This is a genomic window from Pseudomonas delhiensis (assembly GCF_900187975.1).
In the GTDB taxonomy this organism is placed as follows: Bacteria; Pseudomonadota; Gammaproteobacteria; order Pseudomonadales; family Pseudomonadaceae; genus Pseudomonas; species Pseudomonas delhiensis.
Genome location: NZ_FZPC01000012.1, coordinates 56,289 through 167,820 on the forward strand (window position 1 = coordinate 56,289; position 111,532 = coordinate 167,820).

Annotated in this window: 101 protein-coding genes, 5 tRNA genes and 1 riboswitch (2 of these 107 only partly in view); of the genes, 25 read left to right on the top strand and 81 right to left on the bottom strand. The window is 68.2% G+C overall.

The features are described from left to right. From CHC02_RS12565 to CHC02_RS12625, 13 genes are all read right to left on the bottom strand, one after another. Positions 1 to 864: the 5' portion of a flagellar hook-associated protein 3 gene (locus tag CHC02_RS12565; RefSeq protein ID WP_089391795.1), read on the bottom strand. It extends 726 nt beyond the left edge of the window; 864 of the gene's 1,590 nt are visible here — the first part of the coding sequence; it begins with the start codon at positions 862 to 864; its stop codon lies off the left edge, out of view. Between the two features lie 10 nt (positions 865 to 874). Beyond that, positions 875 to 2,881: a flagellar hook-associated protein FlgK gene (flgK, locus tag CHC02_RS12570; RefSeq protein WP_089391796.1), complete on the bottom strand. Its 2,007-nt coding sequence runs from the start codon at positions 2,879 to 2,881 to the stop codon at positions 875 to 877. 26 nt (positions 2,882 to 2,907) lie between these two features. After that, positions 2,908 to 4,128 (bottom strand): flagellar assembly peptidoglycan hydrolase FlgJ, encoded by a 1,221-nt coding sequence (gene flgJ, locus CHC02_RS12575; RefSeq protein ID WP_089391797.1) that lies wholly within the window; start codon positions 4,126 to 4,128, stop codon positions 2,908 to 2,910. Positions 4,129 to 4,138: 10 nt separating this feature from the next. Then, a complete protein-coding gene (locus CHC02_RS12580; protein ID WP_244160863.1) occupies positions 4,139 to 5,299 on the bottom strand; it encodes a flagellar basal body P-ring protein FlgI in 1,161 nt (386 codons plus the stop codon). Between the two features lie 11 nt (positions 5,300 to 5,310). Beyond that, complete coding sequence (flgH, locus tag CHC02_RS12585; RefSeq protein WP_089391798.1) at positions 5,311 to 6,003, bottom strand: flagellar basal body L-ring protein FlgH; 693 nt, start codon at positions 6,001 to 6,003, stop codon at positions 5,311 to 5,313. A gap of 58 nt (positions 6,004 to 6,061) precedes the next feature. After that, on the bottom strand, positions 6,062 to 6,847 hold the full coding sequence (gene flgG, locus CHC02_RS12590) for a flagellar basal-body rod protein FlgG (protein WP_009620838.1): 786 nt from the start codon (positions 6,845 to 6,847) through the stop codon (positions 6,062 to 6,064). A gap of 46 nt (positions 6,848 to 6,893) precedes the next feature. Then, a complete protein-coding gene (flgF, locus tag CHC02_RS12595) occupies positions 6,894 to 7,637 on the bottom strand; it encodes a flagellar basal-body rod protein FlgF (protein ID WP_089391799.1) in 744 nt (247 codons plus the stop codon). 193 nt (positions 7,638 to 7,830) lie between these two features. Next, the gene (gene flgE / locus CHC02_RS12600) at positions 7,831 to 9,138 is read right to left on the bottom strand and encodes a flagellar hook protein FlgE (protein WP_089391800.1); all 1,308 of its coding nucleotides are present in this window, start codon (positions 9,136 to 9,138) and stop codon (positions 7,831 to 7,833) included. A gap of 27 nt (positions 9,139 to 9,165) precedes the next feature. Further along, on the bottom strand, positions 9,166 to 9,867 hold the full coding sequence (gene flgD / locus CHC02_RS12605) for a flagellar hook assembly protein FlgD (protein WP_089391801.1): 702 nt from the start codon (positions 9,865 to 9,867) through the stop codon (positions 9,166 to 9,168). 16 nt (positions 9,868 to 9,883) lie between these two features. Continuing rightward, positions 9,884 to 10,324, bottom strand: a complete 441-nt coding sequence (flgC, locus tag CHC02_RS12610) for a flagellar basal body rod protein FlgC (protein WP_089391802.1) — start codon at positions 10,322 to 10,324, stop codon at positions 9,884 to 9,886. A 5-nt stretch (positions 10,325 to 10,329) separates the two neighbouring features. Further along, positions 10,330 to 10,737, bottom strand: a complete 408-nt coding sequence (flgB, locus tag CHC02_RS12615; protein WP_089391803.1) for a flagellar basal body rod protein FlgB — start codon at positions 10,735 to 10,737, stop codon at positions 10,330 to 10,332. Positions 10,738 to 11,289: 552 nt separating this feature from the next. Then, on the bottom strand, positions 11,290 to 12,096 hold the full coding sequence (gene cheR / locus CHC02_RS12620; protein ID WP_371921145.1) for a protein-glutamate O-methyltransferase CheR: 807 nt from the start codon (positions 12,094 to 12,096) through the stop codon (positions 11,290 to 11,292). A 110-nt stretch (positions 12,097 to 12,206) separates the two neighbouring features. Continuing rightward, positions 12,207 to 13,139 (bottom strand): chemotaxis protein CheV, encoded by a 933-nt coding sequence (locus CHC02_RS12625; protein ID WP_089391805.1) that lies wholly within the window; start codon positions 13,137 to 13,139, stop codon positions 12,207 to 12,209. A 138-nt stretch (positions 13,140 to 13,277) separates the two neighbouring features. Between CHC02_RS12625 and flgA the strand changes: the two genes are divergently transcribed. From flgA to CHC02_RS12645, 4 genes are all read left to right on the top strand, one after another. Further along, positions 13,278 to 13,967 carry a flagellar basal body P-ring formation chaperone FlgA gene (gene flgA / locus CHC02_RS12630; protein WP_089391806.1) on the top strand — a complete coding sequence of 230 codons (690 nt, stop codon included), beginning with the start codon at positions 13,278 to 13,280 and terminating at the stop codon, positions 13,965 to 13,967. Positions 13,968 to 14,100: 133 nt separating this feature from the next. Then, entirely contained in the window at positions 14,101 to 14,418 is a 318-nt protein-coding gene (flgM, locus tag CHC02_RS12635; RefSeq protein ID WP_089391807.1) for a flagellar biosynthesis anti-sigma factor FlgM, read from the top strand. A 40-nt stretch (positions 14,419 to 14,458) separates the two neighbouring features. Further along, positions 14,459 to 14,926, top strand: a complete 468-nt coding sequence (locus CHC02_RS12640) for a flagella synthesis protein FlgN (protein ID WP_089391808.1) — start codon at positions 14,459 to 14,461, stop codon at positions 14,924 to 14,926. Between the two features lie 90 nt (positions 14,927 to 15,016). Beyond that, entirely contained in the window at positions 15,017 to 15,766 is a 750-nt protein-coding gene (locus CHC02_RS12645) for a flagellar brake protein (protein ID WP_089391809.1), read from the top strand. A 36-nt stretch (positions 15,767 to 15,802) separates the two neighbouring features. On the opposite strand, the gene CHC02_RS12650 is transcribed toward CHC02_RS12645, so the two are convergent. From CHC02_RS12650 to CHC02_RS12690, 9 genes are all read right to left on the bottom strand, one after another. After that, positions 15,803 to 17,146 carry an MFS transporter gene (locus CHC02_RS12650; RefSeq protein ID WP_089391810.1) on the bottom strand — a complete coding sequence of 448 codons (1,344 nt, stop codon included), beginning with the start codon at positions 17,144 to 17,146 and terminating at the stop codon, positions 15,803 to 15,805. A 192-nt stretch (positions 17,147 to 17,338) separates the two neighbouring features. Further along, positions 17,339 to 18,577 carry a glutamine synthetase family protein gene (locus CHC02_RS12655; protein WP_167364765.1) on the bottom strand — a complete coding sequence of 413 codons (1,239 nt, stop codon included), beginning with the start codon at positions 18,575 to 18,577 and terminating at the stop codon, positions 17,339 to 17,341. A 344-nt stretch (positions 18,578 to 18,921) separates the two neighbouring features. Further along, positions 18,922 to 19,941: a transporter gene (locus CHC02_RS12660; RefSeq protein ID WP_089391812.1), complete on the bottom strand. Its 1,020-nt coding sequence runs from the start codon at positions 19,939 to 19,941 to the stop codon at positions 18,922 to 18,924. Between the two features lie 99 nt (positions 19,942 to 20,040). Beyond that, positions 20,041 to 21,171: a TIGR03364 family FAD-dependent oxidoreductase gene (locus CHC02_RS12665; RefSeq protein WP_089391813.1), complete on the bottom strand. Its 1,131-nt coding sequence runs from the start codon at positions 21,169 to 21,171 to the stop codon at positions 20,041 to 20,043. 170 nt (positions 21,172 to 21,341) lie between these two features. Continuing rightward, positions 21,342 to 22,361: a putative 2-aminoethylphosphonate ABC transporter substrate-binding protein gene (locus tag CHC02_RS12670; RefSeq protein ID WP_089391814.1), complete on the bottom strand. Its 1,020-nt coding sequence runs from the start codon at positions 22,359 to 22,361 to the stop codon at positions 21,342 to 21,344. A 70-nt stretch (positions 22,362 to 22,431) separates the two neighbouring features. Further along, positions 22,432 to 24,144 carry a putative 2-aminoethylphosphonate ABC transporter permease subunit gene (locus tag CHC02_RS12675; RefSeq protein ID WP_089391815.1) on the bottom strand — a complete coding sequence of 571 codons (1,713 nt, stop codon included), beginning with the start codon at positions 24,142 to 24,144 and terminating at the stop codon, positions 22,432 to 22,434. 1 nt (position 24,145) lies between these two features. Further along, positions 24,146 to 25,207, bottom strand: a complete 1,062-nt coding sequence (locus CHC02_RS12680; RefSeq protein ID WP_089391816.1) for a putative 2-aminoethylphosphonate ABC transporter ATP-binding protein — start codon at positions 25,205 to 25,207, stop codon at positions 24,146 to 24,148. Positions 25,208 to 25,670: 463 nt separating this feature from the next. Further along, on the bottom strand, positions 25,671 to 26,549 hold the full coding sequence (locus CHC02_RS12685; protein WP_089391817.1) for a LysR substrate-binding domain-containing protein: 879 nt from the start codon (positions 26,547 to 26,549) through the stop codon (positions 25,671 to 25,673). Between the two features lie 24 nt (positions 26,550 to 26,573). Then, a tRNA-Arg gene (locus tag CHC02_RS12690) sits at positions 26,574 to 26,648 on the bottom strand. 105 nt (positions 26,649 to 26,753) lie between these two features. Here CHC02_RS12690 and CHC02_RS12695 point away from each other — a divergent pair. Further along, positions 26,754 to 27,239: a GNAT family N-acetyltransferase gene (locus CHC02_RS12695; protein ID WP_089391818.1), complete on the top strand. Its 486-nt coding sequence runs from the start codon at positions 26,754 to 26,756 to the stop codon at positions 27,237 to 27,239. Here CHC02_RS12695 and phnN read toward each other — a convergent pair. Next, positions 27,214 to 27,786: a phosphonate metabolism protein/1,5-bisphosphokinase (PRPP-forming) PhnN gene (phnN, locus tag CHC02_RS12700; RefSeq protein ID WP_089391819.1), complete on the bottom strand. Its 573-nt coding sequence runs from the start codon at positions 27,784 to 27,786 to the stop codon at positions 27,214 to 27,216. The two genes, CHC02_RS12695 and phnN, sit on opposite strands and share 26 nt — an antisense overlap. Positions 27,787 to 28,234: 448 nt before the next feature. Between phnN and amrZ the strand changes: the two genes are divergently transcribed. Both amrZ and CHC02_RS12710 read left to right on the top strand, forming a co-directional pair. After that, complete coding sequence (gene amrZ, locus CHC02_RS12705) at positions 28,235 to 28,564, top strand: transcriptional regulator AmrZ (protein WP_009620783.1); 330 nt, start codon at positions 28,235 to 28,237, stop codon at positions 28,562 to 28,564. A gap of 460 nt (positions 28,565 to 29,024) precedes the next feature. Next, complete coding sequence (locus tag CHC02_RS12710) at positions 29,025 to 33,707, top strand: Ig-like domain-containing protein (protein ID WP_167364759.1); 4,683 nt, start codon at positions 29,025 to 29,027, stop codon at positions 33,705 to 33,707. Positions 33,708 to 33,905: 198 nt separating this feature from the next. Here CHC02_RS12710 and mgtE read toward each other — a convergent pair whose 3' ends face one another. Beyond that, complete coding sequence (gene mgtE, locus CHC02_RS12715; protein WP_089391821.1) at positions 33,906 to 35,348, bottom strand: magnesium transporter; 1,443 nt, start codon at positions 35,346 to 35,348, stop codon at positions 33,906 to 33,908. A gap of 322 nt (positions 35,349 to 35,670) precedes the next feature. Here mgtE and bamE point away from each other — a divergent pair, with 322 nt between their 5' ends. Beyond that, the gene (bamE, locus tag CHC02_RS12720; RefSeq protein ID WP_089391822.1) at positions 35,671 to 36,180 is read left to right on the top strand and encodes an outer membrane protein assembly factor BamE domain-containing protein; all 510 of its coding nucleotides are present in this window, start codon (positions 35,671 to 35,673) and stop codon (positions 36,178 to 36,180) included. Between the two features lie 71 nt (positions 36,181 to 36,251). Here bamE and CHC02_RS12725 read toward each other — a convergent pair. The 27 genes from CHC02_RS12725 to CHC02_RS12855 all read right to left on the bottom strand — a co-directional run bounded on the left by CHC02_RS12725 (position 36,252) and on the right by CHC02_RS12855 (position 64,044). Further along, positions 36,252 to 36,328, bottom strand: a tRNA-Arg gene (locus CHC02_RS12725). 101 nt (positions 36,329 to 36,429) lie between these two features. Further along, positions 36,430 to 36,506 (bottom strand) — tRNA-Arg (locus tag CHC02_RS12730). 109 nt (positions 36,507 to 36,615) lie between these two features. Then, a tRNA-Ser gene (locus tag CHC02_RS12735) sits at positions 36,616 to 36,706 on the bottom strand. A gap of 60 nt (positions 36,707 to 36,766) precedes the next feature. Continuing rightward, complete coding sequence (gene csrA / locus CHC02_RS12740; protein WP_003085981.1) at positions 36,767 to 36,952, bottom strand: carbon storage regulator CsrA; 186 nt, start codon at positions 36,950 to 36,952, stop codon at positions 36,767 to 36,769. A gap of 187 nt (positions 36,953 to 37,139) precedes the next feature. Next, complete coding sequence (locus tag CHC02_RS12745; protein ID WP_089391823.1) at positions 37,140 to 38,375, bottom strand: aspartate kinase; 1,236 nt, start codon at positions 38,373 to 38,375, stop codon at positions 37,140 to 37,142. A gap of 100 nt (positions 38,376 to 38,475) precedes the next feature. Further along, positions 38,476 to 41,100, bottom strand: a complete 2,625-nt coding sequence (gene alaS, locus CHC02_RS12750) for an alanine--tRNA ligase (protein WP_089391824.1) — start codon at positions 41,098 to 41,100, stop codon at positions 38,476 to 38,478. Positions 41,101 to 41,221: 121 nt separating this feature from the next. Continuing rightward, on the bottom strand, positions 41,222 to 42,226 hold the full coding sequence (gene ltaE / locus CHC02_RS12755; protein WP_089391825.1) for a low-specificity L-threonine aldolase: 1,005 nt from the start codon (positions 42,224 to 42,226) through the stop codon (positions 41,222 to 41,224). A gap of 432 nt (positions 42,227 to 42,658) precedes the next feature. Next, positions 42,659 to 43,657 carry a succinylglutamate desuccinylase gene (astE, locus tag CHC02_RS12760; protein ID WP_089391826.1) on the bottom strand — a complete coding sequence of 333 codons (999 nt, stop codon included), beginning with the start codon at positions 43,655 to 43,657 and terminating at the stop codon, positions 42,659 to 42,661. Positions 43,658 to 43,708: 51 nt separating this feature from the next. After that, complete coding sequence (locus CHC02_RS12765; RefSeq protein ID WP_009620763.1) at positions 43,709 to 43,990, bottom strand: hypothetical protein; 282 nt, start codon at positions 43,988 to 43,990, stop codon at positions 43,709 to 43,711. Between the two features lie 5 nt (positions 43,991 to 43,995). Further along, positions 43,996 to 45,342 carry an N-succinylarginine dihydrolase gene (gene astB / locus CHC02_RS12770; RefSeq protein ID WP_089391827.1) on the bottom strand — a complete coding sequence of 449 codons (1,347 nt, stop codon included), beginning with the start codon at positions 45,340 to 45,342 and terminating at the stop codon, positions 43,996 to 43,998. After that, entirely contained in the window at positions 45,342 to 46,805 is a 1,464-nt protein-coding gene (astD, locus tag CHC02_RS12775; protein WP_089391828.1) for a succinylglutamate-semialdehyde dehydrogenase, read from the bottom strand. Before astD ends, astB begins: the two co-directional genes overlap by 1 nt. Before the next feature lie 28 nt (positions 46,806 to 46,833). Then, positions 46,834 to 47,853 (bottom strand): arginine N-succinyltransferase, encoded by a 1,020-nt coding sequence (astA, locus tag CHC02_RS12780; RefSeq protein WP_043267706.1) that lies wholly within the window; start codon positions 47,851 to 47,853, stop codon positions 46,834 to 46,836. A 98-nt stretch (positions 47,854 to 47,951) separates the two neighbouring features. Further along, positions 47,952 to 48,968 (bottom strand): arginine/ornithine succinyltransferase subunit alpha, encoded by a 1,017-nt coding sequence (gene aruF / locus CHC02_RS12785; RefSeq protein ID WP_089391829.1) that lies wholly within the window; start codon positions 48,966 to 48,968, stop codon positions 47,952 to 47,954. Between the two features lie 161 nt (positions 48,969 to 49,129). Further along, on the bottom strand, positions 49,130 to 50,350 hold the full coding sequence (locus CHC02_RS12790) for an aspartate aminotransferase family protein (protein ID WP_089391830.1): 1,221 nt from the start codon (positions 50,348 to 50,350) through the stop codon (positions 49,130 to 49,132). A 633-nt stretch (positions 50,351 to 50,983) separates the two neighbouring features. Beyond that, a complete protein-coding gene (argR, locus tag CHC02_RS12795; protein WP_089391831.1) occupies positions 50,984 to 51,967 on the bottom strand; it encodes a transcriptional regulator ArgR in 984 nt (327 codons plus the stop codon). 34 nt (positions 51,968 to 52,001) lie between these two features. Further along, positions 52,002 to 52,766: an arginine/ornithine transport ATP-binding protein AotP gene (aotP, locus tag CHC02_RS12800; protein WP_089391832.1), complete on the bottom strand. Its 765-nt coding sequence runs from the start codon at positions 52,764 to 52,766 to the stop codon at positions 52,002 to 52,004. Between the two features lie 15 nt (positions 52,767 to 52,781). Then, entirely contained in the window at positions 52,782 to 53,894 is a 1,113-nt protein-coding gene (locus CHC02_RS12805) for a succinylglutamate desuccinylase/aspartoacylase family protein (protein WP_089391833.1), read from the bottom strand. Positions 53,895 to 53,910: 16 nt separating this feature from the next. Continuing rightward, positions 53,911 to 54,609 carry an ABC transporter permease gene (locus tag CHC02_RS12810; protein ID WP_089391834.1) on the bottom strand — a complete coding sequence of 233 codons (699 nt, stop codon included), beginning with the start codon at positions 54,607 to 54,609 and terminating at the stop codon, positions 53,911 to 53,913. Positions 54,610 to 54,622: 13 nt separating this feature from the next. Continuing rightward, on the bottom strand, positions 54,623 to 55,312 hold the full coding sequence (locus tag CHC02_RS12815) for an ABC transporter permease (RefSeq protein WP_089391835.1): 690 nt from the start codon (positions 55,310 to 55,312) through the stop codon (positions 54,623 to 54,625). Positions 55,313 to 55,480: 168 nt separating this feature from the next. Then, entirely contained in the window at positions 55,481 to 56,260 is a 780-nt protein-coding gene (locus CHC02_RS12820) for an ABC transporter substrate-binding protein (RefSeq protein WP_009620740.1), read from the bottom strand. A gap of 700 nt (positions 56,261 to 56,960) precedes the next feature. Beyond that, positions 56,961 to 57,278: a helix-turn-helix domain-containing protein gene (locus CHC02_RS12825; protein ID WP_089391836.1), complete on the bottom strand. Its 318-nt coding sequence runs from the start codon at positions 57,276 to 57,278 to the stop codon at positions 56,961 to 56,963. Further along, the gene (locus CHC02_RS12830; protein WP_089391837.1) at positions 57,275 to 57,619 is read right to left on the bottom strand and encodes a toxin; all 345 of its coding nucleotides are present in this window, start codon (positions 57,617 to 57,619) and stop codon (positions 57,275 to 57,277) included. Before CHC02_RS12830 ends, CHC02_RS12825 begins: the two co-directional genes overlap by 4 nt. Before the next feature lie 158 nt (positions 57,620 to 57,777). Continuing rightward, positions 57,778 to 59,733, bottom strand: a complete 1,956-nt coding sequence (gene acs / locus CHC02_RS12835) for an acetate--CoA ligase (protein ID WP_089391838.1) — start codon at positions 59,731 to 59,733, stop codon at positions 57,778 to 57,780. Between the two features lie 149 nt (positions 59,734 to 59,882). Beyond that, positions 59,883 to 61,163, bottom strand: a complete 1,281-nt coding sequence (gene dctM / locus CHC02_RS12840; protein WP_089391839.1) for a C4-dicarboxylate TRAP transporter large permease protein DctM — start codon at positions 61,161 to 61,163, stop codon at positions 59,883 to 59,885. Then, entirely contained in the window at positions 61,160 to 61,792 is a 633-nt protein-coding gene (locus tag CHC02_RS12845; protein ID WP_089391840.1) for a TRAP transporter small permease, read from the bottom strand. The genes dctM and CHC02_RS12845 overlap by 4 nt, the downstream gene beginning before the upstream one ends. Before the next feature lie 82 nt (positions 61,793 to 61,874). Continuing rightward, on the bottom strand, positions 61,875 to 62,870 hold the full coding sequence (locus CHC02_RS12850) for a TRAP transporter substrate-binding protein (RefSeq protein WP_089391841.1): 996 nt from the start codon (positions 62,868 to 62,870) through the stop codon (positions 61,875 to 61,877). Between the two features lie 226 nt (positions 62,871 to 63,096). Next, complete coding sequence (locus CHC02_RS12855) at positions 63,097 to 64,044, bottom strand: LysR family transcriptional regulator (RefSeq protein WP_089391842.1); 948 nt, start codon at positions 64,042 to 64,044, stop codon at positions 63,097 to 63,099. Between the two features lie 323 nt (positions 64,045 to 64,367). Between CHC02_RS12855 and CHC02_RS12860 the strand changes: the two genes are divergently transcribed. Then, positions 64,368 to 66,536 carry an FUSC family protein gene (locus tag CHC02_RS12860; protein WP_089391843.1) on the top strand — a complete coding sequence of 723 codons (2,169 nt, stop codon included), beginning with the start codon at positions 64,368 to 64,370 and terminating at the stop codon, positions 66,534 to 66,536. A 614-nt stretch (positions 66,537 to 67,150) separates the two neighbouring features. Continuing rightward, positions 67,151 to 67,414, top strand: coding sequence for a DUF2790 domain-containing protein (locus CHC02_RS12865; RefSeq protein ID WP_089391902.1), 264 nt, complete (start codon positions 67,151 to 67,153; stop codon positions 67,412 to 67,414). Between the two features lie 74 nt (positions 67,415 to 67,488). Here the strand turns inward: CHC02_RS12865 and CHC02_RS12870 are convergent, their stop codons facing one another. Further along, positions 67,489 to 68,787: a phospholipase C/P1 nuclease family protein gene (locus CHC02_RS12870; protein ID WP_089391844.1), complete on the bottom strand. Its 1,299-nt coding sequence runs from the start codon at positions 68,785 to 68,787 to the stop codon at positions 67,489 to 67,491. A 204-nt stretch (positions 68,788 to 68,991) separates the two neighbouring features. On the opposite strand from CHC02_RS12870, the gene CHC02_RS12875 reads away from it, so the two are divergent. Then, positions 68,992 to 70,656 carry an MFS transporter gene (locus CHC02_RS12875; protein ID WP_089391845.1) on the top strand — a complete coding sequence of 555 codons (1,665 nt, stop codon included), beginning with the start codon at positions 68,992 to 68,994 and terminating at the stop codon, positions 70,654 to 70,656. Between the two features lie 165 nt (positions 70,657 to 70,821). Here CHC02_RS12875 and CHC02_RS12880 read toward each other — a convergent pair whose 3' ends face one another. The 11 genes from CHC02_RS12880 to CHC02_RS12930 form a co-directional block, all read right to left on the bottom strand. Beyond that, a complete protein-coding gene (locus tag CHC02_RS12880; protein WP_089391846.1) occupies positions 70,822 to 71,556 on the bottom strand; it encodes an adenosylcobinamide-GDP ribazoletransferase in 735 nt (244 codons plus the stop codon). Next, on the bottom strand, positions 71,553 to 72,158 hold the full coding sequence (locus CHC02_RS12885; RefSeq protein ID WP_089391847.1) for a histidine phosphatase family protein: 606 nt from the start codon (positions 72,156 to 72,158) through the stop codon (positions 71,553 to 71,555). Before CHC02_RS12885 ends, CHC02_RS12880 begins: the two co-directional genes overlap by 4 nt. After that, positions 72,155 to 73,210 (bottom strand): nicotinate-nucleotide--dimethylbenzimidazole phosphoribosyltransferase, encoded by a 1,056-nt coding sequence (gene cobT, locus CHC02_RS12890; RefSeq protein ID WP_089391848.1) that lies wholly within the window; start codon positions 73,208 to 73,210, stop codon positions 72,155 to 72,157. The genes CHC02_RS12885 and cobT overlap by 4 nt, the downstream gene beginning before the upstream one ends. Then, entirely contained in the window at positions 73,207 to 73,728 is a 522-nt protein-coding gene (gene cobU / locus CHC02_RS12895) for a bifunctional adenosylcobinamide kinase/adenosylcobinamide-phosphate guanylyltransferase (RefSeq protein WP_089391849.1), read from the bottom strand. Before cobU ends, cobT begins: the two co-directional genes overlap by 4 nt. 119 nt (positions 73,729 to 73,847) lie before the next feature. After that, positions 73,848 to 75,308 (bottom strand): cobyric acid synthase, encoded by a 1,461-nt coding sequence (locus tag CHC02_RS12900; protein ID WP_089391903.1) that lies wholly within the window; start codon positions 75,306 to 75,308, stop codon positions 73,848 to 73,850. Positions 75,309 to 75,316: 8 nt separating this feature from the next. Further along, positions 75,317 to 76,309: a threonine-phosphate decarboxylase CobD gene (gene cobD, locus CHC02_RS12905; RefSeq protein ID WP_089391850.1), complete on the bottom strand. Its 993-nt coding sequence runs from the start codon at positions 76,307 to 76,309 to the stop codon at positions 75,317 to 75,319. Next, a complete protein-coding gene (gene cbiB / locus CHC02_RS12910; RefSeq protein WP_089391851.1) occupies positions 76,302 to 77,309 on the bottom strand; it encodes an adenosylcobinamide-phosphate synthase CbiB in 1,008 nt (335 codons plus the stop codon). Before cbiB ends, cobD begins: the two co-directional genes overlap by 8 nt. Further along, on the bottom strand, positions 77,306 to 77,956 hold the full coding sequence (gene bluB / locus CHC02_RS12915; RefSeq protein ID WP_089391852.1) for a 5,6-dimethylbenzimidazole synthase: 651 nt from the start codon (positions 77,954 to 77,956) through the stop codon (positions 77,306 to 77,308). Before bluB ends, cbiB begins: the two co-directional genes overlap by 4 nt. Continuing rightward, positions 77,953 to 79,248: a cobyrinic acid a,c-diamide synthase CobB gene (locus tag CHC02_RS12920; RefSeq protein ID WP_089391853.1), complete on the bottom strand. Its 1,296-nt coding sequence runs from the start codon at positions 79,246 to 79,248 to the stop codon at positions 77,953 to 77,955. Before CHC02_RS12920 ends, bluB begins: the two co-directional genes overlap by 4 nt. Beyond that, complete coding sequence (cobO, locus tag CHC02_RS12925; RefSeq protein WP_089391854.1) at positions 79,248 to 79,859, bottom strand: cob(I)yrinic acid a,c-diamide adenosyltransferase; 612 nt, start codon at positions 79,857 to 79,859, stop codon at positions 79,248 to 79,250. The genes CHC02_RS12920 and cobO overlap by 1 nt, the downstream gene beginning before the upstream one ends. A gap of 226 nt (positions 79,860 to 80,085) precedes the next feature. Beyond that, positions 80,086 to 80,306: riboswitch (cobalamin riboswitch) on the bottom strand. 22 nt (positions 80,307 to 80,328) lie between these two features. Further along, on the bottom strand, positions 80,329 to 82,368 hold the full coding sequence (locus CHC02_RS12930) for an FUSC family protein (RefSeq protein WP_089391855.1): 2,040 nt from the start codon (positions 82,366 to 82,368) through the stop codon (positions 80,329 to 80,331). A gap of 131 nt (positions 82,369 to 82,499) precedes the next feature. On the opposite strand from CHC02_RS12930, the gene CHC02_RS12935 reads away from it, so the two are divergent. The 4 genes from CHC02_RS12935 to CHC02_RS12950 are packed head-to-tail and all read left to right on the top strand — an operon-like array spanning position 82,500 to position 85,989. After that, positions 82,500 to 83,648, top strand: coding sequence for an MlaE family lipid ABC transporter permease subunit (locus CHC02_RS12935; protein ID WP_089391856.1), 1,149 nt, complete (start codon positions 82,500 to 82,502; stop codon positions 83,646 to 83,648). Beyond that, the gene (locus CHC02_RS12940; RefSeq protein ID WP_089391857.1) at positions 83,645 to 84,433 is read left to right on the top strand and encodes an ABC transporter ATP-binding protein; all 789 of its coding nucleotides are present in this window, start codon (positions 83,645 to 83,647) and stop codon (positions 84,431 to 84,433) included. The genes CHC02_RS12935 and CHC02_RS12940 overlap by 4 nt, the downstream gene beginning before the upstream one ends. Continuing rightward, positions 84,434 to 85,372, top strand: a complete 939-nt coding sequence (locus CHC02_RS12945; protein ID WP_089391858.1) for an MlaD family protein — start codon at positions 84,434 to 84,436, stop codon at positions 85,370 to 85,372. After that, a complete protein-coding gene (locus CHC02_RS12950) occupies positions 85,369 to 85,989 on the top strand; it encodes an ABC-type transport auxiliary lipoprotein family protein (RefSeq protein ID WP_089391859.1) in 621 nt (206 codons plus the stop codon). Before CHC02_RS12945 ends, CHC02_RS12950 begins: the two co-directional genes overlap by 4 nt. A gap of 199 nt (positions 85,990 to 86,188) precedes the next feature. Here the strand turns inward: CHC02_RS12950 and CHC02_RS12955 are convergent, their stop codons facing one another. The 9 genes from CHC02_RS12955 to hflK (CHC02_RS12995) form a co-directional block, all read right to left on the bottom strand. Next, the gene (locus CHC02_RS12955; protein WP_089391860.1) at positions 86,189 to 87,214 is read right to left on the bottom strand and encodes a Fic family protein; all 1,026 of its coding nucleotides are present in this window, start codon (positions 87,212 to 87,214) and stop codon (positions 86,189 to 86,191) included. A gap of 90 nt (positions 87,215 to 87,304) precedes the next feature. Further along, positions 87,305 to 88,072: a precorrin-6A synthase (deacetylating) gene (cobF, locus tag CHC02_RS12960; protein ID WP_089391904.1), complete on the bottom strand. Its 768-nt coding sequence runs from the start codon at positions 88,070 to 88,072 to the stop codon at positions 87,305 to 87,307. Positions 88,073 to 88,074: 2 nt separating this feature from the next. Continuing rightward, a complete protein-coding gene (locus CHC02_RS12965; protein ID WP_009618451.1) occupies positions 88,075 to 88,332 on the bottom strand; it encodes a hypothetical protein in 258 nt (85 codons plus the stop codon). Between the two features lie 93 nt (positions 88,333 to 88,425). Beyond that, positions 88,426 to 88,629 (bottom strand): hypothetical protein, encoded by a 204-nt coding sequence (locus tag CHC02_RS12970; protein ID WP_089391861.1) that lies wholly within the window; start codon positions 88,627 to 88,629, stop codon positions 88,426 to 88,428. 69 nt (positions 88,630 to 88,698) lie between these two features. Continuing rightward, positions 88,699 to 90,666: a cation-translocating P-type ATPase gene (locus CHC02_RS12975; protein WP_089391862.1), complete on the bottom strand. Its 1,968-nt coding sequence runs from the start codon at positions 90,664 to 90,666 to the stop codon at positions 88,699 to 88,701. A 12-nt stretch (positions 90,667 to 90,678) separates the two neighbouring features. Next, the gene (locus tag CHC02_RS12980) at positions 90,679 to 91,167 is read right to left on the bottom strand and encodes a hypothetical protein (protein ID WP_244160862.1); all 489 of its coding nucleotides are present in this window, start codon (positions 91,165 to 91,167) and stop codon (positions 90,679 to 90,681) included. A gap of 99 nt (positions 91,168 to 91,266) precedes the next feature. After that, positions 91,267 to 92,292: a protease modulator HflK gene (gene hflK / locus CHC02_RS12985; RefSeq protein WP_089391863.1), complete on the bottom strand. Its 1,026-nt coding sequence runs from the start codon at positions 92,290 to 92,292 to the stop codon at positions 91,267 to 91,269. Continuing rightward, complete coding sequence (gene hflC / locus CHC02_RS12990; RefSeq protein WP_089391864.1) at positions 92,285 to 93,298, bottom strand: protease modulator HflC; 1,014 nt, start codon at positions 93,296 to 93,298, stop codon at positions 92,285 to 92,287. Before hflC ends, hflK (CHC02_RS12985) begins: the two co-directional genes overlap by 8 nt. Continuing rightward, complete coding sequence (gene hflK, locus CHC02_RS12995) at positions 93,295 to 95,268, bottom strand: protease modulator HflK (protein ID WP_089391865.1); 1,974 nt, start codon at positions 95,266 to 95,268, stop codon at positions 93,295 to 93,297. Before hflK (CHC02_RS12995) ends, hflC begins: the two co-directional genes overlap by 4 nt. A 189-nt stretch (positions 95,269 to 95,457) precedes the next feature. Between hflK (CHC02_RS12995) and CHC02_RS13000 the strand changes: the two genes are divergently transcribed. From CHC02_RS13000 to CHC02_RS13020, 5 genes are all read left to right on the top strand, one after another. Beyond that, entirely contained in the window at positions 95,458 to 96,456 is a 999-nt protein-coding gene (locus CHC02_RS13000) for a D-cysteine desulfhydrase (protein WP_089391866.1), read from the top strand. A 112-nt stretch (positions 96,457 to 96,568) separates the two neighbouring features. After that, positions 96,569 to 97,372 carry a cystine ABC transporter substrate-binding protein gene (gene tcyJ / locus CHC02_RS13005; RefSeq protein ID WP_089391867.1) on the top strand — a complete coding sequence of 268 codons (804 nt, stop codon included), beginning with the start codon at positions 96,569 to 96,571 and terminating at the stop codon, positions 97,370 to 97,372. Further along, positions 97,372 to 98,043: a cystine ABC transporter permease gene (gene tcyL, locus CHC02_RS13010; RefSeq protein ID WP_176450325.1), complete on the top strand. Its 672-nt coding sequence runs from the start codon at positions 97,372 to 97,374 to the stop codon at positions 98,041 to 98,043. The genes tcyJ and tcyL overlap by 1 nt, the downstream gene beginning before the upstream one ends. Further along, complete coding sequence (gene tcyN, locus CHC02_RS13015; RefSeq protein WP_089391869.1) at positions 98,040 to 98,804, top strand: L-cystine ABC transporter ATP-binding protein TcyN; 765 nt, start codon at positions 98,040 to 98,042, stop codon at positions 98,802 to 98,804. Before tcyL ends, tcyN begins: the two co-directional genes overlap by 4 nt. A 129-nt stretch (positions 98,805 to 98,933) precedes the next feature. Continuing rightward, positions 98,934 to 99,632, top strand: a complete 699-nt coding sequence (locus CHC02_RS13020; RefSeq protein ID WP_089391870.1) for a pirin family protein — start codon at positions 98,934 to 98,936, stop codon at positions 99,630 to 99,632. 53 nt (positions 99,633 to 99,685) lie between these two features. On the opposite strand, the gene CHC02_RS13025 is transcribed toward CHC02_RS13020, so the two are convergent. From CHC02_RS13025 to CHC02_RS13050, 6 genes are all read right to left on the bottom strand, one after another. After that, positions 99,686 to 99,761 (bottom strand) — tRNA-Ala (locus tag CHC02_RS13025). Between the two features lie 56 nt (positions 99,762 to 99,817). Beyond that, entirely contained in the window at positions 99,818 to 100,480 is a 663-nt protein-coding gene (locus tag CHC02_RS13030) for a class I SAM-dependent methyltransferase (RefSeq protein WP_089391871.1), read from the bottom strand. Positions 100,481 to 100,495: 15 nt separating this feature from the next. Continuing rightward, positions 100,496 to 101,029: a C40 family peptidase gene (locus tag CHC02_RS13035; protein ID WP_089391872.1), complete on the bottom strand. Its 534-nt coding sequence runs from the start codon at positions 101,027 to 101,029 to the stop codon at positions 100,496 to 100,498. 82 nt (positions 101,030 to 101,111) lie between these two features. Continuing rightward, positions 101,112 to 101,744 (bottom strand): C40 family peptidase, encoded by a 633-nt coding sequence (locus CHC02_RS13040; RefSeq protein WP_089391873.1) that lies wholly within the window; start codon positions 101,742 to 101,744, stop codon positions 101,112 to 101,114. 65 nt (positions 101,745 to 101,809) lie between these two features. Further along, positions 101,810 to 102,574 carry an NAD-dependent protein deacylase gene (locus tag CHC02_RS13045; protein WP_089391874.1) on the bottom strand — a complete coding sequence of 255 codons (765 nt, stop codon included), beginning with the start codon at positions 102,572 to 102,574 and terminating at the stop codon, positions 101,810 to 101,812. Positions 102,575 to 102,587: 13 nt separating this feature from the next. Further along, positions 102,588 to 103,991: a sigma-54 interaction domain-containing protein gene (locus tag CHC02_RS13050; protein ID WP_089391875.1), complete on the bottom strand. Its 1,404-nt coding sequence runs from the start codon at positions 103,989 to 103,991 to the stop codon at positions 102,588 to 102,590. Positions 103,992 to 104,168: 177 nt separating this feature from the next. On the opposite strand from CHC02_RS13050, the gene ddaH reads away from it, so the two are divergent. Then, positions 104,169 to 104,933 (top strand): dimethylargininase, encoded by a 765-nt coding sequence (gene ddaH, locus CHC02_RS13055; protein WP_089391876.1) that lies wholly within the window; start codon positions 104,169 to 104,171, stop codon positions 104,931 to 104,933. A gap of 124 nt (positions 104,934 to 105,057) precedes the next feature. Then, a complete protein-coding gene (locus tag CHC02_RS13060; RefSeq protein WP_089391877.1) occupies positions 105,058 to 106,473 on the top strand; it encodes a basic amino acid/polyamine antiporter in 1,416 nt (471 codons plus the stop codon). On the opposite strand, the gene CHC02_RS13065 is transcribed toward CHC02_RS13060, so the two are convergent. Then, a complete protein-coding gene (locus CHC02_RS13065; protein WP_089391878.1) occupies positions 106,470 to 107,141 on the bottom strand; it encodes a DNA-3-methyladenine glycosylase I in 672 nt (223 codons plus the stop codon). The genes CHC02_RS13060 and CHC02_RS13065 overlap by 4 nt on opposite strands. Positions 107,142 to 107,154: 13 nt before the next feature. Next, positions 107,155 to 107,982: a tRNA 2-thiocytidine(32) synthetase TtcA gene (gene ttcA, locus CHC02_RS13070; RefSeq protein ID WP_089391879.1), complete on the bottom strand. Its 828-nt coding sequence runs from the start codon at positions 107,980 to 107,982 to the stop codon at positions 107,155 to 107,157. 89 nt (positions 107,983 to 108,071) lie between these two features. Between ttcA and CHC02_RS13075 the strand changes: the two genes are divergently transcribed. The 3 genes from CHC02_RS13075 (at position 108,072) to CHC02_RS13085 (ending at position 110,367) form a co-directional block, all read left to right on the top strand. Next, positions 108,072 to 108,668: a DNA-J related domain-containing protein gene (locus CHC02_RS13075; RefSeq protein WP_089391906.1), complete on the top strand. Its 597-nt coding sequence runs from the start codon at positions 108,072 to 108,074 to the stop codon at positions 108,666 to 108,668. 161 nt (positions 108,669 to 108,829) lie between these two features. Further along, positions 108,830 to 109,426 carry a Yip1 family protein gene (locus CHC02_RS13080; protein ID WP_089391880.1) on the top strand — a complete coding sequence of 199 codons (597 nt, stop codon included), beginning with the start codon at positions 108,830 to 108,832 and terminating at the stop codon, positions 109,424 to 109,426. 443 nt (positions 109,427 to 109,869) lie between these two features. Continuing rightward, positions 109,870 to 110,367, top strand: a complete 498-nt coding sequence (locus tag CHC02_RS13085) for a SprT family zinc-dependent metalloprotease (RefSeq protein WP_089391881.1) — start codon at positions 109,870 to 109,872, stop codon at positions 110,365 to 110,367. A gap of 6 nt (positions 110,368 to 110,373) precedes the next feature. Here CHC02_RS13085 and CHC02_RS13090 read toward each other — a convergent pair whose 3' ends face one another. After that, positions 110,374 to 111,532: the 3' portion of a CaiB/BaiF CoA transferase family protein gene (locus CHC02_RS13090; protein WP_089391882.1), read on the bottom strand. 23 nt of this gene lie beyond the right edge of the window; only the last 1,159 of its 1,182 coding nucleotides appear in the window; its start codon lies beyond the right edge, outside the window — the gene reads right to left on this strand; it ends in the stop codon at positions 110,374 to 110,376.

Sequence of the window (111,532 nt, forward strand, 5' to 3'; positions counted from 1 at the left end):
GTCGCTGCTGGGCAGCGAGACGTCGAGCTGGAACTGCGCGCCGCGGAAGCTGATGGCGTTGCTGTCCGCCGAGGTGGCATCGTAGGTGCCGTTGGTGTTGGCCTCGCTGGTGACGTCGTTGCCGTCCTTGTCGAGGATCTGGTACTGGGTGCCGCTGAGCACGTTCAGGGTGTAGGGCGCGCCATCGCGGAAACTGGCGTTGTAGGTGCTGTCGCTGGTCACCGTGCCCTGGGAGAGGAACGCCCGCTGCACGCCGTCGGCGTTCGGGTCGCTGCCCAGCGAACTGGTGGTGCGGCTGGCGTTGGCCGCCATCTCGAAGATGCTCCAGCCGTTGTCGCTGGTCGGCAGCAGCAGGTTGTCGGCGATCTGCAGGCTCAGCGCACTCTGGTCGCCCTGGTAGCTGTAGGTGCCGTCGGCGTTCTGGATGAACGGCTGCACCGTGCTCTTGCTGCCGGAGAACAGGTAGTTGCCGCTGGCGTCCTTGCTGTTCATCAGCGTCAGCAACTGCTGCTGGATCTGCCCGAGCTGGTCGGCCAGGGCCTTGCGGTCGTCATCGGTGAGGGAGCCGTCACCGGCCCGTACCGCGACCTCGCGGGCCTGCTGCAGCACGTTGGTGATGGAGGACAGCACGCTCTCTTCCTGGTTCAGGGCGTTCTGTGCGGTGGTCATGTTGCTGCTGTACTGGCTCAGCAATGCCTGCTGCTGTTGCAACTGCAGCAGGCGCGCGGCGCCGACGGGGTCGTCGGCGGGGGTCTGGATGCGCACGCCGCTGGAGATCTGCTCCTGGGTCTTGGCCAGGCTGGCGTAGCCGCGGTTGTAGTTGTCGATGTTGGAACTGAAGATCTGCGGGGTGGAAATACGCATCACGGCCGCCTCAGATGTTGTTGATCAGGGTGTCGAAGAGCGTCTGCGCGGTCTTGATGATCTGCGCGGAAGCCGTGTAGTACTGCTGGAACTTCACCAGGTTGGCCGCCTCTTCGTCGAGGTTGACCGCCGACAGCGAGTCGCGGGTGTTCTGCGCCTGGGTCAGCACCGCATCGGTGGCGGTGGCGTCCAGCTTGGCCTGGTTGGCCTGGGCGCCGACGGTCTCGGTCAGGCTGCTGTAGGCGCCGGTGAGGCTCATGCCGCTGCCACTGCCGGTACCGCTGCCGACGGTCTTGGCGCTTTGCAGGTCGATGAGCTTCTGCGCGTTGCCGTTGTCGGCATCGCCATCGGAATTGAAGCCGACGGTGAAGCTGTCGCCACTGCCGGGGTAGCCGCCGATGCTGGTCTGGAAGCTGAACGACGGCGTGCCGGGCACGGTGATGCTGATGTCGTTGCTCTGCCCCGGCACTATGCTGCCGGTGCCCAGCGAATTGCCGGCGGAATCGTAGATCGTGTAGCCCTGGGTGCCATCGCCGGCGGCGGCGTCGAACACCAGCTTGACCGGCATGCCGGCCTTGATCGCCGCCGACAGGTCGGCGCTGTTGCTGGCGTCGAGCTGGGTGGTCAGGCTGGTGCCGCTGATGGTGCCGCTGCCGATGTTGCCGGTGGTGGCGGTGGAGACCAGCGGCGAGGCCAGCGCCAGGCGGTTGGAGTCGGTCATCGCTACCGAGATGTCCGCCGCGGCGGTGCGCGTCGGGATCACCGTGAAGCGGTCGCCGGCCTGGATGGTGCCGACGCTCTGCTGGCTGAGGCTGAAGCCGTCGAATTCCTTGGGCGGGTCGTCCGTGAGATCGCCGCTGCCCATCACCTCGCCATCGGACAAGCGCCTGACGGTGTAGCCGGTGGCCGAGGTGAAGGTCACCTCGTAGTCGCTGGTGGTCAGCGCGCTGCTGTCGTCGATGCTGACGTTGAGGTTGCCGGTGCCGGTGTTGTGGCCGTTGGCCAGGCTGCGGTTGCCGATCACGCTGGCGTCGTTGATGTCCTTGAACAGCTGGGCACCGAAGTTGCCGTTGAGGTCCAGGCCCTGGGCCAACTGGCTGTTGAAGGTGTCGGCGAGGACGATGGCCATGCGCCCCAGTTCGTTCTGGGTGGTGTCCAGCACCTCGCTGCGGTAGCGCAGCAGGCCGCCCATCTGGCCGCCGGTGACCACCGAGGTGACGTCCATGGCCACGCCGCTGGTGCTGGAGTTCAGCGACAGGCTGTACTGCGACGGGTTGCTGGCGCTGGGGGCGGCGCTCAGGGTCGAGGCGTTGCTGCCCACCACCAGCGGCTGGCCGGAGCCCAGGTAGAGGTTGTAGCTGCTGCCCTGCTTGACCACGCTGACGCCGATCATGTCCGACAGCTGCACCACCGCCTGGTCGCGCTTGTCCTGCAGGTCGTTGGCGCTGGCGCCGGCGGACTCGGCGGCGGTGATCGCCTGGTTGTACTGGGCGATGGTCTTGGCCAGGTCGGTGACCTGCCCGGCCAGGCTGCTCATCTGGGTGTTGACGTAGCTGTTCTGGGTGCCCAGCTGGGTGGAGATGGAGTTGAAGCGCTGCGCCAGGTTGCTCGCCTGGGTCAGCACCAGCTGACGCGAGGCGGCGTCGGTCGGGGTGCCGGCCGCGGTCTGCAGCGAGGCGAAGAAGTTCTGCATCACCGAGGACAGGCCGGTGGTGCTGTCCGACAGCAGCGAGTCGACCTGGTTGACCTGGCTCAGGTAGGTCTGCGCGTCGCTGTTCACCGCCGTTGCGCCGCGCAGCTGGTTGGCCAGGAACTCGCTGTACATCCGGCGCACGTCCTGCACCGTGGTGCCGGTGCCCACGTAGTAGCGGCCGGAGAACTGCGCGGCCGAACTGACCTGCATCGACTGCTGGCGGGTGTAGCCGGCGGTGTCGACGTTGGTGATGTTGTTGCCGGTGGTGCTCAGCGCCGTTTGCGAGGCGTTGAGGCCGGACAGTCCTATGGATAACAGGCTCATGGGCTTTCCTTAGAGCGTTCCATTCTTCAAAGCGTACGGGTCGGGCCGTCGGCCATGGCCACGGTCTGGTAGACCTGCATCTGCCTGGCGATCTGCGACACCTTGCGCGCGTACTGCGGGTCGGTGGCGTAGCCGGCGCGCTGCAGTTCCTTCATGAACTGCTCGGGGCGCGCGGCGGAGTCCAGGGCGTCCTGGTAGCGGTCGTTGTTCTGCAGGAAGCTGACGTAGTCCTGGAAGCTCTGCTCGAAGGAGTTGTAGGCACGGAACGAGGCCACTTCCTTCACCTGCTTGCCGTTCTCGTACTCGCTGGTGACCGCGCGCGCCGAGTCGCCCTTCCAGCTCGAACCGCTCTTGATGCCGAACAGGTTGTGGCTGCTGCTGCCGTCGCGCTGGGCGATCATCTTCTTGCCCCAGCCGGTTTCCAGCGCGGCCTGGGCCACCAGGTAGCGCGGGTCGACACCGATGCGCCTGGCGGCGCGCTCGGCCATCGGCAGCATGGTGGCGACGAAGTCGTCGGCCGAGGCGAACATGGACTTGCCCGGCTTGGTCGAAATGGCCGAGGCATCGGCGACGGCAGCGCTGCTCGTGGCGCTGTCGTCCTGGCGGGTGTAGCCCCTGCCGTTGCGCCAGTCGCTGCTGGCCAGTTGCGTCGGCTGGCTGGCGCTGGTGGCATTGGCGTCCGGCACTATGCCGGCGGCGATGCGCTGGGCCAGCTTGCCCGGCAGGGCCAGGCGCCGCGCATTCAGCGCCTGGCGGTCGTCGCGGCCGGGCTCGGGCTGCGGCAGCGGCTTGCCGCTGGCGGACCACAGGCTCTTCGCCCGCTGCCGGTCCTGTCCCGCCACCGCCTGGGTGGCCTGGGTATCGGCTTGCGCCTGGACCTGGGCGAAGGGGTTGTCGCCGGTGTGGCGCACGCCCTGCATCTTCTCCATCTGCTTGACCAGCACGTCGGCCAGGCCGATGCCATGGCCCTCGCGCGCCAGGGACACCGACAACTGGTGGTCGTACATGTCCTGGTACTGCTTGGCGGTCTCGCTGTTGAGCGGGTTGTCCTTGGCGAACACCTCGTTGGCCGAGCGCATCGACTTGAGCATCTCGTTGAGGAACAGCGACTCGAACTCCTGGGCCACCTTGCGGATGTTGCCCTGGCTGTTGCGGTCGCCGCTCTTCAGCTGGCTCAGGCGGTTGAGGTCGGTGTAGGCCTGGCTGTCGCTGGCGCTGGCGCCGGAATTGAGCAGTCGTGCGTCCATGGCGGCGTCCTCAGATGACGATCAGCTCGGCCTGCAACGCGCCGGCCTGCTTGAGGGCTTCGAGAATGGCCATCAGGTCGCTGGGCGCCGCGCCCACCTGGTTCACCGCGCGGACGATCTCGTCCAGGGTGGTGCCGGGGCCGAACTTGAACATCGGCTTGGCTTCCTGCTCGGCGTTCACCCGCGAGCGCGGCACCACCGCGGTCTGGCCGTTGGAGAGCGGGCCGGGCTGGCTGACGATCGGGTCCTCGGTGATGGTCACGGTGAGGCTGCCGTGGGTCACGGCGGCCGGCGACACGCGCACGTTCTGGCCGATGACGATGGTGCCGGTGCGCGAGTTGATGATGACCTTGGCCACCGCCTCGCCGGACTGGATCTCCAGGTTCTCCAGCACCGACATGTAGTCCACCCGCTGGTTCGGGTCCAGCGGCGCGCTGACGCGCACCGAGCCGCCGTCGATGGCCTGGGCCACGCCCGGGCCGAGCATGTCGTTGATGCGGTCGACGATGTGCTTGGCGGTGGTGAAGTCGGGACGGTTGAGGTTCAGCGTCAGGCTGTTGCCCTGGTCGAAGCCGCTCGGTACCGCGCGCTCGACGGTGGCACCGGAGGGGATGCGCCCGGCCGAGGGCACGTTGACGGTGATCTTCGAGCCGTCGCGGCCCTCGGCGTCGAAGCCACCCACCACCAGGTTGCCCTGGGCGATGGCGTAGGTCTGGCCGTCGATACCCTTGAGCTGGGTCATCAGCAGGCTGCCGCCGCGCAGGCTCTTGGCGTTGCCGATGGAGGAGATGGTCACGTCGATGGCCTGGCCCGGCTTGGCGAAGGGCGGCAGGTCGGCGTGCACCGACACCGCGGCGACGTTCTTCAGTTGCACGTTGCCGCTGCCGGCCGGCACCTTGATGCCGAACTGCGCCAGCATGTTGTTGAAGGTCTGCAGGGTGAAGGGCGTCTGCGTGGTCTGGTCGCCGGTGCCGTTGAGGCCGACCACCAGGCCGTAGCCGATCAGCTGGTTGCTGCGCACGCCCTGGATGCTGGCGATGTCCTTCAGGCGCTCGGCCTGGGCCGGCAGGCAGAGGAACAGGCACAGCAATGCCAGGCCGTAGGAGCGAGCTTGCTCGCGAACCCTTCCAGCGCCGATGTTCGCGAGCCAGCTCGCGCCTATGAAAGCCATGTCGGCCACCCTCAGAACGGCCACAGCGGGCTGAGGAAGAAGCGGTCCAGCCAACCGGGCTGGCTGGCGTCGGCGAAGGCGCCGGTGCCCGAGTAGGTGATGCGCGCATCCGCCACGCGGGTCGAGGACACGGTGTTGTCGGTAGCGATGTCGTCGGCGCGGATCAGCCCGGCGATGCGCACCAGCTCGTTGCCGGTGTTCAGCGTCATCCATTTCTCGCCGCGCACGGCGAGGATGCCGTTGGGCATGACTTCGGCCACGGTCACGGTGATCGAGCCGGTCAGGCTGTTGCTCTGCCCCGCCGCGCTGTCGCCCTTGGTCTCGCGGTTGCCGCTGTACTCGGCGCTGAGGCTCAGGTCGCCGCTGCCGAAGGGGTTGTTGGTGGTGGCCTTGCTGCCGAACAGCGAGGTCAGGCCCATCTTGTTGCTGCTGTCCTTGGAGATGTCCGAGTTGGCCTTCTTGCTCGCCTGGGTCTTCTCGTTGAGGGTGATGGTGATGATGTCACCGACACGGAAGGCCTTGCGGTCGCCGTAGAGGTTGTTGTCGAACCCGGCCTGGTAGATGGAACCGTTGTTCTGTGCCGCGGGCATCGGCGTGCGTGGCATGACCGGCGCGTAGTACGGGTCGTCCGGCTTGGGCGGAGGACTGACGCAGCCGGCCAGCGCGGCGAGCGCCAGCAGCGGGAGAAAATGGGAACGGTTCATTGCAACTACCTCTCGGGGAGAGCCACTAACTCGCGGGCCGCGGGGCCCGCGTCATGCATCAAAGGTTCTGGGTGACGAAGGACAGCATCTGGTCGGCGGTGGAGATCACCTTGGAGTTCATCTCGTAGGCGCGCTGGGTGGTGATCATGTTGACCATCTCCTCCACCACGCTGACGTTGGAATTCTCCAGGGTGTTCTGCTGCACGGTGCCCAGGCCGTTCAGGCCCGGGGTGCCGACCTGGGGGGCGCCGCTGGCGGCGGTTTCCAGGAACAGGTTGTTGCCGGTCGCCTGCAGGCCCGCCGGGTTGATGAAGTCGGCGGTCTGGATGTTGCCGATGATCTGCGGCTGCGAGTTGCCGGCCACGGTCACCGACACGGTGCCGTCGTTGCCGACGGTGAAGGTCTGGGTTTCCGCCGGGACCACGATGGCCGGCTCCAGGGCGTTGCCGTTGGAGGTGACGATCTGGCCGTCGGAGTTCAGGTGGAAGCTGCCGTCGCGGGTGTAGGCGACGGTGCCGTCCGGGGTCAGCACCTGGAAGAAGCCGCGGCCGTTGACCGCCATGTCCAGCGGGTTGTCGGTGGTCTGCAGGCTGCCGGCGGTGAAGTTCTTCTGGGTGCCGACGATGCGCACGCCGGTGCCCAGCTGCAGGCCCGAGGGCAATTGGCTGTCCTGGGTCGACTGGGCGCCGGGCTGGCGCTTGATCTGGTACAGCAGGTCCTGGAACTCCGCGCGGTCGCGCTTGAAGCCGGTGGTCGAGACGTTCGCCAGGTTGTTGGAAATGGTGGTCAGGTTCATGTCCTGGGCGGACAGGCCGGTCTTGCTGACCCACAGTGCCGGAAGCATATCGATTCTCCTCGGGCGTCGGATTCATGACGCCTCGATCTGGTGATTAGCTAAATTGCAAAACCCGCGCCATGGCCTGGGAATCGTCCTCGGCGGTACGCATCATCTTCACGTGCAGCTCGAACTGGCGGGACAGCGCCAGGATCGAGGTCATCTCTTCCACCGCGTTGACGTTGCTCGCCTCCAGGAAACCCGACTGCACGCTGGCGTTGGCGTCGGCCTGCGGCGCCGGCTGGCCCTGCTTCATGCGGATCATGCCGTCGGTGCCCTTCTCCAGTTGCTTCGGGTCCGGGGTGACCAGCCTGATGCGGTCGACGGTGGCCAGCGCGTTGGGATTGTTGCCCTGGCCGCGGACGGTGATGGTGCCGTCCTCGCCGATCTCGACCTTCTCTTCCGGCGGAATGGCGATGGGCCCGCCATTGCCGAGCACCGGCAAGCCGTCGCCGGTGCGCAACTGGCCGAGGGCGTCGATTTCCAGGCTGCCGGTGCGCACGTAGGCTTCGCCGCCATCCGGGGCCTGCACGGCGATCCAGGCGTCGCCCTTGGCGGCGACGTCCAGGTCACGCCCGGTTTCCTGCAGGGCGCCGGCGGTGAAATCGGTGGCCGGGCGTTCGCTCATGGCGAATACGCGCGCCGGAAAGCTGTCGCCGAAGACCGGCATGGCCCGCGCCTGTTCGAAGTCGCGACGGAAACCGGTCGTGGAAATGTTCGCCAGGTTGTTGGCGTGAGCCTGCATGGCCTGCGTGTTCTGGCTCGCGCCGCTCATGGCGACATACAGCATTCTGTCCAAGGCATTCCTCCAGTGCCGGGTCGGATTCCCGGCGGTGCTGAAGGGACCTCAGCAAGCGCTGTGCCAGAATTGAAAAATCAGCGCAACGCGCTGATTCGAAAGGAGGAATCAAAAAGAAAAGGCTCCCGGAGGAGCCTTGATGGCCGTCAGGCGGCGACGGACTGCCGCCTGCGGCAAGGGGCCTTTGCCGCCATCAACGCAGGTTGATGATGGTGTCGGAGATGGTGCTCTCGGTCTGCACGGTCTTGGCGTTGGCCTGGTAGTTGCGCTGCGCGACTATCAGGTTGACCAGCTGCGCGGTCAGGTCGACGTTGGATTCCTCCAGCGAGCCGGAACCCACCGAGCCCAGGGTGCCGGAGGTGGGCGTGCCGATCACCGCCTCGCCCGAGGCCAGCGACTGTTTCCAGGCGGTGCTGCCCACCGGGGTCAGCCCCTGGGTGTTGGCGAAGTTGGCCAGCACCAGTTGGCCGATCACCTTGGACTGGCCATTGGTGTAGGTGGCGTACATCTGCCCGTCCACGTCCACCGCCAGGCCGGACATCTGGCCGGTGGCGTAGCCGTCCTGGGTCACCGCGGTGACCGCGAAGGCGGCGTTGGTCTGGGAGGTCTTGGTCAGGTCGAGGTTGATGCCGCCGGCGGCTCCGGCCGCGCCGTTGGGGCCCCAGGTCACCGGGTCGGTGGTGGAGTCGGTGATCGCCGCCGGCACCCAGCCGGTGAGAGTCATGGTGTTGTCCGCGTTCACCGTCATGCCGGTGGAGCTGATGCCGGTCAGCTGGCCGGCGCTGTTGAAGCTCAATTGGCTGGTCAGCGGCGTGGTGCTGGTCGGGTCGGTCGGCGAGCGGCCGTCGACCAGGGTGTGCATGGTCCAGTTGTTGCTGCTGTCCTTGACGAAGTAGTTCGTCATGGTGTGCGAGTTGCCCTGGGAGTCGTAGATGTCCACCGAGGTCGACCAGTTGTAGCTGTCGGAATCGGCGGGGTCGAAGGTGGCGTTCGTCGGCGTGGTGGCCGCCGAGTTCAGGCTCAGGGTCGAGGTGATCTTCGAGGTCGGGCTCGGCGGCTGGTTGGCGGTGTCCACCTTCAGGTCGGTGATCACGCCGTTGACGACCGAGCCGTTGCCGTTGACGCCGTAGCCCTGCAGGCGGTTGCCCGAGCCATCGACGATGTAGCCGCTGGCGTCGGTGTTGAAGGAGCCGTTGCGGGTGTACAGGCGGCTGCCGTTGTCACTGACCATGAAGAAGCCGTTGCCGCTGATGGCGAGGTCCAGGCTGCGGCCGGTGGAGGTCAGGTTGCCCTGGGTGAACTGTTGCGAGACCGACTGGGTGATCACGCCGCTGCCCACGGCATTGCGCCCGGTGCCGAGCATGGAGGCGGCGTACAGGTCGGCGAACTCGGTGCGCGACGACTTGAAGCCGGTGGTCCCGACGTTGGCGATGTTGTTGCCGGTCACGTTCAGGTCCGTGCTAGCGGCGTTCAAACCACTCAGGGCGGTATTGAAAGACATGGTCAGCTCCCGTGCCGAAGGACGGCGTTATTTTCCGATGGTCTGAATGCTGGAGGCGGAGACACTGCCGATGCCAGCAAGATTGAGGGTCATTTCCCCGCCGCTCTGGCCCAGCGTGACGCTGTTGACCGTGGCCGGCAGGTAAGTGGTCAGCGCAGTGCTGGTGCCATCCAGGGTGGCGCTGGCCTTGACGGTGTAGGTGCCGGAGGCCACCTGCTCGCCGCTGTCGTCCTTGCCATCCCAGGTGAAGTCGATGTTGCCGCTCTTCTGGCTGCCCATGTCGATGGTGCGCACCAGCTCGCCGTCGTCGTCATAGATTTTCAGGGTCACGCCATCGCCGTTGGACGGCATCACCAGCGAGCCCTGCACGCCGGCGCTGGGGTCGTCGACCTGGACCTTGCTGGAGTTGACGATCACCGAGCGGCCGACCAGGGACGAGGCCTGCAGCGCCTGGGACGACTGGAACGAGGAATAGAAGTTGCCCAGGGTGGTATCCAGGTTCTCCATGCTCTCCAGGCTGCTGAACTGGGCGAGCTGGGAAACGAACTGGGTGTTGTCCTGGGGGTCCAGCGGGTTCTGGTTGTTCAACTGGGTGACCAGCAGTTGCAGGAACGAGTCCTTGCCCAGCGCACTGGTGCCGGTTTCCGAGGTGGAAGACGACGAACTCGACCCGGCGTTGAGCGACGAGAGGATCGAGTTCGAGGTGCTGCTGGTGTTGTCGATGCTCATGGGGCGTCCTCTGCGCTTACTGACCCAGGGTCAGGACCTTCTGCATCATCTGCTTGGCGGTGTTCATCATTTCCGCGTTGCTCTGGAAGGAACGGCTGGCGGACATCATGTCGGCCATCTCCTCCACCACGTTGACGTTGGGGTAGTACACGTAGCCATTGGCGTCGGCGGCCGGGTGGTTCGGCTCGTAGCGCGGCACCAGCGGGCTCTGGTCCTCGACCACGCCCAGCACCTGCACGCCGGTGCCGGCCTGGTCGGTGTCCTGGAACAGCGAGCCCTGGCCGTTCTGCGCCTGCTGGAACATGGCGGAGAACACCGGGTGGCGGGCGCGGTAGGTCTGGTCGATGCTCGAGGACACGCTCTCGGCGTTGGCGATGTTCGAGGCGGTGGTGTTCAGACGGGTGGTCTGGGCACTCATGCCGCTACCGGCGATGTTGAAGACACTGGCAAGGGACATGGCTATCACTCTCCGCGCAGGGCGCCCATCAGGCCTTTGAACTTGCTGTTGAGGAAGGTGAAGCTGGCCTGGAACTGCACGGCGTTCTGCGCGTAGTTGGCCTGCTCGACCTGCTCGTCGACAGTGTTCTGGTCGATGGAGGGGTGGGTCGGGATGCGGTACTTCAGCGAGTCGTCGCCCATGGCCGCGCCATCGGCCTCGATGTGCCGGGCGTTGGTGACGGCGGTGCTGAAGGTGCCGCTCTTGGCCTTGTCGGCCTGGGCCGCGAGCACCGAAGCGAAGTCCAGGTCGCGCGCCTTGTAGTTGGGGGTGTCGGCGTTGGCCAGGTTGTTGGCCAGCACCTCGGCGCGCTGCGAGCGGAAGCTGAGGGCTTGTGCGTGGATGCCGAGGGCGGAGTCGAAGCTGATGCTCATGGTCACGAACCTGTTTGCCGGTGTGGGCTTGCCAGCACTTCAGCAAGGTGCGTGCCAAAACGTTAAATCCTTATAGATCAATGAATTGCCGATGATCAGCGAGCGGCAAAGGGCGGCAAACCGCGGCAAGCGGCAAGGCCTTACCGCCCGGCGGCAAAGCGTTCTGCCCATTCGAAGTGGTTACGCCCTCTCCCCGGCCCTCTCCCGCAAGCGGGAGAGGGAGCTGTCCGTGCCACCGGGGCGTCCGGCGTGGCCGGTGAATCCAATCGCGGACAAGGTCCGCCTACCCCGCCACCGCTGTCCCACCTGTAGGAGCGCGCCCTGCGCGCGATTCGCGGGCATGGCCCGCTCCTACGGTCCGTGCTCGACCGTAGGGCGAATAACCGTTCGCGGTTATCCGCCGTTGGCCGGAACGCCGGTGCCCGACGGCCGCGACGGATAACGCCGTAGGCGTTATGCGCCCTACGCAGAGCCGCGCTCAGGAGGTCATGCGACATGGATGTCGCGAGAGCCCAGCGGGCTGCAGGGACGTGCGCCCGGCGGGGCGCCCGGCTACTTCGCCTTGTAGATGATCCCCGGGTTGCACTGGACCATCTGGTAATGCTCCGGCAGCCCGTTGAGCGCCTCGGAGGCGCCGAGGAACAGGTAGCCGCCGGGCTTGAGCTGGGCGTGCATGCGCAGCAGGATGTCGCGCTTGACCTCGGCGGAGAAATAGATGAGCACGTTGCGGCAGAAGATCAGGTCGAACTTGCCCAGGGTGGCGTAGCTCTCCAGCAGGTTCAGCGCGCGGAACTCGACGCGGCCCTTGATCGCCGGCTTCACCGCCCAGCGCCCCGGCCCCTTGGCGTCGAAGTAGCGCTGCAGGCGCTCCTGGGACAGCCCGCGGCCGATGGCCAGGCTGTCGTACTCGCCGGCCTTGGCGGCGTTGAGCATGGAGCCGGAGAGGTCGGTGGCGACGATCTGCACGCCGGCCTTGAGCTGGCCGAGGTTGGTCTTCTCGAACTCGTCGATGGTCATCGACAGCGAGTAGGGCTCCTGCCCCGAGGAGCAGGCCGCCGACCAGATGCGCAGGCGCTGGCCCGGGCTGGCCTTGATCATTTCAGCGAGGATGCGGTTCTTCAGCACCTCGAAGGGATAGGTGTCGCGAAACCAGAGGGTCTCGTTGGTGGTCATGGCATCCACCACCTGCTCGCGCAGCTGGCTGCGGACCTGGATCTTCTGCACCAGCTCGCCCAGGCTCCTGATGCCCTGCTGCTCCATCAGCTTGTTCAGGCGGCTGGCGACCAGGTACTGCTTGTTGGCACCCAGGACGATGCCGCAGGCCTTCTCCAGGAAATCCCGGAACAGCTCGAATTCCATGTTGGTCGATGTCACCGATCACGCCTCTTTCCAGTTGGCCCGGCGCCGGTCCGGACGCCAGGCGGCCGGGGTCGCCCCCGGCCGTTGCAGACTACCCCGAAGTGCCCTCCTCAGCGTGCGTCCGCCGCCTTGATGCGCTCGACGACACGCGCCGCCAGGTCATCGGGCCGGAACTTGGCGAGGAAGTCGTTGGCCCCGACCTTCCGCACCATCGCCTGGTTGAACACCCCGGACAGCGAAGTATGCAGGAGAATGTGCAGGTCCTGCAGCCGCGGATCGTGGCGAATCTCCGCGGTCAGGGTGTAGCCATCCATTTCCGGCATCTCGATGTCGGAGATCACCATCAGCAATTCCTGGCCCGGATTGCCACCAGCGGCAAGCATCTGTTGAAGGTAGTCCAGCGCCTGGCGTCCGTCATTGAGCGCGAGCACTTCCACGCCCACGGTCTCCAGGCAGCGGATCAGCTGCTTGCGCGCCACCGAGGAATCGTCCACCACCAGCACCCGCTTGCTCACCGCCTGGGCCTGGGTGTCGGCGTCGATCACGCCTTCGGAGATGTCCTCGCTGGTGGGCGCGACCTCGGCGAGGATCTTCTCCACGTCGATGATCTCCACCAGTTGCTTGTCCACCCGCGTCACCGCCGTCAGGTAGTGCTCGCGGCCGGTGCCCTTGGGTGGCGGATGGATCTCCTCCCAGTTCATGTTGACGATGCGCTCCACCGAATGCACCAGGAAGCCCTGCACCTTGGTGTTGTACTCGGTGATGATCACGAAGCTGTTGTCGATCTCGCGCAGGCCGCGACGGCCGGTGGCCATCGACAGGTCGAGGATCGGGATGGTGCCGCCGCGGATGTTCGCCACCCCGCGCACCACCGGGCTGGACTTGGGCATCACGGTCAGGCGCGGGCACTGCAGTACCTCCTTCACCTTGAACACGTTGATGCCGTACAACTGGCTGCCATCCAGCCGGAACAGCAGCAGTTCGAGACGATTCTGCCCAACCAGCTGCGTCCGCTGGTTGACCGAATCCATGACTCCGGCCATTGCGCCCCCTTCGTATCCGCCGTGCCGCGCATGGCGACAATCGGCACGAGCCTTGCTTGAAGTCGTGGCATGAAACTGCCAACGACGTTTTTCCGACGGCCCCGAGCCCATGCCCGGTCACTCTGCGGAGTGCTGTGCATGCTGGGCGCATTCGCCCCGGGTCCGACCTGGGCCGACGACTTCACCGCGCCCGAGATTCTTATCGGCGCCACCCAGGGCTTTCTTGAGTTCAAGGTGGAAGATTATCTGCAACGCAGCGGTATCGACGCGCGCTACGAGATAGAAGTAGCGCGCATCGACCCGCGCCTGCGCCTGGCGGCCTGCGACAAGGACCTGACGCAGTCGCTGGAAAGCCCCGCGCAGCCCGTGGGACGCGTCTCGGTGCTGGTGCGCTGCGACGGTTCCTCGCCCTGGTCGGTGTACGTGCCGGCCCAGGTCAAGCTGTTCCGCCAGGTAGTGGTCACCACCCTGCCGCTCAAGCGCGACCACGTGCTGGAGCCGGGCGACATCAGCCTGGTGGAGCGCGACATCGGCCTGCTCAGCCAGGGCTACCTGACCGACCCGCAGCAGGCCGTCGGGCAGAAGCTCAAGCGACCGACGGTCAGCGACCAGATCCTCGCCCCGGTGTTCCTCGAACAGGCCGCGGCAGTGCGCAAGGGCGACCAGGTGGTGATCCGCGCGCAAACCGGCACGGTCAACGTGGTGATGCCCGGCGAAGCCATGGCCGACGGGGTGCCCGGCGAGCAGATACGCGTGCGCAACCTGCGTTCGCAGCGCATCATCAGGGCCCGGGTGGTGGAACCAGGCGCGGTGCAGGTCACGCTCTAGCGGCGGAAGTCTGGCGCTGGCGCGCCCGCCTTCACTAAACTGTGCGAAGGTGCACGAAAAACCGCCCTAAAGTTTTCTGGATGTCAGCCGAAACCTACAGGCAAGCGTCCTAAACCCGCAGAGGTTCACTACCATGGTCATCGACTTCAACCGGCTGAACAATGCCAGCGCGCCGGTCTCCACCGGCAGCACCGGCAAGCCCCAGGCCGGCCGCAGCGAAGCCGCCGGCAGCGAAAGCGCCGGCAGCGCGCAGGCCACTGGCAGCGGTGAGTCCGTGCAACTGAGCAGCACCGCCCAGCAATTGCAGAAAGCCAGCGACCAGCTGAAAGACCAACCCGTCGTCGACTCGGAAAAGGTCGCGCGGCTCAAGCAGGCCATCGCCGATGGCAGCTACCAGGTCGACAGCCAGAAAGTCGCCGGCAAACTGCTCGACTTCGAATCCCAGCGCTGAGCGCGGGGTTTTCCAAGGACGCCCTGAACGCCGAGCCGCCATGCCGAACGCCAGCCTGCTCCACCTGATCACCGAGGATATCGGCGCCGCCGAGGCCCTTCTGCAGCTGATCGAGGATGAATTCCACGCCCTCGAGGCGCGTGACCTGGAGCGCCTGCAGGGCCTGCTCGAAAGCAAGCTGCCGCTGCTCCAGCAGCTGGAGCGCAATGGCCGCCAGCGCAGCGAAGCGCTGCGCCAGGCCGGCGTCAGCAGCGACCGCGCCGGCCTCGCCGCGCTGGCCGCGCAGGGCAAGGTGGCGCCGACCACCGTCGAACTCAGCGAGCGCCTGGCGGCGCTGCTGGAACAGTGCCAGCAGGCCAACCTGCGCAACGGCCGCGTCATCCGCAACGACCAGCACGCCACCGGGCGCCTGCTGGACATCCTCCGCGGCCAGGACACGCCCAGCCTCTACGACCGCCGCGGCGGCGCGACCCAGGGCAACCGCCAACGTCCCCTCAGCCAGGCCTGAGCCCTGGCGCCCGGCCAGGCGATGCGGCAGAATGCCATCGCCTTGCAAAAGAAAATTCCCACAATAAATACATCTGGAGATCGTAGGACCGTGGCAAGCCCGTTCGCCGAGGAAAATGGCCCGCAACCGCCGAAGACGCTCAAGGCGGCCGTGGAGATCCAGGCCAACCTGCGAATCCTGATGGACAGCCATGACCCGCTGGTGGTCAGCTTCGCCGAGCGCAACCAGCGTTTCCAGAGCTTCGTCGTGGCGGTGGACCGCGAGCGCAACCGCGTGGCCCTCGACGAACTGATTCCCAATGACGGGGAACGTTTCCTGCAGAACGGCGAGAACTTCCGCATCGAAGCCTTCCACGAAGGCGTGCGGATCGCCTGGGAATGCCAGCAGGGCGCGCAGTTCAGCGAACTCGACGGCGCCCGCTGCTACTGGCTGCCGATGCCGCCGGAAATGCTCTACCACCAGCGCCGCAACGCCTACCGCGCCACCCTCAAGCAGACCCAGCCGGTCACCGTGGAACTGGCCGGCGACAAGCTCAAGGCCGCGCTGACCGGCAACCTGCTGGACATCTCCGCCACCGGCTGCAAGGTGCGCTTCGCCGGCGACGTGCACGAGCGCCTGCAACCCGGCCAGCTCTACGAGCGCTTCACCGCCCGCCTGCCGTTCGGCGCCATCACCGTGGAAGTGGAACTGCGCCACGTGCACTTCGACGAGAAGGTCAACACGAGCTTCGCCGGGCTGCGCTTCAACCGCATGAGCGGCCTGGAGCAGCGCCACATCGAGCGCTTCGTCTACCAGCTGCAGCGCGAAGCGCGGCGCTTCGAGAAGGACGAGCTGTTCTAGCGCCCACCAGCCAGCGGGCGCTTCCCTTCCCCCGCCCTACCCCGGCCGGCTTTCCTCTTCCGCCTCGGGCACGCCGGCCGCCCCGGCCATGGTGGCCGCCTCGGGCGTAGCCGGCGCCGGCGTGGTCTTCATCTGCTCCTCCACCGTCTCGTCGGCCACCCGCGGGTCGAGCGCCGCCGACAGCGGCGAGCTGGCCAGGCTGTCCGGCGTGGGCACGTGCTTGACCGGCGCCTCGTCGACGCGGTGCAGGCCGGTGACCTTTTCCGGACGCACGCGCCAGATGACGATCAGCGCGCAGGCCGCGGCGAAGGCGTAGAGCATGTTCGGGCCGAAGGCGCGCATCAGCGCGCCGGTCGCCAGCGGGCCGACGCAGGCGCCGACACCGAAGGTGACCAGCAGCATGGCGGTCAGCGATACCCGCCGTTCGCCTTCGACGTGGTCGTTGGAGAAGGCCACCGCCAGCGGATAGAGGGTGAACTGCACCAGGCAGACCATGAAGCCCATGGGCACCATGGCCTCCATCGGCAGCGCAGGCAGCACCGCCAACGGCAGGGCGAACACCAGCAGCAGGATGCCGGCGTTGCGGATCAGCAGCGCGCGGTCGTAGCGGTCCGACAGCCAGCCCAGCGGCCATTGCACCAGCAGCCCGGCGAAGATGCACACGCCCATGAACACGCCGATCTGCTCGACGCTCAGGCCCTGCTCGGTGGCGTACAGCGGCGCCAGGCCGTAGAAGGAGCCGATCACCAGCCCGGAGACCAGCACCGTGGTCAGCGACTGCGGCACCCGCCGGATGAAGAAGCGCGGCTCCAGCGGCGCCGGGTGCAGCGGCGCGGGGTGGACCTTGTGGGTGATGGACACCGGGATCAGCGACAGGGCGAAGGCCAGCGCGATCATCATCGGCAGGTCCGGCCCCAGCCCGGGGTGCACCACCAGGATCAGCTGGCCGGCCACCAGCCCCAGGTAGGAAGCCACCATGTAGCCGGCGAACACCGCGCCGCGCTGGCGCGCCTCGGCCTGTTCGTTGAGCCAGCTCTCGATGACCATGTACTGGCACATCATGCCCAGGCCGATGAGCGTCCGCAGCAACAGCCAGATCGCCGGCCAGTTGGTCAGGCCGATGCCCAGCACCGCCGCCACCACCAGGCCGCCGCAGGCGACGTAGGCGCGGATGTGGCCGACCCGGGCGATCAGCCGGTGGCCGATCTTGCCGCCCAGCACCAGGCCCAGGTAGTAGGCCGCCATCATGGCGCCGATCCACAGGCCGTCGACCTTCTCGGCGGCCAGGCGCAGGCCCAGGTAGGTGCTCAGCAGGCCGGAGCCGGTGAGCAAAGTGAGGGTGGCGAAGTAAAGCGCACGGAAGGCAGTGAAAATCCGCATCGGACCTCCGGTCCAAGACGGGCGGCAGGACGCCGCCGTACTACACGAAGCACGCCCGCGCGAAGGCGGGCGTTCGCTACCAGCCTAGAGCCTGGCGCGGGGCGCGTCGAGCCCCATGACGGGTACGCGGTGGAAGGCGTCGTCCACGGCAAAGCCGGCGGTCGGGACCCGCCGTGGCGGGCCCCGCGCAGGTCACGCCTGGGCGGCGAGAACGCGCCGCTCCCAGGGGGTGATCTCGTCGAAGAAGCTGGTCAGCTCCATCTCCTTGCTGGCCGCATAGCCATCGACGAATTCGGCGCCGAACATCCGCCGTGCCAGCTCGCTGCGCTTCAGGCGGCGCAATGCGTCGTACATGGTGCAGGGCAGCAGCAGCTCGTCCGGCACCTCGAACTCGCCCTGGATCGCCGTGCCGGGCTCCAGCTCGTTCTCGATGCCGTGCAGGCCGGCGGCCAGGCTGGCGGCGATGGCCAGGTAGGGGTTGGCATCGGCGCCCGCCAGGCGGTTCTCCACCCGCCGCGCCACCGGCGGGCTGGCCGGGATGCGCAGGCCGGCGGCCCGGTTGTCGTGGGACCAGCAGGCGTTGTTCGGCGAGGCGTAGGGGTGGCACAGGCGCTGGAACGAATTGACGTTGGGCGCGAACAGCAGGGTGAAGTCGGCCAGGCAGGCCTGCAGGCCGCCGATGAAATGACGGAAGGCCGGGGTGGCCTCGCCCTCGGCGTCGCTGAAGATGTTGCGGCCCTCGCCGTCCACCACGCTCTGGTGGATGTGCATGGAGCTGCCCGGGGTGTGCGCCAGCGGCTTGGCCATGCAGACCACCAGCAGGCCGTGCTTGAGCGCCACCTCCTTGAGCAAGTGCTTGAACAGGAAGGTCTGGTCGGCCAGCAGCACGGGGTCGCCGTGCAGGAAGTTGATCTCGAACTGGCTGGTGCCCATCTCGTGCATGAAGGTGTCGCGCTCCAGCCCCACCGCGGCCATGCAGCGGTAGACGTCCTCGAAGAACGGGCGCAGGCCGTTGTTGGACGACACGCTGAACGCCGAGTGGCCCATCTCGCGGCGGCCGTCCAGGCCCAGCGGCGGCTGGAACGGCTGCTGCGGGTCCGGGTTGGGGGCGAAGACGAAGAATTCCAGCTCGGTGGCCACCACCGGCTGCCAGCCATGCTCGGCGTAGCGCGCCACCACCTGCTTGAGCAGGCCGCGGCTGGACAGGCCGGAGGGCTGGCCGTCCAGCTCCACCGCATCGCAGATGGCCAGGGCACGCGGGGTGTCGCTCCAGGTCAGGCGGTGCACCTGGGTGGGCTCGGCCACCAGGGCCAGATCGCCGTCGTCGCTGCCGTAGAAGCGCGCCGGCGGGTAGCCGCCCATGATGCACTGCAGCAGCACGCCGCGGGCCAGCTGCAGGCGCCGCCCGGAAAGGAAGCCCTCGCCGGTCATCACCTTGCCGCGCGGCACCCCGTTGAGGTCGGGGGTGACGCATTCGATCTCTTCGACTCCAGCCAGGCGCTCGGCGAGCGGGCTGCGTCCTTCGCTAGTCATGACTTCTTATCCTTGTAATACGGCCGCACAGGCTGTGCGACCCGTACAAAATACGCACCGGTCGTTCGATATTTCAAGCAGGTGGATGAAGGGAATTTCTGTACGCCGCGCCCATGAGCGAAAACGCCCTCATGCGAAGGGCCGCCCTGGCGTAGGGCGAATAACCGTTCACGGTTGTCCACCGCCCCACCTGCCTTGCCGCCAACGCCACGGCCAAGCCTGGGCGTCCACCCACGCTGGTGTCAGCCGTCGTTGCGCTTGCGGAAGGCCCAGCGCCAGGCCAACAGGGTGAAGCTGGCCACCAGCATCACCAGCAGCCAAAAGCCGTGGGGGTCCTCCGCCAGGGGGATGCCGCCGACGTTCATGCCGAAGAAGCCGGCGACCATATTGATCGGCAGCGCCAGCACCGTGACCACCGTCAGGGTGAACAGGGTGCGGTTGCTCTGTTCGTTGAGCTGCGCGGCTATCTCTTCCTGCAGCAGCTTGATGCGCTCGCCCAGGGAAGTGAGGTCGCTGATCACCAGGGAGAATTCCTCGGTGGCCTGGCGCAGGTCGCGCACGTCGGCCTCCTGCAGCCACTCCGGCGGGCGGTTGAGCAGCCGCAGCAGCGAGCCCGGCTCCAGCGCCAGCAGGCGTTGCAGGCGCACCAGCACGCGGCGCATGGCGCCCAGGTCGGCGCGGTTGTCGGAGAGGTTCTGCGACAGCAGGCGGTCCTCGATGCGGTCCACGCCCACGGTGGTCTCGCGGACGATCTGGGTGAGGATGTCGCCCTGGTCGCGCAGCAGGTGCACCAGCAGCTCCAGCGGCGAGCGGAAGCACTCGCCGTGCTTGACCGAGGAACGCAGGCGGTCCACCGAGCGCAGCGGCTGCATGCGCGCGGTGACCAGCAGGCGCCGGCGCGCGCAGACCCACAGGGTGGCCACGTCCGAGGACACGCTGCCGAAGTTGAACACCACGTCGTTGACCACCGCCAGCAGGGCCGCGTCGACGTGTTCGATGCGCGTGGAGCGCGACCCCTCGCGCAGGGTCTCGAAGAAGGTCTCGGGCAGCTCCAGGTGGCCCTTCATCCAGCGCTCGCAGGCGGCGTGGGCCAGGTTCAGGTGCAGCCAGACGAAGTCCTCGCCCTCACCCGGCGCCTCCAGCCAGCGCAGGGCGGCGCTGGAGTCCAGTTCCTGGCCGCGCTGCCCGGGGTGGAAGCGGAAGCCGTAGAGCAGCCCGAACAGGTCGGAATCCCAGGGGTCCTGGGTGAAACGTTGGTTCATGCGCGCTCGCTGACGGTGGCATCGCCCTGGGCCGGGCCGGCGACCTTCCTGCTTAGCAGCCCGGCGTGACGGTCCGGTTACAGGGCGATGACGGGCGCCTCAGCCGAACAGCCCGGCGATGGTCCGCTCGCCCAGCGCCGGGCCGATGCTCATGCCCACGCCGGTGTGCATCAGCACCGCGCTGATTCCCGCCTCCACCTGCAGCACCGAGAACGGCGCCGGGCCGCGCGCGCCGTACACGCCCTGCCAGCGCTCGACCACCTCGACGCGCATGCCCAGGGTGTCCTCGGCCAGGTCGAGCAGCAGGCGGTCCACCGCTTCGGCGTTGAAGGGCGCGGCATCGCTGCCGTAGTCGTGGGAATCGCCGATGATCAGCTCGCCGTAGGGCGTGGGGCTGATCAGCAGGTGGATGCCGTGAGCCTCCAGCGCCGGTGCCTCGCGGCGGATCTGCCGATGGATGGCCTCGGCCTCCGGCAGGTCGGCGAAGGCACCGTAGTGCACGCAGCTCAACCCGGTGAGCAGCGCGTGGCCCAGGCCCAGGTCGCGCTCGGGGCGGGCGCGCAGCATCTGCAGGCGGCAGACCTGCGGCTTCAGCGCGGCCAACTGGTCGGCCAGGAGGGTCTGGTAGTCGTGCCCGGAGCAGACCAGGATCTGCCCGGCGCGGAATTCGCCGGCAGTGGTGCGCAGCAGGCCCGGCTCGACGTCGCGGACCAGGGTGGAGAAATGGAACGCCACGCCCAGCTCGCGGCGCAGCCAGTCGATCAGCGCCGGCAGCGCCTCACGGGAGTACAGCTGCTGGTCGTCGAGGCTGTGCAGGGCCGCGCGGTGCTGGCTGAACGCGCCGTCGTAGAGGGCGTCCAGGGCCTCGCCGCGGAGCAGTTCGGCGCGGTAACCGTGTTCCTTGGCGCGGCCGGCGCAGAAGGCTTCCAGCAGCGCTTCCTCGGCCTCGGTGCGGGCGAACAGCAGCGAGCCGTTGCGGCGGATGGCGAAGCCGGCGCGCTCTGCCCACTCGGCCCACAGCGGGCGGCTGGCGCGAGCCAGCTCGAGCATGACGCCCGGCGGCTGGCCGCCGACCAGGGCCTGGCCGAAGTTGCGGATGGAGGCGCCGAGCGGCGTGGCGCTGCGTTCGAACACGCGCACGCGCAGGCCGCGGCGGGCGGCGGCGTAGGCGTGGGACAGGCCGAGGATGCCGGCGCCGACGATGGCGATGTCGGTGTTTTGCTGGGACATGAGTGGATTCCTGGGATCGAAGAGCCCCTCTCCCCAACCCTCTCCCTGAAGGGAGAGGGGGCTGTTCGGTGCGTGGGTCGGTATCGGAGCCCGCCTGAAACCTCAGGAGGAGCGCCATGACGGTAACGCTGCAGAGGGCTAGGGAGAGGGTGCTCTCCTCTGCCTCGCGCTTATTGCTGCGCCACCTTCTCCGACTTGCCGTCATAGCGCTTGCGCCATTCGGCCAGGATGGCGTCGCGGTTCTTCGAGGCCCAGGCGAAGTCGTTCCTGATCAGGCGCTGTTCGTAGTCCGCCGGCAGCTCGGTCTGCGGCTTGGCGATGCCCGGCTGGGCCAGCACGGCGAAGTTTTCCTTGTACAGCCCCATGGCCGCGGGGCTGGCGGAGAAGTCGGCGAGCTTCTTCGCCGCGTCCAGGTGCCGGGTGCCCTTGACGATGCCGGTGGCCTCGATCTCCCAGCCCAGGCCTTCCTTGGGCAGGACGATGTCCAGCGGCGCGCCCTGGCGCTTGAGCTGCACGGCCGGGTACTCGAAGGAGATGCCGATCGGGAACTCGCCGGCGGCGGCCAGCTTGCACGGCTTGGAACCGGAGTGGACGTACTGGCCGATGTTCTCGTGCAGTTGGTCCATGTAGGCCCAGCCCTGCTTCTCGCCGAAGGTCTGCAGCCAGGCGGAAACGTCGAGGAAGCCGGTGCCGGAGGACGCCGGGTTGGGCATGACGATCTTGCCCTTGTACTCGGGTTTGGTCAGATCCTGCCAGCTGATGGGCTTCGACAGGCCCTGCTTCTCGGCCTCCACGCTGTTGAAGCAGATGGTCGCGGCCCACACGTCCATGCCCACCCAGGCCGGCGGGTTGGCCGGGTCGCGGTAGTTCTTGCCGATCGCCGCCAGGTCCTTGGGCGCGTACTGCTCGAGCATGCCCTGCTGGTCGAGGATGGCCAGGCTGGAGGCGGCCAGGCCCCAGACCACGTCGGCCTGCGGGCGGTCCTTCTCGGCCAGCAGCTTGGCGGTGACGATGCCGGTGGAGTCGCGCACCCACTTGATCTCGATGTCCGGGTTCTGCTTCTCGAAGGCTTCCTTGTAGGCCTTCAGCTGTTCCGGCTCCAGCGCGGTGTAGACGGTCAGTTCGGTGGCGGCCAGGGCCTGCAGGCTGATGCCGGCGAGAACGGTGGCAAGGGCGAGGCGTTTGAACATGGTGTGCTCCTTTTATTGGGTTCCCGCGTTCGCGGGAATGACGGTCAGGTGCAACGTGGGTCGTGGGAATTCAGTGCCCGCCCCGGCGCCAGGCCTGGGACCGGCGCAGCAGGCCGCGCGAGGCCAGGGCCAGCAGGATCGAGGCGGCGGCAGAGGTGAGCAGGATCAGCGTGGACATGGCGGCGGCGCCGCCGACGTTGCCGGCGTCGTCCATGTTCAGCACCGCCACGGCGGCGAGGATGCTGTCCGGGCTGTAGAGGAAGATTGCCGCCGAGACGGTGGTCATCGCCGAGACGAACAGGTAGCGGACGATGTCCAGCAGCGCCGGCAGGCAGATCGGCAGGGTCACCTTCAGGTAGTGGCGCCACAGCGGCATCTTCAGCGACAGCGCGGCGGCCTCGAACTCGCCGTCGAGCTGGCGCAGCGCGGTGGTGGCGGTCATCTGCGCGGTGGTCAGGTAGTGGGCAATGGTGCACACCACCAGCAGGGTCAGGCTGCCGTAGAACACGTGCAGCGGGTTGCCCGGCAGGTTGAAGAAGAACACGTAGCCCAGGCCCAGGACCAGGCCCGGCACCGCCATGGGTACGAAGCAGAGCATGCGCAGCAGCTGGTTCAGCCAGGCCTGCTCGCGGGTCTTCTCGATCAGGTAGGCGCCGCTGAAGATCAGCAGGCTGCCGAACAGCGCGGTGCAGGTGGCCAGGGTCAGGCTGTTGCGGTAGGCCAGCCAGCCGCCGCCGGCGGTTTCCTCGAAGGCGTAGTGGCGCAGCGATAGCGACAGGTTGTACGGCCAGAACTTCACCAGCGAGGAGTACACGGCCATGCCCAGCACGCCGAGGATCACCGCGCTGACCAGCAGCACCAGCGCCAGGTAGGCGCCATCGCGGCCGCGCGAGGGCTTGGGCTGGAACACCTGGGCGCGGCCGCTCATCGAGTCGCCCTGGCGACGGCGCAGCCAGGCGTCCACCGCGAAGCTGAGCAGCGCCGGCAGCAGCAGGAGCATGCCGATCTGCGCACCGCGGCCGAACTGCTGCTGGCCGACCACCGCCTTGTAGGCTTCCAGCGCCAGCACCTGGTAGTCGCCACCGACCACCACGGGCACGCCGAAGTCGGTGATGGTCAGGGTGAACACCAGGCAGAAGGCGGCGAACACGCCCTGCCGCGAGGCCGGCCAGGTGATGCTGCGGAACGCCTTCCAGGGGCTGGCGCCCATGCTCGAGGCGGCGTCGAACAGCCGCGCGTCGGCCAGCGACAGCGCCGAGAGCAGGATCATCAGCGCATGCGGGAAGGTGTAGATGGCCTCGCCGAGGACGATGCCCCAGTAGCCGTAGATGTTGTCCGGCACCCAGGCGCGCAGCAGGCCCTGGTTGCCGAACAGGTAGATCAGCGCGATGCCCGGGAGCATCGACGGCGCCAGCAGCGGCAGCAGGGAAATCCCCCGCCACAGGCCCTTGCCCGGGATCAGGGTGCGTTGCAGCGCATAGGCGAAGCCGTAGGCCAGCGGCACCACGATAGCCGCCACGCTCAGCGAGACCTTCAGGCTGTTGCCCAGCAGCCAGTGGAAGTTGGCGCTGGCCAGCAGCTCGGCCATGGCCGTCAGGCCCCCACCCTGCCCTTCGGCGCCACTGAAGCCGCGCCAGAAGATGGCCAGCAGCGGCAGCAGCACGGCCAGGGCCAGCAGGGCGAGCAGCAACAGCTTGCCGCCGAGGATGAACAGGCGGTCGCCGAGGTCGCCGCGGGCTCGGCCGGCGGCCAGGGTCGGGTCGAGTTTCATCACCGCATCCATCTCAGGCGAACACCTGCAGGCTCTGCGGCGGCAGCGATACCCAGATGTCGGCGCTGCCCAGGCGCGGCATCTGTTCCGGGGCCAGCTCGGCCAGCAGCGCGTGGCCGGGCAGCTCGCGCAGCTCGAAGCTCATGCGGCAGCGGTTGCCGAGGAAGGTGATCTCGCGGACCTGGGCGCGGAACAGGTTCTCCTGGTGCACCATCGGGTTGATGCCGATCGCCTCCGGGCGGCAGAACAGCCGCCCGCGCGTGGCGTTGGCACGCTCGCCGTGCAGGCGCAGGCTCAGCCCGCCGACCCGCGCCAAACCATCGGCGCCACGTTCGAAGGGCAACCAGTTGCCCTGGCCGACGAACTCGGCGACGAAGGGCGTGGCCGGGGCGCTGTAGATCTCCTGGGCGCTGCCGTACTGCTCGACCTTGCCGTGGTTCATCACCGCGATGCGGTCGGCCATCAGCATGGCCTCGTCCTGGTTGTGGGTGACCATCAGGGTGGTGATGCCCAGGTTCTTCTGCAGCTGGCGCAGCTCGCCGCACAGGTGCTCGCGCACCCGGGCGTCCAGCGCCGACATGGGCTCGTCGAGCAGCAGCAGCGACGGCGCCGGGGCCAGCGCGCGGGCCATGGCCACGCGCTGCTGCTGGCCGCCGGAGAGCTGGCCGGGGTACTTCTTCTCGCTGCCGGCCAGGCCCACCAGTTCGAGCATCTCGGCCACGCGCCGGCGCGCTTCCTCGCGGCTGGCGCCGGTCAGGCCGTAGGCGACGTTCTGCTCGACGCTGAGGTTGGGGAACAGCGCGTAGGACTGGAACAGGATGCCGTAGTCGCGGGCCTGGGGCGGCAGGCGCGAGACGTCGCGGGCGCCGATGTGGATGGCGCCGCCGTCCTGGCGCTCCAGGCCGGCGATGCAGCGCAGCAGCGTGGTCTTGCCGCAGCCGGACGGGCCGAGCAGGCAGACCAGCTCGCCGCCCTTGACGTCCAGCGACACGCCGTCGAGGGCGGCGAACTGGCCGAAGCGCTTGTGCATGTCGCGCACCTGCAGTGGCGTGCCGGCGGGAAGGGAATCGTGCATGGCGGAACCTCTGGCAGCTGGCCCGCGGCGAAAGACCGCGGGGCTCGATGGAGGGCCATGCTAGGGAAGGAATGCGAAGGCTCTGTTGCGGTGGGCACAACTGTGCCGATAGCGGTATAGGCAGATTTGCGATGCCGAGGGGCTTTCATTGGGCGCATAACCGTTCGCGGTTATCCGCCGTTGGCCGGAACGTCGGTGCCGGGCGTGGTTCCGCGCCCTCTCCCCGGCCCTCTCCCGCAAGCGGGAGAGGGAGCCGCCCGGGAAAGTCCGGCGTCACCCTGAAAGCCGATCGCGGACGGAGTCCTACGCTGCCCCACCCACGCCATTGCCCTGTAGGAGCGCGCCCTGCGCGCGATTCGCGGGCAGGGCCCGCTCCTACGGTTCCAGGAAGCATGGTCGTAGGAGCGGATTCATCCGCGATTGCGCCGGCAAGGCCGGCGCGCATGGCATCGCGGGCGGAGCACTACGAGAGGGGCGCCAACCCTTCGGCGAACTCCCGCGCCAGGGCCAGGAAGGCGCTGGTCAGGCGCGCCTGGCGGCGCTCCTTCAGGCAGAACAGGTATTCGTCGATCAGCGGCGCGCCCTGCAGCTCCAGCACGCGCAGCTCGGGGTTATCGGGTACTTCCTGGCGGGCGATGATGCTCACCCCGAGGTTGCGGATCACCGCCTCGCGGATCGACTCGCGGCTGCCGATCTCCAGCATCGAGGCCGGCACCACGCCGGATTCGCGCAACAGCTTCTCGGTCAGCTCGCGGGTGGTCGAGCCGGCCTCGCGCATCAGCAGGCAGTGGTTGCGCAGCTCGCCCAGGGCCACCGCGCGCTGCGCCGCCAGCGGGTGGCTGCGGTGCACCGCCAGCACCAGCGGGTCGCGGCCGAGCACCAGGTGGATCAGCCGCGCGTCCTCCACCGGCTGCGACGAGGCCGCCAGGTCCACCCGGCATTCACAGAGGGCCTCCAGCACCTGCTGCGAGTTGCCGATTTCCACCGACACCTCGATCTGCGGGTAGCGCTCGCGGAAGGCCTTGATCAGCCCGAGCACGTAGTAGGGAGAGGTGGCGCCGATGCGCAGGCTGCCCTGCATCTGCCCGCAATTGCGCAGGAAGAACTCGATGTCCGCCTCCTGCTGCAGCAGCGCCTGGACCATGGGCAGCAGGCGCGCGCCTTCGTCGGTGAGGGTCAGGCGGCGGCCGCCGCGGTAGAACAGCTCTACGGCGTACTGGCCTTCCAGGCTGCGGATCTGCGTGGTCACCGTCGGCTGGCTGAGGCCGAGCTTCTTCGCCGCCTGGGTGATGCTGCCCAGGCGCGCCACCATGTAGAAGGCCTTGAGTTCGGCGCTCAGCATCGCTCGGGCTGCTCCGGGAAGGGGTGGCGTCCCCAACTGGATTCGAACCAGTATCTAGCCCTTAGGAGGGGCTTATTCTATCCCTTGAACTATGGGGACACGCCTGGGTCCTCGGCTGCCGCCGGGACCGGGTGGGCATGTTAACCAGCGTCGAGGCATTTGTCATGCCACGGCGTGGATTTCACACCAGCAGCGGAGGCCCGCATGAGCGAACAGCACAATGTCCACACCCTGATCCCCGATTCGCCCTTCGCCACCTTCGAGGTGCGCGTCGCCAGCGCCGCCGATGCCGCCGCCCTGGCGCCCTTGCTGCAGCAGCTCGACGCGGACGAGCCGGCGCCGGACGTCGCCCTGCTCGCCCTGCGCCTGGAAACGCCGGAGCCCAGGCGCGTGGTCCTGGTCGCCGAGCGCGAGGGGCGCCTGCTGGGCACCTGCACCCTCAACCTGATCGAGCACCTCGCCCACGGCTTCGCCCGCTCCGCGGTCCTGGAAGACATGGTGGTGGACAGCCGCGCCCGCGGCCAGGGCATCGGCCAGGCGCTGATCGGCAGGGCCGCGCAGCGGGCCCGCGAGTGGGGTTGCTACAAGCTGGCGCTGTCCAGCCACCTGGATCGCGAAGCCGCGCACCGCTTCTACACGGCCATGGGCTTCGCCGCCCACGGCGTCAGCCTGGCGTTGCCGCTGCACTGACCGCGGCTTCGTCCACCAGCGCCAGCAGGCCACGCACGCAGGTCTCCAGGCTGCTGGAGTTGTCCAGCACCCGCAGCGGCGGCGCCAGGCCCTCGGCGAAGGCGGCATTGCGCGCCAGGCGCGCCTCGATCTGCGCCGGCGTTTCCCGCCCGCGGGCGACCAGGCGCTGGCGCAGCACCTCGGGGGCGACCTGCAGCAGCACCGCGAGCAGGCCGGGATAACGACGCCGCGCCTGCTCCAGGTGCCCACGCGAACCGTTGACCAGCACCACGTGGCCGCGGGCCAGCCAGTCGTCGATCTGCCGCGGGATGCCATAGCACAGGCCGTTGGCCCGCCAGCTCATGGCGAAGGCGCCATTGCGCTCCAGGCGCTCGAAGGCTTCGGGGGTCACCGCTTCGGCGTCCTCGCCGCGGGCCTCGGCGGAACGGGTGATCACCCGCCGCACCACGTGCCCGCCCCGCCCGGCCAGCGGCGCCGCCGCGGCCTGGAGCAGGCTGTCCTTGCCCGAGCCCGAGGGGCCCATCAGATAGATCAACTTGCCGCTCATGCTCGTCTCTGCACCGCGCCACCCGGGGCGCGGACGCTGCGTATGATACCCGCGCGGCGGCGGCGAGGAAGGACGAAAGTCGCCGCCCCGGCCCTGCGCAACGGGCGCAGCTGTGCCATCATCCGCGCCCCCGTGAACCATTGCCCGTGCGGGTGGTCGGATGATGGCGCAATGGCAGCCGGGGCCAGGGACTTGAGCTAATCTCAGGCAATGGGCCCCACAGGCCACGCGCCAATCGAAAGAAAGTATGCAGATCGACTCGCATTTCGGACGATTGGTGCTGGCATTTAGCCTCCATGCGACGCAGAATACGTCGCAGAATTGACGTCAAGTAATTGGTCGGCCACCTGATTACTGCCCTTGCGCTGAACGGCCAACGGATTTCGCTGTCATAGGGACTCGAACACAGACCCCTTGGCACCGTTTCCCTGACTTACAGGTTTAATGTATGCGCCCATTGAAACAGGCAACCCCAAGCTACTCCAGTCGCACCGCCGACAAATTCGTCGTCCGTCTGCCCGAAGGCATGCGCGAGCGTATCGCCGAGGTCGCCCGCAATCACCACCGCAGCATGAACTCGGAAATCATCGCCCGCCTGGAGCAGAGCCTGCTGCAAGAGGGCGCCCTGCAGGACAACCTCGGCATCCGCCTGGACAGCCCCGAGCTGAGCCTGCACGAGCGTGAGCTGCTGCAGCGCTTCCGCCAGCTGACCCACCGCCAGCAGAATGCGCTGATCGCCCTGATCGCCCACGATGCGGAAATGGCCAGCAACGCCTGAGCCCAGCAGTACCGAAGAAGCCGGCCACGCGCCGGCTTTTTTATTGCCCAGAAATCCCTCCGGAAAATCAAGGCCGCACGCCCCGGGAAAGCGTGATGAGATTTTTTTCTGGCTCTCGAACGACAACCACGCTCCTCCCTGCCTCGGACCGAAGAGCACCGCCAAAAGATGCTCCTGCAAGCTCCATACACCGGAATCATGGAATGTCAGCCACCTCCCGGCAGCATTTCGAACGGATCAGATAGCCATCATCCCTGCCCTCCTTCCTACACTCCCCGACGCGAAAAACCGCGACTTCTTCCCAGCAGCCAGAACCGAATACCTCCCGGACACGCGCCAACGATAGCTGCGAGAAGCTCGCCATATCCGTTGGTTTCAACGTCCCGATGAACCCATGACCCCCGTTCTGGAGCCAGGAAGCGTATCAACCCCTTCACTCACTTGGCTCTTGATCATCCCTATGAAGCACCTCATCGATACTGCCCTCATTTTCTCGGTCATCACCGAGGATTCCGCCATGCAGGCCTATCCCCTGGGTTCGAGCCAGGACGGTCTTACCCAGACGCTCATGAGCAGCTCGAGCAACCTCTACGTGCTGCAGCAGCCCGAGGGGGAATCCGTCGAAGAGACGCTGGTCGCCGAACGCTCCGGAGAAGACCTGCTGCTGGCCTTCCGAGCCCAGGAGCAGGCCCGCCCCGTCCTGGCGCTGGAGCGCTTCTTCGCCAACAACGGCCAACTGCACGTGCTGCGCGAAGACGGCCAATTCATTCGCATCGTTGCAGCCCAGGACAACCCGCAACAGGGCACCCTGAGCTTCAGCGCCCAAGCGCTGGGCTCCGTCGAGCAGCACATGGAAGGCCAACCGGCCCTCGGCATGCTCCACAGCCTCATGTCGGCCCATGCAAGCACCGAGCAGGCACCTGCAGCCCTCCAGGCCGGCGAGCCCATCGCCCTGGCGATGGCTTCGGCCTCCCCCTTCCAGGCCGATGCGCCCCGGATCACCCATGTGGTCGATGCGATCGGCAATGTACAGGGCGACCTGGCATCCGGCCGAGTGACCGACGACCAGTTCGCGACCCTGGTGGGTACCGGCACGCCCGGTACCACCCTGGAAATCATCGACGGCGGCGTCGTCATCGGCGAGGTCGAGGTCAAGGTCAGCGGCGACGGGAACTGGAGCTTCCAGCCCGGGCAGGCGCTGAGCGAGCAGGGCCATGTGCTGAGCGTTCGCGTGAAGGGCACCGAGGTGACCTCCGAAGGCTTCGTGCTGATCGTCGACACCACGGCCCCCACCCGCACAGTGATCGACAGCATCACCGACGACCGCGCAGGCGGCGGCCTGATTCCGCGCGACGGCGAAGGCCACACCAGCGACAACACCCCGATCATCAAGGGCCGGGCCGAACCGCTCAGCATGGTCGTCATCTACGCCAACGGTCAGCTCATCGGCACCAGCTTTGCCGACGCCTCAGGCACCTGGCAGCTCCCCTCCTTCTTCATCATCCCGGACGGCCGCTACGACATCACCGCCCGCGCCATGGACTTCTCCGGCAACATGGGCATCGCCTCGACGCGCTATACCCTCACCGTCGATACCATCGCGCCGGCCGCACCGACCATCGAGCTGGCAACCGATGATGCGGGCGCCCTGCAAGGCCCCCTGCAATCCGGCGCGACGACGGACGACCATACCCCCACCCTGTCCGGCAAGGCCGAGGCCAATGTCACGGTATTCATCTACGACAACGGCAACCTGCTGGACACCACCCGCGCCGACGCGAAAGGCAACTGGTCGTTCACCCCGAAAAGCGAACTGGAGGACGGCCCGCACCGCTTCACCGTCATCGCCCGTGACACGGCCGGCAACACCAGCGCGCCGAGCGACAGCTTCTTCGACCTGACCGTTGCCACCTTCGTCGTGGGCATCGACGATGTGCAGGACAACGTGGGGGCGATCCAGGGCTCGATCGGCAGCGGCCAGCACACCGACGACGCCACCCCGACCCTGTCGGGCCGGGGCGAGCCGGGCAACATCGTGCACATCTACGACAACGGCAACCTGCTGGACAGCGTCCTGGTGGGCCCGAACGGCAAGTGGCAACTCACCCCGGCCAAACCCCTGGCGGAAGGTAAGCACAGCTTCACCGTGACCACCGAAGACGGGACAGGCGAAAGCGCTCCGTCCGCGCCCTACGTGGTGTTCATCGATACCACGGCGCCAACCCAGCTAGCGGCCATCACCTCGATCGGCAAGGATTCGGGCTTCGACAACGGCGACTGGCTGACCAACGATGGCAGCGCCGGACGCCTGATGATGGGCACCTTGTCCGCGCCCCTGGCGGCCGACGAAAAGCTGCAGGTGTCCACCGATGGCGGCCTGACCTGGGTGGATGCGATCGTGGATGGCACCCGCTGGTCGGCCCAGGACAACAACAGCCACGATCGGAACTGGACGATCCAGATTCGCGCCGTCGATGGTGTCGGGCAGGTTGGCGAAACGAGTATCCAGGATGTAATCCTGGATACCCTCAAAGCACCTTTTTCCGCCGGCGTAAATGGCAAGGAAGTTACCGTAGTATTCGATAAATACAACGTCGAGGCGGGAGCTCGCATCAGCCTGGTCAATGGAGATCAACGTCAGGATTATGTGTTGACCACGCAAGATATTGCGGCAGGAAAGGTCAAGCTGACGGCCTCGATTGACGTTTCGGATGGTATTGCGATCGGCATCATAGACAGGGCCGGAAATGCCTCTAACTATGTGAAGCAATACAACACATGGAATGAAAGCTTCAACTACAACGTCCCCGCCGTCATACGTCTAGGAGACACATTCGGCGGCATTACCTTCATTGAAGTTTCCGGACCAGTCGACAGGGGCAGTCGCGATGGTGTTCAAGGTTTCCGTGTCAGCTACGATGCCAAAGCAAGATTTACGGTTCCAGAAGGCCTGGCAGGATTTACGATCACTTTAGAAAATGGCGGCAACTATTACGCCGGCTACCAGTATATTAAAATTTACGATAAGAACGGGAATCTTATCGGGCAACCAGCCATGAACACTGCAGACTCGGGACTGTATGATATCACGTTTGTAGCCCCTGCCGGCGTCACCATTGGCTCGATTGAGATTTACGGCAAGGACAACTTATACGTCGATCATATCAAAGGCTTCAAACAGCAAGTAGTCCCGCCTGCCGAGGTCCAGTCCGCCCTGGAGGGACACAATGGTGGCCTGTATGGAGGCGAGGACAACAACACGTTCATCGTGAAGGACAGCAGCCAGCTCAGCGAAATCAATGTATTCGGGGCCGGAGGCGTAGACCGGCTCAAGCTGACCGGCGCCGGGCAGATACTGAATCTCTCCGCGCTGGCCGGCAGGATCAGCTCGGTCGAAATCTTCGACATCACCGGCACCGGCGACAACACCCTGAAGTTGTCCCTGGGCGACGTGCTGGAGAACGGCGGCATGAACCGGTTCCTGGCCAACGGAAACGTCCAGTTGATGATCAAGGGCGATGCCGGCGACAAAGTGCTCCTGGACGACCTGCTGCCCGATGGCACTGCCCCGGGCTACTGGGTGGTGGCCGGCACGGTCACCCTGGATGGCGTGGTCTACAACACCTACCGGCACTCGGCGATGGATGCCGAACTACTGGTCCAGCAGGGCGTGACAGTAGTTCCCTATGCAGGGACCATCACCTCGATGGGCAAGGATTCGGGCTTCGACAGCGGCGACTGGCTGACCAGCGATGGCAGTGCCGGGCGCCTGATGCAGGGTGTCTTGCTCGCCCCCCTGGCGGCTGGTGAAAAGGTGCAGGTGTCCACCGATGGCGGCCTGACCTGGGTGGATGCCTTCGTGGATGGCACACACTGGCGAGCCCAGGACAACAACAGTCACGATCAGAACTGGACGATCCGCGCCCGCACTGTCGATGGCAATGGGCGGCAGATTGGCGAATCGCTCCCCCAGGAGGTAGTCCTTGCCCTTGCGCCTAAAGCACCTGTTTTCGTCAGCATAAGTGGCCAGGAAGTCACGGTGACGCTCGATAAAAATGACGTCAAGGCGGGCTATCGCATCAGCCTGACCAATGGCGAGCAGCGTCAGGACCATGTATTGACCGAGCAGGATATCGCGGCAGGGAAGATAAAGTTTACGCCCTCGTTCGATACTTCAAACGGAGTTATGGCTGGCATCGTAAACTGGGCCGGCAATGTTTCTGAATACACCAGACTCAGAAGCGGGGAGGAGGGTTTTAACGGGAGTTTCGCTCAACTTGTTACAGGGAGCCAAAGCGGGGAGATTGTTTTCTCCGAGATATTCAAGACTGTTTACATTCAATACTACCGAGATCACAGAGGAGTCATGATCAACCCGAACTCTGTTGCCAGACTCGAACTGCCGGAGGGCACGTTTAGATTTACGATTACCTTGGAAAATGGCACGGCAGCCAACCAATATATTAAAGTCTACGATACGGCTGGCAGTTTAATTGGACGGCCCGACATGAGAAATAACGGACCGGAAATGTATGACATCACATTTACTGCCCCTAATGGCGTTGTCATCGGCTCAGTCGAACTCTCCGGCAAAAACTCCATATTTATCGACCATATTTCATACGACACGGTGACAACTGTCTCGCCTGCCGAGGTCCAGTCCGTCGTGGCCGGTAAGAATGCTGGCCTGTATGGAGGAGAGGACAACAACACGTTCATTGTGGAGGACAGCAGCCAGCTCAGTGGAATCCATGTATTCGGGGCCGGAGGCGTGGACCGGCTCAAGCTGACCGGCGCCGGGCAGACCCTGGATCTCTCTGCGCTGGCCGGCAGGATCAGCTCGGTGGAAGTCTTCGATATCACCGGTACGGGCGACAACACCCTGAAGCTGTCCCTGGGCGACGTGCTGGAGAACGGTGGCAAGAACCTGTTCCTGGCCGACGAAAACGTCCAGGTGATGATCAAGGGCGATGCCGGCGACAAGGTGGTGCTGGACGACCTGCTGCCCAATGGCACCGACCCGGGCGACTGGGCCGCCGCCGGTGCGGTCACCGTCGAGGGCGTGGTCTACAACACCTACCAGCATTCGGCGCTGAATGCCGAGCTGCTGGTCCAGCAGGGTGTGACGGTGAACCTGGTGTAAGCCGATCGGCCGGCCGGAAACCTGGGTGCAGCCTGCCACACCCAGGTCTCTGCCCCGCCGAGAGTCCATTTCCCTCAAGGCGAAGGCCGGAAGCGACATATCGCTTCCGGCCTTTTTTTGATTCTTCTCGGACTCTGCGCGTCAATCCGTACAACCCCGTCATTGGCCGGCAGATGGCACGGGGCTTCCCGGGCAGGCCTACATCAGGAACAGCGTGGCAAGGCCGAGGAAGATGAAGAAGCCGCCGCTGTCGGTCATGGCGGTGATCATCACGCTGGAGCCCATCGCCGGGTCGCGGCCCAGGCGCAGCAGGGTCATCGGGATCAGCACCCCGGCCAGCGCGGCCAGCAGCAGGTTGAGGGTCATGGCCGCGGTCATCACCACGCCCAGCTCCCAGTTGCCGTACAGGTAGAAGGCCACCACGCCTATCACCCCGCCCCAGACCAGGCCGTTGACCAGCGCCACACCCAGCTCCTTGCGCAGCAGGCGCGTGGCGTTGCTGGTCTGGATCTGGTCCAGGGCGATGGCGCGGACGATCATGGTGATGGTCTGGTTGCCCGAGTTGCCGCCGATGCCGGCGACGATCGGCATCAGCGCGGCCAGCGCCACCAGCTTCTCGATGGAGCCTTCGAACAGGCCGATCACCCGCGAGGCGACGAAGGCGGTGATCAGGTTGGTGGCCAGCCAGGTCCAGCGGTTGCGCACCGATTTCCACACCGAGGCGAAGATGTCTTCCTCCTCGCGCAGACCGGCCATGTTCAGCACTTCGGTCTCGCTTTCCTCGCGGATGAGGTCGACCATCTCGTCGATGGTCAGGCGGCCGATCAGCTTGCCGTTCTTGTCCACCACCGGGGCGGAGATCAGGTCGTAGCGCTCGAACGCCTGGGCGGCGTCGTAGCCGTCCTCGTCAGGCTGGAAGGTCACCGGGTCGGTGGCCATGACCTCGGCCACCTGGCGGTCCGGGTCGTTGACCAGCAGGCGCTTGATCGGCAGCACGCCCTTGAGCAGGCCGTCGTAGTCGACCACGAAGAGCTTGTCGGTATGCCCCGGCAGCTCCTTCAGGCGGCGCAGGTAGCGCAGCACCACTTCCAGGCTGACGTCGTCGCGGATGGTGACCATCTCGAAGTCCATCAGCGCGCCGACTTCGTCTTCCTCGTAGGACAACGCCGAGCGCACGCGCTCGCGCTGTTGCGCATCGAGGCTTTCCATCAGCTCGTGGACCACGTCGCGCGGCAGCTCCGGCGCGAGGTCGGCGAGTTCGTCGGCGTCCATTTCCTTGGCCGCGGCGAGGATCTCGTGATCGTCCATGTCGGCGATCAGCGTCTCGCGGACGGCGTCGGAGACTTCCAGGAGGATGTCGCCGTCGCGCTCGGCCTTGACCAGCTGCCAGACCGTCAGGCGGTCGCCCAGCGGCAGCGATTCGAGGATGTGGGCGATGTCGGCGGGGTGCAGGTCATCGAGCTTGCGCTGCAGCTCGGCGAGGTTCTGCCGGTGCACCAGGTTCTCGACGAGGTCCTGGTGCTGGCCTTCCTGGCGGTGCGCCAGGTCTTCGACCAGCTTGTGCTTGTTCAGCAGCTCGACCACCTGGTTCAGGCGGTCCTGCAGGCTTTCCTGCGGCTTCTTGGCTTCTACTTCGGTCATAGCACGCTCCACCCCCAGCGGCGGAGCGCGCACGGGGGCTCAAAACATCAGGTCGTGTTGAGGCAATCGGGGTTCTGGGTAACTACTGGGTAAGTCCATGGTGGTGTGCCCACGCGCCCATATCGGGCAGATAGGGAAATGATAACACTCCACAGCGCGTTCAGCGTTACAAAATAGCGGCTAGAACAATCGCTTGCGGCACAAAGTTGAGGGCGACTTCACTCGTTGTCACAGACGCCGGAAAAAGCTGTCGAGACACCCGGAAATTTCGCGAAGGCCAGGCGGGATAGGCTGCATGCAACCCCGTCACGGAGGATCGGAGATGCGCCTGCCGCCCTTGCACTGCCTGCTCCCGCTGCTCGCCCTCATGGCAATGGACAGCCCTGCCGCCACGCCGTTCCGCTGCGAGGCCGCCGATGGCCGCGTCGGCTTCCACCAGCATGGCTGCCCGCCGGGCCAGGCGCAAAGCCGGCAGCGGGCGCACAACCCGACGCCGGGCAGCGGCAAGCCGGTGCCCCTCGCCCGCCAGGACCCGGCGCGCCGGCAGGCGGCCCCGGGTGGCGGCGGGACGGTGGTGGTCGGCGAACGCGAGGACGGCTGCGGCAACCAGCTCGACGAGCGGGAAAGGCGCACCGCGATCCTGCAGAAGCGCATCCGAACCGGCATGACCCGCGCGGACGTGGAAAGCGCCTTCGGCCGCCCGGACCGCGTCAGCCAGTTGGACGAGCGGCAGCGCTACCACTACGACGCCAGGCCCGGCCAGGGCAGGCGCACGGTGACCTTCGACGAGTTCGGCTGCGTGCAGGGCAAGAAGGCGCGCCAGCGGCGCTGAGCCTGGGCCCGGGCCTGAAAAATCGGGGGCAAAGAAAAAGGGCCTGCATTGCTGCAGGCCCTTTCGGTAGATGGCGCACTCAGGAGGATTCGAACCTCCGACCGCTCGGTTCGTAGCCGAGTACTCTATCCAGCTGAGCTATGAGTGCGCTGATTGGTGCAGTTTAGCCAGGTTCACCAACTGGTGCAGCAGCTTGGGCCGAGGCCTTTCGTCGCTGCTGGCGTCCGCTTTCGCGTACCGCCTGTGTAGTGGCGCACTCAGGAGGATTCGAACCTCCGACCGCTCGGTTCGTAGCCGAGTACTCTATCCAGCTGAGCTATGAGTGCGCTGATGGGGCGCAGATTCTAGTCCTAACTTTCAGACGTGTCAAACAGATTTTTCAATCTTTTCAGTAGCTTAGCTACCTGACGCGTCATTCGCACCAGAATGTGCAAATGGCGGAGAGGGGGGGATTCGAACCCCCGACACCCTTTTGAGGTGTACTCCCTTAGCAGGGGAGCGCCTTCGGCCACTCGGCCACCTCTCCGCAACACGGGGCGCATGATATCCATGTTTTCCCCGTTTGCAAAGAATTTTTTTAGAAAAATTAATGGTTTGGTTCTTGGTCTTTCTCTTTCTGGATGCGCTGGTAGATCTCTTCGCGGTGGACAGCGACTTCCTTCGGCGCATTCACGCCAATGCGCACCTGATTTCCCTTGACGCCCAGCACGGTCACAGTGACGTCATCACCAACCATCAGGGTCTCTCCGACCCGGCGAGTCAGAATCAGCATTCCTTTCTCCTTTCGTGTTTCGGATAAGCAGTCTGCAAAAAAGAAAAATGGCGGCAGAGCCACTGAATATCAAGTGTGTGCTCCTTCACCCAAGTATTGACCAGTCCACGCGGAATGAAAGTTCCGGTGGCCCGGTCAAAAACGACAAAAGGCGCGGGATGAGCCGCGCCTTTTGCATGATGCCGTCTTACTCGCCCTGGCGGGCCGGGGCATCGAGCTCGAAGGCGGTGTGCAGGGCACGTACCGCGAGCTCCAGGTATTTTTCCTCGATGACCACCGACACCTTGATTTCCGAGGTGGAGATCATCTGGATGTTGATGCTCTCCTTGGCCAGCGCCTCGAACATGCGGCTGGCGACGCCGGCGTGGGAACGCATGCCGACGCCGACGATGGAGACCTTGGCGATGTTGGTGTCGCCGGTGGCTTCGCGCGCGCCGATGTTGGCGGCGGTCTGCTTGAGGATCTCCAGGGCCGCCAGGTAGTCGTTGCGGTGCACGGTGAAGGTGAAGTCGGTGGTGTTATCGTGCGAGACGTTCTGCACGATCATGTCGACTTCGATGTTCGCGGCACTGATCGGCCCGAGGATCTTGAAGGCCACCCCGGGGGTATCCGGTACGCCACGGATGGTCAGCTTGGCTTCGTCGCGGTTGAAGGCGATGCCGGAGATGATCGGCTGTTCCATGGATTCCTCTTCATCAAGGGTAATGAGGGTGCCCGGACCCTCCTGGAAGCTGTGCAGCACGCGCAGCGGAACATTGTACTTGCCGGCGAACTCCACCGAGCGGATCTGCAGCACCTTGGAGCCCAGGCTGGCCATTTCCAGCATTTCCTCGAAGGTGATCTTGTCCAGTCGGCGGGCCTGCGGCACTACGCGCGGGTCGGTGGTGTAGACGCCATCGACGTCGGTATAGATCTGGCACTCGTCGGCCTTCAGCGCCGCGGCCAGGGCCACGCCGGTGGTGTCGGAGCCGCCGCGGCCGAGGGTGGTGATGTTGCCGTGCTCATCCACGCCCTGGAAACCGGCGACCACGACCACGCGGCCGGCCTTGAGGTCGCTGCGGATGTTGGCGTCGTCGATGCTCAGGATACGCGCCTTGGTGTGGGCGCTGTCGGTCAGGATGCGCACCTGGTTGCCGGTGTAGGAAACCGCCGACACACCGCGCTTGATCAGGGCCATGCTCAGCAGGGCGATGGTGACCTGCTCGCCGGTGGAGACCATGACGTCCAGCTCGCGCGGAACCGGCTGCTCCATGACCTGCTTGGCCAGGCCGATCAGGCGGTTGGTTTCGCCGCTCATGGCGGAGACCACCACCACGATGTCATGCCCCGCCTCGCGGAACTTCTTCACCTTCTCGGCCACCTGCTCGATACGCTCGACGGTGCCGACGGAGGTCCCTCCAAACTTCTGTACGATCAAAGCCATTTCAAAAGCCGCCTGATTCCTGAAGGGCGCCCATTAGACAGGCATCGCTGCCCCTTGCCAAGACCCGCCGGGCGCGCCGCGGGCCTGGCCTTGCCGGTGCTTACCGGCCCTGTTCGACGAAGGCCTTGGCCAGGGCCAGGGCCTCGTCCAGCTTGCCGGCGTCGGTGCCGCCGCCCTGGGCCATGTCCGGGCGACCGCCGCCCTTGCCGCCCACGGCCGCCGCGGCCTGCTTCATCAGGTCGCCGGCCTTGAGTTTGGCGGCCAGGTCCTGGGTGACCCCGGCGACCAGCACCACTTTCTCTTCGAACAGCCCGCCGAGCAGGATCACGCCGCTGCCCAGCTTGTTCTTCAATTGGTCGACCAGCGCCAGCAGCGCCTTGCCGTCCAGGCCGTCGAGGCGCGCGGCCAGCACTTTCACCCCGGCCACGTCCACGGCGGAACCGGCCAGGTCGTCACCGGCGGCGCTGGCGGCCTTGGCCTTGAGCTGCTCCAGTTCCTTCTCCAGTTGGCGGTTGCGCTCGAGCAGGCCGGAGAGCTTGTCCAGCAGGTTGTCGCGGCTGCCCTTGACCAGGCCGGCGGCTTCCTTGAGCTGCTCTTCGGCGCCGTTCAGGTAGGCCAGCGCAGCCGCGCCGGTCACCGCCTCGATGCGGCGCACGCCGGCGGCCACGCCGCCTTCGCTGGTGATCTTGAACAGGCCGATGTCGCCGGTGCGGGACACGTGGGTGCCGCCGCACAGCTCGACGGAGAAGCCGCCGCCCATGGTCAGCACGCGCACCTGGTCGCCGTACTTCTCGCCGAACAGCGCCATGGCGCCCTTGGCCTTGGCGGTGTCGATGTCGGTCTCTTCGGTCTCGACCTCGCTGTTCTTGCGGATCTCGGCGTTGACGATGTCTTCCAGCCGCTTCAACTGCTCGGGCTTGATGGCCTCGAAGTGGCTGAAGTCGAAGCGCAGGCGCTGGCTGTCGACCAGCGAGCCCTTCTGCTGCACGTGGTCGCCCAGCACCTGGCGCAGCGCGGCGTGCAGCAGGTGGGTGGCGGAGTGGTTCAGCGCGGTGGCCTGGCGCACGCTGGCGTCGACCTCGGCCTTGACCGCGGCGCCGACGCTCAGGCTGCCCTGGGCGACGATGCCGTGGTGCAGGTGGGCGCCGCCGGCCTTGGTGGTGTCGCGCACGTCGAAGCGCACGCCGGCGCCGGACAGGGTGCCGCAGTCGCCGACCTGGCCGCCGGATTCGGCGTAGAACGGCGTCTGGTCGAGGACGACCACGCCCTCCTCGCCTTCGTTGAGCTTCTCGACGGCCTTGCCGTCCTTGAACAGCGCGATGATCTGCCCGGCGCCGGAAACACCCTGGTAGCCCAGGAAGCGGGTGTCGCCGTCGACCTTGACCAGGGCGTTGTAGTCCATGCCGAAGGCGCTGGCGGAGCGGGCGCGCTCGCGCTGGGCCTCCATCTCGCGCTCGAAGCCTTCCTCGTCGAGGGTCAGGCTGCGCTCGCGGGCGATGTCGTTGGTCAGGTCCACCGGGAAGCCGTAGGTGTCGTACAGCTTGAACACCACGTTGCCGGGGATGACGCTGCCTTTCAGTTCGCTCAGGTCCTGTTCGAGGATCTTCAGGCCCTGTTCGAGGGTCTTGGCGAACTGCTCTTCCTCGGTCTTGAGCACGCGCTCGATGTGCGCCTGCTGTTGCTTCAGCTCGGGGAAGGCTTCGCCCATCTCGGCCACCAGGGCGGCGACGATCTTGTGGAAGAAGCTGCCCTTGGCGCCCAGCTTGTTGCCGTGGCGGCAGGCGCGGCGGATGATGCGGCGCAGCACGTAGCCGCGGCCCTCGTTGGACGGCAGCACGCCGTCGGCGATGAGGAAGCTGCAGGAACGGATGTGGTCGGCCACCACTTTCAGCGACGGCGCGTCGTCGTTGGCGCAGCCGATGGCCTCGGCGGAGGCTTTCAGCAGGCTCTGGAACAGGTCGATCTCGTAGTTCGAGTGGACGTGCTGCAGGACCGCGCTGATGCGCTCCAGGCCCATGCCGGTGTCCACGCTCGGCGCCGGCAGCGGGTGCATGACGCCGTCCGCGGTGCGGTTGAACTGCATGAACACGTTGTTCCAGATCTCGATGTAGCGGTCGCCGTCCTCTTCCGGGGAACCGGGCGGGCCGCCCCAGATGTCGGCGCCGTGGTCGTAGAAGATCTCGGTGCAGGGGCCGCAGGGACCGGTGTCGCCCATCGCCCAGAAGTTGTCGGAGGCGTAGGGGGCGCCCTTGTTGTCGCCGATGCGCACCATGCGCTCGGCGGGCACGCCGACTTCCTTGGTCCAGATGTCGTAGGCCTCGTCATCGCTGGCGTAGACGGTGACCCAGAGTTTTTCCCTGGGCAGGTTCAGCCACTTGTCCGAGGTCAGGAATTCCCAGGCGTAGTGGATGGCGTCGCGCTTGAAGTAGTCGCCGAAGCTGAAGTTGCCCAGCATCTCGAAGAAGGTGTGGTGGCGCGCGGTGTAGCCGACGTTTTCCAGGTCGTTGTGCTTGCCGCCGGCGCGCACGCACTTCTGGCTGGTGGTGGCGCGAGTGTAGGCGCGTTTCTCCAGGCCCAGGAAGCAGTCCTTGAACTGGTTCATGCCGGCGTTGGTGAACAGCAGGGTCGGGTCGTTCGCCGGAATCAGCGAACTCGACGCTACGCGGGTATGCCCCTTCTCTTCGAAGAAGCGGAGGAAGGCTTCACGGATTTCAGCGCTTTTCATAGGTTCTTCCACGGAAAAATGCGGCCACGAATCGCCGGCAAAGGGCCGCATTATATCGGCCCTGCGTACCGGGTACAGTGTGTTTGTACGATAGATGGCAGCTATTGTGCTTCCATCCTAGTCAGTCGCGACGAAAGGCGGCGAAAGCTTCGACGATACGGGGAATGTCCGCCGTTTTCACGTCCAGGTGGGTGACCAGGCGCAGGCGCGGGGCGGCGCTGACGCGGATGCCGCGCTCGCCGAGGAAGCCGCGCAGGGCTTCGGCGCGCTCGCCGATGCCGACGTAGACCATGTTGGTCTGCACCGGCTCGATGGCGTAGCCCAGCTCCGCCAGGCCGCGGCCGAGGGTCTCGGCGTTGGCGTGGTCCTCGGCCAGGCGCTCGACCTGGTGGTCCAGCGCATACAGCCCGGCCGCGGCCAGGCCGCCGGCCTGGCGCATGCCGCCGCCGACCATCTTGCGCAGGCGACGGGCCCTGCCGATCAGCTCGGCGCTGCCGCACAGCACCGAGCCCACCGGCGCGCCCAGCCCCTTGGACAGGCACACCGAGACGGAATCGAAGTGGCGGGTGATCTCGCCGGCGTCCACGCCCAGCTTCACCGCCGCGTTGTACAGGCGCGCGCCGTCCAGGTGCAGGCCCAGGCCGCGGCGGCGGGTCAGCTCGCGGGCGGCGGCCAGGTAGGCCAGCGGCAGGACCTTGCCCTGCATGGTGTTTTCCAGGGCCAGCAGGCGGGTACGGGCGAAGTGGAAGTCGTCCTGCTTGATGGCCGCCTCGACCTTGCCCAGGTCCAGCGAGCCGTCGGCCTCGCCCTCGATGGGCTGCGGCTGGATCGAACCCAGCACCGCGGCGCCGCCGCCCTCGTATTTATAGGTGTGGGCCTGCTGGCCGACGATGTATTCGTCGCCACGGCCGCAGTGGGCCATCAGCCCGAGCAGGTTGCTCATGGTGCCGGTGGGCACAAAGAGCGCGGAGGTGAAGCCCAGGCGCTCGGCCAGGGTGGCCTCCAGGCGGTTGACGGTGGGGTCCTCGCCATAGACGTCGTCGCCCAGCTCGGCCCGGGCCATGGCCTCGCGCATCCCGGCACTGGGCAGGGTGACGGTGTCGCTGCGAAGGTCGATGACGGACATGGCGGGCTCCTGGAAAACGGGGGAAAAGCCCGATGCTATGCGCTTGCCAGCCCCGGAACAAGGACGGCTGTCCGTAGGGCGAACAACCGTTTGCGGTTATCCGCCGATGGTCGTGCCGCCGGGGTGCCCGACGTGGCCGGCGGGCCCAATCGCGGACGAAGTCCTACGTCCGTACTCGACCGTAGGGCGAATAACCGTTCGCGGTTATCCGCCGTTGGCCGGAACGCCGGTGCCCGACGGCCGCGGCGGATAACGCCGTAGGCGTTATGCGCCCTACGGGTTGGAAAGAGGCGGCGCGGGCAGCAAGACAATTGCGCCTACGTCCATGCCTTCCTGGAACCGTAGGAGCGGACTCTGTCCGCGAATCGCGCGCAGGGCGCGCTCCTGCAGGTAGGGCCAGAGGTGGGCATGGGGCCGGAGCGGCGCCGTGGTTCAGAGCTTGGTGGGCACCACGAGGATGCCCGCGCGCAGGCCGTTCCTCACCCGCGGGTTGGGGAAGATGATGCGGGCGCCCTTCTCTTCGACGATCCAGCGGGTGCCGCCGATGTCCTCGGCGAGCAGGTAGCCGTGGTCCAGCTCGGTGAAGTTGTCCACGGCGTCGTCCAGGTGCAGGCGGAAGTGGTCGCTGTGCTTGATCACCTCGCGGGACACGGCGAACAGCTGCAGGCCGTCCAGCCCGCCCTCCCCGGCCGGCGCCTCGGTGCCGTCGACCAGCACCTGCAGCAGCGCCTCCAGGCGGCCCAGGTTGACCACCTGGTTCTGCCCGAAGGGCCGCGCCTTGCCCAGTTCCAGGGTGAAGGCCTCGGCGCCCAGGCGGCTGTAGGTGTAGGAACTGAAGGTGATGCCGGTCTTGCTCTGCAGCAGCACCGCGTCTATGCCGGCGCGGCGCAGGCGCGCCAGCTCGGCGCGGGAGTGCTCGCGGCCCTCGCTCCAGGGGTAGAGGGCGAACTGCTCGATCTTCGAGCCGCGGATGGCCGTGTGCAGGTCGTAGTGCAGGCGCTGGCGGCCGTCGCGGGCGAAGAAGGCCGCGGCCAGGCGCTCCAGCTCGGCGGCGCGCAGGGCCTCGCTGCCGCTGCCGTCCTCGTGGCGGCCGCAGAACAGGCGGTTGATGTCCTGCTCCAGGTAGCGTTCGCCGCGGCGCATGGCCTCCGGGTTGCCGAGCAGGAACAGCAGGCGCGCCGCCGGCTTCAGCTCGCCGCGGGCGATGCGCTGGACCAGGCGGTCGAGCAGTTCGATGGGCGCCGTCTCGTTGCCGTGGATGCCGGCCGAGAGCAGCAGGTCCAGGCCGTTGTCGCGGCCGCTGGCGGGGGTCACCTCGAGGGCGCCCTCGGCCAGCCAGTGCAGGCGCGTGCCGTCGGCGGTGAGCTGGATCTTCTCGGTCGGCTCGCGACCGACGAGGGTCAGGTCGAGCAGCTTGCCCAGTGCTAGCATGCGCGGGTCTCCCGGTTGGCCGCCGGCACTTGCGGGCGGCGGCCCCTGCGATCAGTGATGGTCACATCCACAGTCTGGACCATGTTCGTGGACTTCGGCGGCCTCCAGCTCCAGGCTCAGGCTGAGCTGGTTGACCGCCTGCGGGCGGACCACCAGCAGCGGCACCTCGGTGTCCTCCTCGAAGGACTCGGCGTAGATCAGCAGGCCGCCCTTGCCGTCGGCCTCCAGCCACAGGTCGCGGCCCTCCAGGCGGATGGCCAGGCGGGCGCTGTGGGTCTCGCGACGGGCGCCGGTGGCGTCTTCGAGGATCAGCGGGAGGCTTTCGGTGGTCATGGCGTTCAACTCATCTGGAAGGGATAGACGGAGCCCAGTTTAAGGATCCGGCTCAGTTCATCCAATGCCGTCCGGCATTCCACCAGCAGCTGCGGGTCGGCCAGGTCGGCTTCGGACAGGCGGTCGCGGTAGTGCTTGTCGACCCAGGCCACCAGGGTGTCGTACAGCGCCGGGGTCATGACCACGCCCGGGTTCACCGCGGCCAGCTCGGCCTCGTTGAGCGCCACGCGCAGGCGCAGGCAGGCCGGGCCGCCGCCATTCTGCATGCTCTGCTTGAGATCGAAGACCTTCACCTCGCGGATCGGCCCGCCTTCGGCGGTCAGGCGCGACAGGTAGCGCCACACGCGCTCGTTCTGCCGGCACTCTTCCGGGACGATCAGCAGCATGCTGCCGTCGGCGCGGCTGAGCAACTGGCTGTTGAACAGGTAGGAACGCACCGCGTCCTCCACCGCGACCTGGTCGGCGGGCACCCGCACCGCCTGGAAGCGGCCGCCGCGACGGGCCAGCTTGGCGTCCAGCTCGGCCAGCACCCTGTCGGTGTCGAGGAAGGCGTCCTGGTGGTAGAACAGCACCTCGCCGTTGCCCACCGAGATCACGTCGTTGTGGAACACGCCCTGGTCGATCACCGCCGGGTTCTGCTGGGCGTAGACCACGCCCTCCTCGCCCAGGCCGTGCAGGCGGGCCACCGCCTGGCAGGCTTCCAGGGTCTGCCGCGCCGGGTAGCGCATAGGCTGGGGGAAGCGGCTGTCGAAGGCGCTGCGGCCGAACACGAAGAACTCCACGCCGGCCTCGCCGTAGCCCTTGCAGAAGCGCGTGTGGTTGGCCGCGCCTTCGTCGCCGAACTGCGCCACCGCCGGCAGCGCCGGGTGGTGGACGAAGTGCTTCTCGTCGCGGAACATGGCGCCGAGGATGCGGCTGGTGACCGGGTGCTCGATGGAGCGGTGGAACTTGCAGTTGAGGTTGGCGGCGGTGAAGTGCACGCGGCCATCGGCGGTGTCGGCGCTGGGGCTGACGGTGGCGGCATTGGCCGTCCACATGCACGAGGCCGAGCTGACCGCGGCGAGCAGCGGCATGGCTTCCCTGGCCGCCCTGGCGATCACCTCGGCGTCGCTGCCGCTGAAGCCGAGGGCCCGCAGCGAGGCCACGGCCGGGCGTTCCTGCGGGGCCAGCACGCCCTGCTTGAAGCCCATGTCCATCAGCGCCTTCATCTTCGCCAGGCCCTGCTTGGCGGCTTCCTTGGGGTTGGACGCCACCTGGCTGTTGCTCTGCGAGGCGACGTTGCCGTAGGACAGGCCACCGTAGTTGTGCGTCGGGCCGACAAGACCGTCGAAGTTCATTTCATGGGCGGTCATCACAGGCTCACTCCCGGAGTCAGGGTTGCAGGCAGGGCAAGGCTTTCGCTTTCCAGCGAGGCCACCGGATAGGCGCAGTAGTCGGCGGCGTAGTAGGCGCTGGGACGGTGGTTGCCGGAGGCGCCGATGCCGCCGAAGGGCGCGCTGCTGGCGGCGCCGGTCAGTTGCTTGTTCCAGTTGACGATGCCGGCGCGGCTCTCCAGCAGGAAGCCCTCGAAGCGCTCGCGGGAGTCCGACAGCAGGCCGGCGGCCAGGCCGTACTGGGTGGCGTTGGCCTCGCGCACGGCTTCGTCGAAACCGGCGTAGCGGATGACCTGCAGCAGCGGGCCGAAGAACTCCTCGTCCGGGCGCTCGCCCACGGCGGTCACGTCGAGGATGCCGGGGGTCAGCAGGGCCGCGCCTTCCAGCGGCTGGGACATGGCCAGCAGGGCCACGGCGCCGTTGGCCAGCAGGTGCTCCTGGGCCTTGAGCAGGTGCTCGGCGGCGGCCAGGGAGATCACCGAGCCCATGAACGGCGCCGGTTGTTCGTCGAAGCGGCCGACCTTGATGCTCGCGCTCACCGCCACCAGGCGCGCCAGCAGGGCGTCGCCCCACTCGCCCGCCGGCACCAGCAGGCGCCGCGCGCAGGTGCAGCGCTGGCCGGCGGAGATGAAGGCGGACTGGATGATGGTGTAGACCGCGGCATCCACGTCCCGCACTTCATCGACGATCAGCGGGTTGTTGCCGCCCATCTCCAGCGCCAGGATCTTCTGCGGCTGGCCGCCGAACTGGCTGTGCAGCAGGTTGCCGGTGCGGCTGGAGCCGGTGAAGAACAGGCCGTCGATGCCCCCGTGGCCGGCCAGGGCCACGCCGGTGTCGCGGGCGCCCTGCACCAGGTTGAGCACGCCCGCCGGCAGGCCGGCGTCGATCCAGGCGCGCAGGGTCAGTTCGGCGACTTTCGGCGTCAGCTCGCTGGGCTTGAAGATCACCGCGTTGCCGGCCAGCAGCGCCGGCACTATGTGGCCGTTGGGCAGGTGGCCGGGGAAGTTGTAGGGGCCGAACACCGCGACCACCCCGTGGGGCTTGTGGCGCAGCACGGCGGTGGCGTCGGCCAGCGGGCCGCTCTTGGTGCCGGTGCGCTCGCGATACGCCTGGACCGAGATGGCCACCTTGTTGACCATGCTGGTGACCTCGGTGGTGGCTTCCCACAGCGGCTTGCCGGTCTCTTCGCCGATCGCCCGGGCCAGCTCGTCGCCGCGCGCCTTGAGGGTGGCGGCGAAGGCTTCCAGCACGGCGATGCGTTCCTCCAGCGGGCGCCGCGCCCAGGCCGGGAAGGCGGCGCGGGCGGCGGCCACGGCGGCGTCGACCTGCGCGGCGCTGGCGGCGCGGCCGCTCCAGACCACGGCCTGGCTGACCGGGTCGAGGGATTCCAGGGCATCGCCCTCGCCCGCCTGCCACTGGCCGGCGATGTAGTGGGTAGTCATCTCTTGTTCTCCTCCGATCCGCGCGGGATCAGCGTTTTCCGGCGGACAGCGGCACCGCGCGCACCGAGGCGCCGGCGGACAGGCGCAGGCGCTTGGCGGTCTGCGCGTCGACCACCAGGGAGCCGGCGGCGACCCGCGCCGGGGCCGCGGCGATGCGGCACTCCTCGCGCTTGCGGTTGTGGATCAGGTAGGGCTCGGCGTCATCGCCCGGCGTGCCGATGGCCAGCACCAGCGCCTGGCTGTCGGCGATGGCGCGGATCTTCTCGGTCGGCGCCTCGATGGCCGGGCCGGCGTCGAAGATGTCGACGTAGCCCTGGTAGCTGAAGCCCTCGGCCTTGAGCATGGCCAGCGCCGGTTCGGTATCCGGGTGCACACGGCCGATCACGTTGCGCGCCTCTTCCGAGAGGAAGCAGGTGTACAGCGGGAATTTCGGCATCAGTTCGGCGATGAAGGCTTTGTTGCCGACGCCAGTCAGGTAGTCCGCCTGGCTGAATTCCATCTTGAAGAAGTGCCGGCCCAGGCTCTCCCAGAACGGCGAGCGGCCGTCGGCGTCGGACATGCCGCGCATCTCGGCGATCACCTTGTCGCCGAACAGCTCGCGGAACTCGGCGATGAACAGGAAGCGCGCCTTGGACAGCAGGCGGCCGTTGAGGCCCGTGCGGTGGTCGGCATGCAGGAACAGCGAGCACAGCTCGGACTGCCCGGTGAGGTCGTTGGCCAGGAACAGCGTGGGGATCTCGCGGTGGATGCCCAGTTCCTGGGAGGCGCTGACGGTGAGGCCGACGCGGTAGTTGTACCAGGGCTCGCGCAGGCCGACGGCGCCGGCCACGGCGGAGATGCCGACGACCTTGCCGGCGTCGTCCTCGAGGACGAACAGGTAGTCGGCGTCGGCGCGCTCGGCTTCGCCGCGGAAGGCCTTCTCGGCCCAGCCGACGCGGTGCGCCAGGCGCTGTTCGTTGGCCGGCAGCGTGGTCAGCCCGGTGCCGGTGCTGCGCGCCAGTTCTATGAGGGCCGGCAGGTCGGCGCTGGTGACAGGACGAACGATCATATTCACTCCGTTTCGGCTTCAGGCCGCAGGCTGCAGGCCACCGGCGAAAGCTTCCGTTTGGGCCCGCAGCCTGCCGCTTGCAGCCTGCAGCCCATGACTCACACCGCCACCAGGCGGACGCTGGCACCCTCGCCGATGCCCAGGGCCTCGGCGGTCTCGGCGCTGAGGGTCACCGGCTTGCCGGGCACCCAGTCCAGCTCGGCGACCAGCGCGCGGTAGTCCTGCAGCAGGCCGTTGGTGACCAGGTAGCTGCGGGTGGCCTTGGGCACCTCGCCGATGCGCACCGGCACCAGGCGGCTCTGGGCGATGGAGCGGATGCCCGAGGTACGTGCGTGCAGGGTCGGGCCGCCATCGAAGATGTCGATGTAGTTGTCGGTCTCGAAGCCTTCGCGCATCAGGATGTCGAAGGTGATCTGCGCCCGCGGGTGCACCTGGCCCATGGCCTCCTGGGCCTCGTCCGGCAGCAGCGGCACGTAGATCGGGTAGTGCGGCATCAGCTCGGCGAGGAAGGTGCGGCTCTTCAGCCCGGAGAGCTTCTCGGCCTCGCTGTAGTTGAGGTCGAAGAAGTTGCGCCCCACGGCGTTCCAGAACGGCGACTCGCCCTGCTCGTCGCTGTAGCCGACGATCTCGGTGACCACGGCGTCGGCGAAGCGCTCCGGGTGGCTGGCCATGAACAGCAGACGGCCGCGGGAGTTGAGTTCGGCGACGGGCGTGTTCACCAGTTCGCGCCGCACGTAGAAGCTGGTCAGCAGGCTGTTGCCGGTAAGGTCGTGGCACAGCGAGAGGACGTGGATCTTGTTGTGGATCTTCAACTCGCGCGAGGCGTGCACGAAGGTCTCGTTGCGGAAGCTGTAGAAGGGCTCGGAGAAGCCGGCCGAAGCGACTATGGCCGAGCAGCCGACCAGTTGCCCGGTCTGCGTGTCCTCGAGGACGAAGAAGTAGCTTTCCTCGCCGTTGTAGCTGACTTCGGCGGCGAACGACGCCTCCGAGGCCAGGATCTTTTCCTTCAGCCTTTCCGCGTCGTCCGGCAGCGACGTGACGCCGACCGGGCTGTCCGCGGCGAGACGCTGCACCTGCTGCAGGTCGGCCACTTGGGCGGGGCGCATCACCAGCATGGCGTCACTCCTCTAACCAGACAAAACCACATGAACTTTCCCCATCGCGTCGCGGGCACGGGAGGGCCTGCGCCAACGCATTCGGGGCCTGCGAAGAACGGCCGGGCGCACCCGGCCGGGTCGAACCGGCGCCGGCGGGATGCCCGGCGCCGTACTGCCGATCAGCTGCGGGTGAGCTTGGCCACCGCGCGCTCCAGGCGATCCAGGCCTTCGTCGATGTCGGCGTCGTCGATCACCAGGCTGGGCGCGAAGCGCACCACGTCCGGGCCGGCCTGCAGGATCATCAGGCCTTCCTTCTCGGCGGCGTTGAACACGTCCTTGGCCTTGCCCTTCCAGGCATCGGACAGCACCGCGCCGATCAGCAGGCCGAGGCCGCGGACCTGGGTGAAGATGCCGTATTCCTGGCCGAGCTTCTCCAGACGCGCCTTGAAGCGCTCGTGCTTGGCGCGCACGCCTTCGAGCACCTCAGGAGTATTGATCACATCGAAGGCCGCGCCAGAAACCGCGCAGGCCAGCGGGTTGCCGCCGTAGGTGGTGCCGTGGGTGCCCACCACCAGGTGCTCGGCGATCTTCGCGGTGGTCAGCATGGCGCCGATGGGGAAGCCGCCGCCCAGGCTCTTGGCGCTGGAGAGGATGTCCGGGGTCACGCCGTAGTGCTGGTAGGCGTAGAGGTAGCCGGTACGGCCGAAGCCGCTCTGCACTTCGTCGAAGATCAGCAGCGCGCCGTTGTCGTCGCACAGCTTGCGCACGCCTTCCAGGTAGGCCTTGTCGGCCGGCAGCACGCCGCTCTCGCCCTGCACCGGCTCGATGATCACGGCGCAGGTCTTGTCCGAGATGGCCGCCTTGAGCGCGTCCAGGTCGTTGAACGGGATGTGGGTGATGCCCTCGACCTTCGGCCCGAAGCCGTCGGAGTACTTGGCCTGGCCGCCGACGTTGACGGTGAACAGGGTGCGGCCGTGGAAGCTGTTGACCATCGAGATGATCTCGTACTTCTGCGCGCCGTAGACGTCGTGGGCGTAGCGGCGCGCCAGCTTGAGCGCGGCCTCGTTGGCCTCGGCGCCGGAGTTGGCGAAGAACACCCGCTCGGCGAAGGTGGCGTCGATCAGCTTCTGCGCCAGGCGCAGCGCCGGCTCGTTGGTGAACACGTTGGACACGTGCCAGATGGCGTTGGCCTGCTCGGCCAGCGCGCCCACCAGCGCCGGGTGGCAGTGGCCCAGGGAGTTGACGGCGATGCCGCCGGCGAAGTCCACCAGCTCGCGGCCGCTCTGGTCCCAGACTCGCGAACCCTGACCACGCACCGGGATGAAGGCGGCCGGAGAGTAGTTGGGGACCATCAGCTGGTCGAAGTCGGAGCGTTGTACCTGAGCGTGCGGAGCGGACATCGGTGTTCTCCTGCCTGGCGAGGCGGCTATCGATGGAAGGATTGTAGGGACGAAAGACCGGTTGGCATTGCCGCCAAGCGACAACTTCTTATAGCGCCAACCCGTGGATTTCCGAGGCTTTCGGAAATGCGACAGAAAGCGTCGGTAAGGCGCAGTGTAAAGCCAGGGAGGGCCCGCGGGTACAAGGCGCGGGGGAATTTGTTCGATGGCCGGACAGGGGAAGGTTGGGTGGGGTTTTCGTGGGGGAGAGAGGACGCCTGGCCCTTCCTCTCCGGGACGCTCGGCGTTGCCGGGAAATCCCGATTGTTCGCGAGCAAGCTCGCTCCTACGAAAAGCCCACGCAGCACCGCGCTTGCTCTTGTAGGAGCGAGCTTGCTCGCGAAGGGGATTCCCCGGTAGCTACGGCGCCTGGACTCGGCTCCGCCCCTCTCCCTAACCCTCTCCCTGAAGGGAGAGGGGACCGTTGGGCAGACGCGGATGTACAGGAGTTAGCCGGCAACGCCGAAAGCCTCAGGCTAAGACCATACCTTCTCTCGGCACGGACAAGCCCCCTCTCCCTTCAGGGAGAGGGCTGGGGAGAGGGAACGCGGCCAAGCCCAACGTCAGCGTAACCGGGAGCCTCCCCCGCTCCACTCATCCCCGCTCGCCAGGCCCCGGCGCGCCGTCGGCGGCGCCCTGGCCGCGGCGCTGGTTGCGGTCTTCGCGGGGGGTCACGCCAAAGAAGTTGCGGTAGGCGCTGGAGAAGTGCGGGCCGCTGGAGAAGCCGCAGGACAGGCCGATCTGGATGATCGACTTGCTGGTCTGCATGAGCATCTGCCGCGCGCGGTTCAGGCGCAGTTCCAGGTAGTACTGGCTGGGCACGCGGGTCAGGTACTGCTTGAAGATGCGCTCCAGCTGGCGGCGCGACACGCAGACGTGCTGGGCGATCTCGTCGGTGGTCAGCGGCTCCTCGATGTTCGCCTCCATCAGCAGCACCGCCTGGGTGAGCTTGGGGTGGCTGGAGCCCAGGCGGTTCTTCAGCGGAATGCGCTGGCGCTCGCTGCCCTCGCGGATGCGCTCGACCACCAGCTCCTCGGACACCGCGCCGGCCAGCTCCGCGCCGTGGTCGCGGGACAACACCGCCAGCAGCAGGTCGAGCACGGCCATGCCGCCGCAGGCGCTGAGACGGTCGCGGTCCCACTCGAACAGGTGGTTGGTGGCGATGACCTTGGGGTAGCGCTCGGTGAAGTCGTCGTGCCAGCGCCAGTGCACCGCGGCGCGGTAGCCGTCGAGCAGGCCGAGCTGGGCCAGCGGGTAGATGCCGGCGGACAGCGCGCCGACGCTGGCGCCGCCGCGGGCCAGCTGCTTGAGGGCGGCGGCCAGTGGCGCGGAGACCTGCTGCGGCGCCTCGTCGGCGACCAGGAAGACGCGCTGGCACTGCTCCAGCACGCCCTGCCAGGCCTGCCCCGGCAGGCGCCAGCCTTCGCCCTCGGCGGGCTGCTCGGCGTTCATGAACACCGGGTCGTAGAGCGCTTCGGGGTGCAGGCGCCGGGCGACCCGCAGGGCCTCCTCGGCGAGCGCCAGGGTCAGCGCGCGGGTCTGGGGCCAGAGCAGGAAACCGATGCGTTGGGCAGTCATGCGGAGGCTTCTGTCGACGTCTTCGGGGGACAGCTTACTTCAAGCTGCCGGAAAGGAACTGCTTCAGACGCTCCGATTGAGGGTTGGCCAACACCTCTTTCGGACATCCGCGCTCTTCCACCAGGCCCTTGTGCAGGAACACCAACTGGTTGGAGACCTCGCGGGCGAAGCCCATCTCGTGGGTCACCACCACCATGGTGCGGCCTTCCTGGGCCAGGTCCTGCATGACCTTGAGCACCTCGCCCACCAGCTCCGGGTCCAGCGCCGAGGTCGGTTCGTCGAACAGCATCACCTCCGGCTCCATGGCCAGGGCGCGGGCGATGGCCACGCGCTGCTGCTCGCCGCCGCTCATGTGCGCCGGGTAGGCGTCCTTGCGGTGCGCCACGCCGACCTTGGCCAGGTAGTGCTCGGCCTTCTCCAGGGCTTCCTTCTTCGATACGCCGAGCACGTGCACCGGCGCCTCGATGACGTTGTCCAGGGCGCTCATGTGCGACCACAGGTTGAAGTGCTGGAACACCATCGACAGGCGCGAGCGCATGCGCTGCAGCTGGCGGGTGTCGGCGGCCTTGAGCGCGCCGTCCTTGTTCGGCACCAGCTTCAGCTCCTCGCCGTTGAGCAGGATCTTGCCGGCGTGGGGCTGCTCCAGCAGGTTGATGCAGCGCAGGAAGGTGCTCTTGCCCGAGCCGGAGGAGCCGATGATGCTGATCACGTCGCCCGCTTTCGCCGCCAGGGAAACGCCCTTGAGCACTTCGTGGGTGCCGTAGCGCTTGTGCAGGTCTTGGATTTCCAGTTTGTACATGTCGGTTACTCGAATTCAGTCGTTGATCAGCCGGCCCGTACGGAACGGCTCACGCCCGGCCACCTTGGCCATCCAGTGTCCTGCCAGCGCGTAGCGCCCCCGCTCCAGGGCGAAGAGCACGCCGGCGGTCCCGGCGTACAGGGTGCTGACCTTGTCGTTCAGCGGGTCCACCACCTCGAACAGCGCCTCGCCCTTCTCCACCCACTCGCCGGCGCGGCGCAGGAAGCTGACCACCCCGGCATGGGGCGCGGCGAGGTATTCGGTGCCCTCGAAGGGCATGCCTTCGCAGCACTCGGCCGGCGCTTGCGGCCAATCGCCGGCGATCAGCCCCTGTTCGGCGAGGAAGGCCAGGATCGCCTCGGCGTTGGCGCGCGCCTGCTCGACGCGGGTGTCGCCCATGCTGCCCAGCTCGACCGTGGTGGCCATGCACGCCGCGGGCAAAGCCGCCTGTGGATAGGCACGGGCCAGGCGCAGCCAGGGCAGCGAGCAGGATTCGTCGAAGGAATTGCCGCCGGAATCCTCCGCCAGCAATGCCACGCCCGCCTTCAGCCGCGCCGCCAGGGAGCGCCACTGCGGCCAGTGCTGGGGAATGGCGTAGAGGTGGATGCAGGCCTCGAAGTCGCAGTGCAGGTCGAGCACCACGTCGGCGTCGCAGGCATGGCGCAGCAGCAGGCGTTGCAGGCCCTGCAGCTCGGAAGTGGCCGGCGCCAGCGCGTCGAGGGCTTCGCGCATGTGCTGGCGGACCAGTTGTACGTTGGCCGGTGCGTCGGCGCCCAGTTGGCCGGCGACGCGCGGCTCGACCAGGGACGCCAGGTCGACGAAGCCGCGGTTGAAATTCTGCCCGCTGCTGGTCTCGAAGCGCCCGAGGTGGCTGGCCTGCAGCCACTGGCCGAGGCCGACGGGGTTGGCCACCGGCACCAGCTCGACCGTGCCGAGCAGGCGGCCTTCGGCCTCCAGCGCGGCCAGGCGCAGCTTCAGCTCCCAGGCGGTGCGCATGCCCGGCAGTTCGTCGGCGTGCAGGCTGGCCTGGATGTAGGCCTTGCGCTCGCCGGCGCCATAGCGGAAGACGCTCAGGCGGCGTTCGGCGCCGAGGCTGGCGCAGGGCAACAGGTGATCGATGCGTTGCATGCTCCGCTCCTCCGCCTCAGTGCTTGCGCGGCGCCAGGTAGGCCAGCCAGCGGCGTTCGGCGGCCTTGAACAGGCGCACCAGGATCAGCGTCAGGATCAGGTAGAAGACCCCGGCGGTGATGAAGGCCTCGAACGGCAGGTAGTACTGCGAGTTCACGGTGCGCGCGGCGCCGGTGATGTCCACCAGGGTGACGATGGACGCCAGGCTGGTGGTCTGCAGCATCATGATCACCTCGTTGCTGTACTGCGGCAGCGCGCGGCGCAGCGCCGAGGGCAGGAGGATGCGGCGGTACATCTTCAGGCGCGACATGCCCATGGCCTTGGCCGCCTCGATCTCGCCGTGGGGCGTGGCCTTGAGGCTGCCGGCGAGGATTTCCGCGGTGTAGGCGCTGGTGTTGATGGCGAAGGCCAGGCAGGCGCAGAAGCTGGCGTTGGACAGCCAGGGCCAGAAGGCGCTGTTGCGCACCGCCTCGAACTGGGCCAGGCCGTAGTAGATCAGGAACAGCTGCACCAGCATGGGGGTGCCGCGGATGACGTAGGTGTACAGCCAGGCCGGCAGGTTCACCGCCGGGCGCTTGGACACGCGCATCAGCGCCAGCGGCACGGCCAGCAGCAGGCCCACGGCCAGGGAGATCAGCAGCAGCTTGAGGGTCACCAGCAGGCCGCTGAAGTACAGCGGCAGGTTTTCCCAGATGACGGTGTAGTCGAAGATCATCGCGTGGCTCCCCTTACAGTTCCGCGACCTTGACGCCCACCGAGTAGCGGCGCTCGAGCAGGCGCAGCAACAGCAGCGAGACGCTGGTCACCACCAGGTAGAGGGCGGCGACGAACAGGTACCAGGTAAACGGCTCGCGGGTGGCGTCCGCGGCCTGCTTGGCCTTGAACATCATGTCCTGCAGGCTGACCACCGAGATCAGCGCGGTGGCCTTGACCAGCACCAGCCAGTTGTTGGTGAAGCCGGGGATGGCCAGGCGGATCATCTGCGGCACCTGCACGCGGAAGAACACCTGCAGGTGGCTCATGCCGTAGGCGAAGCCGGCCTCGGCCTGCCCCTTGGGGATGGCCATGAAGGCGCCGCGGAAGGTTTCCGAGAGGTAGGCGCCGAAGATGAAGCCGAGGGTGCCGACGCCGACGACGAAGGGGTTGAGGTCGATGTAGTCGTCGTGGCCCAGCAGCGGCGCCACGCGGTTCACAAGGTCCTGGCCGCCGTAGAAGATCAGCAGGATCAGCACCAGGTCGGGCACGCCGCGGATCACCGTGGAATAGGCGTCGCCGCACCAGGCCAGCCAGCGGACGGGCGACAGGCGGAAGGCCGCGCCGACCAGGCCGAGCACCGCCGCCAGGGCCATCGACAACAGGGCGAGCTGGAGGGTCAGCCAGGCACCATCGACGATGGTGGCCGCGTAACCGTTGAACATGGTCAGCACCTCATGCAACCGCTCGCCGCAGCGGCGAACGCAGAACGACGGGCCACGCCGCCCGCAGCCCGGAAACCGACGACAGTCGCCAAGACGCCCGCCGCCCAATAAAAAAGTGGCACAAACTTCAGGTCTCGGCCCGGGTTTGCGCCACTTTTCGGTCAGGGGTCAGTTCGAGCCGTAGACGTCGAACTTGAAGTACTTGTCCTGGACCTGCTTGTACTTGCCGTTGGCGCGGAGCGCGGCGATGGCGGCGTTGAACTTGCCGGCCAGGGCGCTATCGCCCTTGCGCACGGCGATGCCCACGCCTTCGCCGAAGTACTTCTCGTCGGTCAGCTGCGGGCCGACGAAGGCGAAGCCCTTGCCGGCGTCGGTCTTGAGGAAGCCGTCGTCGAGGTTGACCGAGTCGGCGACCACCGCGTTCACGCGGCCGGCCACCAGGTCCATGTTGGCTTCCTGCTGGGAGTTGTAGCGCACCACTTCCACGCCGGCCGGGGTCAGCTCGCCGGAGGCGTAGCGGTCCGCGGTGCTGCCGCGCAGCACGCCGACCTTCTTGCCCTTGAGGTCGGTCAGCGGGTCGTTCAGCGCCGAGCCCTCCTTCATCACGTAGCGGGCCGGGGTGTTGTAGTACTTGTTGGTGAAGTCCACGGACTTCTTGCGCTCGTCGGTGATGGTCATCGACGAGAGGATGGCGTCGATCTTGCGCACCTTCAGCGCCGGGATCAGGCCGTCGAACTCCTGCTCGACCCAGGTGCACTTGACCTTCATCTCTTCGCACAGCGCATTGCCGATGTCGACGTCGAAGCCGGCCAACTGGCCATCGGGGGTCTTGAAGGAGAACGGCGGGTAGGCCGCTTCGATACCGATACGCACGGGCTTGTCGTCGGCGTGGGCCATAGCGGTGATAGCGGAGAGCGCCAGCGCGCCGAGAAGTGCGAACTTCTTCATCAGTAACTCCTTCGAGGGTAGGACTTCGATTGGCAGGAGAAAGGGGTTGGCCCAGGCTGCCCGTGCAGAAGTGAAGGTTCTTGTCGTCTGCGCGCATTGCCGTGGCGGGTTTCTCGTGGAAAACCACGCCATCCAGGGTGAGCGGCATTCTAGCGACAGCCCCTGGGCGGTTATTTCTTCAATGCGACAACTAATTATAGAAGCGCCGGAGAGCGGGCTTCGACATCTTGACGGGGCGGATTTTAGGTGATCAAGGCGGGAAGAGTAAAACCAATTTTCATTGCAGGTATCGGGCCAATGAATGGACACCTCAATGAATACGCGGCCTCCAGCCTTGGGGCGGTTTTATGGCATTTAGAAAAGGCGCACAGAAAGCGTGCGAAATGTTTCCGGGCGCCTCATTTTGTCGCAGCGGGGCGGGTAGTGTTACCGCATGCCATTCGGCGTCGGGCGCCAACCTGTAGGAGCGGGCCCTGCCCGCGATTCGCGCGCAGGGCGCGCTCCTACATGGAATGGTACGGGGGGTGGCGTAGGAGCGGATCTCATCCGCGAATCGCGCCGGGACGGCCGGCTATCGCGGACAAGGTCCTACAACGGTGCATCCCTGGGACCGCAGGAGCGGACTCTGTCCGCGATTCGCGCGCAAGGCGCGCTCCTGCACGTAGGATGGGTGGAGCGAAGCGATACCCATCGCCCCGGCTCAGGCCAACTCGGTGATCAGCTCCAGGGTTTCCGGGTGCCTGGCCAGCAGGCGGATCAGCAAGGTGGCCTGATCGTTGGGGCGCGAGCGGTTCTGCTCCCAGTTCTTCAAGGTCGCCGGTGCGGCATGGAGGATGCGGGCGAAGACCGGCTGGGACATGTTCAGGCGTTCGCGCAAGGCTGCTATCTCCTCCCCGGTGGCAGGCAGCAGCGGCGCCGATTCGACCTTGTGGGTTCGCAGGGTGATCTTGCCCTGCCGCTCCGCCGCCAGATCGTCGAAGCCCTCCAGCAACTCGGCAAAGATGTCACGCTTGCTCATCGCACCATTCCTCTCAATCTCAATTCCACCTGCAGCAGCACAGCCAACTGGTTTCTCTGCCGCTCGTTCAGATCATCCTGCTCATCCTTGTCGTACATGAACAACCAGAACTGGGCACCACCCAGCCAGCAGTAATAGATCACTCGCAACCCTCCCCGTCTTCCCTTGCCACGCCTGGGATCACCGAAACGGACCTTGCGCAGGCCGCCGGTACCGGCGATCACATCGCCGGCGTCAGGCCGTGCCAGCAGAAGCTGCTGGAACAACCGAAACGCCTCGTCATCCAGGCAATGACGGCGATTACGCTCGAACGGGGATAGCTCAACGAATGTGGCCTTCATATTATATGCGCTATTAACGTATATTTTTGAAGCCACAGACTGCATGGCTACAACCATGCGGGTCGATCGACCGAATAAGAAAGCCCTGTAGGAAATCAGCTCAGCGCACAAAGAAAAACGCCCCGGCAAGCCGGGGCGTCTTTCGTTTCAGCGGCGGATCAAGCGGCCTTCATCGCCCGGTGGGTGTCCACCAGGTGCTGCACCACGCCCGGGTCGGCCAGGGTCGAGATGTCGCCCAGGGCGTCGTACTCGGCGGTGGCGATCTTGCGCAGGATGCGGCGCATGATCTTGCCCGAGCGGGTCTTCGGCAGGCCCGGGGCCCACTGGATGACGTCCGGGGTGGCGATCGGGCCGATTTCCTTGCGTACCCAGGCCTTGAGTTCCTGGCGCAGTTGCTCGTTGGCTTCCTCGCCGGCGTTCAGGGTGACGTAGACGTAGATGCCCTGCCCCTTGATGTCGTGCGGTACGCCAACCACCGCGGCCTCGGCCACTTTCGGGTGGGCGACCATGGCGCTCTCGATCTCGGCGGTGCCCATGCGGTGGCCGGAGACGTTGAGCACGTCGTCGACGCGGCCGGTGATCCAGTAGTAGCCGTCCTCGTCGCGGCGGGCGCCGTCACCGGTGAAGTACATGCCCTTGAAGGTCTTGAAGTAGGTGTCGACGTAGCGGTCATGGTCGCCGAACAGGGTGCGCGCCTGGCCCGGCCAGGAGTCGAGGATCACCAGGTTGCCCTCGGCCGCGCCCTCGATGATGTTGCCCAGGTTGTCCACCAGGGCCGGCACCACGCCGAAGAACGGCTTGGCGGCGGAGCCCGGCTTCAGGGCGTGGGCGCCCGGCAGCGGGGTCATCAGGCAGGCGCCGGTCTCGGTCTGCCACCAGGTGTCGACGATCGGGCAACGCGACTGGCCGACGGTCTCGTAGTACCACTGCCAGGCTTCCGGGTTGATCGGCTCGCCCACCGAACCCAGCAGGCGCAGGCTGGAGCCGTCGGCGCCTTCGACCGCGGCCTTGCCCTCGGCCATCATGGCGCGGATGGCGGTGGGCGCGGTGTAGAGGATGTTGACCTTGTGTTTGTCGACGATCCTGGCGACGCGGGTGATGTCCGGGTAGTTCGGCACGCCTTCGAACAGCACGGTGGTGGCGCCGTTGGCCAGCGGGCCGTAGACCACGTAGCTGTGGCCGGTGACCCAGCCGATGTCGGCGGTGCACCAGAAGACTTCGCCGGGGCGGTAGTCGAACACGCGCTCATGGGTCAGCGAGGCGTACACCAGGTAGCCGCCGGTGGTGTGCAGCACGCCCTTGGGCTTGCCGGTGGAACCGGAGGTGTAGAGGATGAACAGCGGGTCCTCGGCGCCCATTTCCTTGGGAGCGCAGGTGGTGCCGGCGACCTTCATCAGGTCTTCGTACCAGACGTCGCGGTGCGAGTGCCACTTGATGTCCGAACCGGTGCGCTTGCAGACGATGATCTTCTGCACGCTGCTGGTTTCCGGGTTGGTCAGGGCGTCGTCGACGTTGGCCTTGAGCGGGGTCTTCTTGCCGCCGCGCACGCCTTCGTCGGCGGTGATCACGATCTTCGAGCGGCAGTCGATGATGCGGCCGGCCAGGGCTTCGGGGGAGAAGCCGCCGAACACCACGGAGTGGATGGCGCCGATGCGGGTGCAGGCGAGCATGGCCACCACGGCTTCCGGGATCATCGGCATGTAGATGGTCACCACGTCGCCGCGGTGCACGTCCTGGCCGCGCAGGGCGTTGGCGAACTTGCAGACCTGCTCGTGCAGCTCGCGGTAGGTGATTTCCTGGTGCTCGGACGGGTCGTCGCCTTCCCAGATGATCGCCACCTGGTCGCCGCGCTCGGCGAGGTGACGGTCGAGGCAGTTGTAGGACACGTTGAGGGTGCCGTCGGCGAACCACTTGATGTCGACGTGGTGGTCGTCGAAGGAGGTCTGCTTGACCTTGCTGAAGGGCTTGATCCATTCCACCCGCTGGGCCTGCTCGCGCCAGAAGCCGTCGGGGTTGACCACCGACTGCTGGTACAGCTTCTTGTAGGTGGCTTCGTCGGTCAGGGTATTGGCGGCCACTTCGGGGCGCACGGGATACACGGATGCCGCAGTCATGACGCGTTACCTCGGTTCGGAGTGTTGTTCTTGTTGGGACCAAGTTGTAACGGCCGGGGTGCGCAGGAACCATACGACCATGGTCTTACCAATCCTTAGTCGTAGTGATAGGCCCCATCAGCCCGGCTGACGGGGCCTGCGGCAATGCGTCACATGCCCAGCGCGTGCGGCAGCACGAGGGAAATCCAGGGCACGTAGGTGATCAGGATCAGGAACAGCAGCAGGATCGTCAACCACGGCAGCGCCGCGCGGATCACCCCGGTCAGCGGCATGCCGGTCACCGCCGAGGTGACGAACAGGTTGAGGCCGACCGGCGGAGTGATCAGGCCGATCTCCATGTTCACCACCATGATGATGCCCAGGTGGATCGGGTCGATGCCCAGCTGCATGGCGATCGGGAACAGGATCGGCGCCAGGATCAGGATGATCGCCGAGGGCTCCATGAAGGCCCCGGCCACCAGAAGCACCAGGTTCACCACCAGCAGGAACTGCCAGGGGCTGAAGCCCTGGTCCATGACCCAGGCGGTGATCTGCTGGGGAATCTGCTCGGTGGTCAGCACGTGGGCGAAGAGCATGGCGTTGGCGATGATGAACATCAGCATGATCGACAGCTTGCCCGACTCCAGCAGCACGCGCGGCACTTCGCGGATGCGCAGGTCCCTGTACACGAAGATCGCCACGAAGCCGGCATAGACCGCCGCCACGGCTGCCGCCTCGGTCGGGGTGAACATTCCGGTGTAGATGCCGCCGAGGATGATCACGATCAGCAACAGGCCCCAGGCTGCTTCGCGGGCCGAGCGCAGCCAGTCGCCCAGGCTCGCCCGCGGCAGCGCCGGCAGCTTCCGGTGGCGCGCCACCAGGTAGATCGCCACCATCAGCACCACGCCCAGCAGTATCCCGGGGATCACGCCGGCCATGAACAGTTTGCCCACCGACTGCTCCGTGGCGGCGGCGTACACCACCATGACGATCGAGGGCGGGATGAGGATGCCCAGGGTGCCGGCGTTGCAGATGATGCCGGCACCGAACGCCTGCGGGTAGCCGGAACGGACCATGCCGGCGATGGCGATGGAGCCGACCGCGGCCACGGTGGCGGGGCTCGAGCCGGACAGCGCGGCGAACAGCATGCACGCCAGCACCGCGCCGATGGCCAGGCCGCCACGGATGTGGCCGACGCAGGCATTGGCGAAGTCGATCAGCCGCCGGGCCACGCCGCCGGTGGTCATGAAGGCGCCGGAGAGCAGGAAGAACGGGATCGCCAGCAAGGTGTAGTGCTCGCTGGTCTCGAACAGCTTGATCGCCAGCGAGCGCACCGAGTCGGGGCTGAACAGCATGATGGTGATCGAGCCGGCCAGGCCGAGCGAAGCGGCGATCGGCACGCCGATGAACATCAGCACGAAGAGCAGGAGGAACAGGAACAGAACGGTCATTGGCTGCGGCCCTCGTCTTCCTTGACCTTCAGTGCGTCGGCGGCTTCGTCGGCGAGCCCCAGGCCGGTCTGCTGGCCGCGCAGGATGCGCACGAGGATCTCGAGGAAGCGGATGAACACCAGGGCGTAGCCCAGCGGCACGATCAACGCTATGTGCCATTGGCGGATGCCATAGTGGCCCAGGTCCTCGGCGCCGATGCCGGCGATGAACAGGGTGCGCACCCAGTCGAAGCTGCCGACGGCGATCAGCCCGGCATACCCCAGGCAGCACAGGCAGGCGACCAGGCCGATGAGGCGTTGCAGCGGGCGCGGCGCGAGCCGGACCAGGGCGTCGACGCCGATGTGGCCGGCGGTGCGCACGCCATAGGCCAGGCCGAAGAAGATCAGCCAGGCGAACAGCGCCTTGGTCAGGGCGACGCTCCAGGTCATGGACTGGGCCAGGCCGATGATGAAGTCGCCGATGGCGAACAGCGCCTCGCTGCCGGCCTCCCAGCGGTCGGCCAGGCCGTAGAACGGGGTGTAGAGGTTGTTGAGGATCACGTAGACGAAGGTGACCAGGGTCATGGCCGCCAGCAGGAAGGCGATGAAGCCCTCCTCGAAGTGATCCCAGGCGCGCCGAAGGGCCGTCATGGAAGTCTCCGTAGGCTGTGGTGGTGGGCTCGTGCGGGTGCTGCGGGCGCGGGCGGCGAACGCTGCCCGGCCCGCGCGTGGCTCAACCCTGGTTGGCGTCCTGGGCGGCCTTGATGAGGTCGGCGCCGATGTCGCCCTCGAACTTCTTCCACACCGGCTGCATCGCCTCGCGCCAGGCGGCGCGCTGCTCCGGGGTCAGCTCGATGATCTGGGAGGTGCCCGAGGCGATGATCGCCTTCTTGGCGTCCTGGTTGAGCTGCTCGGCGTGCCGGTTCACCGACACGCTGACCTCGTCGAGGATCGCCTGCAGCTGCGTGCGGATGTCGTCCGGCAAACCGTTCCAGAACCTGGTGTTGGTGATGACCATGTAGTCGATCAGGCCGTGATCGGACTCGGTCATGTATTTCTGCACCTCGTTGACCTTCTGGCTCTCGTAGTTCGACCAGGTGTTCTCGGTGCCGTTGACCACGCCGGTCTGCAGGCCCTGGTAGACCTCGGCGAAGCTCATCTTGCGGGGGTTGGCGCGCACCGCCTTGAACTGCTCCTCCAGCACCGCGGAGGCCTGCACGCGGAACTTCAGGCCTCGGGCGTCGCGGGGTTCGCGCAGCGGCTTGTTGGCCGACATGACCTTCAGGCCGTTGTGCCAGTAGGCCAGGCCGGTGATGCCCTTGCCCTCCATCGAGGTCAGCAGCTTGCGCCCGGCCGGGCCGGCCTGGAAGCGGTCGACGGCGGCCATGTCGTCGAACAGGAACGGCAGGTCGAAGATCTGCACCGGCTTGGCGTACTGCTCGAACTTGGCCAGCGATGGCGCCAGCATCTGCACGTCGCCCAGCAGCAGCGCCTCCATCTCCTTGCCATCGCCGAACAGCGAGGAGTTGGGGTAGACCTCCACCCGCACCCGGCCGGGCAGCCGTTCCTCGACCAGGCGCTTGAACAGCAGCGCGCCCTGGCCCTTGGGCGTGTTGTCCGCGACCACGTGGGCGAACTTGATGACCACGGGGGCATCGGCAGCGTGCGCCATCCCGGCGCCAAGCATCATCAGGGCGCCCAGCAGCGCCCGCAGCTTCGAACCAAACATCGCTTCACCTCGGTTTGTTCTTGTAGCGGTGAGACCGGCCGCCGGCGGCCGGGGCAGCCCAGACTGACGCAGCGGCGGCGTTCGGTGAATTCACCTTTTCCCAAGGCAGCATTCGGCAAATCAGAATGCGGCTACGAAAAAATCCTACAACCAGCGGTGGAGAAGGCATTGGATGAAGGCACGCCGCCCGCCCTGCCGGGCGGCGCGGCTCAGGCGAGCTGGCGCCTCAGTTCGGCAGACGCGCGCTGTGCGCGAGCATCAGTTGCTCGTCCTCGGCTAGCATGCCGGGGATGCAGTCGCGGAGGAATTCGACCCAGGTGCGGATCTTCGCGTCGAGGAACTGCCGCGACGGGTAGAGCGCGTAGATGTTCAGGTGGAACAGGCTGTAGCCGGGCATCACCCGCACCAGGCTGCCGTTGCGCAGGCCCTCCACCGCCGAGTACACCGGCAGCGCGCCAATGCCCATGCCGGCCACCACCGCCTCGGTCAGGGCGTCGGCGGTGTTGACCTGGAAGTGGGTGTGGTCGATGTGCGCCAGCTCCTCGCCGTCCGGGCCGTGGAACAGCCACTTGTCCAGCGACATCACGCTGTTCACCAGGCGCAGGCAGCGGTGCCCGGCCAGCCCCGCGGGCACCTTCGGCGAACCGTGGCGGGCCACGTAGGCGGGCGCCGCGCAGAGCACGCTGTGGGTCTGCCCCAGGCGCTTGGAGACGAAGCCGGAGTCGGGCAGCTCGGGGGCGATCACCACCGAGATGTCGTAGCCCTCGTCGAGGATGTCGGTGGTGCGGTTGGCCAGGGTCAGGTCGAAGCTGACTTCCGAGTACATCTCGCAGTACTGGGAGATCGCCTTGATCAGGTAGTGCTGGCCGATGCCGGTCATGGCATGCACCTTGAGCTTGCCGGCCGGGCGCGAATGGGCGTCGCTGGCCTCGGCCTCGGCTTCCTCGATGTAGCCGAGGATCTGCTGGCAGCGCAGCAGGTAGCGCTGGCCGGCCTCGGTGAGGGCGATGCGGCGGGTGGTGCGGTGCAGCAGGCGGGTGCGCAGGTGGGCTTCGAGCTTGGCCACGGTGCGCGAGACGTAGGCCGTGGTGAGGTCCATGCGCTGGGCGGCGGCGGTGAAGCTGCCGGTCTCGGCGACACAGACGAAGGCACGCATGTTGTGCAGCAGGTCCATCATTTCTCCTGAGAGCCTGTCCGCGAGCCGTGCCGGGCGATGCCGGCCATAGCAAAGTCTTGTTACAGATTCGCGACAGGCGGCGAATTGTCGCATAACTGCCACCGGCGAATTATTGTTTTTTCAGGCAACAATAATTCGCCCAACTGTCAGCTTATCCTGCCCCCGGCGGTTTTCTAGAATCGCCTCCCCACCGCGGCCCCTCCGCAGTTCCCAGGATTCACAGCTGTGTTCCGCCATACGCGCCAGGCTCGTTCCGCCCCCGCTCCGTCACCCCGTCCGCAGCCCCGCGGCCGCACCGCCACCGACTCCCCCCTGCCCCGATGAACAGCCTCACCCGCATCGGCGCGCGCCTGCCCGGCACCGACGCGCTGCGCCAGGCGGCGTCCGCCTGGGCCCATAGCGACGGCGTCACCTGGGTGTTCATCGGCAAGACCCTGCTCACCGCCTTCCTCGCCCTGTGGCTGGCCTACCGCCTGGAACTGCCGCAGCCCAACACCGTGCTGGTCAGCGCCTTCATCGTGCTGCAGCCGCAGAGCGGGAAGGTCCTGGCCAAGAGCTTCTACCGCATCCTCGGCACCCTGGCCGGGCTCACGGTGATGGTCACCTTCATCGCCCTGTTCGCCCAGGAGCGGGTGCTGTTTTTGCTCTGCGTGTCGATCTGGGTCGGCCTGTGCACCGCCGGCGCCGCGCGCTACCGCGACTTCCGCGCCTATGCCTGCCTGCTGGCCGGCTACACCGCGGTGATGATCGGCATTCCCGCCACCCTGCACCCCGAGGGCGCCTTCATGGCGGCGCTGTGGCGGGTGCTGGAGATCACCCTGGGCATCTTCTGCACCGGCCTGGTCAGCGCCCTGGTGCTGCCGCAGACCAGCAGCGCGGCGCTGCGAAACGCCCTGGACACACGCTTCGGCGACTTCGCCGGGCTGGCCGCCGCGGGCCTCGAGGGCACCCTCGACCACGCCCGCTTCGAGCAGGCCGCCGCGCGCATCGCCGCCGAGGCCGTGGGCCTGGAGAACCTGCGCAACGTCACCGCCTTCGAAGACCCGCACATGCGCCTGCGCAGCGGCCGCCTGGCGCGCCTGAACAGCGAGTTCATGCAGCTGGCCACGCGCTTCCACGCCCTGCAGCGCCTGCTCGACCGCCTGCGCGAACGCCAGGCCGGCGCCGTGCTGGAAGTGCTGATGCCGTGCCTGGTCGAGGTCGGCGGCCTGCTCGCCGGCTGGCATGGCCGGCCGCTGCGCGACGCCGACGCGGCCTTCCTCGCCGCGCAGCTGGAGCACTGCCGCCAGCAGCTGATGCCGCAGATCCGCGAGGCCCGCGCCAGGCTCGCCCACGCCTGCCCGCGGGAGGCCGACCAGCTGGATTTCGAGACCGCCGCCGAGCTGCTGTTCCGCTTCGCCGGCGACCTCCACGACTACGCCCAGACCCACGCCTCCCTGGCCGCCCACAGGCACGCCCGCGAGCAGTGGAAGGAGCGCTTCACGCCCAAGGCCAACGCCGTGGCCGCGGCGGTCGCCGGGCTGCGCTGCGCGCTGCTGGTGATCGTCGGCGGGGTGTTCTGGATCGAGACCTCGTGGGTCAGCGGCGCCACCTTCACCCTCACCTCGGTGCTGATCGCCGCGCTGTCCTCGGCCTCGCCCAACCCCAAGCGCCTGTCGCTGCAGCTGACCCTCGGCACCCTGCTGGGCGCCACCCTGGGCTTCGTCCTCACCTTCCGCGTGCTGCCGCACCTGGATGGCTTCCCGCTGCTGTGCATGGTGCTGGCGCCGGTGTTCGCCCTCGGCGCCTTCCTCATCACCCGACCGCAGTGGAGCGGCTACGGCGTGGGCCTGCTGGTGTGGTTCTGCATCGCCTCGCTGCCGGCCAACCTGGCGCGCTACGACGCCTACACCTTCATCAACGAGTACCTGGCCATGCTGCTGTCCATGGGCATGGCGGTGGTGGCGGCCATGGTGATACTGCCGCCGAACCGCCCCTGGCTGTGGGAGCGCCTGGAAGCCGAGCTGCGCATGCGCGTGGTGCACACCATCAGCGACCCGCTGAAGGGCCTGTCGGCCGGCTTCGAGAGCGGCACCCGCGACCTGCTCAACCAGGCCTACGGCCTGGCCAGCGGCCGCCCCGACGTGCAGCGCCGGCTGCTGCGCTGGATGTTCCAGGTGCAGGAGGTGGGCCTGGCGATCATCGAGCTGCGCCGCGAGCAGGCGCTGCTGCCCGACGAGCCCTGGTACGCCGGGCACATGCCCTGGCGCCGCGCCATCCGCGCCATGGGCCGGGCGCTGATCCGCCTGTTCATCCAGCCCAGCGAGCACAACCGCCTGCGCGCCCTGGCGGCGGTGGAACACGCCATCCACAGCACCCGCACCACCCAGGAACCGCGCCCGCCGCACTTCGGCACCTCGCCATTGCGGCGCATGTGCAGCTACCTGCACTTCATCCGCACCTCGCTGCTCGACCCCAGCTCGCCGCTGCGCGAGACGTCGCGGGGTTGAGGAAGCCGCGCGCCGTGCCCCACCTGCAGGAGCGCGCCCTGCGCGCGATATCGCGGGCAGGGCCCGCTCCTACAGGTTGCCGGAAGGCGTGGCATTTCCCTGGAGCGGACTTTGTCCGCGATTGGATTCACCCGCCACGCCGGACACACCGATGCCACGGCCAACGGCGGATAACCGCGAACGGCTATTCGCCCTACGGTCGATTGCCTCCGCCACGCGGAATCATCCGGTGGCACGGTCGTAGGACCTTGTCCGCGATAGCTGGAACCACCGGCGCGATTCGCGGATGAGATCCGCTCCTACAATTGGTGCATCCTGATACCCATGGCGCGATGGCCGCGACATGACCGCGCAGCGTCATCATGACCGCATGCGCCCCGCAACCCCCCGCCATTGCTGGATTGTTGCCTTTTAGTACGAGGTATTTCTGGCTTCCGGGCATATGAATATGCCCGCCGCGGACCTACCATTTGCTTGCTGTTGAAGCGCGCCGCAACACCCAAGAACCCGATCGCCACATCCCCAAAGACATCTTCCCGATGAAGCCGCCGAACTTCGTCCTGGCCACGTGCGCCCGGATGCGGCTCCCGCTCGGGAAAAAGGCAGGAAAACTCATGAAAGCCCTAGTCGTTCTGGCCCTGGCCAGCTTCTCCACGCTCGCCCTCGCTGCGCAGGCGGACGATGCTGCCCAACCTCAGAGTCCGGCAGTGGAGCAATACAGCTACGGAATGAACCTGGACGTCGCCCACGTGGTTTCCACCACCGACGTCTCCAACCAGTGCGGGGTCGTGCCCGCGCAGATGACCTACGAAGACTCGAAGGGCGAGCGCCACACCATCGAGTACCAGGTCTGGGGCAACGGCTGCACTGGCGGCTAGGCCCATCCGACGCCACCGCGAAGGGTCCACGCCCCCTTCGCGGCGCGTTGTTCCCTCCCTCCCCTCGCCCTTCCCTAGGGCTGCAGCACCGACCTCGCCAGGTTGCGGCTGTGCGCCCCGAACGCCCGGATCAACGCCAGCAACTGCTCGTCCAGCTGCGCGTCGTGCCGCAGCGGCGCCACCTCGTTGCCGGCGCTGAAACCGACGCCGGCATCCGCCGGGATCGTTGCCAACCAGTGACCGATCGCCGCATCGAAGGCCGCCGCATGGGCGTGGGATTCGGCCGCCACCACCTCCCGCGGGTAATCGGCCGAATACGCCGGGTAGCCGCCGTCGCCGGAGGCATCGGCATAGGCGGCCAGCAGCGCCGAACCCTGCGGCTTGCGCAGCGACTCCAGCAGCCAGTCCAGCTGGTAGCGCTCCACGCCCAGGTGGCGGCTGGCCACGCGGCTGATGGCGGCCTTCTTGTCGGCATCCAGGCCGGCCAGTGCCTTGAGCGCCGTCCACAGCATGCTGGCGGTGGTTTCGCCGGGCAGCGGGGTGCTGTGGTAGGGCTGCGTCAGGTCCTGGACGTAGTGCATCGACCAGCCGAGGAAGCGATAGCCCCAGTACGGGTGGCCATGTTCGAAGGCGTAGCGCGCCAGGCCATGGAACTGGTAGGCGCGCCACTGCGGCCAGCTGCGCTGCAGGTAGGGCGCGCCGGCGAAGATGATCGCCGACTCGTGGTAGAAGCCCATGTGGAACGGCGCCTGGGAGCTGAACTCGTAGCCCGGGTCGCCGAACGGCTGCGGGCCGAAGCCGTAGCGCTGGCCGGCCGCGCCGGGGCTGTCGCTGAACAGGTGGATGTCATGGCCGAAGTCCGGCTCGTCGCTGGCGCTGGCCAGCACCGCCAGGGCCGGGACCGGCTCGCCCGGCTGCAGGGCGATGAAGCGCCAGCGCGCCCAGCCGGAAAGGTCGTGGAACACCAGGACGTCCGAAGCCTTCAGGTGCGCCCGTGCCGGCTGGTCGTGGCCCGGCGCGGGCTGGATGGCGCTGGCCAGCTTGACCTCGGGGTTCAGGCGCAAGGCGCCGAGGAAGGCCTGGCGCAGGTCCTGCTCCGTGCCGCTGAAGCGCAGCGCGTCGGGGCGCGCCGGGTACTGGCGGAAGTGCTCGCGGGCGAAGCGTTCCTGCTCGTCGAGCAGGGCCACCAGGCCCTCGCGCTCGGCGGCGAGGAAGGCCTCCAGCGGCTCCATGGGCACCGCCGGCGCATGGGCCACGGCCGGTAGTTGCGCCAGGGCCTGGTAGCTGCCCAGGGCATGGTTGGACCAGGCCCACAGGCAACGCGGCAGGATCAGCAGGGCCAGCAGCAGGGCACAGCGCAGCAGGTGGTTCATGGGGCCTCCACTCTTGTCGGTCGATGCCGCGCAGCCTAGCAACCCGCACGCCGCGAAGCACTGTCGCACGGGGCCAGCGCGATTCACCGATAAGGCCAGGCTGACCATCATCAATGGCGCCCCGGGAGCCAGCCACTACACTTGCCGGGCATGACCTGCCGGCATAGCGCCGTTGCCGCCGGCCACCGCAAGAAGGCGTTCCCCATGCTGCAATCCGTTTCACCCAAGCACGACCTGCCGCTGAAGAACGAAGCCGACCCCCAGCGCAGCGGCGTGCTCGCCCCGTTCAGCATCGCGGCCTTCCGCATCATCTGGATCTGCAACCTGTTCGCCAACCTGGGCACCTGGGCACAGTCGGTGGCCGCCGCCTGGGTGGTCACCGAGGCCCACGCCAGCCCGCTGATGGTGGCCATGATCCAGGTCGCCTCGGCGTTGCCGCTGGTGCTGCTGTCGATCCTCTCGGGGGTGCTGGCGGACAACCACGACAGGCGCAAGATCATGCTCATCGGCCTGTCCATCGAGCTGTCCGGCGCGGCCCTGGTGACCCTGCTGGCCTTCTTCGGCTACCTCGACCCGCTGCTGCTGATCCTGTCGATCCTCTGGCTGTCCCTGGGCAGCTCCATCACCATCCCGGCCTGGCAGGCGGCGGTGAACGAGCAGGTGCCGGCGCGCCTGGTGGGCGATGCGGTGCTGCTCAACAGCGTCAACTACAACGTCGCCCGGGCGGTGGGCCCGGCCATCGGCGGCCTGCTGCTGTCGGCCACCGGCGCGCCCTGGGTGTTCCTGTTCAACTGCCTGTGCTACGCCGCGCTGATCTGGGCCATCTGGCAATGGCGCCGCGAGGTGCCCAAGCGCACCCTGCCGCCGGAGCACATCTTCGAAGGGGTGGTGGCGGCGCTGCGCTTCACCCAGTACTCCAGCGTCACCCGCCTGGTGATGCTGCGCTCGGCGGTGTTCGGCCTCTCCGCCAGCGCGGTCTGGGCGCTGCTGCCGCTGCTGGCGCACCGCAACCCGGACGGCAACGCCTCGGTGTACGGCTACATGCTCGGCGCCCTGGGCCTGGGCGCCATCCTCGGCAGCACGCTGGTGGGCCGCCTGCGCAGGGTGATCGGCACCAGCCGCCTGATCAGCCTGGGCGGCGGCACCCTCGGCCTGGTGCTGCTGATCCTCGGCGGCGTGGACAACCTCTGGGTGCTGTTCCCGGCGCTGATCGTCGGCGGCAGCTGCTGGATCGCCGCGGTGGCCAGCTACAACTCGGCGGTGCAGATACTGGTGCCGGACTGGGTCAAGGCCCGCGCCCTGGCGCTGTACCAGACGGCCCTCTACGGCGGCCTGGCGCTGGGCTCCTTCCTCTGGGGCCACTTCGCCGGGACCATGGGCGTGCAGGGCGCGCTGCTCGCCGCCGGGGTGCTGCTGCTGATCTCGGTGGCGCTGCTGTACAACTCGCGCCTGCCGGAGCTGAACCCCGGCAGCATCGCCCGCGCCCCCGGCCCCCTGCCGGGGGAGCCGACCTTCGTCTTCGACACCCAGCGCGGCTCGGTGCTGGTGACCATCGAGTACCGCATCCCGGCCGAGCGCACCCGCGACTTCGTCCGCGCGGCCAAGCCGCTGCGCCGCCTGCGCCTGCGCAACGGCGCCGAACGCTGGGCGCTGTACCGCGACATCAGCGACAAGGAGGCCTGGCAGGAGGTCTTCCTGGTGGAGAACTGGATCGCCCACCTGCGCATGCTCGACCGCATGACGCTGGAGGACAAGACCATCATCGACACGGTCACCAGCCTGCACGCGGGCGACGCGCCGCCCAGGATGAGGCACGGGGTGAGCTATGAGTCGGGGAGCTACGAGGCGCCGCCGGAGACGTTGGGCTGAGGACCGCGGATAACGCCGCCCACCGCACCGTGCCAATGTAGGAGCGCGCCCTGCGCGCGAATCGCGGGCAGGGCGCGCTCCTACAGGTTGTCGGTAACCATGGCATATCCCCCGTAGGAGCGGACTCCGTCCGCGATAGGCCAAGCCCGGGCACCTCTGCCCAGGCTAGATCGCCAACGCCACCAGCACCGCGCACTCCACCAGCTCCACCAGCGCCCCCGCCGTATCCCCGGTGGTGCCATCCAGCCGCGCCATCAGCCGGTTGCGCCACCAGAGGAACACCGCCAGGGCCACCACCAGCGCGACCAGGCCGCTGAGGCCGGTCAGCGGCATCAGCGCGGCGTTGAGCGCCAGCATCCAGGGCAGCGCGCGGCGCGGCAGGTGGTCGGCCAGGGCCTGGCCGAGGCCGCCGGGGCGGGCGTAGGGGGTGGTGAGGAACAGCAGCGGCAGCGCCACCCGCGCCAGCCACGGCGCCAGCAGCAGGGCCCAGAAGTGGTGGCTGTCGAGCAGGGCCGCTATGGCGCAGAACTTCACCAGCAGCATCACCACCAGCACCACCACCGCCACCGGGCCGCTGCGCGGGTCCTTCATGATCGCCAGGGTGCGCTCGCGGTCGCCCAGCCCGCCCACCCAGGCGTCGGCGGTGTCGGCCAGGCCGTCCAGGTGCAGGGCGCCGCTGAAGGCCACCCACACTGCCAGCAACAGCGCGGCGTGCAGCAGCAGGTAGGTCTCGCCGAAAAAGTAGCCCAGGGCATAGAGCCCGCCGCCCATCAATGCCCCCACCAGCGGGTAGAACAGGGTGGCGCGGCCGAACTGCTCGGGCGTGGGCACCTCGCCCAGGCGGATCGGGATGCGGCTGAGGAACTGCAGGGCGATCAACGGCAGGAACAGGTTGCTCATCGGGGCGCGCTCGCGGCGGACTCGACCGGTTGGATGCTCCAGCCGCCGGCCTGCGGCTCGATGCGCAGCGCCAGCCGTTCGCCGTGGGCGACGCTCACCTGCAGCAGCTGCTCGCGCGGCAGGCCCAGGGCGCGTGCGCCGAGCAGGCGCATCACGCCGCCATGGGTCACCAGCAGCAGGTGCTTTCCGGCATGCGTCGCGTACAGCTGCCCCAGGGCCGCGAACACCCGCGCCTCGAAGGCCGCGAGCGGCTCGCCGCCCGGCGGGGTGAAGGCGTAGGGGTCGTTCCAGAAACGGGCTAGCGCATCGCTATCAGTCTCCATCAGCTTAGCTGCGCAAAGCCCTTCCCACTCGCCGAAATCCAGTTCGCGCAGGTCCGCCTCCAGGTGCAGCGGCAAGCCGCTGGCGGCGGCCAGGCGCTCGGCGAAGGCCGCGCAGCGGCGCAGCGGCGAGCTGACCAGGGCGTCCCAGGGCGAGGCCAGGCCCAGGCCGGCCTGCATCTGCGCCCAGCCGGCGGCGGTCAGGGCGTCGTCCAGGCGGCCGCGGAAGCCGCCGCCCCGTTCGGTCTCGCCGTGGCGCAGCAGGTCCAGGCGCAGGCTCATGCCGGGCGGTCCGACACCGCCGCTTCGGCGAAGGTGGCCATCTCGGCGTGCAGCCGGCAGGCCTGGCGCAGCAGCGGCACGGCCAGGGCGGCGCCGCTACCCTCGCCCAGGCGCAGGCCGAGGTCCAGCAGCGGCTGCGCCTCCAGGGCCCGGAGCACGCGCTGGTGGCCGGGCTCGGCGCCGCTGTGGGCGAACAGCAGCCAGTCGCGGCACTGGGGGTTGAAACGCACCGCGCAGAGCGCCGCGACGCTGCAGATGAAGCCGTCCACCAGGGCGACGATGCCCTTCTGCGCGCAGGCCAGGTAGGCGCCGGCCAGGGCCGCCACCTCGAAGCCGCCGAGGCGGCACAGGGCCTCGAAGGGCTCGGCGCAGTGCGCGCCATGCAGGGCCAGGGCGCGCTCGATGACCGCGGCCTTGTGCGCCACGCCCCTGGCATCCAGCCCGGTGCCCGGGCCGACCAGGGATGCGGCGCGTTCGCCGAGCAGGCCGCAGGCCAGGGCGGCGGCGCAGGTGGTGTTGCCGATGCCCATCTCGCCGCCGATGAACAGCTCGCTGCCGGCCTGCTGCGCGCGGCGCACGGATTCGCGCCCGGCCTCCAGGGCGATCAGGCACTGCGCGGCGGTCATCGCCGGCTCGCGGGCGAAGTTCAGGGTGCCGGCGCCGACCATCAGGTGCAGCACGCCGGGCAAGGGCTCCAGCGGCACGGCGGTGCCCAGGTCGATCACCTCCAGGCGCGCATCCAGCTGGCGAGCCAATACGCTGATGGCCGCGCCGCCGCGCACGAAGTTGCGCAGCATCTCGCCGGTCACCGCCTGCGGGTAGGCCGAGACGCCCTCCTCCACCACGCCGTGGTCGCCGGCGAACAGGGCGATCCAGGTGTGATCCAGGCTGGGCCGCTCACGCCCCTGCAGGCCGGCGAGGTGGATGGCCACCTCCTCCAGGCGGCCCAGGGCGCCGCGCGGCTTGGTCAACTGGTCCTGGCGCGCGGCGGCCTTGTCGCGCGCCACGCGGTCCACGGGTTGGCACGGCTCGCGCCACCATTGCAGGCTCATACGGGGTCTCCCTTGAGGGTCATGGGCAGGCCGGCGACGGTGAACAGCACCCGTTCGCTGGCCTCGGCCAGGGCCTGGTGCAGCCAGCCGGCCTCGTCGACGTAGCGCCGCGTCAGCTCGCCCAGGGGCACCACGCCCAGCCCGGTCTCGTTGCTGACCAGGATGATCCGCCCGGGCAGCCCGGGCAGCGCGGCCAGCAGTTCGTCGATCTGCTGTTGCAGGTGCGCGCCGTCGTCGGCGAGCAGCAGGTTGGTCAGCCAGAGGGTCAGGCAGTCCACCAGCAGGCAGCGGTCCGGCGCGGCGTGCTCGGCGAGGACCCGCGCCAGGTGCAGCGGCTCTTCCACCAGGCCCCATTCGGCCGGGCGGCGTTCACGGTGGTGGCGGATGCGCGCGGCCATCTCGCCGTCGCCGCTCTGCGCGGTGGCGAAATAGGTGACCGGCAGGCCGCTGCCCAGGGCCAGGCGCTCGGCCAGGCGGCTCTTGCCGGAACGGGCGCCGCCGAGGATGAGTTCAAGCATTGGGTTTCTCCACGGAAGTCTTGGCCTGTAGGGGGCGCGGCGGTGCTGGTTCGCGAGCAAGCTCGCTCCTACGAAGAGCAGCGGCTTCGTAGGATGGGTGGAGCGAAGCGATACCCATCTCAAAGGCCGCACAGGGCTTTCAGTTTGGCGGTATCCAGATACGCCTCCACCTGGTCGGCCAGGCGCTCGATGTCGCGCTCGCGCAGCCCGTGATAGTCCAACGGCTGCACTTCGCCCAGGCCAGCCCAGCGCAGCAATGCGGCACAGGCGTCGGGAGCCTCGAACAGGCCGTGCAGGTAAGTGCCCATGACCTGGCCGTCGGCGCTCAGCGCGCCATCGCAGCGGCCGTCGTCGAGCCACACCGCCGGGTTCTCCAATGCGGGCCCGGTAGTCACGCCGGCGTGAATCTCGTAGCCGCCGACCTCGGCGTCTTCCAGCGCCAGCCGGCCGCGCACGTTGCGCAGCTGCTTCTCCGGCTCCAGCACCGTGTCCAGCGCCAGCCAGCCGAGGCCGGCGCTGTCGCCGGCGGCGCCCTCCAGGCCGTGGGGGTCGGACAGCGTGCGGCCGAGCATCTGCAGGCCGCCGCAGATGCCCAGCAGCTTGCCGCCATAGCGCAGGTGGCGCTCGATGGCGGCGTCCCAGCCCTGGGCGCGGAGGAAGGCCAGGTCCGCGCGCACGCTCTTGGAGCCGGGCAGGATGACCAGGTCCGCCGCCGGCATGGCCTGGCCGGGGCCGACGAAGGTCAGTTGCACCTGCGGGTGCAGGCGCAGCGGGTCGAAGTCGGTGTGGTTGCTGATGCGCGGCAGCACCGGCACCACCACCTTCAGGCTTTCCCCCGTCTTGGCGGCCTGGCGGACGTCGATGGCGTCCTCGGCCTCCAGGTGGAAGTCCATCAGGTACGGCAGCACACCCAGCACCGGGATGCCGGTGCGCTCTTCCAGCCAGTCCAGGCCCGGCTGCAGCAGCGCGATGTCGCCACGGAAGCGGTTGATGACGAAGCCCTTCACCCGCGCCCGCTCGCTTGCCGAAAGCAGCTCCAGGGTGCCGACCAGGTGGGCGAACACGCCGCCGCGGTCGATGTCGGCGATGAGGATCACCGGGCAGTCCACCGCCTCGGCGAAGCCCATGTTGGCGATGTCGTTGGCGCGCAGGTTGATCTCCGCCGGGGAGCCGGCGCCCTCCACCATCACCACCCGGTAGGCGTCGAGCAGGCGCTGGTGGGACTCCAGCACGGCCTGCTTCGCGACCCGCTTGTAGTCGTGGTAGGCGGCGGCATTCATGCTGGTCACCGCGCGGCCGTGGATGATCACCTGGGCGCCCACGTCGCTGTTGGGCTTGAGCAGCACCGGGTTCATGTCGGTGTGCGGCGCCAGGTGGCAGGCCTGGGCCTGCACCGCCTGGGCGCGGCCGATCTCGCCGCCGTCGGCCGTCACCGCGCTGTTCAGCGCCATGTTCTGCGGCTTGAACGGCGCCACCGCCACGCCCTGGCGGCGCAGCCAGCGGCACAGCGCGGTCACCAGGGTGCTCTTGCCGGCGTCGGAGGTGGTGCCTTGCACCATCAACGTAGTGCCTTGCGCCATCGGGGTGGTCATGGGGTGCTCCATTGCCCTAGGGCATCGGCCAGGCGCGCCCAGCCGGCTTCGTCGGCGGGCAGGCCGAAGCGCAGGCTCGGCGGGTTGTCGAAAAGGCGCACGAGGATGCCGCGGCGGGCCAGGTGTTCGTGCAGTTCAGCCGCCCGAGGGTAGGCAAGCCACTGGAACAGCGCGGTGCCCTGGGTCAGCAACTGGTGGGTTTTCAGAAGCGCGGCCAGGCGCGCGCCGGCCTGTTCCAGCGCAGCGCGGCGTTCGCCCTGCAGCGCGTGGTCGGCCAGCGCGCGCTGCGCCACCCAGCGGGTCGGCCCGCTCACCGCCCAGGGCCCGAGCAGTTCGGCCAGGCGTGCCAGCAGCGCCGGCTCGGCGAAGGCGAAGCCCAGGCGCGCGCCGGCCAGGCCGAAGAACTTGCCCAGCGAGCGCAGCACCACCAGGCCCGGCCGGCCGCCGGCCAGGGGCAGCAGGCTGTGCCCGGGGGCACAGTCGATGAAGGCTTCGTCCACCACCAGCCAGCCGCCACGAGCCTGCAGGCGCGCGTGCCAGGCGAGCAGGCGTCCGGCGTCGAAACGCCGGCCGGTGGGGTTGTTCGGGTTGACCAGCAGCAGCACGTCGAGCTGGTCGATCAGCCCGTCCACCTGCTCGTCGGCCAGTTCCAGCAGTTCATGGCCATGGCGCCGCCAGGCCGCCGCGTGCTCCGCGTAGCAGGGCGCCAACACGCCGACCCGGCCAGGCTCGCGCAGGCGCGGCAGGGCCTGGATCGCCGCCTGGCTGCCGGGCAGCGGCAGCAGCGAAGCGCAGCCGTAGTAGTCGCGCGCGGCCTGCTCCAGGCCGTCGTCCTCTTCCGGCAGGCGCTGCCAGGCGCTGGCGGGGATGTCCGCCACGGGCCAGGGCCAGGGCCAGGGGGCGATGCCGGTGGACAGGTCGAGCCAGTCCTCCAGCGCGATGCCGTAGCGCTGCGCCGCCGCGCGCAGGCGTCCGCCGTGCTCAAGCATGCAGCAGCGCCCCCAGGCCGAGGATCGCCAGCAGCCACAGCAGCACGCCCTGGCGCACCAGGGCCAGCGCCCGCCAGATGTCGCGGGCGCCCGGCGCCGGGCCTTCGCCCAGTTGCGGGCGCTGGTGCAACTCGCCGTGGTAGACGGCATTGCCGCCCAGGGCCACGCCGAGCGCACCGGCGCCGGCGGCCATCACCGGGCCGGCGTTGGGGCTGTCCCACTGCGGCGCCTGTATGCGCCAGCTGCGCAGGGCCAGGCGGGTATTGCCGAGCAGTGCGTAGGTCAGGGCGACCAGGCGCGCGGGGAGGTAGTTGAGGGCGTCGTCGATCTTCGCCGCGGCCCAGCCGAAGCGTTCGAAACGCGGGTTGCGGTAGCCCCACATGGCGTCCAGGGTGTTGCTCAGGCGGTACAGCACCACGCCCGGCGCGCCGGCCACGGCGAACCAGAACAGCGCGGCGAACACCGCGTCGCTGCCGTTCTCCAGCACCGATTCGGTGGCGGCCTTGGCCACCGCGCTGGCGTCCAGTTCGGCGGTCTCGCGGCTGACCATGTAGCCGACGCGCTTGCGCGCCTCGGGCAAGTCGCCGTCGCGCAGGGCCAGGGCCACGGGTTCGGCGTGCTCGCCCAGGCTGCGCAGGCCGATGGCGGCGTAGAGGGCGATGGCGGAGACCAGCCAGCCGAGATGCGGGAGCAGGGTCAGCAACCAGGTGATGAAGGTCAGTGGCAGTACCGCCAGGGCCCAGGCGGTGACGCCATGGCTGCGCCAGCCTAGGCCGGGGGTGTTGCTGTCGGGAAGTACGGAGTTGGGCGTAGCACCCTCTCCCTGAAGGGAGAGGGGGCTATCCGTGCCAACCGTCGACAATGGCACTCGAGCGCGGTTGAAGCGGCGCTCCAGGCGGTCGGCCAGGCGCCCGAAGGCCACCAGCGGGTGCCAGCGCTTCGGCTCGCCCAGCAGGCCGTCCAGGGCCACGCCGGCGACGCTCAGCAGGGCCAGGCTCATGGGCGTTCCCCCCAGCGGTTCTCGTAGAGCAATTCTTCCAGCGGGCGCGGCTCGCACCAGCCCTCCAGGGCCAGCATCGGCGCCGGGTAGAACGCTTCCACCGGGCCCAGGCAGAGCACCGCCACCGCCTCGCTGCCCGCCGGCAGGCCGAGCAGTTCGCCCAGGGCGGCGGGTTCGAACAGCGACACCCAGCCCAGCCCCAGGCCCTCGGCGCGGGCCGCCAGCCAGAGGTTCTGGATGGCGCAGGCCAGCGAGGCCAGGTCCATCTGCGGCAGGGTGCGGCGGCCGAAGACGTGGGCCTCGCGGCCATCCGCCAGGGCCGCCACCAGCAGCTCGGCGCAGTCGCGGATGCCTTCGACCTTCAGCCGCATGAATTCTTCGGAGCGCTCGCCCAGGGCCTCGGCGGTCCTCACCCGCTCCTGCTCCACCAGGCCGTGGATGGCCTCGCGCAGCTCGGGGCGGGTGATGCGGATGAAGCGCCAGGGCTGCATCAGCCCGACGCTGGGGGCCTGGTGCGCCGCTTCCAGCAGGCGCGCCAGCAGCGCCGGGGCCATCTCGCCGCCGCTGAAGTGGCGCATGTCGCGGCGTTCGGCGATGGCGCGGTAGATGGCCGCGCGTTCCTCGGGGCTGTAGGCGTGCTCGGTCATGGGCGGAAGATCGCGGCGGCGGCCATCGGGTTCGACGGCAGGTAGAAGTGGATGTAGGACGCGGTCAGGCGGCCCAGGCGGAACACCGCCTCGGCCACCGGCTTGGCGTTCGGGCAGCTGCCGCGCAGGGCCGGCTCCAGGCCGGTGTCCAGCAGCGAGTGGTGGAAGGTGTGGCCGCGCAACGGGCCCTCGGGCAGCTCGACCTCCTGCAGGGCCAGGGCGGCCAGGCGCTTCTGCAGGGTGGCGCGGCCGGGCAGCAGGCCGAGCAGTTGGCCGCATAGGCCATTGGCGTCGGTCAGGCCGTCGAGCAGGTAGAGCATGCCGCCGCACTCGGCCAGCAGAGGCTTGCCGGCGGCGTGGTGGGCGCGGATGGCGTCGGCCATGGCGCGGTTGTTCTCCAGCTGCGCCAGGTGCAGCTCGGGGTAGCCGCCGGGCAGGTAGAGGCTGTCCACCTCCGGCAGGCGTTCGTCGCTGAGCGGGGAGAAGAAGCACAGCTCGGCGCCCAGTTCGCGCAGCAGGTCGAGGTTGGCCTGGTAGAGGAAGGCAAAGGCGGAATCGCGCGCCACGCCGATGCGCACGCCGGCCAGGAACGGCCGCACCTCGCGCGCGGCCGGCGCCGCGAAGCTCACCGGCGGCGGCAGGTCCACCGCGCTGCTGGCGGCCAGGGCGTCGGCGGCGGCGTCCAGGCGCGCATCCAGGTCGGCCAGCTCCTCGGCCTGCACCAGGCCCAGGTGGCGGCTGGGCAGTTCCAGCTCGGCGCTGCGCGGCAGCGCGCCGTACCAGCGGATCCACTCCGGCAGGCTGTCGCGCAGCAGGTCGCTGTGGCGCTGGCTGCCGACGCGGTTGCCGAGCACCCCGGAGAACGGCAGGCCCGGCTGGTAGGTGGCCAGGCCCACGGCCAGGGCGCCGAAGGTCTGCGCCATGGCCTGGCCGTTGATCACGCCCAGCACCGGGACGTTGAAGGTGCGCGCCAGGTCGGCGGCCGAGGGCGTGCCGTCGAACAGGCCCATCACCCCCTCGATGAGGATCAGGTCGGCCTCCCCGGCCGCCTCCCACAGCAGGCGCCGGCTCTGCGCCTCGCCGACCATCCACAGGTCGAGCTGGTGCACGGGCGCGCCGCTGGCACGGGCGAGGATCATCGGGTCGAGGAAGTCCGGGCCGACCTTGAACACCCGCACCCTGCGCCCCTGGCGCGCGTGCAGGCGGGCCAGGGCGGCGGTGACGGTGGTCTTGCCCTGGCCGGAGGCGGGAGCTGCGATCAGCAGCGCCGGGCACTGGCGCGCTTGCGGCATCAGAACTCCACCCCTTTCTGCGCCTTGATGCCGGCCTTGAAGGCATGCTTGACCAGGCCCATCTCGGTGACGGTGTCGGCGGCCTCGATCATCCCCGGCGGCGCGGCGCGGCCGGTGACCACCACGTGCTGGTGCGCCGGGCGCGCGGCGATGTCGGCGAGCACCGCGTCCAGTTCCAGGTAGCCGTGCTTGAGGGCGATGTTCAGCTCGTCCAGCAGCACCAGGCCGATGGCCGGGTCGGCCAGCAGTTCGCGGGCGATGCCCCAGGCCTGCTGCGCCTTGTCGATGTCGCGCTGGCGGTCCTGGGTCTCCCAGGTGAAGCCCTCGCCCATCACGTGGTAGCGCACCTGCTCGGGGAAGCGCCGGAAGAAGGCTTCCTCGCCGGTGCTGGCGGCGCCCTTGATGAACTGCACCACGCCGGCCCGCATGCCGTGGCCGAGGGCGCGGGCGAGCATGCCGAAGGCCGAGCTGCTCTTGCCCTTCCCATTGCCGGTGAGCACCAGCAGCACGCCGCGTTCGTCCCGGGCCTGGGCGATCTTCTCGTCGACCACTTCCTTCTTGCGCTGCATGCGCGCGCGGTGGCGCTCGTCCTTTTCCGGGGTCTCGCTCATCGTTCTGTCTCCTGGCCGCGGACGGCCGTGCTCGCGGCGCCGGGGCACCGTGGCTGATGGGGCATGCGGGAGTGACGAAGGAACGCAGCCGGGCGGCGCGGGGCCGGGGCTGGAGGGGAATTGCTCATCTGCCTGATCGCTCCACCGCTCTCACCCGCGCGGCTAAAAACCGGGATGACGCTGGGCGATCGGAGCGCGGCCTGGGCAGCGCCCGACGGCTTCCTGCGCGTCGTCGTCGCTACGGGCCGGTCTCCGGGCTCGCGAGTGGAGGTCCTGGGACTTCCCCGGCCGCGCCTTCCCATGCCGTTGGCACAGTGGCTGTTGCGTCCGGGTGACTCGCCTACCGTTGCGGGGGCAGCGCCGGAATGACCGAAAAGGCTCGGTTCCACCGGCTTCCCTGTTTCACCTTCGACCCTGGCCGAAGGCACCTGTAGCAGGCGCGCAGCTTAGAGGCTGGCGGGGTGGCCGGTCAATCGGCGGCGGCGATGGGTCGCGCCGCCGGCGCCGGCGTCGCGGCCGGGTCCTGGCGGCACCAGCGCAGCCAGATGAACTGCAGCTGGACCAGGGTGGCGCGGGCCAGTTCGCGGTTCTCGGCCGGCAGCCGGTGGTCGCCCTCCAGGGCCTGGAACAGCGCCACGCTGGCCGCATCCAGGGCCTGCTCGCGGCCGGCGCGCGGGCCACCGGCGAGCAGCAGGTCGTGCAGGCGCAGCAGGTAGGCGTCGCGGGCCCGCCGTACGGGGCCGCGGGCCGCGGCCAGGCGCGCGCGGAGGAACAGCAGCTCGTCGCCCAGGTCCAGCGCCAGCAGGCCGCCGCGCCAACGTGCGCGGCGCTCGGCCGGCAGGTTCCTGTAGAACTGCGCCAGCCGCAGCAGGCGGTCGGCGCTGCGGCCGTCGAACCACACCTCCGCCACCGGCAGCGGGCCGCGGGTGAGCCGCGCCAGGTCGGCGAGGATGGCCGCCAGCACGCGGCGGTAGTGGCGCTGCCCCGGCGCCAGGCGCACCAGGTTGAACACCAGCACGGCGAAGGCCACGCCGACCACCGTGGCCAGCGCCGAGTTGAGGAAGTGGCCGAGGTCGTAGCTCATCGCGTTGCTCGGCCCGATGTTCTTCACATAGAAGATGCAGAAGGACGAGGCGATGGCGGCGATGGCGGGCCGCGTCATGCACAGCGCGGCGATGAACAGCGGCACGCCCAGCACCAGGGCCAGCGCCGGGAAGCCGTCGCACAGCGGCAGTATCACCAGGCCCGCGATGCCGGCGAAGGGTACCGACAGGACGATGCCGCGCAGGAAGTTGAGGCCGGCGCCGGCCGGGTTGTCGCGGCTGGCGAACAGGCTCAGCACCACGCCGGTGATGGACACCGCGCCCAGGCCGCTGGGCCAGGCCGTGGCCAGCCAGAAGGCCGACACGCAGAGGAACGCCAGGGCGCTGCGCAGGCCGTAGAGCAGCCCGCGTTCGATGTCGCGGTGCCAGACGATCACCCCCGGCGCGTTGCGCGGCGCCTCGCCGTAGACCAGCGCCTGCATGCTGCGCCGGGCCTGCCCGGCCATCGCCAGGGTGCGCGCCAGGCATTCCAGGCACAGGCGCTGCTGGGCGCTCTCGCGGGCCCGGACGGCCTCGTCCAGGCGCTCGCGGCAGTCCTCGAAGGCGCGGTACCCGGCCTGCTCCAGCAGGTCCATGACCTCGCGCCGCCAGGGCTCCAGCGCGGTGGCGGACGCCTGGTCCAGCAGCCGCCACTCCCGCGCCACCTTGCGCGCCGCGCGCAGCAGGCCCAGCAGGTCGGCGTTCAGTACCCGCAGCGCCTGGGCCCGGCGGCGGCCGCTCTCGCCCTCGAACCAGGCGTGTTCGCGCTGCGCGTCCACCGCCACGATGCGGCCCATGGCGCGGATCAGCGGGCCGCGCTCGTCGGCACCGGTCAGTTCGGCGGCGGCCGCCTGCAGGCCGGTCTCCCAGGCGCCCTTGCCCTGCTCCGCCAACTGCTGCTGCACGCGCCGCGGCCACAGCACGATGCTCACCAGCGAGGCGCAGAGGATGCCCAGGCCGATCTCCGAGCAGCGCGCCACGGCCTGGTCGAACACCGTCATGGGCGCGGCGCTGGAAGGCAGCGCGACTATCGCCGCGGTGTAGCCGGCGAGGACGAAGCCGTAGGACGAGAAGTTCTGCAGCAGCGAGGCGCCGGCGGTGCAGAACGCCAGCCAGGCCGCCATGGCCAGGAGGAACGGCAGCGGCGCCTGGCCCAGCACCGCGATCAGCGCCACCGAGACCATGGCCCCGAGGCAGGTGCCGAGCAGGCGGAACACGCTCTTGGCCAGCACCATGCCGCTCAGCGGCTGGCTGACCACGAACACCGTGACCAGCGCCCACTGCGGTTGCTGCAGCTCAAAGCGGAACGCCAGGTAGAGGGCGAGAATGCCGGCCAGCACCGACTTGGCGGCGAACTGCAGGTCCGTGCGGCGCGGGCGCAGCACGGCGCGGAAGAACTCGACGAATGGCGAAAGGAAGGCTGGCATGCAGACATACCGGCAAAATCGTTGATCGAACTATTAAATAGCTTGCTAACAATGTCAAGAAACATCCTGTAACCTCCCTGAGTGGAAGGCGACGGATGGTCCCGTCACACAACTCCGCTAGACTCCGTGGGATGACCGAAACCGCTCAAGCCGGCCAGCTGCGCCTGGACACCTCCGCCTCCCCGCCCCTGCTGCAAGTCAGCGGCGACTGGACGCTCGCCCATTTCGCCGACCTGCAACGCCAGGTCGGCGCGCTGGACGGCCAGCGCGCCCATGCCGGGGGCTTCGACTTCAGCCGGCTCGGCGCCCTCGACACCGCCGGGGCCAGCCTGCTCGCCGACCTGATCGGCGCCAGCGGCCTGCAGCGCCTGGACGAGATCGCCGCGGATGTGCCCAGGGAACGCCGCGACCTGCTGCGCGCGGTGGGCAGTTCCATCACCCAGTGCCGCCTGCACGAGAAGAAGCCGCCGCCGCGCAACGCCCTGGTCGAGCTGCTGGAACGCATCGGCCTCGCCATGGAAGCCTTCTGGAAGGACCTGGTGGGCGTGCTCGGCTTCATCGGCCTGACTCTCGAAAGCCTGGCGCGCTGCGCCCTGAATCCCCGGCGCTGGCGGCCCACCTCGCTGGCCGCGCACATGGAACAGACTGGCCTGGACGCCGTGCCCATCGTGGCCCTGCTGACCTTCATGGTCGGCGCCGTGGTGGCCTTCCTCGGCGCCACCGTGCTGAACAAGTTCGGCGCGGCCATCTACACCGTCGACCTGGTGGGCTTCTCGTTCCTGCGCGAGTTCGGCGTGCTGCTCACCGCCATCCTGCTGGCCGGGCGTACCGCCAGCGCCTTCACCGCGCAGATCGGCTCGATGAAGTCGAACCAGGAGATCGACGCCATCCGCGCCCTGGGCCTGGACCCGATGGAGTTGCTGGTGCTGCCGCGGGTGCTGGCGCTGCTGCTGGTGCTGCCGCTGCTGACCTTCCTCGCCATGCTCTCGGGCATCGTCGGCGGCGGCGTGGTCTGCGCGCTGTCGCTGGACATCTCGCCGCGCATGTTCATGGTCATGCTGCAGAACGACATCGCCGTGCAGCACTTCCTGGTCGGCCTGGTGAAGGCGCCGGTGTTCGCCTTCGTGATCGCCGTGATCGGCTGCCTGGAAGGCTTCCGCGTCAGCGGCAGCGCGCAGTCGGTGGGCGAGCACACCACCTCGGCGGTGGTCCAGTCGATCTTCGCGGTGATCCTCATCGACGCCGTCGCCGCGCTGTTCTTCATGGAGATGGGCTGGTGAGCGACGAAGCCATCATCCAGGTCCGCGACCTGTGCAACCGCTTCGGCGACCACGCGGTGCACGAGCACCTGGACCTGGACGTGCGCCGCGGCGAGATCCTCGGCGTGGTCGGCGGCTCCGGCACCGGCAAGTCGGTGCTGCTGCGCGCCATCATCGGCCTGCGCCGGCCCCAGGAAGGGCGGATCCAGGTGTTCGGGCAGAACCTGCTGGAGCTGCCGCCGGAGCAGCGCTCGAGGATCGAGCGGCGCTTCGGCGTGCTGTTCCAGAACGGCGCGCTGTTCTCCTCGCTGACCGTCAGCGAGAACGTCTGCCTGCCGCTGATCGAGCACGCCGGGCTGGCCCGCGAGGACGCCGAGTACCTGGCCAAGGTGAAGATCTCCCTGGCCGGCCTGCCGCCGGAGGCCGGCGACAAGTACCCCTCGGAGCTGTCCGGCGGCATGGTCAAGCGCGCCGCCCTGGCCCGCGCCCTGGCCCTGGACCCGGACATCCTGTTCCTCGACGAGCCCACCGCCGGCCTCGACCCCATAGGCGCGGCGGCCTTCGACCAGTTGATCCTGACCCTGCGCGAGGCCTTCGGCCTCACCGTGTTCCTGGTCACCCACGACCTGGACACCCTCTACACCATCTGCGACCGCGTCGCGGTGCTGTCGCAGAAACGCGTGCTGGTGGTCGGCAGCCTCGACGAGGTGGCCGCCAACCCCGACGCCTGGGTCCAGGACTATTTCCACGGCCCGCGCGGCCGTGCCGCGCAGCAGGCGGCGGACCGCCTGCGGGAGGAGAACTGAATGGAAACCCGCGCCCACCACGTGGTCATCGGCCTGTTCACCGTGCTGGTGGCCATCGGCGGCCTGCTCTTCGGCCTGTGGCTGGCCAAGAACAGCAGCGACCAGCAGTACAACTACTACGACGTGATCTTCACCGAGGCGGTGACCGGCCTGTCCCAGGGCGGCACCGTGCAGTACAGCGGGATCAAGGTCGGCGACGTGGTCAGCCTGCGCCTCGACCCGCAGGACCCGCGCAAGGTGCTGGCGCGCATCCGCGTGTTCGACCAGACGCCGATCCGCCAGGACACCCGCGCCAAGCTGGCCATCACCGGGGTCACCGGCACCGCCATCATCCAGCTCAGCAACGGCTCGCCGGAGAGCCCGCCGCTGGTGGGCAAGGACGGCCAGGTGCCGGTGATCAAGACCATCCCCTCGCCACTGAGCAAGCTGCTGGCCAACGGCGAGGACATCGCCACCAACGTCAGCAACCTGATCAACAACGTCAACCGCATGTTCTCCCAGGAGAACGTCGACCGCATCAGCCGCACCCTCGACCACATCGACCAGGCCACCGCGGTGATCGCCGAGCAGCGCGGCGACATCCGCCGCACCGTGCAGGAACTGGCCGCGGCCAGCGAACAGGCGAAGCTGACCCTGGCCAATGCCAGCCAACTGCTGGGCAACGCCAACCAGTTGCTCGGCAGCCAGGGCAAGGACACCCTGCTCAGCGCCCAGCAGACCCTCGCCGCGCTGCAGCGCAGCAGCGAGAAGATCGACCGCCTGCTGGACAGCAACTACGACTCGGTGAACGGCGGGCTGAACGGCCTGGGCGAGATAGGCCCGGCGGTGCGCGAGCTGCGCGCCACCCTGGAGAACCTGCAGCGGGTGACCCGCCGCCTGGAAGAGAACCCGACCAACTACCTGTTCGGCGGCAACCGCACCAAGGAGTTCCAACCATGAAGGCCCCCCTGCGCCTGTTCGGCTACAGCGCCCTCGCCGCCCTGCTCGGGGCCTGCTCGATCCTGCCCAGGGCCGAGACCCCGGACGTCTACCTGCTGCCGGCGCAGCAGCAACCGCCACGCGCCACCCCGGCGGTGGACTGGTCGCTGCGGGTGCTGGCGCCCCGGGCCAGCCAGGTGCTGGACAGCAACCGCATCGCCGTGCAGCCCAGGGGCGACCTGCTCAGCGTCTACAAGGGCGCCCGCTGGGCCGACGGCGCCCCGCCGCTGCTGCGCGACCGCCTGCTCGACGCCTTCCGCGCCGACGGCCGCATCCAGGCCCTGAGCAGCGACGAGGTCAGCCTGCAGGCCGACCTGGAACTGGGCGGCGACCTGCGCGCCTTCCAGGGCGAATACCGCGACAAGGGCGTGGAAGCGGTGGTCATCCTCGAAGCCCGCCTGGTGCGCAGCGCCACCCAGCGCATCGTCGCGACGCGCCGCTTCGAGGTCCGCCAGCCGGCGGCCGGGGAAAAGGTGCCGGAAGTGGTCACGGCCTTCGGCCAGGCCACCGACCGCCTGGCGGCCGAAGTGGTGGGGTGGACGCTGCAGCAGGGGCAGGCGCAGAAGTTCGAGCGGTGAAAGACCGCCCCCCATGGCACGTAGGGCGCATAACGCCTACGGCGTTATCCGCCGTTTGGCCTCGGTCCCCGGCGGCGCCAAGGCCAACCTCGGTGTTGGCTTTGGCCCCGGCGTATCGGCGTATAACCGCGAACGGTTATACGCCCTACGGAGCGCCTTTCGCAGGATGGGTTGAGCGAAGCGATACCCATCGCCACGGCTAGTCGGAAACCCGCCTGCGCCAACCCGGATCGGTCAAGCGATAACACTGCAGGGGACTGCGCGGCGAATCCGGTTGGGTCATTTCCAGCAATCCGGACGCCATCGCCGGCCCCAGGTAGTTCTTCCGGAAGGTTGGCCGGTGCGACAACCCCAACCTGCGCATGATTTCCGAGGACTTGAGGGCTTCTCCCTTGTTGAAAGCCTGCAACAGCTGTTGCAGGCTCTCGTTTACTTGATCGGTAACTTGATCGCTTACTTGTTCGGTCTGCGCGACTTCGTCCATGGCTGCCAGTAATGCCCGCAACATGTAGTCAACGAAGGGCGTCGCCTGTGCAACATGGTCGGCCTCGGCCAAGGCCGCGTAGTAGGCCTCCTGCTGAGCATGGATGACCGTCTCCACCGGCAAATAAGCCAACAGCGGATTCCAGCGACTGAGTATCAAGGTCTGCCAGAGTCGCCCCATGCGCCCGTTGCCATTGGCGAACGGGTGAATGAATTCGAACTCGTAATGAAAAACACAACTCGCCAGTAGCGGGTGCCAGTCCGTATGGCCCAGCCACTCCAGCAACTGCCCCACCAGCGTCGGGACACGGTTGGCCGGCGGCGCCATGTGTAGCAGTTGGTCACCCCGGTAGATGCCAACACCGCCCTGTCGAAAATGCCCCGCGTCGTCGATGAGCCCTTCCATCAGGCTGGCGTGGGCTGCCAATAGATCGGGTTGAGAGGTCGGGTGCCAGGAAGGCAGGTATTCATAGGCGCGAAAGGCATTGCGCACTTCCTGGATTTCACGGGGCAATCCCAGCACCCGCTTCCCCTCCAGCACGGCAGTGACCTGCTCGACGCTGAGGGTGTTGTTTTCGATGGCCAGAGAGGCCTGGATGGTACGGATACGGTTGCCGCGCCGTAGTTGAGGCGTCAATGCCGAGTCGCCACCCACCGAAAGTCGGCCGACCCGCTCGCAGATTTCACCGACCAATCGCAGCAGTGAAGCGGAAAGGGCAAGCGGTGGTTCATAGGCCTTCATGGCGATATCTGGTCCGAGTCTGCGCAGGCATCCGAAGCGATAGTGCGTACATTGGTGGCACTGCCACCCGTGGCAAACACCGAGCGCACGTTATTGATTCTCCACCCGCCGCAACAGATAGGTATCCATGATCCAGCCATTGGCCTCGCGGGCCTCCAGGCGGGTCTCGCGGATGCGCTCGGCGACTTCGTCCAGGCGCCCGGCGACCAGCAGCTCGTCCGGGGTGCCGACGTAGGCGCCCCAGAAGATCTCCAGGTCCTGGCCGCGCAGGCCGGTGTAGCTGTCCTGGGCGTCGAGCATCACCACCACGTCGTCCACGCCGGCGGGCATGCCCTCGCGGGCCAGGCGGCGGCCGGTGGTGATCTGCACCGCGCCGCCGATGTGGTTGAGCGGAATGCGGTGGCGCGCGGCCAGGGCCTGCACGCTGGTGATGCCGGGGATGACTTCGTAGTCGAAGCGCAGCCGGCCGCTGGCGAGGATGGCGTCGAGGATGCGGATGCTGCTGTCGTACAGCGCCGGGTCGCCCCAGACCAGGAAGGCGCCGCACCCGCCGTCGGCCACGTGCTCGTCGATCAGTTGCTCGAACAACGCCTGCTTGGCCGCATTGAGGTCCACCACGCTGCCGGCGTAGTCGGCCACGCCGCGCTCGCGCTCCGGCAACGCGGCTTCCACCACGCGGTAATCGGTGCGCTCGACGTAGCGCTCGCAGATGTCGCGGCGCAGGTCGAGCAGCTTGGTCTTGCTGGCGCCCTTGTCGAGCAGGAAGAAGACGTCGGCGCGGTTCAGCGCCTTGACCGCCTGGATGGTCAGTTGCTCGGGGTCGCCGGCGCCCACGCCGATCAGCAGCAGTCGTTTCATGGTCATTTGCAGTGGTAGGGGCTTTCGCCTTCCAGTTCCTGGTCGGCGTCGATGTCACGGATGATCACCGTGGCCTTGGGATAGCTGGAGCAGAGCGCGTTGCGCACCGTGTAGATGCCGCTGCCCTGGGCCAGGAAGGACTTCTTGTTGAGCTTCTGCCCGTTGGCGTCGACGGCGTCGATCTCGTAGTGGCCGCCGAAGGTCTTGCAGCCGCCCAGCACCAGCAGGCTGGCGCCGAGCAACAGGGGAATCGCTTTCATTGCCTCTCCTTGTCTGCGACCGGCAAAGGTGCGACGCCGGTCATTCTGAGGATGTCAGGCCTGCTTCGACAAGCCCGGCGGCCATTTGCTCCCTCAGCGCTTGCCCATGGAGCGGCGCGAGCCGCGGGGCGCCGGCGGCCGGCGCACGTCCTTGTCGTGGGCCTTGCGCGGCTGGTAGCCGGCGGCGGCGTCCTTCTGCGCGGCAAGGGCGGCACGGGTCAGTTCGGCCAGGGACAGCGGGGCCTGGGCCGGGGTGTCCGCGCTGACGTCGCGCGGCGGCTGTTGCGAGGAAGTCATGGTGTGGACCGGATGAGGGATACGGAAACGGCGCCCATCATACCCGATAGGCGCCACGCCCGCTGCTGCTCAGGCGCCGACCGGTTGCCCCGCGGGCCCCGCCGGGCGCGCCTGGCCGAGGCTTTCGTCGAAGCGCAGCAGGCGCCCGGCGTTGCCCAGCACCAGCAGGGTGCTGAGGTTGTGCAGCACGGCGGCGATCATCGCCCCGGCGGCGCCGAGCAGGCCGAAGGCGGCGGCCGCGACTATCGCCAGGGTCCAGCCCAGGCCGATCGCCACGTTGACCTGCAGGGTGCGCCGGCACTGGCGGCTCAGCCGCACGCAGGTGCCCAGGCGGCGCAGGTCGCTGCCGATCAGCACCACGTCGGCCGAGGCCAGGGCGATGTCGGCGCCGCCGGCGCCCATGGCCACGCCGACCACGCCGGCCTTGAGCGCCAGCGAGTCGTTGATGCCGTCGCCCACCACCAGCGGGCGGAAACCCTTGTCGATTTCCTCGCCGACGCGGCGCAGCTTGTCTTCCGGCAGCGCCTGGGCGCTGACCTCGGCGATGCCTACCTCGCGCGCCACGCCCTCGGCGACGCTGCGGCGGTCGCCGGTGAGCAGCAGCTGGCGGCCCAGGCCCAGTTCGCGCAGCTCGGCCATGGCCCGGGGCGCTTCCGGACGCAGGCTGTCGGCCAGCAGCAGCCAGGCGCGGAAACGCCCGCCCAGGGCCAGGCCGGCGATGGGGCCGTCGTGCTCGGGCACCGGCGCCGTGGCGATGCCCAGCTGGGCGAAGAGTTCGGGCCGGCCCAGGGCCGCCTCGCCCTGCGGGGTGTGGGCGAGCACGCCCAGGCCCTGGCGTTCGCGGATATCCTCCAGCGGGTGGTAGGCGTCGTGGGGCACCAGCGCGGCCAGGGCGCGGCTGACCGGGTGGCTGCTGGCCGCGCCGAGGCTGGCGGCCAGCTGGCGCAAGGCCGCCGAGTCTTCCCCCGGCTCGCCGCGCAGGGCCTGCAGGCGCAGGCTGCCGTGGGTCAGGGTGCCGGTCTTGTCGACCACCAGCGAGGTCAGGTCGGCCAGTTCCTCGAGGAAGGCCGAGCTGCGGATCAGGATGCCGTGGCGCGCCGCCACGGCGATGCCGGCGATGGCCGTGGCCGGCGCCGACAGCACCAGGGCGCAGGGGCAGGCGGCCACCAGCACGGCGAGCATGGCCTGGGGGTCGTTGGTGACGAACCAGGTGACCGCGGCGATCAGCAGCACCAGCACCATGTAGCGCCCGGCGTAGCGCTCCAGCAGGCGGGTGATCGGCGGCTTGGCGCGTTCGGCGCGCTGCATCAGGGCGATCACCTTGCCCAGGGTGGATTCCTCGCCGGTACGCGTCACCTCGATGCGCAGCAGGCCGTCGAGGTTGATGGCGCCGCCGTAGACCTCCATTCCCGCGCCGGCCTCCAGCGGCACCGACTCGCCGGTGATGGGCGCGGTGTCCAGGCTGGCCTGGCCGTCCAGCACCCGGCCGTCGGCCGGCACGCGGTCGCCGGCGCGCACTTCCACCTGGTCGCCGGCGCGCAGCTGGGCGTTGTCCACTTCCTCCACGGCGCCGTCGGCGCGGATCCGCCGGGCCTGGCTGCGGGTCAGGCGGCCAAGGGCCTCGATGGCTTCCTGGGAACCGATCACGCTGCGCTCTTCCAGCACGTGGCCGAAGATCATGATGATCGGCAGCAGCGCGGCGGTCAGCAGGTCGCCGGTGGCCCAGGCGCCGAGCATGGCCAGGGCGATCAACTGGTCGGTGATGCCGTGCAGGCTGGGGTGGCGCAGGCTGGCGGCGGCCGAGCGCAACACCGGCACCGCCACCAGCAGCGAGGCGACGCCCAGCAGCAGCTGCGCCACGCCCTCCTGCTGCGGCGCCAGCCAGCGCCAGAGCAGGCCGAGCAGCAGCAGGCCGAGGGCGAGCATGGCCAGGCTCAGCTGGCGGGCGGCGGCGCGCTGCTCGTCGCGGCTGAGCATGGCCCCGGTGAGGTGGCCGTGGCTGTGGCCATGGTGATGGCCGTGGTGGTGTGCGCTCATCGATGGCTCAGGTCATTGGGTCGACGCGGTGTCGTCATCCTTGAGGATGGTCGCCCGGGGTGGGAAGCGCGTGTCCGGGCGCTTCACGTATTCCTCGGCCTCGGCTTCGGTCAGCACCCAGATCTGGTTGATCTGGCCGCTCTGGCCGGTCTTCAGCGCGACGAACTTGTCCTTCAGCTGCGGCATCAGGCCGTTGACGATGAACAGGTTGTTCTCGGTGCGGATACGCACCGAGACGGCCACCGGGTAGCTCACGGTCTTTTCGTACAGCCCCAGGCTGACCACCTGCTTGAGCAGGTTGGGCTTGGGCCGCTTGAGGGTGATGACCGGGAAGCTGGCGCTGTCCACCACGCCCACCAGCATGCCCGAGGGCAGCTCGCGGCCGGCCTCGGCGCTGCCGGCGCCGAGCAGCATGCCCAGGGCCAGCAGCAGCGCGCCCAGGGGGCGCCAGCGGTTGCCCCGCGACGGAATGGAGGAGTGCCGGTAAGCGACAGCGTTCATGGAGTGTCCCGCCCTAGGTGTTTTCTCGGAATGTGGGTGTCGGGCCCGTGGCCCTCGGCGAGCCTAGCGCGTCCGTGTGACATCTGTCCGCCCATTGCTTCACGGCTGCGGCCCCTGGAGGATCAGGCGGCCGGCGTCGCGCGGATCGACCGTGGTCACCGAACCGGCCTTGGCGAGTATGCCCGGCACCCGCTCGCGGTACAGCCGCAGCAGCAGGCCCGGGTCCTGGCTGGCGGCCAGGCTGGCGATGGTGGCGGTGTCGGCATGGGCCTTGGCCAGGCGCTCGCCGGCCTGGGCGCGGGCCACCTGCAGGGTGCGGTCGGCGGCCTGGGTGGCGACCTGGGTCTGCCGCGCGGCGTCGTTCTGCGCGCTGGCGACATTCTGCTCGGCCAGTTGGCTGGCGGTGAGCACGGCGTTGAAGGCGCTCACCGCCTCGCGCGGCAGCGAGGACTGCACGTCCACCCGCTCGATCTCGATGCCCAGCCCGCTGCCGGCGGCGGCCAGTGCCGCCAGGCTCTGGTTGACGCCCTGCTGCAGGTCGCCGCGCAGGCGCTCGCGGCGCTCGGCCACGGCGCTGTCGCTGCCGACCAGTTCGGGGCGGGCGACCAGGATGGTGTCCAGGTCGCGGGCCGCGCACACGGCCACAGCGTTGCGCGCCACCAGGCGGTCCAGCGCCGGCAGCACGTGCTCGCCCTGGAGCACGTAGGCGTAGGGGTCGACCACCTTGTAGAACACCCGCACGTCCAGCTGCACGACGCCGGCGTCGCCGGTCAGCAGGTAGCCGGAGCCGGCCGTGGCGTCGTTGACCAGGCTGACGTCGAGGTCGGCCTTCTGCGCCTGGGCAGAGCGCAGCAGGGTTTCCACCCGGCGCTCGATGACCCGCTCGGCGGCCGGCAGCAGCACCACCTGCTCGAAGGGCCGCGGCCAGGCCAGCAGCAGGCCGGGGTTGGCGATGCGCTGCAGGGCGCCCATGCGCAGCACCACGGCGCGGCTGTCCGGGCCGACCTCGCGGACGTTGGACAGCGCCCAGCCGAGCGCCGCCAGCAGCGTCACGCCATAGAGCGCGACGAACGCCAGGCGCCCGGCCTGCAGCCAGGGGCTGCCGCCCTCCCCGCGCTCAGTCATGCTGCGCACCCGGCTTCGGCGCCGGCAGTTGCGGCGGGCCGTCGACCAGCACGCGGAAAGGCGCGGCGTCGGTACGCAGGACCAGGCGGGTGCCGGAGTTGACGATGGTGCCCAGGGTGTCCAGCGAGCGCAGCAGGTTGTACAGCTCGGGCGAGCCGGCGTAGGCCTTGGCGTAGATCTGCGCCGCCTCGACGCGGGACTGCGCCTCGATGTCGGCGGCCTTGACCGTGGCGTCGGCCTGCAGGATGCGCGCGTCGCGCTCGGCGGCGGAGCGGATCTCGGCGGCCTTGCGCTTGCCCTCGGCGGTGCGCTCGGTGGCGATGGTCTCGCGTTCGGCGCGCATGCGGTCGACGGTGGCGCCGAGGGTCACCGAGGGCAGCGTCAGGCGCTCGATGCCCACCTGCAGCACGCGCACGCCGTAGGTATCGCGCAGGGTCTTGTCGATCTGCCCGCGCAGGCGCTGCTCGAAGTCGGCGATGCGCACCTTGCCGCCGTCGGTGTTCACCAGGTCGGCCAGGTCGAAGCCGCTGGCGGTGGTTTCCAGGGCCGAGCCGACGAAGGTGCGGATCTGCCGCGCCGCCTCGTCCGGCTGGTTCTGCACCGCGCGCATGAAGCGCTGCACGTCGTCCGCATCGGGCTGCACCTGCCAGGCCACGTAGGCCTGGACGATGATGCGCAGGCCGTCGCGGGTGCCGACGTCCTGCAGGCCGCTGGAGGTGGTGCGCAGGCGCAGGTCCACCGGGATGGCCGCCTCGAAGGGCACCGGCAGGCGCCAGGCCAGGCCCGGCTGCAGCAGCACCCGCACCGGGTTGCCGAAGCGGGTGACCACGGTCGCCTCGCCGGAGCGCACCTGCACCAGGCAGGCGCTGGCGGCGGCGAACAGCACCAGCAGCGCGGCCAGGGCCATGCGCCGCCAGGGCATGGGCCCGCCGCCAGCGTGCTCATGGTCGTGATGGTGGTGGCCGTGGTCGTGGTGCGCGTGGTCGTGGCTGTGCGACGAACTCAAGGGGCGAGCTCCTGTTTGGCCGGCTTGCGCGCCGGGTCGAAGGGCGCGGCGAGGAAGCCGCGCAGGTCGAGGGTCGGCGCATCGCCGGCGCCCAGTCGGTGGTCGATGACCAGGGCGCTGGCACTGCCCAGGCCCTGGCCCAGGCGGGCGAAATACCGTTCCAGCAGGAACGACTGGCCGGCGTCCTGCCAGGCCTTGCGCTCGGCGCCGAAGCGCAGGTCGGCGGCCCGGGCCGCGGCCAGCGTCTCGCGGGCGTCGGCGTTGGCCTTGTCCACCGCCTGGCTGGCGGCCAGGCGGGCCTCGTTGCCCTGTTCGGCGGCCTTGCCGCGCTCGCGGGAGATCAATGCCTGGGCGGTGATCTGGGCCGCCTGCACGCCGTGGTAGGCATTCGCCGCACCGGCCGGCGGGTGGATGGCCTCGACCACGGTGGCGAGGATTTCCACGCCGCTGTGCAGGTCGTCGAGGTCGGCCTGCACGGCCTTGCCGATGTCCTGCGCCAGGGCCTCGCGCTGGCCGCCGAGGACGCTGTCCAGGGTGCGCGAGGCGAAGTCGTGGACCAGCACGCGGCTGGCCGTGCTGCGGATCAGCGCCGGCACGTCGGCGCTGTTGTAGGTGGCGGCCAGGGCCGCGGCATCGCTCAGGCCGATGCGGTAGACGAAGCGCACGTCCATGTTGACCACCTGGAAGCTCTGCTTGCCGTCGGCGGCGCTGGCGATCACCTGGGATTTCTCGCTGCGGTGGGAAGCGTCCCACAGGCGGTTGGCGCTGTCCGGCGCGGGGCCCTCGGCCGGGCCCGGCGGGTCGGCGGTGGCGGAATCGCCGGAAGTGGCCAGTTCGTGGATGACGCCGTTCTCCACCGCGATCACCCGCCCGAACGGCCAGGGCAGCCCGGCATGCAGGCCCGGCTGCAGCACCGCCTCGGGCTTGCCGAAGCGCTCGTAGACGCCGCGGCCGTCCAGGGGCACCTCGTGGATGCCGCTGAGCAGCCAGCCCACCAGCGCCACCAGCGCGGCCACCGGCAGGAAGGCGCGGCGCATGAAGGCGAACGCCCAGACCTGGCGCAGGTCGATGCCGAAGCGCTGCTGCAATTCGTCCTGCAGGAACTGCAGCGGCCGCGGCGGCCAGTGCAGTTGCCCGGCCACCAGGCTACGGGCGACCAGGCGCGGCTCCTCGCGCCCGCGCTGCGGCAGGAAGGCGGAAAACACCGCGCGCGCCAGCAGCTCCACGGCCACCGCGGCGGGCAGCAGGCCGAGCAATACCAGCAGGCGCACCGGCCAGAGGTTGTCGGCGCTGGCGAACAGCAGGCCGGGCAGCGACAGCAGTTGCACGGCGATGACCAGCCGCAGCAGCGGCGCCAGGGCGGCGGCCTCCGGCCACTGGGCCGCGGTGCTGGCGGCAAGGTGGCGCTCCAGCACCAGCAGGCCGAAGGCGCCCAGCAACAGCAGGCCGGCGCCGACATAGGCCGCCTGGCCGAGGTCGGCGCCCGGCAGCGCCAGGTTCCAGCCGGCGCGGACCACCAGCAGCGCGGCGACGGCGAGCCCCGCCAGCCAGAGCGCGCCGGGGCCGACGCGCAGCAACAGCCCGCGGATGCCACGGCCGATGCTGTCGAGGAAGCGGTCATAGGCGCTCAGCGCCTCGGGCGGCAGCGCCTCCTGCGCCGCCTCGCGCCCGCCGAACCAGCGCAGCCCCGGCTCCTGCCCCAGCGCCCGCGCCCGCCAGGCGTCCACGCGCCAGGCCGACTGCGCCGCCGCGGCCAGCAGCAGCAAGGCCGCGGCGTTGTTGCACAGCAATGGCAGCCAGGGCGAACGGGCAGCGAACAGGCCGATGAGGATCGCCAGGAGGAACAGCAGCCCGGCCAGCACGGCGCTGCCCAGGGCCAGGGCGAACAGGCGCCGGGCATGCACCGCGGCCTGCTGGAAGCGCGGCAGCGCCTGCAGGTCCTCACCCGCGGTGTCCAGGTCGACTCGCATCACAACTCCAGAGGCGGCCAGGGGGCCTGCCGGTACATCGGCGCGCAGGGAAACAAAATGTAACCTTATAACAGTCGGGGTGAAATTCTCGTCGAGACTCGGCGCAAAGAAAAGCCGCGCCCGCGATTTGCCGCGCGGCCCCGCAGCGTTCTATCTTGGCGAACCGTTCAAGTACCGCCGAGGTCCCCGATGAGCTCCCTGCGCGAATCCCTCGCCCGCTTCCCCCGCCTCGACCTGGTCGGCGCCCCTACCCCGCTGGACAAGCTGGAACGGCTGTCGGCGCGGCTGGGGCGGGAGATCTTCGTCAAGCGCGACGATCTCACCCCGCTGGCCATGGGCGGCAACAAGGTGCGCAAGCTGGAGTTCCTAGCCGCCGATGCGCTGGCCGCCGGCGCCGACGTGCTGGTCACCGCCGGCGCCATCCAGTCCAACCACGTGCGCCAGACCGCGGCGCTGACCGCGCGCCTGGGCCTGGGCTGCCTGGCCCTGCTGGAAAACCCCATCGGCACCGCCGACGCCAATTACCTGGGCAACGGCAACCGCCTGCTGCTCGACCTGTTCGGCGCCCAGGTGGAAGCGGTCGCCAACCTCGACGACGCCGACGCCCTGCTGGAGCAGGCCTGCGAGCGCCTGCGCGCCCAGGGGCGCAAGCCCTACCTGGTGCCCATCGGCGGTTCCAATGCCCTCGGCGCCCTGGGCTACGTGCGCGCCGGCCTGGAACTGGCCGGGCAGGTGCGCGCCAGCGGCCGCCACTTCGCCGCCGTGGTGCTCGCCTCCGGCAGCGCCGGCACCCACGCCGGGATGGCCCTGGCGCTGGCCGAGGCACTGCCGGAAACCCCGGTGATCGGCGTCACCGTCTCGCGCCCCGACGCCGCCCAGCGGCCCAAGGTGGAAGGCCTGGCGCAACGCACCGCGGACCTGCTCGGCCGGCCGCTGGCGGCGCATTGCGCCGTGCACCTGTGGGACGCCTACTTCGGCCCGCGCTATGGCGAGCCCAACGCCGGCACCCTGGACGCGCTGCGCCTGCTCGCCGCGACCGAGGGCCTGCTGCTCGACCCCGTCTACACCGGCAAGGCCATGGCCGGCCTGCTCGACGGCGTGGCCAAGGGCCGCTTCGCCGACGGCCCGCTGCTGTTCCTGCACACCGGCGGCGCCCCGGCGCTGTTCGCCTACCCGGCGTTCCTGTGAATTCACACGAGTCATATAAGTAAGAAATTTTATTATTTTATTGCATAACCATTGACCCCCTATGGTCCCACGGCCTACTAACCTGCTTGAAACACCAAGAACGAGGGCAACCATGAACTTCTCCATCCTGCGACGCGGTTTCATCTTCGCCGGCCTGACCCTGGCCCTCGGCGCCAGCTTCCTCGGCCAGCAGGCCTCGGCCGAGGAGGACCTGCTCAAACAGATCCAGGCCAACGGCGCGATCAAGGTCGGCCTGGAAGGCACCTACCCGCCCTTCAGCTTCGTCGACGAGAGCGGCAAGCTGTCCGGCTTCGAGGTGGACTTCGCCGAGCTGCTGGCCAAGGAGCTGGGGGTGAAGGCCAAGCTCCAGCCGACCAAGTGGGATGGCATCCTCGCCGCCCTCGAATCCAAGCGCCTGGACGTGGTGATCAACCAGGTGACCATCTCCGAGGAGCGCAAGAAGAAGTACGACTTCTCCGAGCCCTACACCGTCTCGGGCATCCAGGCCCTGGTGCGCAAGGGCGACGAAAGCAAGTACGACAAGCCCGAGAAGCTCGCCGGGGTGAAGGTCGGCGTGGGCCTGGGCACCAACTACGAGCAGTGGCTGAAGCAGAACGTGCCGCAGGCCGACGTGCGCACCTACGAGGACGACCCGACCAAGTTCCAGGACCTGCGCAGCGGGCGCATCGACGTGATCCTGGTGGACCGCCTGGCGGCCTTCGACATGGTCAACAAGACCAAGGGCGCCATGGCCCTGACCGGCGCCCCCTTCGCCCGCCAGGAAGCCGGCATCGCCCTGCGCAAGGGCAACCCCGAGCTGCTCGGCGCGCTGAACAGGGCCATCGAGAAGTTCAAGGCCGACGGTTCGCTGAAGCAACTCTCGGAGAAGTGGTTCCAGGCTGACGTGACCCAATGATCGACGAAAGCCTGCAGCTCGCGCTGGATTCCGCGCCCTTCCTGCTCAAGGGCGCGGTCTTCACGGTAGTCCTGAGCGTCGGCGGCATGTTCTTCGGGCTGCTGCTGGGGTTCGTCCTCGCCCTGGCGCGCCTTTACGGCCATGCCGTGTTCAGCTGGCTCGCGCGCATCTACGTGTCCTTCTTCCGCGGCACGCCGCTGCTGGTGCAGCTGTTCATGATCTACTACGGCCTGCCGCAGCTGGGCCTGGAGCTGGACCCGCTGCCGGCGGCGCTGATCGGCTTCTCGCTGAACATGGCCGCCTACGTCTGCGAGATCCTCCGCGCGGCCATCGGCTCCATCGACCGCGGCCAGTGGGAGGCGGCCTCCAGCATCGGCATGACCCGCGCCCAGACGCTGCGCCGGGTGGTGCTGCCGCAGGCCGCGCGCACCGCCCTGCCGCCGCTGGGCAACAGCTTCATCTCGCTGGTCAAGGACACCGCCCTGGCCGCCACCATCCAGGTGCCGGAGCTGTTCCGCCAGGCGCAGCTGATCACCGCGCGGACCTTCGAGGTGTTCACCATGTACCTCACCGCGGCGCTCATCTACTGGGTGCTCGCCAGCGTCCTGGCGCACCTGCAGAACCGCCTGGAAGCGCGGGTCAACCGCCATGACCAGGAGCACGAGGCATGATCGAGGTACGCAAGCTCACCAAGCGGTTCCGCGGCCAGGAGGTGCTCAAGGGCATCGACCTCTCGGTCGCGGCCGGCGAGGTGGTGGCGATCATCGGCCCCAGCGGCTCGGGCAAGACCACCCTGCTGCGCTGCCTGAACCTGCTGGAGATCCCCAACGGCGGGACCATCCGTGTCGGCGACATCGAGATCGACGCCTCGCGCCCGCTCAAGCCGCAGCAGGGGCTGATCCGCAAGCTGCGTCAGCACGTCGGCTTCGTGTTCCAGAACTTCAACCTGTTCCCCCACCGCACCGCGCTGGAGAACGTCATCGAAGGCCCGGTGATCGTCAAGAAGGAGCCCCGCGAGAGCGCCGTGCAGCGCGCCCGCCAGTTGCTGGCCAAGGTCGGCCTGGCCGGCAAGGAGGATGCCTATCCCAAGCGTCTCTCCGGTGGCCAGCAGCAACGCGTGGCCATCGCCCGGGCCCTGGCCATGCAGCCGGACGTGATCCTCTTCGACGAACCCACCTCGGCGCTGGACCCGGAACTGGTGGGCGAAGTGCTGGCGACCATTCGCGGCCTGGCCCAGGAAAAGCGCACCATGGTCATCGTCACCCACGAGATGAGCTTCGCCCGCGACGTCGCCAACCGGGCGATCTTCATCGACAAGGGGGTGATCGTCGAACAGGGCGACGCCAAGGCGCTGTTCGCCCAGCCCCGCGAGGAACGCACCCGGCAATTCCTCAGCAAGTTCCTCAACCCCGAGCAGAGCCGCCCCGAATAGATCAAATTATTCGATATCAACGCTCGGATATTTGCGCTTTTTTATCGATACGATCGGGATCAACATAGTCTCCATGAACCGCGCAGGCCGGCCACTCCGCCGGCCTTGCGCCCCAAGAGGACTGATCCCATGATCGAACGCAGACCCTTCGACCAGCTCGGCGGCGCCCACCACGGCTGGCTCAACGCCAAGCACCACTTCTCCTTCGCCGAGTACTACGACCCCGAGCGCATGAGCTGGGGCAACCTGCGCGTCTGGAACGACGACGAGATCGACCCGGGCACCGGCTTCCCGCCGCATCCGCACCGCGAGATGGAAATCATCACCTACGTGCGCCAGGGTGCGATCACCCACCAGGACAGCCTGGGCAACAAGGGCCGCACCGAGGCGGGCGACGTGCAGGTGATGAGCGCCGGCAGCGGCATCGTCCACTCCGAGTACAACCTGGAAAAGGACGTGACCAGGATCTTCCAGATCTGGATCCTGCCGACGCAACGCGGCGGCACGCCGTCCTGGGGCGCCAAGCCGTTCCCCAAAGGCGACCGCGCCGGCCGCTTCGTGACCCTCGCCAGCGGCTTCGAGAGCGACGAGGACGCCCTGCGCATCCGCGCCGACGGCCGCCTGGTGGCAGCCACCCTGAAGGCCGGGCAAAGCGCCGAGTACCCCCTGGGCGCCGACCGCCGCGCCTACCTGGTGCCGGCGACCGGCAAGGTGGAAGTCAACGGCGTGCCCCTCGCCGCCCGCGACGGGGCCGCCATCGCTGAGGAAGCGATGGTGAAGGTGACGGCGCTGGAGGACAGCGAGGTGATTCTGGTGGATGTTGCCTGAGGGCCGTGGCGAAACGAAAAAGGGCACGCTTTGCGTGCCCTTTTTCATTCGTCTGGTGGACCGAAGGAGGATCGAACTCCCGACCTCCGCATTGCGAACGCGGCGCTCTCCCAGCTGAGCTATCGGCCCGAGGTAGGCAGAATCTAGCCCAGCCGGCGGCGCCAGGCAATGCCCCGCGCGGGTGCTCAGCGCTTGCGGCACAGCCCCATGCCGTCGCCCAGCGGCAGCAGGGAATAATCCACGCGCTCATCCGTTTTCAGCGCCAGGTTCAGTTGCTGGATGGCGCGGGTGTCGGCGCTTTGCGGGTTGGCTTCGAGCACCCGGCCGCTCCACAGCACGTTGTCGAAGATCGCCAGGCCGCCCTGGCGCAGCAGCGCCAGGGCGTGTTCCAGGTAGCGCGGGTAGTTGGCCTTGTCGGCGTCGATGAAGGCGATGTCGAAGCTGCCCGCCTGCCCTGCCTTTTCCAGGCCGGCCAGGGTGTCCAGCGCCGGGCCCAGGCGCAGTTCGATGCGGCTTTCGACGCCGGCGTCGCGCCAGTACGACTGCGCCGTGGCGTTGTAGTCGCCGGGCAGGTCGCAGCAGAGGATGTGGCCGTCTTCCGGCAGGGCCTCGGCCATGCACAGGGCGCTGTAGCCGGTGAAGGTACCCACTTCGAGGATGCGCCGGGCGCCGGTCAGCTTCACCAGCAGGGCGAGGAACTGGCCCTGCTCGGGGGCGATCTGCCAGCGTGCCGTGGGCAGGGCGGCGGTTTCCTCGCGCAGGTGCGCCTTCAGCGGCGTGTCGCGCAGGGAGGTGTCCAGCAGGTATTGATAGAGCGCGTCGTCGAGGTTGAGCGTACGGGTGGTCATGGGCCCTCCTGGAGATCAGGGATGGAGGGCGAGGCTCTGTACCGCGAGGACGCGCTTGGCTTCCAGGAAGGCCCGCTGCCAGTAGGGGCTGTCGAGGCTGTCCAGGCGTACGGTCCCGCCCGTTCTGGGCGCATGCACGAAGCGCCCCTCGCCGACATAGATACCCGCATGGCTGACGTTGCGTCCACCGTTGGTGGCGAAGAACACCAGGTCGCCGCTCTGCAGGCCCTCGCGGCCGACCACGGGGGCACGCATGCCGATCATCTCGCGGGTGGAGCGCGGCAGCTGCAGGCCGGTGGCGTCGCGGTAGACGTAGCCGATCAGGCCACTGCAGTCGAAACCGCCGTCAGGGGTATTGCCGCCCCAGCGATAGGGTGTGCCCACCAGGCCGATGGCGCGGATCAGCACGTCGTCCGCGGCCCGGGAATCGCCGCCGAAGTTGTTCGAGGGGGCGTAGACCACCGGTGGCGGCGCAGGCGGCGTATGGCTGGCGCAGGCGGCCAGCAGCGAGATGCAGGCGAGAGAGAGGATACGAAGGGAGGTATGCATGTGATGGCATCCCCGTTTCAGGAATGCCATCACTTTGCACCGTCAAATGGTTAAGCGCAATACTTAAAGTAAAACTTTAAGATTAGCGCGTTACCGTTTGCTGCGCCTGGTAACCCGGCTCCAGGACGCGCTTGGCTTCCATGTAGCTCAGGCGCCAGTAGCTGTCGTCCAGGTTGTCCACCCGTACACCACCGCCACGGCGGCTGGCGGAGTGGATGAACTGGCCATCGCCGATGTAGATGCCGGCGTGGCTCACGCGCCCGCGACCACGGTTGTTGAAGAAGATCAGGTCGCCCGGTTGCAGGTCTTCCTTGGAGACCAGCGGGACGTCCATGGTGATCATCTCGCGCGTGGAACGCGGAAGCTTGATTCCAGCCTCTTCGCGGAACAGATAGCCGACGAAGCCGCTGCAATCGAAACCGGTTTTCTCCGAACGGCCCCCGAAGCGATACGGCGTGCCGATCAGTTCGAATGCGCGATCCAGAATACTGGAAACCCGCCCTGACGGGTTCCCGTTATCATTTCCTGCCCCCTCGTCTTCTACATCCGCCAGCGTTGCCTGATGGTGGTCAATCTGAGCCCAGCTGCGGGTGGCCTGCTCTACGGCGACCTGCTGTTGACCCGGCTGGGACTCCGGCGAATGGCTGGCGCAAGCGGCCAGCAGCAAGACGAAACTCATGGGCACGAGGGGTGCGAAGCGTCTAAGCATGGGCACGACCGTGTCTCATTAGTTCCATTAGCGCGCTAATGTGCCCGCTCGATCGAGGCGATGCAAGTTTTTTATCGCGAAATGTGACCTATCAGTTGCGGCAGAATGTCTAAGGCTCGACCGACAATTCTCGCATCGACCCTCGTGCTGAGGTCGGTCAGCCCCGGATTCACCTCGGCGACGAAGCCACCGGCGGCGCGGGTGCGCAGCACCGGCTCGACGATGTAGGGGAAGCTCGCCGTGGTCCCCACCAGCAGCACCACCTCGAAGCCCTTGCGCAGTTCGCCGTAGAGGCTGTCGATCGCCGCCTCCGGCAACATCTCCTCGAACAGCACCACCGGTGGCCGCAGCACGCCGCCGCAGTCCGCGCAACGTGGCGGCAGCGGACGCTGCAGGTGCGCCTCCAGCTCATCGCTTTCGGCCCCGCACGACTGGCAGAACAACGGCCGCAGTTCGCCGTGGATCTCGATCAGCCGCTCCGGCGGCGAGCCGGCCCGGCGATGGAAGCCGTCGATGTTCTGCGTCAGCACCCAGCACCCCGGCTTGCGCCGCTGCAGTTCGGCGATGGCCTCGTGGCCGGCGTTGGGCGTGGCGGCGAGGCAGGCCCGGCCGAGCTGCGCCAGGTATTTCCAGCACAGCGCCGGGTCGTGCCGCAGCATGGGCCCGGAGATGGCCGTCTCGATGGCGATGCCTTCCTCGGTCACGCCGTTGTACAGGCCGCCCAGGCCACGGTAGGTGGGCATGCCGGAATCCGCCGAGAGGCCGGCGCCGGTGATCACCAGGATGCGCTCGGCGCCCTGCAGGGCGTGGACGAGCGCGGCCATCGAAGCGTCCATGGGGTGGTTCCTGTCAGGCTGGCGCGTCGCCAGCGGGTGGATGCTGCGCGGCGAGGCGTTGCAGGCGCCCCAGCAGCGTGGTGCGCGGGATCCGCAGGCTGGCGGCCGCCTGCGAGAGGTTCCCGCGCGCCCGGCGCAAGGCCTCTTCTATCAGCTCGCGCTCGTGTTCCGCCAGCCTTTCGCGCAAGCCCATCGCCGGCGCCGCGTCATCGGCCGTGGCGCTGGCCGCCACGTCCTCCGGCGCTTCGTCGGCGAAGACCACCTCGTCGAGCACCGCGCCAGCCTGGCCATGCAACAGCAGGCTGCGGCGGATCACGTTCTCCAACTGGCGCACGTTGCCCGGCCAGGCGCAGGCCTGCAGGCGCGCCAGCGCCCGCGGCCCCAGGGCCGTCACCTGCGGGTTCAGGCTGCGTGCATCGCGGCGCACGAAGGCCCGGGCCAGCAGCTCGACGTCCGCGGGCCGTTCGCGCAGCGGCGGGATGCTCAGGCTACCGACCTCCAGCCGGTAGTAGAGGTCCTCGCGCAGGCGCCCCTCGGCGATCGCCTGGCGCGGCGCCTGGTTGCTCGCGGCGATCAGGCGCACGTCCGCCTGCATCGGCCGCAGGCCGCCCAGCGGCAGGTAGCTGCCGTCCTGCAGCACGCGCAGCAGCTTGCTTTGCAGGGCCATGGGCATGGAGTTGATCTCGTCGAGGAACAGCGTGCCGCCTTCGGCCAGGGCGAACATGCCCTTGCGGTTCTCGGCGCCGGTGAAGGCGCCGCGGGTGGTGCCGAACAGGGTGCTTTCCAGCAGCGTCTCGGGGATGGCCGCGCAGTTCAGGGCGATCATCGGGCCGCCGCGCCGCGGGCTCAGGGCATGGGCACGGCGGGCGAAGAGTTCCTTGCCGGTGCCGGTCTCGCCATGGATCAGCAGCGGCAGGTCGGTCGCGGCGAAGATGTCCAGGCGCTGCAGCTGCCGCAGCAGGCCGGGCGTGACGCTGAGGATCGGCGGGCAGTCCGGCTCGCCGTCCGCGTCGGCGCCCTCCGCCACCACCTCGCCCACCTCCATCGCCCCGAGCAGTTGACCCTCGCGGCCGTGCAGCGGGATCGCCCGGTGCCGGTACTGCAGCAGCTCGCCGCCGGCGCCGACGTAGGCCTGCAGCGTATCGATGGATGGCCGCCCCTGGGCCAGGCAGCGCAGCAGGGTGCTCTGCCCGGCCGGCAGCCAGGGCGCGCTCTGCAGCACGTGCATGCCCAGCGCCTGCCGGGGGTCGAGACCGTCGAGCAGGCCACTGGCCCGGTTGTAGTAGACGAAGCGCCCCTGGGTATCGACCACCGTGACCGGTTGCCGCAGCCCGTCGAAGATCGGCGCCAGGCTGTCCACCAGCCAGCGCAATTCATCCTTTTCCGCAGGAACCGTCGCATTTTCGACAATAGCCATGGCAGCCCAGCCCTTCCTATCCGTCCGGATTTCGACAACCGTCCCAGTTTCGACGAAAACGCGCGAGCCCGCACCGCCCCCGGTCAACGCCGGGCCAGCAAAACCGTCATCGACGCGCCGGCCCGCCTGGCCCATGCCTTGCAACGTGACGAGCATCCACCTGCAAGAGGAAACGCCATGTTCAAGCACATCATCGCCCGCACCCCGGCCAGCAGCCTGGTCGACGGCCTGACCTCCAGCCACCTGGGCAAGCCGGACTTCGCCAGGGCCCTGGAGCAGCACAACGCCTACATCCGCGCACTGCAGACCTGCGACGTGGACATCACCCTGCTGCCGCCGGACGAGCGCTTCCCCGACTCGGTGTTCGTCGAGGACCCGGTGCTCTGCACCTCGCGCTGCGCCATCATCACCCGCCCCGGCGCCGAGTCGCGGCGCGGCGAGACCGCGATCATCGAGCAGACCATCCAGCGCTTCTACCCGGGCAAGGTCGAGCGCATCGAGGCGCCCGGCACGGTCGAGGCCGGCGACATCATGATGGTCGGCGAGCACTTCTACATCGGCGAATCGGCGCGCACCAACGCCGAGGGCGCCCGGCAGATGATCGCCCTGCTCGAGAAGCACGGCTTCACCGGCTCGGTGGTGCGCCTGGAAAAGGTGCTGCACCTGAAGACCGGGCTGGCCTACCTGGAGCACGGCAACCTGCTGGCCGCCGGCGAGTTCATCAGCAAGCCGGAGTTCCAGCACCTGAACATCGTCGAGATCCCCGAGGAAGAGGCCTATGCGGCCAACTGCATCTGGGTCAACGAGCGGGTGATCATGCCCGCCGGCTACCCGCGGACGCGGCAGAAGATCGCCGACCTCGGCTACCGGGTGATCGAGGTCGACACCTCCGAGTACCGCAAGATCGACGGCGGCGTCAGCTGCATGTCCCTGCGCTTCTGATCGGCCGCCCTGCCGGCGGGCCCTGCGGCCCGTCGACGCCGGCGCGGGCCCCCTCCCCTTCGCCGGCGCTCACGCGTGGCGGCCCCCGCCGCCACGCCACCGGTTGCCGTCTCGGAGGCGCAAGATGTCGATTTCGGATAAAGGAAAGCTGGGCCTGCCGGCGCTGACCGCCCTGGTGGTGGGCGGTATCATCGGCAGCGGTATCTTCAGCCTGCCGCAAAACATGGCCGAAGGCGCCGGCGCCGGGGCCATCCTCATCGCCTGGGGCATCACCTTCGTCGGCATGCTGACGCTGACGCGGGTGTTCCAGTGGCTGTCGACCACCTGCCCGGAGCTGGACGACGGCGTCTACGGCTACGCCCGCGAGGGCTTCGGCGAGTACCTGGGCTTCAACGCCGCCTGGGGCTACTGGATTTCCGCCTGGGTCGGCAACGCCGGCTACCTGGTGGTGCTGTTCAGCGCCCTGGGCTCGTTCGGCGCGCTGGCCTTCTTCGGCGACGGCACCACCTGGCCGGCGCTGCTCGGCGAGCTGGCGGTGCTCTGGCTGATGCACGCCTTCGTCCTGCACGGGGTGCACAACGCGGCCATCACCAATGCCATCGTCACCCTGGCCAAGGTGGTGCCCATCGCCCTGTTCATCCTCTGCGTCGCCCTGGCGTTCCGCGTCGAGGTGTTCCGCCTGGACTTCTGGGGCAGTCCGGCGCTGGGCAACATCACCCGCCAGGTGGAAACCACCATGCTGTACACCGTGTGGGTCTTCCTCGGCATCGAGAGCGCCACCGTCTACGCCAGCCACGCGCGGCGCGCGGCCGACGTCAGCCGGGCCACCCTGCTCGGTTTCGTCATCACCCTGCTGTTGCTGGTCTGCGTCTCGGTGCTGTCGCTGGGGGTGGTACCGCAGCACGAACTGGCGCAGATGAAGAACCCGTCGATGGCCCAGGTGATGGCGGCCGCCGTCGGGCCCTGGGGCGCCACGCTGATCAACATCGGGCTGATCGTCTCGGTGGGCGGCGCACTGCTGGCCTGGACCATGCTGGCGGTGGAGATGCTCTACCTGGCCGGCCGCGGCGAAGGACACACCGCGCCGGCGCTGTTCGGCAGGACCAATGCGGTCGACACGCCCGCCCCGGCGCTCTGGCTGACCAGCACGCTGATCTCGGTACTGCTGCTGATCGCCTTCCTCAACGCCTCGGGCTACAACGCGCTGATCCAACTGGCCACCTCGATGGCGCTGATCCCCTACCTGCTGTGCGCCGGCTTCTGCCTCAGGCGCGTGCTGCGCCAGCCCACCCCGGCGCTGCTGGCGATGGCGACGCTGGGCACGGTCTATGGCGTCTGGCTGCTCTACGCCGCCGGCCTGAAGTACCTGCTGCTGTCGATGATCCTCTACGCCCCGGGGCTGGGCTTCTTCGTCCGCGCCCGGCGCCAGCGCGGCCTGGCGGCCTTCGGCAACGCCGGCGAACGGGCGCTGGGCGCGCTGGTGCTGGTCCTGGCGCTGGTGGCGCTGTGGATGGTCGGCAGCGGCCGGCTGGGGCTCTAGTGGTTGACGGTGTACGACAACATCATCGAGAGCTGGCACAGCGGCCGGCCGCTCTGCTCGTGCCAGGCGTTGAAGGCGGCCTGCACGGCGGCGAGGTCCTTCTGGCTGGTGGGCGCCTTGTCGATGACTTCCTGGGCCTTGAGCGCGGCGACCACGTCGTCGGAGGGAATGAAGGTGTCCTTGCCGGCCATGCGCAGGAAGCGCGGCGCCGACAGCCCGCCCAACTGGTTGCCGCGCTTGGCCAGCAGCTTCCACAGGCCGACGATGTCGGTCACCGGCCAGTCCGCCAGCAGCTTGCCGAAGCTGCCATGCTCATGGGCGATGTCGAGGACCATCTGGGCGTTGCGCGGCACGCTCTTGAGCTTGCCCAGGTGGCGGATCAGGCGGGTGTCCTGCATCAGGTTCTCCAGGCGTTCGCCGCCCATGAGCACCACCTTGTGCGGGTCGAAGCCGAAGAACACTTCCTCGAAGGCCGGCCACTTGGCGTCCACCAGGCTGTGCTTGAGGCCGGCGCGGAAGATGCGCAGGCTGATCAGCGACAGGTAGCGGTCATCGCTCACCGCGGCCAGTTCGGCCGGGCTCTTGGGCTGCGGCAGGCGCGCTTCCAGCGCCGCCACCGAGCCGAAGCGGTTCAGGCAGTATTCGTGCAGCCATTGGTAGTCGCGCATCGCCCTTCCTTTATTACAGGTTCATCACGTCGACGAAGCGCGGCGTGGCGTTGTCGTCGATGCGCAGGCTGGCGAAGTCGAACAGGTTGCGGTCGGCCAGCTGCGAGGGCACCACGTTCTGCAGGGCGCGGAACATGATTTCGGTGCGGCCGGGGGTCTTGCGCTCCCACTCCAGCAGCATCTCCTTGACCACCTGGCGCTGCAGGTTCTCCTGCGAGCCGCAGAGGTTGCAGGGGATGATCGGGAATGCCTTGAGCTGCGAGTAGGCCTCGATGTCCTTCTCGTTGCAGTAGGCCAGCGGGCGGATCACCACGTTGCGGCCGTCGTCGGACAGCAGCTTGGGCGGCATGGCCTTGAGGGTGCCGCCGTAGAACATGTTGAGGAAGAAGGTCTCGAGGATGTCGTCGCGGTGGTGCCCCAGCGCCATCTTGGTCGCGCCTATCTCGTCGGCGTAGGTGTAGAGGGTGCCGCGGCGCAGGCGCGAGCACAGCGAGCAGGTGGTCTTGCCCTCGGGGATCTTCTCCTTCACCACCGAGTAGGTGTCCTTCTCGATGATGTGGTACTGCACGCCGATGGATTCCAGGTAGGCCGGCAGCACGTGCTCGGGGAAGCCGGGCTGCTTCTGGTCCATGTTCACCGCGACTATCTCGAACTGGATGGGCGCGACCTTCTGCAGGTACAGCAGGACGTCGAGCAGGGTGTAGCTGTCCTTGCCGCCGGACAGGCAGACCATGACCTTGTCGCCGTCCTCGATCATGTTGAAGTCGGCGATGGCCTCGCCGACCTGGCGGCGCAGGCGTTTCTGCAGTTTGTTCTGGTTGACCGAAAGGGTACTGGCCATGGTGCTGTGGAATCCGGGGGGAAGACGAAAAGCTGGTTATTTTACGCGCACCCCGCCTTCATCGGTAGCCTGATGCTAGGCTCATGCCCATGACTTGCGACCTCGACGCCCGCCTCGACCTCGCCGGGCAGTTGCTCGAACTGCTGCGCGAGGCCCCCGAAGGCCTCTCCGAATACCAGCTGATCCAGCAGCTGAAGGCGCGGCATTCCACGCACATCCCGCACCTGCCGCTGCTGGACAAGCTGGTGTTGTTCCGTACCCACTTCCTGGTGTTCAACGCCCTCTACCGCCTGCGCGATGAGCTTTGCGCCGAAGAAGCCGGCTTCCTGCAGATCGGCCCGCTGCAGATCCGCCTGCTGCCCTGGCAGAGCGGCGCGCCGGGCCTGGTGGAAAGCGACCCGCTGCGCGCCTACTACCTGGACGAGAGCAACCTGCGCGACACCACCGAGCGCGACGTGGAGAAGCTGCTGGAGAGCTTCTGGACGCGCATGCAAGGCGATGGCGAGAAGGCCGCCGCGCTAGCGCTGTTCGAGCTGGAGGACGGCCCCGTGGACTACGCGCTGATCAAGCTGCGCTACCGCCAGCTGGTCAGCCAGCACCACCCGGACCGCGGCGGCAGCACCACGCGCCTGCAGTCGATCAACAAGGCGATGGAAATTCTCGAGCGCTATTACAGCCGCCCATGAAGCTCCGATTTGCTCTAACCCCAGGCAGGACGCGGCCTTGGGGCCTTTCCTATACTGCGACACAAGGTCGCACGAGTCTGACGGGCACCGGAAGGCGCTGTCCACGCGTCCCCGGCGCGGCGCTGGGAGGCGGCCTGCATAATAACGAGGAGGTTGCCGAGATGATCCATCATGTGTGGGGGCTCTTCACCCATCCCGATCAGGAATGGCAGGAAATCCGCGGCGAAGAAGAAAGCATCAGCCACATGTACCTGACCCATGTGCTGATATTGGCTGCCATCCCGGTCATCTGCGCCTACATTGGCACCACCCAGGTGGGTTGGGTGCTGGGCAGCGCGGGACCGGTCAAGTTGACACCGGCGAGCGCGATCCAGCTCACCGTGCTCACCTACCTGGCGATGCTCGCCGGCGTCGCCGTCATGGGCGCCTTCATCCACTGGATGGCGCGTACCTACGACGCCACCCCGAGCATGACCCAGTGCATAGTCTTCGCCGCCTACACGGCGACCCCGCTGTTCATCGGCGGCGTGGCCGCGCTCTACCCGCACCTGTGGCTGGGCATGGTCATAGGCACCGCGGCGATCTGCTACACGGTCTACCTGCTCTACGTCGGCATCCCGACCTTCATGAACATTCCCAAGGACGAAGGCTTCCTGTTCTCCAGTTCGGTGCTGGCGGTGGGCCTGGTGGTGCTGGTGGCGATGATCGCGCTGTCGGTGATCCTCTGGGGCAGCGGCGTGGGACCGGAATATACCTGAGGCTTGACTGGCGAATGCAGACCGGGCCCTGGGGGCCCGGTTTTCGTTTGTGGAGGGTCGGTTTCTGGCTTGGCCACAGAGTGCTGTCGAAGTCCGCAACCCTCTCCCCAGCCCTCTCCCTGAAGGGAGAGGGAGCTTGTCCGTACCGGCTGGTGGGCATGGTTTCAACCTGAACCTTCGCCTCCAACTGACGCCGAAACATCCAACCCCACCGAACGGTCCCCTCTCCCTTCAGGGAGAGGGTTAGGGAGAGGGAGCGGTGTGCCAAGCCAAACAGGAATAACAGGGAAGCGCCGTTCGCGAGCAAGCTCGCTCCTACGCAGAGCAACCTGCCAGCCTTGCCTGAAACTCCGCCCGGCTTGCCCGAACCTGCACGACAGACGAGCGGCCTGCACAACGCCCGCAGCTCCGGCATAATCGGCAGCCGCCGGAGAAAATACTGTATGCCCGAACAGCTCAACGCCCGTGTCGAAGCCTGCTACCAGATGGCAGAAGGCTTCTTCCAGCGCCGCTTCCCGCGCCCGGAAGTGAGCTTCCGCCTGCGCGGGCAGAAGGCCGGGGTGGCGCACCTGGACGAGAACCTGCTGCGCTTCAACCCCCAGCTCTACCGCGAGAACCGCGAGCACTTCCTCAAGCAGACCGTGGCCCACGAGGTCGCCCACCTGATCGCCCACCAGATGTTCGGCCCGCGCATCCGCCCCCATGGCGAGGAATGGCAGCTGATCATGCGCGGCGTCTATGGCCTGCCGCCGGACCGCTGCCACACCTACGAGGTCAAGCGGCGCCGCGCCACGCGCTACATCTACCGCTGCCGCTGCGACGAGAACCCCGACTTCCCCTTCTCCGCCCAGCGCCACAACCTGGTGGCCCAGGGCCGCCGCTACTACTGCCGGCGCTGCCGCACCACCCTGGTGTTCACCGGCGAAGTGGTGCGCGAGTAAGCCCCTTCAGGCGATCACCTTGGCCGCCTTCAGCGCCGCCACCTGCTCGTCGCTGTAGCCCAGCTCGGCCAGCACCTCGGCGCTGTGCGCGCCCGCGGCCACGCCTATGTGCCTGGGCGCCGGCAGGCCGGCGGAGAAGCGGATCGGGCAGGCCATCTGCCGCTGGCTGCGGCCATCGCCGCGGGGCACCTCGGTGACCAGGCCGCGGGCCTGGATCTGCGGGTGCTCCACCGCTTCGGACAGTGGCAGCATGGGCTCCACGCAGGCGTCCACGGCGGCGAAACGCTCGCACCAGTCGGCGAAGTCGCGCTTCTCGAACTCGATGGCGATCTCGCGCTTGAGCAGCTGCTGGTCCTCGGCCTTGGGCGACAGCCCGCGGGCGGCCAGCTCCGGGCGGCCGATGGCGGCGCAGAACTGCTGCATGAACTGCGGCTCCAGGCTGCCCACCGAGAACCAGCGGCCGTCGCGGGTGCGGTAGTAGTCGTAGAAACTGCCGCCGTTCAGCGCCTGGGTCTCCATGCCCGGCTCCACGCCGCAGGCCAGGTAGCCGGCGCCGGCCATGCCGTTCAGGCTGAAGGCGCAGTCGGTCATGCTGATGTCCACCTGCTGGCCCTCGCCGGTCTGCTGGCGGTGGATCACCGCGGCCAGCAGGCCCATCACCCCGTGCAGCGAGCCGCCGGCCAGGTCCGCCAGCTGCACGCCCAGGGGCAGCGGGCCGGTATCGCGGCGGCCGGTGTAGCTGGCCACGCCGGCCAGGGCCAGGTAGTTGATGTCGTGCCCGGCGCGGTCGCGGTAGGGCCCGGTCTGGCCGTAGCCGGTGATGGAGACGTAGATGAGCCTCGGGTTGATGGCCTTGAGCGCCTCGTAGCCGACGCCCAGCTTGTCCATCACGCCGGGGCGGAACTGTTCCAGGACGATGTCGTACTCGCGCACCAGTTGCTTCACCACCTCCACCGCCTCGGGCCGCTTCAGGTCCAGGGCGATGCTGCGCTTGTTGCGGTTGAGGTAGGCATGGCTGGCCGAGACGCCCTCGTCGTGGGGCGGCAGCACGCGCACCAGGTCCATGCGCGTGGGCGATTCCACGCGCAGCACCTGCGCGCCCATGTCGGCCAGCAGCAGCGAGGCGAAGGGCCCCGGCAGCAGGGTGGAGAAGTCGAGGACTTTC

Bases quoted from the DNA above. Each gene is read 5' to 3' on its own strand.
- CHC02_RS12665 (WP_089391813.1), bottom strand. From the start codon at position 21,171: ATGTCCCAGCAAAACACCGACATCGCCATCGTCGGCGCCGGCATCCTC.
- CHC02_RS12865 (WP_089391902.1), top strand. From the start codon at position 67,151: ATGAAAGCCCTAGTCGTTCTGGCCCTGGCCAGCTTCTCCACGCTCGCC.
- flgG (WP_009620838.1), bottom strand. From the start codon at position 6,847: ATGCTTCCGGCACTGTGGGTCAGCAAGACCGGCCTGTCCGCCCAGGAC.
- tcyN (WP_089391869.1), top strand. From the start codon at position 98,040: ATGATCGAGGTACGCAAGCTCACCAAGCGGTTCCGCGGCCAGGAGGTG.
- flgK (WP_089391796.1), bottom strand. From the start codon at position 2,881: ATGAGCCTGTTATCCATAGGACTGTCCGGCCTCAACGCCTCGCAAACG.
- CHC02_RS12710 (WP_167364759.1), top strand. From the start codon at position 29,025: ATGAAGCACCTCATCGATACTGCCCTCATTTTCTCGGTCATCACCGAG.
- CHC02_RS12825 (WP_089391836.1), bottom strand. From the start codon at position 57,278: ATGAGCAAGCGTGACATCTTTGCCGAGTTGCTGGAGGGCTTCGACGAT.
- CHC02_RS12745 (WP_089391823.1), bottom strand. From the start codon at position 38,375: ATGGCTTTGATCGTACAGAAGTTTGGAGGGACCTCCGTCGGCACCGTC.
- CHC02_RS12845 (WP_089391840.1), bottom strand. From the start codon at position 61,792: ATGACGGCCCTTCGGCGCGCCTGGGATCACTTCGAGGAGGGCTTCATC.
- csrA (WP_003085981.1), bottom strand. From the start codon at position 36,952: ATGCTGATTCTGACTCGCCGGGTCGGAGAGACCCTGATGGTTGGTGAT.
- CHC02_RS12900 (WP_089391903.1), bottom strand. From the start codon at position 75,308: ATGGCGCAAGGCACTACGTTGATGGTGCAAGGCACCACCTCCGACGCC.
- CHC02_RS12950 (WP_089391859.1), top strand. From the start codon at position 85,369: ATGAAGGCCCCCCTGCGCCTGTTCGGCTACAGCGCCCTCGCCGCCCTG.
- bluB (WP_089391852.1), bottom strand. From the start codon at position 77,956: ATGACCGAGCACGCCTACAGCCCCGAGGAACGCGCGGCCATCTACCGC.
- hflK (WP_089391865.1), bottom strand. From the start codon at position 95,268: ATGCGAGTCGACCTGGACACCGCGGGTGAGGACCTGCAGGCGCTGCCG.
- cobF (WP_089391904.1), bottom strand. From the start codon at position 88,072: ATGAAACGACTGCTGCTGATCGGCGTGGGCGCCGGCGACCCCGAGCAA.
- cobU (WP_089391849.1), bottom strand. From the start codon at position 73,728: ATGCTTGAACTCATCCTCGGCGGCGCCCGTTCCGGCAAGAGCCGCCTG.
- phnN (WP_089391819.1), bottom strand. From the start codon at position 27,786: ATGAGCGGCAAGTTGATCTATCTGATGGGCCCCTCGGGCTCGGGCAAG.
- flgC (WP_089391802.1), bottom strand. From the start codon at position 10,324: ATGTCCCTTGCCAGTGTCTTCAACATCGCCGGTAGCGGCATGAGTGCC.
- aruF (WP_089391829.1), bottom strand. From the start codon at position 48,968: ATGCTGGTGATGCGCCCCGCCCAAGTGGCCGACCTGCAGCAGGTGCAG.
- CHC02_RS12820 (WP_009620740.1), bottom strand. From the start codon at position 56,260: ATGAAGAAGTTCGCACTTCTCGGCGCGCTGGCGCTCTCCGCTATCACC.
- dctM (WP_089391839.1), bottom strand. From the start codon at position 61,163: ATGACCGTTCTGTTCCTGTTCCTCCTGCTCTTCGTGCTGATGTTCATC.
- CHC02_RS13045 (WP_089391874.1), bottom strand. From the start codon at position 102,574: ATGGACGCTTCGATGGCCGCGCTCGTCCACGCCCTGCAGGGCGCCGAG.
- CHC02_RS13080 (WP_089391880.1), top strand. From the start codon at position 108,830: ATGATCCATCATGTGTGGGGGCTCTTCACCCATCCCGATCAGGAATGG.
- flgB (WP_089391803.1), bottom strand. From the start codon at position 10,737: ATGAGCATCAGCTTCGACTCCGCCCTCGGCATCCACGCACAAGCCCTC.
- CHC02_RS12670 (WP_089391814.1), bottom strand. From the start codon at position 22,361: ATGTTCAAACGCCTCGCCCTTGCCACCGTTCTCGCCGGCATCAGCCTG.
- CHC02_RS12920 (WP_089391853.1), bottom strand. From the start codon at position 79,248: ATGCCGCAAGCGCGCCAGTGCCCGGCGCTGCTGATCGCAGCTCCCGCC.
- CHC02_RS12640 (WP_089391808.1), top strand. From the start codon at position 14,459: ATGCCGAACGCCAGCCTGCTCCACCTGATCACCGAGGATATCGGCGCC.
- CHC02_RS12655 (WP_167364765.1), bottom strand. From the start codon at position 18,577: ATGACCGGCGAGGGCTTCCTTTCCGGGCGGCGCCTGCAGCTGGCCCGC.
- CHC02_RS12810 (WP_089391834.1), bottom strand. From the start codon at position 54,609: ATGATCTTCGACTACACCGTCATCTGGGAAAACCTGCCGCTGTACTTC.
- CHC02_RS13085 (WP_089391881.1), top strand. From the start codon at position 109,870: ATGCCCGAACAGCTCAACGCCCGTGTCGAAGCCTGCTACCAGATGGCA.
- CHC02_RS12885 (WP_089391847.1), bottom strand. From the start codon at position 72,158: ATGAGCCTGCGCCTGGACCTGCTGCGCCACGGCGAGACCGAACGGGGC.
- CHC02_RS12965 (WP_009618451.1), bottom strand. From the start codon at position 88,332: ATGAAAGCGATTCCCCTGTTGCTCGGCGCCAGCCTGCTGGTGCTGGGC.
- CHC02_RS12790 (WP_089391830.1), bottom strand. From the start codon at position 50,350: ATGTCCGCTCCGCACGCTCAGGTACAACGCTCCGACTTCGACCAGCTG.
- argR (WP_089391831.1), bottom strand. From the start codon at position 51,967: ATGACTGCCCAACGCATCGGTTTCCTGCTCTGGCCCCAGACCCGCGCG.
- cobD (WP_089391850.1), bottom strand. From the start codon at position 76,309: ATGCTTGAGCACGGCGGACGCCTGCGCGCGGCGGCGCAGCGCTACGGC.
- CHC02_RS12680 (WP_089391816.1), bottom strand. From the start codon at position 25,207: ATGCACGATTCCCTTCCCGCCGGCACGCCACTGCAGGTGCGCGACATG.
- CHC02_RS12875 (WP_089391845.1), top strand. From the start codon at position 68,992: ATGCTGCAATCCGTTTCACCCAAGCACGACCTGCCGCTGAAGAACGAA.
- CHC02_RS12955 (WP_089391860.1), bottom strand. From the start codon at position 87,214: ATGAAGGCCTATGAACCACCGCTTGCCCTTTCCGCTTCACTGCTGCGA.
- cobO (WP_089391854.1), bottom strand. From the start codon at position 79,859: ATGAGCGAGACCCCGGAAAAGGACGAGCGCCACCGCGCGCGCATGCAG.
- CHC02_RS12675 (WP_089391815.1), bottom strand. From the start codon at position 24,144: ATGGATGCGGTGATGAAACTCGACCCGACCCTGGCCGCCGGCCGAGCC.
- astD (WP_089391828.1), bottom strand. From the start codon at position 46,805: ATGACTACCCACTACATCGCCGGCCAGTGGCAGGCGGGCGAGGGCGAT.
- CHC02_RS12860 (WP_089391843.1), top strand. From the start codon at position 64,368: ATGAACAGCCTCACCCGCATCGGCGCGCGCCTGCCCGGCACCGACGCG.
- CHC02_RS12805 (WP_089391833.1), bottom strand. From the start codon at position 53,894: ATGCAACGCATCGATCACCTGTTGCCCTGCGCCAGCCTCGGCGCCGAA.
- CHC02_RS12685 (WP_089391817.1), bottom strand. From the start codon at position 26,549: ATGCTGAGCGCCGAACTCAAGGCCTTCTACATGGTGGCGCGCCTGGGC.
- flgH (WP_089391798.1), bottom strand. From the start codon at position 6,003: ATGAACCGTTCCCATTTTCTCCCGCTGCTGGCGCTCGCCGCGCTGGCC.
- CHC02_RS13020 (WP_089391870.1), top strand. From the start codon at position 98,934: ATGATCGAACGCAGACCCTTCGACCAGCTCGGCGGCGCCCACCACGGC.
- hflK (WP_089391863.1), bottom strand. From the start codon at position 92,292: ATGACTGAGCGCGGGGAGGGCGGCAGCCCCTGGCTGCAGGCCGGGCGC.
- CHC02_RS12855 (WP_089391842.1), bottom strand. From the start codon at position 64,044: ATGGACCTGCTGCACAACATGCGTGCCTTCGTCTGTGTCGCCGAGACC.
- ttcA (WP_089391879.1), bottom strand. From the start codon at position 107,982: ATGGCCAGTACCCTTTCGGTCAACCAGAACAAACTGCAGAAACGCCTG.
- CHC02_RS12625 (WP_089391805.1), bottom strand. From the start codon at position 13,139: ATGGCCGGAGTCATGGATTCGGTCAACCAGCGGACGCAGCTGGTTGGG.
- CHC02_RS12660 (WP_089391812.1), bottom strand. From the start codon at position 19,941: ATGAACCAACGTTTCACCCAGGACCCCTGGGATTCCGACCTGTTCGGG.
- CHC02_RS12580 (WP_244160863.1), bottom strand. From the start codon at position 5,299: ATGGCTTTCATAGGCGCGAGCTGGCTCGCGAACATCGGCGCTGGAAGG.
- bamE (WP_089391822.1), top strand. From the start codon at position 35,671: ATGCGCCTGCCGCCCTTGCACTGCCTGCTCCCGCTGCTCGCCCTCATG.
- CHC02_RS12980 (WP_244160862.1), bottom strand. From the start codon at position 91,167: ATGAACGCTGTCGCTTACCGGCACTCCTCCATTCCGTCGCGGGGCAAC.
- CHC02_RS12870 (WP_089391844.1), bottom strand. From the start codon at position 68,787: ATGAACCACCTGCTGCGCTGTGCCCTGCTGCTGGCCCTGCTGATCCTG.
- CHC02_RS13000 (WP_089391866.1), top strand. From the start codon at position 95,458: ATGAGCTCCCTGCGCGAATCCCTCGCCCGCTTCCCCCGCCTCGACCTG.
- CHC02_RS12975 (WP_089391862.1), bottom strand. From the start codon at position 90,666: ATGAGCGCACACCACCACGGCCATCACCATGGCCACAGCCACGGCCAC.
- CHC02_RS12695 (WP_089391818.1), top strand. From the start codon at position 26,754: ATGAGCGAACAGCACAATGTCCACACCCTGATCCCCGATTCGCCCTTC.
- CHC02_RS12850 (WP_089391841.1), bottom strand. From the start codon at position 62,870: ATGTTTGGTTCGAAGCTGCGGGCGCTGCTGGGCGCCCTGATGATGCTT.
- ddaH (WP_089391876.1), top strand. From the start codon at position 104,169: ATGTTCAAGCACATCATCGCCCGCACCCCGGCCAGCAGCCTGGTCGAC.
- ltaE (WP_089391825.1), bottom strand. From the start codon at position 42,226: ATGTCCGTCATCGACCTTCGCAGCGACACCGTCACCCTGCCCAGTGCC.
- flgM (WP_089391807.1), top strand. From the start codon at position 14,101: ATGGTCATCGACTTCAACCGGCTGAACAATGCCAGCGCGCCGGTCTCC.
- CHC02_RS13050 (WP_089391875.1), bottom strand. From the start codon at position 103,991: ATGGCTATTGTCGAAAATGCGACGGTTCCTGCGGAAAAGGATGAATTG.
- CHC02_RS12945 (WP_089391858.1), top strand. From the start codon at position 84,434: ATGGAAACCCGCGCCCACCACGTGGTCATCGGCCTGTTCACCGTGCTG.
- flgJ (WP_089391797.1), bottom strand. From the start codon at position 4,128: ATGGACGCACGACTGCTCAATTCCGGCGCCAGCGCCAGCGACAGCCAG.
- astB (WP_089391827.1), bottom strand. From the start codon at position 45,342: ATGACCGCCCATGAAATGAACTTCGACGGTCTTGTCGGCCCGACGCAC.
- astE (WP_089391826.1), bottom strand. From the start codon at position 43,657: ATGCTAGCACTGGGCAAGCTGCTCGACCTGACCCTCGTCGGTCGCGAG.
- CHC02_RS13075 (WP_089391906.1), top strand. From the start codon at position 108,072: ATGACTTGCGACCTCGACGCCCGCCTCGACCTCGCCGGGCAGTTGCTC.
- CHC02_RS12650 (WP_089391810.1), bottom strand. From the start codon at position 17,146: ATGCGGATTTTCACTGCCTTCCGTGCGCTTTACTTCGCCACCCTCACT.
- CHC02_RS12815 (WP_089391835.1), bottom strand. From the start codon at position 55,312: ATGTTCAACGGTTACGCGGCCACCATCGTCGATGGTGCCTGGCTGACC.
- flgE (WP_089391800.1), bottom strand. From the start codon at position 9,138: ATGTCTTTCAATACCGCCCTGAGTGGTTTGAACGCCGCTAGCACGGAC.
- amrZ (WP_009620783.1), top strand. From the start codon at position 28,235: ATGCGCCCATTGAAACAGGCAACCCCAAGCTACTCCAGTCGCACCGCC.
- acs (WP_089391838.1), bottom strand. From the start codon at position 59,733: ATGACTGCGGCATCCGTGTATCCCGTGCGCCCCGAAGTGGCCGCCAAT.
- CHC02_RS13035 (WP_089391872.1), bottom strand. From the start codon at position 101,029: ATGCATACCTCCCTTCGTATCCTCTCTCTCGCCTGCATCTCGCTGCTG.
- CHC02_RS13060 (WP_089391877.1), top strand. From the start codon at position 105,058: ATGTCGATTTCGGATAAAGGAAAGCTGGGCCTGCCGGCGCTGACCGCC.
- mgtE (WP_089391821.1), bottom strand. From the start codon at position 35,348: ATGACCGAAGTAGAAGCCAAGAAGCCGCAGGAAAGCCTGCAGGACCGC.
- CHC02_RS12935 (WP_089391856.1), top strand. From the start codon at position 82,500: ATGACCGAAACCGCTCAAGCCGGCCAGCTGCGCCTGGACACCTCCGCC.
- CHC02_RS13065 (WP_089391878.1), bottom strand. From the start codon at position 107,141: ATGCGCGACTACCAATGGCTGCACGAATACTGCCTGAACCGCTTCGGC.
- aotP (WP_089391832.1), bottom strand. From the start codon at position 52,766: ATGTACAAACTGGAAATCCAAGACCTGCACAAGCGCTACGGCACCCAC.
- flgD (WP_089391801.1), bottom strand. From the start codon at position 9,867: ATGAGCATCGACAACACCAGCAGCACCTCGAACTCGATCCTCTCGTCG.
- cheR (WP_371921145.1), bottom strand. From the start codon at position 12,096: ATGGAATTCGAGCTGTTCCGGGATTTCCTGGAGAAGGCCTGCGGCATC.
- CHC02_RS12970 (WP_089391861.1), bottom strand. From the start codon at position 88,629: ATGACTTCCTCGCAACAGCCGCCGCGCGACGTCAGCGCGGACACCCCG.
- astA (WP_043267706.1), bottom strand. From the start codon at position 47,853: ATGATCGTTCGTCCTGTCACCAGCGCCGACCTGCCGGCCCTCATAGAA.
- tcyJ (WP_089391867.1), top strand. From the start codon at position 96,569: ATGAACTTCTCCATCCTGCGACGCGGTTTCATCTTCGCCGGCCTGACC.
- cobT (WP_089391848.1), bottom strand. From the start codon at position 73,210: ATGAGCCTGCAATGGTGGCGCGAGCCGTGCCAACCCGTGGACCGCGTG.
- CHC02_RS13030 (WP_089391871.1), bottom strand. From the start codon at position 100,480: ATGACCACCCGTACGCTCAACCTCGACGACGCGCTCTATCAATACCTG.
- CHC02_RS12930 (WP_089391855.1), bottom strand. From the start codon at position 82,368: ATGCCAGCCTTCCTTTCGCCATTCGTCGAGTTCTTCCGCGCCGTGCTG.
- flgA (WP_089391806.1), top strand. From the start codon at position 13,278: ATGCTGGGCGCATTCGCCCCGGGTCCGACCTGGGCCGACGACTTCACC.
- alaS (WP_089391824.1), bottom strand. From the start codon at position 41,100: ATGAAAAGCGCTGAAATCCGTGAAGCCTTCCTCCGCTTCTTCGAAGAG.
- cbiB (WP_089391851.1), bottom strand. From the start codon at position 77,309: ATGAGCCTGGCCCTGCTGAGCGTCGCCGGCGTGGCCCTGGACGGCCTG.
- CHC02_RS12880 (WP_089391846.1), bottom strand. From the start codon at position 71,556: ATGAGCAACCTGTTCCTGCCGTTGATCGCCCTGCAGTTCCTCAGCCGC.
- CHC02_RS12765 (WP_009620763.1), bottom strand. From the start codon at position 43,990: ATGACCACCGAAAGCCTCCCGCTGATCCTCGAAGACGCCACCGGCGCC.
- CHC02_RS12830 (WP_089391837.1), bottom strand. From the start codon at position 57,619: ATGAAGGCCACATTCGTTGAGCTATCCCCGTTCGAGCGTAATCGCCGT.